95 protein-coding genes, 1 tRNA gene, 3 rRNA genes, 1 pseudogene and 1 riboswitch (1 of these 101 running past the window's edge) are annotated in these 115,343 nt (G+C 70.2%); of the genes and pseudogenes, 61 read left to right on the top strand and 39 right to left on the bottom strand.

Annotation, left to right across the window (positions count from 1 at the left end):
* The 5 genes from CFW40_RS16060 to CFW40_RS16040 all read left to right on the top strand — a co-directional run.
* A protein-coding gene (locus CFW40_RS16060; RefSeq protein ID WP_088798548.1) for an IS1182 family transposase crosses the window boundary here: on the top strand, positions 1–707 show its final stretch. 874 nt of this gene lie to the left of the window's left edge; the window shows 707 of its 1,581 coding nt (coding positions 875–1,581); its start codon lies beyond the left edge, outside the window; its stop codon occupies positions 705–707.
* 349 nt (positions 708–1,056) lie between these two features.
* The gene (locus CFW40_RS16055; protein ID WP_256331448.1) at positions 1,057–1,605 is read left to right on the top strand and encodes a hypothetical protein; all 549 of its coding nucleotides are present in this window, start codon (positions 1,057–1,059) and stop codon (positions 1,603–1,605) included.
* A 330-nt stretch (positions 1,606–1,935) separates the two neighbouring features.
* Positions 1,936–4,137 carry a DEAD/DEAH box helicase gene (locus tag CFW40_RS16050; protein ID WP_088798547.1) on the top strand — a complete coding sequence of 734 codons (2,202 nt, stop codon included), beginning with the start codon at positions 1,936–1,938 and terminating at the stop codon, positions 4,135–4,137.
* Positions 4,138–4,315: 178 nt separating this feature from the next.
* Positions 4,316–4,388 (top strand) — tRNA-Lys (locus CFW40_RS16045).
* Between the two features lie 753 nt (positions 4,389–5,141).
* Positions 5,142–6,287 carry a PP2C family protein-serine/threonine phosphatase gene (locus tag CFW40_RS16040; protein ID WP_088798546.1) on the top strand — a complete coding sequence of 382 codons (1,146 nt, stop codon included), beginning with the start codon at positions 5,142–5,144 and terminating at the stop codon, positions 6,285–6,287.
* A gap of 72 nt (positions 6,288–6,359) precedes the next feature.
* Here CFW40_RS16040 and CFW40_RS16035 read toward each other — a convergent pair whose 3' ends face one another.
* Positions 6,360–7,535 (bottom strand): DUF2332 domain-containing protein, encoded by a 1,176-nt coding sequence (locus CFW40_RS16035; RefSeq protein WP_088798545.1) that lies wholly within the window; start codon positions 7,533–7,535, stop codon positions 6,360–6,362.
* A gap of 256 nt (positions 7,536–7,791) precedes the next feature.
* A riboswitch (cyclic di-AMP (ydaO/yuaA leader) is annotated at positions 7,792–7,974 on the top strand.
* Positions 7,975–7,985: 11 nt separating this feature from the next.
* Between CFW40_RS16035 and CFW40_RS16030 the strand changes: the two genes are divergently transcribed.
* Positions 7,986–9,110: a M23 family metallopeptidase gene (locus CFW40_RS16030; RefSeq protein ID WP_088798544.1), complete on the top strand. Its 1,125-nt coding sequence runs from the start codon at positions 7,986–7,988 to the stop codon at positions 9,108–9,110.
* A 77-nt stretch (positions 9,111–9,187) separates the two neighbouring features.
* A complete protein-coding gene (locus tag CFW40_RS16025) occupies positions 9,188–10,144 on the top strand; it encodes an aldo/keto reductase (protein ID WP_088798543.1) in 957 nt (318 codons plus the stop codon).
* A 106-nt stretch (positions 10,145–10,250) separates the two neighbouring features.
* On the opposite strand, the gene CFW40_RS16020 is transcribed toward CFW40_RS16025, so the two are convergent.
* The 3 genes from CFW40_RS16020 to CFW40_RS16010 form a co-directional block, all read right to left on the bottom strand.
* Positions 10,251–10,553, bottom strand: coding sequence for a hypothetical protein (locus tag CFW40_RS16020; RefSeq protein ID WP_176956493.1), 303 nt, complete (start codon positions 10,551–10,553; stop codon positions 10,251–10,253).
* 89 nt (positions 10,554–10,642) lie between these two features.
* Positions 10,643–10,852 (bottom strand): DUF397 domain-containing protein, encoded by a 210-nt coding sequence (locus CFW40_RS16015; protein WP_088798542.1) that lies wholly within the window; start codon positions 10,850–10,852, stop codon positions 10,643–10,645.
* Positions 10,852–11,697, bottom strand: a complete 846-nt coding sequence (locus tag CFW40_RS16010; protein ID WP_088798541.1) for a helix-turn-helix transcriptional regulator — start codon at positions 11,695–11,697, stop codon at positions 10,852–10,854. The genes CFW40_RS16015 and CFW40_RS16010 overlap by 1 nt, the downstream gene beginning before the upstream one ends.
* 200 nt (positions 11,698–11,897) lie before the next feature.
* Between CFW40_RS16010 and CFW40_RS16005 the strand changes: the two genes are divergently transcribed.
* The gene (locus CFW40_RS16005) at positions 11,898–12,548 is read left to right on the top strand and encodes an ATP-binding protein (RefSeq protein ID WP_088798540.1); all 651 of its coding nucleotides are present in this window, start codon (positions 11,898–11,900) and stop codon (positions 12,546–12,548) included.
* A 61-nt stretch (positions 12,549–12,609) separates the two neighbouring features.
* Here CFW40_RS16005 and CFW40_RS16000 read toward each other — a convergent pair whose 3' ends face one another.
* The 3 genes from CFW40_RS16000 to trmB all read right to left on the bottom strand — a co-directional run bounded on the left by CFW40_RS16000 (position 12,610) and on the right by trmB (position 16,505).
* A complete protein-coding gene (locus CFW40_RS16000) occupies positions 12,610–13,998 on the bottom strand; it encodes a YDG/SRA domain-containing protein (protein ID WP_218136799.1) in 1,389 nt (462 codons plus the stop codon).
* Between the two features lie 167 nt (positions 13,999–14,165).
* Positions 14,166–15,464, bottom strand: a complete 1,299-nt coding sequence (locus tag CFW40_RS15995) for a PrsW family intramembrane metalloprotease (RefSeq protein ID WP_088798538.1) — start codon at positions 15,462–15,464, stop codon at positions 14,166–14,168.
* Between the two features lie 27 nt (positions 15,465–15,491).
* Entirely contained in the window at positions 15,492–16,505 is a 1,014-nt protein-coding gene (trmB, locus tag CFW40_RS15990) for a tRNA (guanosine(46)-N7)-methyltransferase TrmB (RefSeq protein WP_256331449.1), read from the bottom strand.
* Positions 16,506–16,992: 487 nt separating this feature from the next.
* Here trmB and CFW40_RS15985 point away from each other — a divergent pair, with 487 nt between their 5' ends.
* Positions 16,993–18,456: a PQQ-binding-like beta-propeller repeat protein gene (locus CFW40_RS15985; protein WP_088798537.1), complete on the top strand. Its 1,464-nt coding sequence runs from the start codon at positions 16,993–16,995 to the stop codon at positions 18,454–18,456.
* Positions 18,457–18,621: 165 nt separating this feature from the next.
* On the opposite strand, the gene lhgO is transcribed toward CFW40_RS15985, so the two are convergent.
* Together lhgO and CFW40_RS15975 are read right to left on the bottom strand one after the other, a co-directional pair.
* A complete protein-coding gene (gene lhgO / locus CFW40_RS15980) occupies positions 18,622–19,842 on the bottom strand; it encodes an L-2-hydroxyglutarate oxidase (protein WP_176956494.1) in 1,221 nt (406 codons plus the stop codon).
* A 295-nt stretch (positions 19,843–20,137) separates the two neighbouring features.
* Positions 20,138–21,586: an MFS transporter gene (locus tag CFW40_RS15975; protein WP_088798536.1), complete on the bottom strand. Its 1,449-nt coding sequence runs from the start codon at positions 21,584–21,586 to the stop codon at positions 20,138–20,140.
* 745 nt (positions 21,587–22,331) lie between these two features.
* Between CFW40_RS15975 and CFW40_RS15970 the strand changes: the two genes are divergently transcribed.
* Positions 22,332–24,431 carry an asparagine synthase-related protein gene (locus CFW40_RS15970; protein ID WP_107446780.1) on the top strand — a complete coding sequence of 700 codons (2,100 nt, stop codon included), beginning with the start codon at positions 22,332–22,334 and terminating at the stop codon, positions 24,429–24,431.
* 112 nt (positions 24,432–24,543) lie between these two features.
* Here the strand turns inward: CFW40_RS15970 and CFW40_RS15965 are convergent, their stop codons facing one another.
* The gene (locus tag CFW40_RS15965) at positions 24,544–26,595 is read right to left on the bottom strand and encodes a sigma-70 family RNA polymerase sigma factor (RefSeq protein WP_088802151.1); all 2,052 of its coding nucleotides are present in this window, start codon (positions 26,593–26,595) and stop codon (positions 24,544–24,546) included.
* A 295-nt stretch (positions 26,596–26,890) separates the two neighbouring features.
* Positions 26,891–27,943 (bottom strand): TetR/AcrR family transcriptional regulator, encoded by a 1,053-nt coding sequence (locus CFW40_RS15960; RefSeq protein ID WP_371127291.1) that lies wholly within the window; start codon positions 27,941–27,943, stop codon positions 26,891–26,893.
* Between the two features lie 500 nt (positions 27,944–28,443).
* On the opposite strand from CFW40_RS15960, the gene CFW40_RS15955 reads away from it, so the two are divergent.
* Both CFW40_RS15955 and CFW40_RS15950 read left to right on the top strand, forming a co-directional pair.
* Complete coding sequence (locus CFW40_RS15955) at positions 28,444–29,769, top strand: NAD(P)/FAD-dependent oxidoreductase (protein ID WP_371127196.1); 1,326 nt, start codon at positions 28,444–28,446, stop codon at positions 29,767–29,769.
* 307 nt (positions 29,770–30,076) lie between these two features.
* Complete coding sequence (locus tag CFW40_RS15950) at positions 30,077–31,891, top strand: SpoIIE family protein phosphatase (RefSeq protein ID WP_088798535.1); 1,815 nt, start codon at positions 30,077–30,079, stop codon at positions 31,889–31,891.
* Positions 31,892–32,006: 115 nt separating this feature from the next.
* Here the strand turns inward: CFW40_RS15950 and CFW40_RS15945 are convergent, their stop codons facing one another.
* Positions 32,007–33,308, bottom strand: a complete 1,302-nt coding sequence (locus tag CFW40_RS15945) for an MFS transporter (RefSeq protein WP_088798534.1) — start codon at positions 33,306–33,308, stop codon at positions 32,007–32,009.
* Between the two features lie 189 nt (positions 33,309–33,497).
* On the opposite strand from CFW40_RS15945, the gene CFW40_RS15940 reads away from it, so the two are divergent.
* The 12 genes from CFW40_RS15940 to CFW40_RS15880 all read left to right on the top strand — a co-directional run bounded on the left by CFW40_RS15940 (position 33,498) and on the right by CFW40_RS15880 (position 47,015).
* Complete coding sequence (locus tag CFW40_RS15940) at positions 33,498–34,058, top strand: MarR family winged helix-turn-helix transcriptional regulator (protein WP_088798533.1); 561 nt, start codon at positions 33,498–33,500, stop codon at positions 34,056–34,058.
* 724 nt (positions 34,059–34,782) lie between these two features.
* Positions 34,783–36,311: ribosomal RNA gene (locus CFW40_RS15930) — 16S ribosomal RNA — on the top strand.
* 303 nt (positions 36,312–36,614) lie between these two features.
* Positions 36,615–39,735, top strand: a 23S ribosomal RNA gene (locus CFW40_RS15925).
* 74 nt (positions 39,736–39,809) lie between these two features.
* Positions 39,810–39,926, top strand: a 5S ribosomal RNA gene (gene rrf / locus CFW40_RS15920).
* The 16S, 23S and 5S rRNA genes sit together here, the layout of an rRNA operon.
* Positions 39,927–40,012: 86 nt before the next feature.
* Entirely contained in the window at positions 40,013–40,723 is a 711-nt protein-coding gene (locus CFW40_RS15915; RefSeq protein WP_088802148.1) for an HAD family phosphatase, read from the top strand.
* Positions 40,724–40,817: 94 nt separating this feature from the next.
* On the top strand, positions 40,818–42,056 hold the full coding sequence (locus CFW40_RS15910; protein ID WP_088798531.1) for an MFS transporter: 1,239 nt from the start codon (positions 40,818–40,820) through the stop codon (positions 42,054–42,056).
* Positions 42,025–43,200, top strand: coding sequence for an acetoin utilization protein AcuC (locus tag CFW40_RS15905; RefSeq protein ID WP_088798530.1), 1,176 nt, complete (start codon positions 42,025–42,027; stop codon positions 43,198–43,200). The genes CFW40_RS15910 and CFW40_RS15905 overlap by 32 nt, the downstream gene beginning before the upstream one ends.
* 185 nt (positions 43,201–43,385) lie before the next feature.
* A complete protein-coding gene (locus CFW40_RS15900; protein ID WP_088802147.1) occupies positions 43,386–44,201 on the top strand; it encodes a phosphatase in 816 nt (271 codons plus the stop codon).
* Between the two features lie 128 nt (positions 44,202–44,329).
* Entirely contained in the window at positions 44,330–44,539 is a 210-nt protein-coding gene (locus CFW40_RS15895) for a helix-turn-helix domain-containing protein (protein ID WP_006604741.1), read from the top strand.
* Positions 44,540–44,658: 119 nt separating this feature from the next.
* Positions 44,659–44,757 (top strand): 30S ribosomal protein bS22, encoded by a 99-nt coding sequence (locus CFW40_RS15890; RefSeq protein WP_003948845.1) that lies wholly within the window; start codon positions 44,659–44,661, stop codon positions 44,755–44,757.
* Between the two features lie 198 nt (positions 44,758–44,955).
* Complete coding sequence (locus tag CFW40_RS15885) at positions 44,956–46,005, top strand: NAD-dependent epimerase/dehydratase family protein (RefSeq protein WP_088798528.1); 1,050 nt, start codon at positions 44,956–44,958, stop codon at positions 46,003–46,005.
* 14 nt (positions 46,006–46,019) lie between these two features.
* On the top strand, positions 46,020–47,015 hold the full coding sequence (locus CFW40_RS15880; protein WP_088798527.1) for a lysophospholipid acyltransferase family protein: 996 nt from the start codon (positions 46,020–46,022) through the stop codon (positions 47,013–47,015).
* Positions 47,016–47,065: 50 nt separating this feature from the next.
* Here the strand turns inward: CFW40_RS15880 and CFW40_RS15875 are convergent, their stop codons facing one another.
* The 4 genes from CFW40_RS15875 to CFW40_RS15860 form a co-directional block, all read right to left on the bottom strand.
* Complete coding sequence (locus tag CFW40_RS15875; RefSeq protein WP_088798526.1) at positions 47,066–48,280, bottom strand: DUF5667 domain-containing protein; 1,215 nt, start codon at positions 48,278–48,280, stop codon at positions 47,066–47,068.
* A 284-nt stretch (positions 48,281–48,564) separates the two neighbouring features.
* Entirely contained in the window at positions 48,565–49,350 is a 786-nt protein-coding gene (locus CFW40_RS15870) for an ECF subfamily RNA polymerase sigma factor, BldN family (RefSeq protein ID WP_088798525.1), read from the bottom strand.
* Between the two features lie 330 nt (positions 49,351–49,680).
* On the bottom strand, positions 49,681–50,664 hold the full coding sequence (locus CFW40_RS15865; RefSeq protein WP_088798524.1) for an HAD family phosphatase: 984 nt from the start codon (positions 50,662–50,664) through the stop codon (positions 49,681–49,683).
* Positions 50,665–51,251: 587 nt separating this feature from the next.
* Positions 51,252–51,539, bottom strand: coding sequence for a glutaredoxin family protein (locus CFW40_RS15860; RefSeq protein ID WP_088798523.1), 288 nt, complete (start codon positions 51,537–51,539; stop codon positions 51,252–51,254).
* A 638-nt stretch (positions 51,540–52,177) separates the two neighbouring features.
* Here CFW40_RS15860 and CFW40_RS15855 point away from each other — a divergent pair.
* Genes CFW40_RS15855 through CFW40_RS15840 form a run of 4 tightly spaced genes read left to right on the top strand, consistent with a single transcriptional unit; the run spans position 52,178 to position 57,025 of the window.
* Entirely contained in the window at positions 52,178–52,951 is a 774-nt protein-coding gene (locus CFW40_RS15855; RefSeq protein ID WP_088798522.1) for a redox-sensing transcriptional repressor Rex, read from the top strand.
* The gene (locus CFW40_RS15850; protein WP_088798521.1) at positions 52,948–54,354 is read left to right on the top strand and encodes a glutamyl-tRNA reductase; all 1,407 of its coding nucleotides are present in this window, start codon (positions 52,948–52,950) and stop codon (positions 54,352–54,354) included. Before CFW40_RS15855 ends, CFW40_RS15850 begins: the two co-directional genes overlap by 4 nt.
* On the top strand, positions 54,351–55,379 hold the full coding sequence (gene hemC, locus CFW40_RS15845) for a hydroxymethylbilane synthase (protein WP_088798520.1): 1,029 nt from the start codon (positions 54,351–54,353) through the stop codon (positions 55,377–55,379). The genes CFW40_RS15850 and hemC overlap by 4 nt, the downstream gene beginning before the upstream one ends.
* A complete protein-coding gene (locus CFW40_RS15840; protein WP_088798519.1) occupies positions 55,376–57,025 on the top strand; it encodes a bifunctional uroporphyrinogen-III C-methyltransferase/uroporphyrinogen-III synthase in 1,650 nt (549 codons plus the stop codon). Before hemC ends, CFW40_RS15840 begins: the two co-directional genes overlap by 4 nt.
* 94 nt (positions 57,026–57,119) lie before the next feature.
* Here CFW40_RS15840 and CFW40_RS15835 read toward each other — a convergent pair whose 3' ends face one another.
* Positions 57,120–57,911: an alpha/beta fold hydrolase gene (locus tag CFW40_RS15835; protein WP_088798518.1), complete on the bottom strand. Its 792-nt coding sequence runs from the start codon at positions 57,909–57,911 to the stop codon at positions 57,120–57,122.
* Between the two features lie 98 nt (positions 57,912–58,009).
* Between CFW40_RS15835 and CFW40_RS15830 the strand changes: the two genes are divergently transcribed.
* On the top strand, positions 58,010–58,957 hold the full coding sequence (locus CFW40_RS15830) for a MerR family transcriptional regulator (protein ID WP_256331451.1): 948 nt from the start codon (positions 58,010–58,012) through the stop codon (positions 58,955–58,957).
* A gap of 24 nt (positions 58,958–58,981) precedes the next feature.
* Here CFW40_RS15830 and CFW40_RS15825 read toward each other — a convergent pair whose 3' ends face one another.
* Positions 58,982–59,248, bottom strand: coding sequence for a DUF397 domain-containing protein (locus CFW40_RS15825; protein ID WP_088798517.1), 267 nt, complete (start codon positions 59,246–59,248; stop codon positions 58,982–58,984).
* Positions 59,245–60,078: a helix-turn-helix transcriptional regulator gene (locus tag CFW40_RS15820; protein ID WP_176956496.1), complete on the bottom strand. Its 834-nt coding sequence runs from the start codon at positions 60,076–60,078 to the stop codon at positions 59,245–59,247. The genes CFW40_RS15825 and CFW40_RS15820 overlap by 4 nt, the downstream gene beginning before the upstream one ends.
* Positions 60,079–60,240: 162 nt before the next feature.
* On the opposite strand from CFW40_RS15820, the gene CFW40_RS15815 reads away from it, so the two are divergent.
* The 4 genes from CFW40_RS15815 to CFW40_RS15800 all read left to right on the top strand — a co-directional run bounded on the left by CFW40_RS15815 (position 60,241) and on the right by CFW40_RS15800 (position 63,387).
* Entirely contained in the window at positions 60,241–60,702 is a 462-nt protein-coding gene (locus tag CFW40_RS15815) for an ATP-binding protein (protein WP_371127292.1), read from the top strand.
* Positions 60,703–61,046: 344 nt separating this feature from the next.
* Complete coding sequence (locus tag CFW40_RS15810; protein ID WP_306427431.1) at positions 61,047–61,961, top strand: helix-turn-helix domain-containing protein; 915 nt, start codon at positions 61,047–61,049, stop codon at positions 61,959–61,961.
* A gap of 78 nt (positions 61,962–62,039) precedes the next feature.
* Positions 62,040–63,029, top strand: a complete 990-nt coding sequence (gene hemB / locus CFW40_RS15805) for a porphobilinogen synthase (protein WP_088798515.1) — start codon at positions 62,040–62,042, stop codon at positions 63,027–63,029.
* 172 nt (positions 63,030–63,201) lie between these two features.
* Positions 63,202–63,387 carry a CsbD family protein gene (locus CFW40_RS15800; protein ID WP_088798514.1) on the top strand — a complete coding sequence of 62 codons (186 nt, stop codon included), beginning with the start codon at positions 63,202–63,204 and terminating at the stop codon, positions 63,385–63,387.
* Between the two features lie 78 nt (positions 63,388–63,465).
* Here the strand turns inward: CFW40_RS15800 and bla are convergent, their stop codons facing one another.
* Together bla and argS are read right to left on the bottom strand one after the other, a co-directional pair.
* Entirely contained in the window at positions 63,466–64,425 is a 960-nt protein-coding gene (gene bla / locus CFW40_RS15795) for a class A beta-lactamase (protein ID WP_088798513.1), read from the bottom strand.
* Positions 64,426–64,679: 254 nt separating this feature from the next.
* Positions 64,680–66,443 (bottom strand): arginine--tRNA ligase, encoded by a 1,764-nt coding sequence (gene argS / locus CFW40_RS15790; protein ID WP_088798512.1) that lies wholly within the window; start codon positions 66,441–66,443, stop codon positions 64,680–64,682.
* Positions 66,444–66,637: 194 nt separating this feature from the next.
* Here argS and lysS point away from each other — a divergent pair, with 194 nt between their 5' ends.
* A complete protein-coding gene (gene lysS / locus CFW40_RS15785) occupies positions 66,638–68,362 on the top strand; it encodes a lysine--tRNA ligase (protein ID WP_088798511.1) in 1,725 nt (574 codons plus the stop codon).
* Between the two features lie 134 nt (positions 68,363–68,496).
* Positions 68,497–68,724, top strand: a complete 228-nt coding sequence (locus CFW40_RS15780; RefSeq protein ID WP_088798510.1) for a hypothetical protein — start codon at positions 68,497–68,499, stop codon at positions 68,722–68,724.
* Between the two features lie 720 nt (positions 68,725–69,444).
* On the opposite strand, the gene CFW40_RS15775 is transcribed toward CFW40_RS15780, so the two are convergent.
* The 3 genes from CFW40_RS15775 to CFW40_RS15765 form a co-directional block, all read right to left on the bottom strand.
* A complete protein-coding gene (locus CFW40_RS15775) occupies positions 69,445–70,773 on the bottom strand; it encodes a DUF2637 domain-containing protein (protein ID WP_088798509.1) in 1,329 nt (442 codons plus the stop codon).
* A 148-nt stretch (positions 70,774–70,921) separates the two neighbouring features.
* Entirely contained in the window at positions 70,922–71,665 is a 744-nt protein-coding gene (locus tag CFW40_RS15770; RefSeq protein WP_088798508.1) for a DUF3558 family protein, read from the bottom strand.
* 226 nt (positions 71,666–71,891) lie between these two features.
* Complete coding sequence (locus CFW40_RS15765) at positions 71,892–72,842, bottom strand: hypothetical protein (RefSeq protein ID WP_088798507.1); 951 nt, start codon at positions 72,840–72,842, stop codon at positions 71,892–71,894.
* 162 nt (positions 72,843–73,004) lie between these two features.
* On the opposite strand from CFW40_RS15765, the gene CFW40_RS15760 reads away from it, so the two are divergent.
* The 3 genes and pseudogenes from CFW40_RS15760 to CFW40_RS15750 form a co-directional block, all read left to right on the top strand.
* A complete protein-coding gene (locus CFW40_RS15760) occupies positions 73,005–74,198 on the top strand; it encodes an RtcB family protein (protein ID WP_088798506.1) in 1,194 nt (397 codons plus the stop codon).
* A gap of 630 nt (positions 74,199–74,828) precedes the next feature.
* On the top strand, positions 74,829–75,782 hold the full coding sequence (locus CFW40_RS15755) for a hypothetical protein (RefSeq protein WP_256331452.1): 954 nt from the start codon (positions 74,829–74,831) through the stop codon (positions 75,780–75,782).
* Between the two features lie 134 nt (positions 75,783–75,916).
* Positions 75,917–76,130 (top strand): annotated as a pseudogene (locus tag CFW40_RS15750) (RtcB family protein); the annotation flags it as partial.
* A gap of 428 nt (positions 76,131–76,558) precedes the next feature.
* Here the strand turns inward: CFW40_RS15750 and CFW40_RS15745 are convergent.
* On the bottom strand, positions 76,559–77,917 hold the full coding sequence (locus CFW40_RS15745; protein WP_218136800.1) for a serine hydrolase: 1,359 nt from the start codon (positions 77,915–77,917) through the stop codon (positions 76,559–76,561).
* 400 nt (positions 77,918–78,317) lie between these two features.
* Here CFW40_RS15745 and CFW40_RS15740 point away from each other — a divergent pair, with 400 nt between their 5' ends.
* Together CFW40_RS15740 and CFW40_RS15735 are read left to right on the top strand one after the other, a co-directional pair.
* Positions 78,318–78,683, top strand: a complete 366-nt coding sequence (locus CFW40_RS15740) for a hypothetical protein (protein WP_256331453.1) — start codon at positions 78,318–78,320, stop codon at positions 78,681–78,683.
* 620 nt (positions 78,684–79,303) lie between these two features.
* Entirely contained in the window at positions 79,304–79,534 is a 231-nt protein-coding gene (locus tag CFW40_RS15735; protein ID WP_088798504.1) for a type A2 lantipeptide, read from the top strand.
* 379 nt (positions 79,535–79,913) lie between these two features.
* Here the strand turns inward: CFW40_RS15735 and CFW40_RS15730 are convergent, their stop codons facing one another.
* Positions 79,914–80,672, bottom strand: a complete 759-nt coding sequence (locus CFW40_RS15730) for an SDR family oxidoreductase (RefSeq protein WP_088798503.1) — start codon at positions 80,670–80,672, stop codon at positions 79,914–79,916.
* A 91-nt stretch (positions 80,673–80,763) separates the two neighbouring features.
* The gene (locus CFW40_RS15725) at positions 80,764–81,099 is read right to left on the bottom strand and encodes a YnfA family protein (protein ID WP_088798502.1); all 336 of its coding nucleotides are present in this window, start codon (positions 81,097–81,099) and stop codon (positions 80,764–80,766) included.
* Between the two features lie 213 nt (positions 81,100–81,312).
* Between CFW40_RS15725 and CFW40_RS15720 the strand changes: the two genes are divergently transcribed.
* The gene (locus CFW40_RS15720) at positions 81,313–82,053 is read left to right on the top strand and encodes an AAA family ATPase (protein WP_088798501.1); all 741 of its coding nucleotides are present in this window, start codon (positions 81,313–81,315) and stop codon (positions 82,051–82,053) included.
* On the opposite strand, the gene CFW40_RS15715 is transcribed toward CFW40_RS15720, so the two are convergent.
* The gene (locus tag CFW40_RS15715) at positions 82,010–83,716 is read right to left on the bottom strand and encodes an FAD-dependent monooxygenase (RefSeq protein WP_088798500.1); all 1,707 of its coding nucleotides are present in this window, start codon (positions 83,714–83,716) and stop codon (positions 82,010–82,012) included. The genes CFW40_RS15720 and CFW40_RS15715 overlap by 44 nt on opposite strands.
* Before the next feature lie 223 nt (positions 83,717–83,939).
* Between CFW40_RS15715 and CFW40_RS15710 the strand changes: the two genes are divergently transcribed.
* Positions 83,940–84,590 carry a TetR family transcriptional regulator gene (locus CFW40_RS15710; RefSeq protein ID WP_256331454.1) on the top strand — a complete coding sequence of 217 codons (651 nt, stop codon included), beginning with the start codon at positions 83,940–83,942 and terminating at the stop codon, positions 84,588–84,590.
* A gap of 71 nt (positions 84,591–84,661) precedes the next feature.
* Here the strand turns inward: CFW40_RS15710 and CFW40_RS15705 are convergent, their stop codons facing one another.
* Positions 84,662–85,513, bottom strand: a complete 852-nt coding sequence (locus CFW40_RS15705; RefSeq protein ID WP_088798499.1) for a helix-turn-helix domain-containing protein — start codon at positions 85,511–85,513, stop codon at positions 84,662–84,664.
* 104 nt (positions 85,514–85,617) lie between these two features.
* Between CFW40_RS15705 and CFW40_RS15700 the strand changes: the two genes are divergently transcribed.
* From CFW40_RS15700 to CFW40_RS15690, 3 genes are all read left to right on the top strand, one after another.
* Positions 85,618–86,292: a TIGR03086 family metal-binding protein gene (locus tag CFW40_RS15700; protein ID WP_088798498.1), complete on the top strand. Its 675-nt coding sequence runs from the start codon at positions 85,618–85,620 to the stop codon at positions 86,290–86,292.
* Between the two features lie 158 nt (positions 86,293–86,450).
* Complete coding sequence (locus CFW40_RS15695; protein WP_256331455.1) at positions 86,451–86,987, top strand: cupin domain-containing protein; 537 nt, start codon at positions 86,451–86,453, stop codon at positions 86,985–86,987.
* Between the two features lie 166 nt (positions 86,988–87,153).
* Entirely contained in the window at positions 87,154–87,996 is an 843-nt protein-coding gene (locus CFW40_RS15690) for an SDR family NAD(P)-dependent oxidoreductase (RefSeq protein ID WP_088798497.1), read from the top strand.
* 56 nt (positions 87,997–88,052) lie between these two features.
* On the opposite strand, the gene CFW40_RS15685 is transcribed toward CFW40_RS15690, so the two are convergent.
* Positions 88,053–88,643: a hypothetical protein gene (locus CFW40_RS15685; RefSeq protein WP_088798496.1), complete on the bottom strand. Its 591-nt coding sequence runs from the start codon at positions 88,641–88,643 to the stop codon at positions 88,053–88,055.
* 306 nt (positions 88,644–88,949) lie between these two features.
* Here CFW40_RS15685 and hemL point away from each other — a divergent pair, with 306 nt between their 5' ends.
* The 7 genes from hemL (at position 88,950) to ccsB (ending at position 96,761) form a co-directional block, all read left to right on the top strand.
* The gene (gene hemL / locus CFW40_RS15680) at positions 88,950–90,275 is read left to right on the top strand and encodes a glutamate-1-semialdehyde 2,1-aminomutase (protein WP_088798495.1); all 1,326 of its coding nucleotides are present in this window, start codon (positions 88,950–88,952) and stop codon (positions 90,273–90,275) included.
* Positions 90,276–90,332: 57 nt separating this feature from the next.
* On the top strand, positions 90,333–91,013 hold the full coding sequence (locus CFW40_RS15675) for a histidine phosphatase family protein (protein WP_088798494.1): 681 nt from the start codon (positions 90,333–90,335) through the stop codon (positions 91,011–91,013).
* A gap of 146 nt (positions 91,014–91,159) precedes the next feature.
* On the top strand, positions 91,160–92,389 hold the full coding sequence (locus CFW40_RS15670) for a hypothetical protein (protein ID WP_088798493.1): 1,230 nt from the start codon (positions 91,160–91,162) through the stop codon (positions 92,387–92,389).
* Between the two features lie 76 nt (positions 92,390–92,465).
* The gene (locus CFW40_RS15665; protein ID WP_088798492.1) at positions 92,466–93,080 is read left to right on the top strand and encodes a TlpA disulfide reductase family protein; all 615 of its coding nucleotides are present in this window, start codon (positions 92,466–92,468) and stop codon (positions 93,078–93,080) included.
* Positions 93,081–93,084: 4 nt separating this feature from the next.
* A complete protein-coding gene (locus CFW40_RS15660; RefSeq protein ID WP_088798491.1) occupies positions 93,085–93,846 on the top strand; it encodes a cytochrome c biogenesis CcdA family protein in 762 nt (253 codons plus the stop codon).
* A gap of 3 nt (positions 93,847–93,849) precedes the next feature.
* Positions 93,850–95,676, top strand: a complete 1,827-nt coding sequence (locus CFW40_RS15655) for a cytochrome c biogenesis protein ResB (RefSeq protein WP_088798490.1) — start codon at positions 93,850–93,852, stop codon at positions 95,674–95,676.
* Positions 95,673–96,761, top strand: a complete 1,089-nt coding sequence (gene ccsB / locus CFW40_RS15650) for a c-type cytochrome biogenesis protein CcsB (protein WP_088798489.1) — start codon at positions 95,673–95,675, stop codon at positions 96,759–96,761. Before CFW40_RS15655 ends, ccsB begins: the two co-directional genes overlap by 4 nt.
* A gap of 138 nt (positions 96,762–96,899) precedes the next feature.
* On the opposite strand, the gene CFW40_RS15645 is transcribed toward ccsB, so the two are convergent.
* From CFW40_RS15645 to CFW40_RS15635, 3 genes are all read right to left on the bottom strand, one after another.
* The gene (locus CFW40_RS15645) at positions 96,900–98,327 is read right to left on the bottom strand and encodes an alkaline phosphatase family protein (protein WP_088798488.1); all 1,428 of its coding nucleotides are present in this window, start codon (positions 98,325–98,327) and stop codon (positions 96,900–96,902) included.
* 214 nt (positions 98,328–98,541) lie between these two features.
* The gene (locus CFW40_RS15640) at positions 98,542–99,189 is read right to left on the bottom strand and encodes a DUF4291 domain-containing protein (RefSeq protein ID WP_088798487.1); all 648 of its coding nucleotides are present in this window, start codon (positions 99,187–99,189) and stop codon (positions 98,542–98,544) included.
* Positions 99,190–99,382: 193 nt separating this feature from the next.
* Positions 99,383–99,973: a DUF5994 family protein gene (locus CFW40_RS15635; RefSeq protein WP_088798486.1), complete on the bottom strand. Its 591-nt coding sequence runs from the start codon at positions 99,971–99,973 to the stop codon at positions 99,383–99,385.
* 1,430 nt (positions 99,974–101,403) lie between these two features.
* Here CFW40_RS15635 and CFW40_RS38690 point away from each other — a divergent pair.
* Complete coding sequence (locus tag CFW40_RS38690; RefSeq protein ID WP_088798484.1) at positions 101,404–102,918, top strand: ice-binding family protein; 1,515 nt, start codon at positions 101,404–101,406, stop codon at positions 102,916–102,918.
* 255 nt (positions 102,919–103,173) lie between these two features.
* Here CFW40_RS38690 and CFW40_RS15620 read toward each other — a convergent pair whose 3' ends face one another.
* On the bottom strand, positions 103,174–103,623 hold the full coding sequence (locus tag CFW40_RS15620) for a nucleoside deaminase (protein WP_371127327.1): 450 nt from the start codon (positions 103,621–103,623) through the stop codon (positions 103,174–103,176).
* 213 nt (positions 103,624–103,836) lie between these two features.
* A complete protein-coding gene (locus CFW40_RS15615; RefSeq protein WP_088798483.1) occupies positions 103,837–104,292 on the bottom strand; it encodes a PLD nuclease N-terminal domain-containing protein in 456 nt (151 codons plus the stop codon).
* An 87-nt stretch (positions 104,293–104,379) separates the two neighbouring features.
* On the opposite strand from CFW40_RS15615, the gene CFW40_RS15610 reads away from it, so the two are divergent.
* Positions 104,380–105,834, top strand: coding sequence for a menaquinone biosynthesis decarboxylase (locus CFW40_RS15610; protein ID WP_088798482.1), 1,455 nt, complete (start codon positions 104,380–104,382; stop codon positions 105,832–105,834).
* Positions 105,831–106,733, top strand: a complete 903-nt coding sequence (gene mqnP, locus CFW40_RS15605) for a menaquinone biosynthesis prenyltransferase MqnP (RefSeq protein WP_088798481.1) — start codon at positions 105,831–105,833, stop codon at positions 106,731–106,733. The genes CFW40_RS15610 and mqnP overlap by 4 nt, the downstream gene beginning before the upstream one ends.
* Positions 106,734–106,752: 19 nt before the next feature.
* Here mqnP and CFW40_RS15600 read toward each other — a convergent pair whose 3' ends face one another.
* Positions 106,753–107,424 carry a DUF4870 domain-containing protein gene (locus CFW40_RS15600; protein WP_088798480.1) on the bottom strand — a complete coding sequence of 224 codons (672 nt, stop codon included), beginning with the start codon at positions 107,422–107,424 and terminating at the stop codon, positions 106,753–106,755.
* A gap of 119 nt (positions 107,425–107,543) precedes the next feature.
* Positions 107,544–108,140, bottom strand: coding sequence for a rhomboid family intramembrane serine protease (locus tag CFW40_RS15595; protein ID WP_088798479.1), 597 nt, complete (start codon positions 108,138–108,140; stop codon positions 107,544–107,546).
* Between the two features lie 116 nt (positions 108,141–108,256).
* Between CFW40_RS15595 and CFW40_RS15590 the strand changes: the two genes are divergently transcribed.
* A complete protein-coding gene (locus tag CFW40_RS15590) occupies positions 108,257–108,985 on the top strand; it encodes a UbiX family flavin prenyltransferase (RefSeq protein WP_088798478.1) in 729 nt (242 codons plus the stop codon).
* On the opposite strand, the gene CFW40_RS38070 is transcribed toward CFW40_RS15590, so the two are convergent.
* Positions 108,982–109,113, bottom strand: coding sequence for a hypothetical protein (locus tag CFW40_RS38070; RefSeq protein ID WP_256331844.1), 132 nt, complete (start codon positions 109,111–109,113; stop codon positions 108,982–108,984). The genes CFW40_RS15590 and CFW40_RS38070 overlap by 4 nt on opposite strands.
* Before the next feature lie 128 nt (positions 109,114–109,241).
* Here CFW40_RS38070 and CFW40_RS15585 point away from each other — a divergent pair, with 128 nt between their 5' ends.
* From CFW40_RS15585 to CFW40_RS15565, 5 genes are all read left to right on the top strand, one after another.
* Positions 109,242–109,700 carry an Lrp/AsnC family transcriptional regulator gene (locus CFW40_RS15585; RefSeq protein ID WP_088798477.1) on the top strand — a complete coding sequence of 153 codons (459 nt, stop codon included), beginning with the start codon at positions 109,242–109,244 and terminating at the stop codon, positions 109,698–109,700.
* A gap of 255 nt (positions 109,701–109,955) precedes the next feature.
* Entirely contained in the window at positions 109,956–111,119 is a 1,164-nt protein-coding gene (gene mqnE, locus CFW40_RS15580) for an aminofutalosine synthase MqnE (RefSeq protein ID WP_088798476.1), read from the top strand.
* 44 nt (positions 111,120–111,163) lie between these two features.
* A complete protein-coding gene (locus CFW40_RS15575) occupies positions 111,164–111,688 on the top strand; it encodes a GNAT family N-acetyltransferase (protein ID WP_088798475.1) in 525 nt (174 codons plus the stop codon).
* 149 nt (positions 111,689–111,837) lie between these two features.
* Entirely contained in the window at positions 111,838–112,128 is a 291-nt protein-coding gene (locus CFW40_RS15570; RefSeq protein ID WP_088798474.1) for a DUF4229 domain-containing protein, read from the top strand.
* 463 nt (positions 112,129–112,591) lie between these two features.
* Positions 112,592–113,947 (top strand): dicarboxylate/amino acid:cation symporter, encoded by a 1,356-nt coding sequence (locus tag CFW40_RS15565; RefSeq protein ID WP_088798473.1) that lies wholly within the window; start codon positions 112,592–112,594, stop codon positions 113,945–113,947.
* 442 nt (positions 113,948–114,389) lie between these two features.
* On the opposite strand, the gene CFW40_RS15555 is transcribed toward CFW40_RS15565, so the two are convergent.
* The gene (locus tag CFW40_RS15555; protein WP_088798471.1) at positions 114,390–115,280 is read right to left on the bottom strand and encodes a hypothetical protein; all 891 of its coding nucleotides are present in this window, start codon (positions 115,278–115,280) and stop codon (positions 114,390–114,392) included.
* Positions 115,281–115,343 lie beyond the last annotated feature (63 nt).

Raw genomic sequence — 115,343 nt, 5'->3', positions numbered from 1 at the left:
GCTTCAAGGCCCACCTGGCCATCGAGCCCGAGACCGGGTTGTACACGGCCGTCGCCCTGCGGCCCGGCGCCGGGCCCGAGCACCACGAGGCCGCCGTCGGCCTGGATCTGCTCGCCGACGAGGACACGCCGGTGGACGTCTTCGGTGACACCGCCTATTCCACCGGCGACGCCCGCCAGGCCCTGCACCAGGCCGGGCACCGGCTGTTCCTCAAGCCCGCACCGCTGCGGCCGGCCGTCCCCGGCGGCTTCACCCTCGACGACTTCACCATCGACACCACCACCGCCGTCGTGACCTGCCCGGCCGGACACACCGTGGCCCTGTCCGGCCCCGGCGGGCAGCACCACCAGCGCAAAGCCTCCTTCAGGGATTTATGCACCGGATGCCACCTGCGCGAGCGGTGCACCAAAGCCAGGGCCGGACGCATCCTGACCATCCGACCCGGCCACAACCTCCAAGCGGCCGCCCGCCACCAGACCGCCACCGACCCCGGCTGGCAGGCCGACTACCGCCGCTGGCGGCCCCCCGTCGAACGCGCCGTCGCCTGGCTCGTCCAGCACGGCAACCGAAAACTCCGCTACCGCGGCACCATCAAGAACGACACATGGCTCCACACCCGGGCCGCCGCCCTCAACCTCCGCCGACTGATCAACCTCGGACTCACCCACACCCGAGGCACCTGGCACCTCGCCCCGGCCGGTGCATGACCGAAGGGGCTGTCCGGCCTGACGGCCGGACAGCCCCTCACCAAGATCTTCATCGACCTTCTAGGCGGAGACACCCCCTGGTACGGCCGGGGAGGCCCCCGGCTCGGCCCGGTCCGCGGTGCTCGGCGCGATCCGCCGGGCCCGGTGCGTGTCCTCGGGTGGGGAGCGGGAGTTGGGCAGGGAGTCCGTACCGCTGTCCCTGCGCTCCGGATCCGGAGGTCCCGCCGTGCGCCCGAGCCCCTGTCATTCGCCCCTGACGTCGACACCGTCCCCGTCGCCGTCCGTCACCCCTGCCGCCTCGCCGCGCCCGCCGGCGCGCCGCAGGCACTCCCGGGCCGTTGCCGCGGCCGTGGCCGTCTCCGCGCTGGCCGTGTCGCTGGCCGGCTGTATGAGCGTGAGCGATCCGGAGAAACCGAGACCGTCCGGCAGGAGTGCGCGGCACGACGGGGAGGGCGGGCTGCCCGGCCCCGGCGGGGTGACCGTGGACGGCCGAGGCGGCGGGCCGCGGCGGATGGGCCATCACGGCGCCGGGCGTCCGGCCGGCGACGACGACAAGGCGAAGAAGAAGCCGGGGGGCGCGAAGCCGACGCCGTCCGGGCCCGGTGAGCCGGCCCAGCCCGTGCAGCCGTCGGGCCCCGAGCCGGGGGCGGACGGTGTCCACGGCGGCTCCGACGGTCACGGCGGGCGCCCCGGACACCCGAAGCCCTCGCCGTCCCGCCCCGACCGCCCCACCCCGCCGGCCTCGCCCCCGCCCGGTACGCCCAGCGCGCAGCCAACCCCGCCGGCCAGCAGCGCTCCGCCGCCGCCCACCTCCCAGGCGTCCGGACCGTCTCCCGTCTCGCCGCTGTCGCCGGAGCAGTCGCAGTCGCAGTCGGCCCCGTACGGGGAAGAGGCGTAGGAGAAAAGGGGAGCGTAGGGGGCGGAAGGTGTGTAGGGGGCCGAAGGGGTGTACCGGCCGCCGGGGTGAGGGGGGCCGCCGGGGTGCGGAGCCTTGTGCGGCCACGGGGGGCTCAGGGGGGCGGACGGCAGGGGCCGGAAGGCCATTTGCCATCCGGGGGGCGGAGTGCGTATGGTGGTAGATCGTTTGATCCCATTTGCCCGGCGCCAGAACAGAAGCGCGCCGCGTGGCGCGTTCTCTCCCTTGCCGTGGCTGACCGCATAGAGGCGGTCGTGTGAAACACACGGAGTTTGGGCGCGTGCCGAGACTCCGGAAGGTTTCGCATTTCGCATGTCCATTTCCACTGAGCAGTCCGTCATGCCCGCACTCGACGAGCAGACGGTCCCCGAGGTGACGGCGGCCGACGAGGCCCCCGAGACCGACGCGGCCGAGGCCGCCACCGACACCGTCACCTTCGCCGACCTCGGACTGCCCGAGGGCGTCGTCCGCAAGCTCGCGCAGAACGGCGTCACCACCCCCTTCCCGATCCAGGCCGCGACCATCCCGGACGCGCTGGCCGGCAAGGACATCCTCGGCCGCGGCCGCACCGGCTCCGGCAAGACGCTCTCCTTCGGTCTGCCGACCCTGGCGCAGCTCGCCGGCGGCAGCACCGAGAAGAAGAAGCCCCGCGCGATCATCCTCACCCCGACCCGTGAGCTCGCGATGCAGGTCGCGGACGCGCTCCAGCCGTACGGCGACGTGCTGGGCCTGAAGATGAAGGTCGTCTGCGGCGGTACGTCCATGGGCAACCAGATCTACGCCCTGGAGCGCGGCGTCGACGTCCTCGTCGCCACCCCGGGCCGGCTGCGCGACATCATCAACCGTGGCGCCTGCTCCCTGGAGAACGTCCAGGTCGCCGTCCTCGACGAGGCCGACCAGATGTCCGACCTGGGCTTCCTGCCCGAGGTCACCGAGCTGCTCGACCAGATCCCCGGCGGCGGCCAGCGGATGCTCTTCTCCGCCACCATGGAGAACGAGATCGGCACCCTGGTCAAGCGTTACCTGACCAACCCGGTCACCCACGAGGTCGACAGCGCCCAGGGCAACGTCACCACCATGACCCACCACGTCCTGGTCGTGAAGCCGAAGGACAAGGCGCCGGTCACCGCCGCCATCGCCGCCCGCAAGGGCCGCACCATCATCTTCGTCCGCACCCAGCTGGGCGCCGACCGCATCGCCGAGCAGCTGGTCGAGTCCGGCGTGAAGGCCGACGCGCTGCACGGCGGTATGACGCAGGGCGCGCGCACCCGGGTGCTCGCGGACTTCAAGGACGGCTACGTCAACGCGCTGGTCGCCACCGACGTCGCCGCCCGCGGTATCCACGTCGACGGCATCGACCTGGTCCTGAACGTCGACCCCGCCGGTGACCACAAGGACTACCTGCACCGCTCGGGCCGTACCGCCCGCGCCGGACAGTCCGGCACCGTCGTCTCGCTGTCGCTGCCGCACCAGCGCCGCCAGATCTTCCGCCTGATGGAGGACGCGGGCGTGGACGCCTCGCGCCACATCGTCGGCGGCTCCGGCGCCTTCGACGAGGACGTCGCCCGGATCACCGGTGCGCGCTCGCTCACCGAGGTCCAGGCCGACGGTGCCAACAACTCGGCCAGGCAGGCCGAGCGCGAGGTGGCCGAACTCACCCGTGAGCTGGAGCGCCTGCAGCGCCGCGCCACCGAGCTGCGCGAGGAGGCCGACCGGCTGACCGCCCGCGCCGCCCGTGAGCGGGGCGAGGACCCGGCCGAGGCGCTTGCCGCCGCAGCCGTCACCGCCGAGGCCGAGGCCGCCGCCGAGGCCGCCGTACCGGCCCAGGCCGGCGCGTCGGACGAGCGCCGCGACGACCGGGGCTTCGACCGCCGCGACGACCGGGGCAACTTCGACCGCCGTGACCGTCGTGACGACCGCTCGGGCGGCCGTTCCTTCGACCGTGACCGTCGCGATGACCGTTCCGGTGGCGGTTTCAACCGCGACCGTCGTGACGACCGTTCCGGTGGCCGTTCCTTCGACCGTGACCGTCGTGACGACCGCTCGGGTGGCCGTTCCTTCGACCGTGACCGTCGCGATGACCGTTCCGGTGGTGGCTTCAACCGCGACCGCCGCGATGACCGTTCCGGTGGCCGTTCCTTCGACCGCCGTGACGACCGCTCGGGTGGCGGTTTCAACCGCGACCGTCGTGACGACCGTTCCGGTGGCCGTTCCTTCGACCGTGACCGCCGTGACGACCGCTCCGGCGGTGGCTTCAACCGTGACCGCGGCGACCGTCCGAGCCGCCCCTTCAACCGTGACGACCGCTCCGGCGGCCGTTCCTCCGGCGGCTACCGCTCCGGCGGCGGCGACCGTCCGTTCAACCGCGACGACCGTTCCGGTGGCCGCCCGTCCTCCGGTGGCCACCGCGGCGGCGGCGACCGTCCGTACGGCCGCCGTGATGACCACCGTGGCGCCACGACCGGCTCCGGCGGCCGCCGTGACGACAAGCCGCGCTGGAAGCGCAACGGCTGATCACATCCGCTGATCCGCAGGGCCCGTACGCACTCAAGTGCCGTACGGGCCCTGCGTGTTGAGGGGCGAGCGGGGCGCCCCGCCCGGTGCGCCGGCAGGCCCCGCGGCACCCCGCCGGGCAGCCCGATCCCTAATGCCTTCGGGCTGCGGCACATCCTCGGGCTATGCTGCTCGGTGCGGGCCATTAGCTCAATTGGCAGAGCAGTGGACTTTTAATCCATTGGTTCAGGGTTCGAGCCCCTGATGGCCCACAGAGACCAAGGCCCCGCCGCCTGGAACGGAGTGTCCGGGCGGCGGGGCCGCTGTCTTTCTCGGGGGCTTGGGACGGGGGCTGCTGGGCCGCTGCTGGCCCGAGAGCGGGGCGATTATGCGAGGGACGTTCCCTGCACCACGAAGCCGTCTGCAGGATCTCTGGATCGCGTCAATGGGCCGTCAAATCGATGGCTGGTGCACGCACGTGAGGGAGACGATGGCGGACAGCAGCTGGTGCAAACCACGTGGGGACGAGATCCCAAGGCGCAGGCAACGCCATCAACACGGAAGCCACGGATGACCGACCGCGTTCGAAGTCCGCAAGAGCATCAAGCGTTTTCGAGACGACCCGGTTCGGGTGGCGTATTGAGGGGAGCCGCGTGATCGGGTGGACGTACGGACGCAAAATCTACGAGGACCTTCTGTCCCTCGCCGAAACCGTCGCGGTGAGCACCGACGACTTCCCCGAACCGGCGTGGCGCCGGCCGGAGTGAGAAGGCCGGAGGTTCGCTGCTGGGCCACAGCCCCTGCGGCAGGCCCCGAGCCCTCGACACGGTCTCTTCGGATCCGGTGACCAAGCCCGTCATGTTCAGCCCACAGGGATGGGCCGCGGGGCCAACCCGGACCCCGCCGTGACCCATCCGGCCCCCGAGGATTCGCCGCCCGGCGCCGTAGCGGAAACGCTGGGGACGTCGACGCGGCCGCCACCACGGTGCTCGTAGGCGGGCGGGAGTGGGAAGAGGCCGGTGCGGATGCTCCAGGACGAAGTGCGCCCCAGGGACGACGCGGGGCGGCAGGTGCGCCGCGGCCGGCGGACGAAGCTGTCCGGCCGTCGGCTGGTGCGCCTGCTTCCCGCCCTTCTGATCGCCGGGGGCCTCGTCGTGGGTGTCGTCACGCCGGCCGGTTATACGGCCGCGCCCTTCTTCTGCGCCGCCCCGCTGATCGCCGCGTCGCTCTCCTCCCTGCGCAGTACCGCCGTCACGTCCCTGGCCGCCGTGCTCGGCGAGATCTGGGCCGTCACCTACCGCGGCGCCCTCGAGGACTACCAGGAGTCCGTGGCGGAGAGCGTCATGGTCTTCGTGGTCGCCCTGTTGGCCCTCGGGCTCAACCGGTGCGTCCAGAGGAGCGATGCCCATCTGGCCTCCGTACGGGACATCTCGGAGGCCGCCCAGCGCGCCGTACTGCCCACGCCCCCCGAACGGCTCGCCGGCCTCGGCGTCGCCGCCCGCTACGTGGGCGCGCGGGCGGATGCCCGGATCGGCGGCGACCTCTATGCGGTGCAGGACACCCCGCACGGCGTACGGCTGATCGTCGGCGACGTACGGGGCAAGGGGCTGGAGGCGGTGGAGGCCGCGGTGATCGTCATCGGTGCCTTCCGCGAGGCGGCGGAGCAGGAGACGACGCTGGAGGCGGTGGCGGGCCGGCTGGAGCGGGCGCTGCAGCGGGAGGGCGGACGGCGCGCGGGGCTCGACCAGTTCGAGGGGTTCACCACTGCCGTCCTCGCCGAGATCCCCGCCAACGGGCAGTCCGTGCTGCGTGTGCTCAACCGCGGCCATCCGCCCCCGCTGCTGCTCACCCTGGACGGCGGGGTGCGTGAGCTGGTGCCCGCGGCACCGGCGCTGCCGCTGGGCATGGGCGACGTGGCGAGCTGGCCGGACCGGTCGGACGAAACGTTCTTCCCGGCCGGCGCCCTGCTGCTGTTCTTCACCGACGGGGTGACCGAGGCCCGGGACCTGCTGGGCCGCTTCTACCAACCGGCGAGCAGACTGCGCGGCCGTCGTTTCCCGGGGCCGGACGCCCTCCTGGACATGCTCGTCGAGGATGTCGCACGGCATACGGGCGGCGCACCGGCCGACGATATGGCCCTGTTGGCGGTGCAGCGGCCGATGAGCGCGTAGGGAGGCCGTGCAGGGCAGGGCGTGTCCCGGCATGGCTCGCCCGGCCCTGCGGCAGGCCGTGCGTGGCGCGTCCTACGGCATGCCCTGCGCCACGCCCTCCGCCCCCGGGAACCGGTGCAGGCTCTCACCGTGCGGGCCGGTGAGCGCGACCGGGCGCTCGTCCAGGGCGAGGGTGAGCAGTCGCGCGTCATCCGGATGCGGCGAACGGCGCGCCGGGGCGGGGATCCAGGGCAGGACGGAGGGGTGCTCGTGGGAGACCCAGTGGCCGCCGCCGGGCCGTCGGCGCAGCAGCGACCGTACGAGATGCGTGAACTCCTCGCGGCGGGCGGGCGCGAGGTCGGCCAGCGCGGCGCTGTGGAAGATGACCAGTGTGGCCCCGGGCGGCGCCTCGGCGGCGAGCGCGGGCAGTTCCTGGAGCAGATCGCCGCGCACCAGCCGTGGCCGCGGCGCCGGCCGCACCGCCTCGACGGCCGCGGACAGCCGCGCGGCGCGCTCCTCGTCGCCCGGCCATACGAGCGCCTGCAGCCAGCGCAGATCGTCCGGTTCGGCAGCCGGGTCGAGCGGGTCGAGGCCGATACCGGCCCGCCAGACGATCCGCGGCATCCGGCCCCGGCCGGGCAGCAGCTCGTCAGCCGTCCACCCCGTACGGCACTCCAGCACCAGGGGGCTCTCCGGCGCCCCTGCCTCCGCCTCCGCCGCTGCCTCCGCCTCGGTGAGCGGGGCGCCGCTTCCCCCGTCGCCCTCGTACCGGCGCAGGTAGCGGTAGCGATAGCGGTCGGGATGCAGACACAGCCCCGCCGACGTGCCGACCTCCAGCAGCGCCAGCGGCTGCGGCAGGCGGGCGAGCAGCGGCAGCAGCGTCGCGCAGTGGGCCGGTTCGTCGGTCCGGGGCGAGCGCTGCATGATCACCGCACGCACCTCGTTCCAGTGCCGTACCGTCCACTCGCGCCAGCGGCCGTACGCGGTTTCGCCGCGCGGCCCCAGCTCGGCGTGCGGGCCGTCGAGATAGCGGACGGTGGCGAGCAGAAGCTCCGGTTGCTGTGCGCCGCCGGCCGGCAGCGACCCCGACACCAGATCGCAGAGCTCCGGGTCGTGGCTGATCCGCGCGCTCAGCTCCTCATGCGCCGCGGACCGCCCCCGCGCCTGGCGCCAGGAGAACTCCCGGTACCGCTCCGCCAACCCCCATGTGCCGACCACGGTGCGTTCGACGTGACGGGTGTTCCCGGTGTTCCCCGCGTTGACGGCCATGATCCGACGTTACTGCTCTCACGTTCCGTAACCGAGGGGCACCCCTCCGCATAACGACTGGTGCACAATCGCCGCGAGATCGTTTAGGCGCGGACGGTCAACTCGCCCGGTTTGCAGCCATGCTGGCCGAAAAAGTCCAGGCCAAAGCTCCTGGGAGGCCGCTACGAAATCCCGGGAAGGCTTGGAATTCGACTGCGTTCTCTATTACTGTCCGATAACGCAGCGCGGTCGTCCCAGCCGTCGCAAGAGGCGGCACCGTGCGCAGACGCCGAATCCCGCACGCGCTTTTCACGCACCTCCAGCACCTCGAACTGCACCAAGGGAACCGGGGAACCACTTCCTTGGGGTGAATCGGACGCTCTCCGCCAGCGGGCGCCCGTAGGAGACCTTCCTGCTCCGAACCCGTCAGCTAACCCGGTAGGCGAGAAGGAAGGAAAGGAGAGCGCCCCCGTGGCGTCCAACAGGCCTGCCCCCGAGGGTCCGTCCGCCTACGACCTCGATGACCGAGGTGCCTTCCCGGGCCCCGGTCATGCGGACAACATCAACGACGGGCCGTGGGAGGAATGGAATCCCACCGAGGATTCCGTCCGCTCGGTCCGCGGCAAGCACCGGGTGGCCAAGCAGCGTGGCGGCGGGCTCGCCCGCGGTGGCACGGTCCTGGGCGTCGGCGTCATCGCGGCGGTCGGTGCCGGCGGCATGGCCACGGCCGAGGGCCGCCCTCCGGTGCCGATTTCGATGCCCGACGTCGGCGGTATGGCCGACGACGTCGCCGACAAGCTGCCGGACGCCAAGTCGCTTCCCGGCGTCGGTGACCTCATATCGGACGAGGGCACGGATACGGGCGCGGCTTCGGCCTCGGACTCCGCCGCGGGCGTGGCTTCGGCCTCGGACTCGGGCGCGGGCGTGGCTTCGGTCTCGGACTCGGGCGCGGACGCCGGCGAGGCGCTGCGCAGCCGCATCCTCCAGCAGGCCGACGCGCAGCAGGGCGCCGCCGAGCAGGAGGCCCGTGAGACCGCCGAGCACACCGCTTTCCAGACGGCCGTCCAGGCAGCCGACGCCCACCAGAAGTCGGCCGAAAAGGCCGCAGCAGCCAAGAAGGCGGCCGAGTTGGAGGCCAAGCGCGAGGCCGAAGAGGCGGCCCGTCAGAAGGCGGAGGCCGCCCGCCTCGCCAAGCTGGCGAAGAACTTCATCGCTCCGGTCTCCTCGTTCACGCTCACCGCGAGCTTCGGCCAGGCCGGCGACCGCTGGGCCGCGGACCACACCGGGCAGGACTTCGCCGCGCCGGCCGGCACTCCCGTCAAGGCCGTGCACTCCGGCACCATCACCCAGGCCGGCTGGGCCGGCTCGTACGGCTACCGCATCGTCCTCACCCTCGACGACGGCACCGAACTCTGGTTCTGCCACCTGTCCTCGATGGTCAAGACCTCCGGCAAGGTCGGCACGGGCGATGTCATCGGCCGCGTCGGCGCCACCGGCAACGTCACCGGCCCGCACCTCCACCTGGAGGTGCGCCCCGGCGCCGGCGACCCGATCGACCCCATGCCGTGGCTGCGCGATCACGGCATCAAGGTGTGAACGCCTGACGGGAGGTGCCGTCGGGGGGAGAGGGAACGGAGGGAATAACTCCGCTCCCCCCGACGTTGCCACCACGTATGACCGCGACACACACTCCCCGGAATCGTCAGTCCCTGGGCTCGCTCTCCGTCTCCCCGCTGTCCCTCGGCGGCAACGTCTTCGGCTGGACGGCCGACGAGCGCGCATCCTTCGCCGTGCTCGACGCCTACGTGGCGGGCGGTGGCAACTTCATCGACACCGCCGACGTCTACTCGGCCTGGGTCCCCGGCAACAAGGGCGGCGAATCCGAGACCGTCCTCGGCAACTGGCTGGCCTCCCGCGGCAATCGCTCCGATGTCGTCATCGCCACCAAGGTCGGTGCCCACCCGGACTACAAGGGTCTGTCCGCCGCCACCATCAAGTCCGCGGTCGATCACTCCCTCACCCGTCTGCGCACCGACTACATCGACCTCTACTACACCCACTACGACGACGAATCGGTCGAGGTCGGGGAATTCCTCACCGCGCTCGACGACCTCGTGCGGGCCGGCAAGGTCCGCGAGATCGCCGCGTCCAACATCTCGGCGGAGCGCCTGGAGGAGTCCCTGGCCTTCTCCGCCCGCGAGGGCCTGGCCCGGTACGTCGCCCTCCAGCCGCACTACAACCTGGTCTCCCGCGACACCTACGAGGGCGAACTCGCCGACACAGCCGCCCGCCACGGCCTCGCCGCGGTTCCGTACTACGCCCTCGCCTCCGGTTTCCTGACCGGCAAGTACCGCCCGGGAACCACCGTCGACAGCGCCCGCTCCGGCGGCGCGGCCAAGCACGTGGACACCGACCGCGGCCGGCGCGTCCTGCAGGCCCTCGACGCCGTCGCCGCGGCCCACGAAGCCGAGGTGGCCACCGTCGCCCTCGCCTGGCTCGCCGACCGGCCCACCGTCGCGGCCCCCATCGCCAGCGCCCGGACGGTGGAGCAACTGCCGGCGCTGCTGGCGGTGGCCGACCTGACGCTGACGGAGGCGGAACTGGCGCTTCTGGACGAGGCGTCCGCCTGAACCAACTCAGAGGCGGGGAGGGGGCGGACCCCAGGGTGGGGCCGGGCCGGGGAGGCGGGCCCCAGGCCCGCACAGCCGCCGCCCCCTCCCCGCGCTCCTCGCCGCTCTACTTCCGGCGGTCGACCGCCACCCACGACGCCAGCGCCACCCCACCCGCCACCGCGAACACCGAAGGCCAGGCCCCGATCTTCTTGGCCAACGGATGCGACCCGGCAAACGCCGCCACATACGCCCCACTCAGCGCCGCCGCCGTCGCGCTCCCCGCCTTCTCCTGCCACCCCTTGGCCGCCACCGCCCCGGCCACCGCCAGCGCCACCCCGCCGAGCGGCCGCTTCTTGGTCCAGCGGGCGGTGGCGTAGCCGCCTACCAGGCCGGTTGCTGCGATCACACTCGTCGGTACGCCGGCCATCACGGAAACCTCCACATCAGGGGACAACTGTGACGACCTTACGTGGAGAGTCCATGGGGCTCAGACGATGCTCTGTGTGATGCACCGCGCTAGGCGCGGACGTTCCAGTCCGGGTGCTGCACGCAGGCGACGAAGTCCTGCCATGCCCCGCAGGTGAAGTTGAGGATCTGGCCCCCGGGAACCTTCGTGTCTCGAACCAGGACGGTGGATTCGTCGGATGTCGCCGTCGCTATGCAGTTGCCGCCGGAGCCATTGCTGTAGCTGCTCTTGTGCCAGACGAGAGGCGCTGTGTGAGTCATCAGGTGAGTCCTTGCATCGCTTCGGTAATGAGGGCACTGGACTGTTGCGGACTCAAGGACAGTGCCCGCAAGTTGTCGAATGCCTTTGCATACTGCGCGATGTCGCTGGGTTGCTCCAGATAGACAGCGTCTGTCAGGCCATCGCGATAGACGATGTCCGGGTCCTCCTGCTCAGGGAACCCCAACATCGTGTACGCCCCTGTTGCCGGGTAGCTACCCGAGTTGAACGGCAGCACCTGAACCGTGACGTTCTTCAACTGCGCCATCTTCAGCAAGCGTTCGAACTGGGCCTGCATCACCGACCGGCTCCCGATCACATGCCGCAAGACGCTCTCGTGCAGGATCGCCCACAAATCTGGTGCCTGAGGAGCGGTGAGGAGTGCCTGCCGCTCCATGCGCACGGCGATCATCTGCTCGACGTCGTCTGGACTTGGCTGGGCCGTAGCGTGGTGGAGCTCCCTGGCGTAATCCGCGGTCTGCAGTAGCCCAGGCACGAACTCGGCCTCGTAGGTCCGCAAGCTGCAGGCTGCCTGTTCAAGGCCGACGTACACGGAGAACCAAGTCGGTACGGCGCTGCCGTATGCGTGCCACCAACCCCGCATCTTGGAGTGCTTGGCAAGGTCCTTGAGGAGTTCGCGTAGCTCATCAGTGGTGTTGTAGAAGCGGCACAGCGCCTCAATGTCTGACGGCTGGACGCGCCCTTGGCCGGTCTCCATGCGGTTGACCTTGGATCCGCTCCAGTCCAGCGACTCGCCCACCTGGTTGCAGGTGAGTCCGTGGTCCTCACGGAGCTTCTTCAGCTCGATCGCAAGTCGGCGACGACGAGCGGTGGGCGAACCGGCCACGGCAACTCTCCTTGTTTTGACGGGCGTTCATTCTTGCTGTGAGAGCAGGTACGGGCCAATCACTCGATAGAGCGAATCCCGCTGTGCACATTGCATGAAGGGATACGCCCTGCCACTATCGCACCCAGGGGAACTGAAAGTCATCACCTGATGGCCAGGCGTGACGTCGGGGTCGTGGGCAAGCAAAGGAGCTGGGCCAGATGAATGCCACCCACCGCATGTCGAGTACGGAGTGGGTCCACCCCTTCACTGCGAGGCCGGCAGCGGTGGCCGAGTTACGCCGTCTGACGAGCCTCTACCTCGAACTGTGGGGGCTTTCGGGAGTGGTTGATGCGGCGCAACTCTGTGTCAGCGAGCTGGCCACCAACGTCATCAACCATGTAGGTGAAGGGGCTTCCGCTGTCCTGTCGGTCATGGTGAGGGATGCGCAGCTGCGCATTTCCGTTCGGGATGCAGAGAGCGGCCGGTTCCCAAGGCTCCTTGGTGTCGCGCCTACCTCGGAAACTGGGCGAGGGCTGGGTCTGGTGGCGGCCATGGCGGACCGTTGGGGAGTGACGGCTGCCGCGCACGGCAAAACCACCTGGTGTGAGATCAGTGCATCGTGCACGACTCAGGTCCGTGGCGCGGACGGTCTGCAATCGCCGGGAGTAGGAGTACCCCCGTCCTCCGGTCAGGGTATGCCGGGTCGGGCAACCCAAGGACGGCCGCTGCACTTTGTTGCTCAGGAGGCGGCGGCTGTCGGTCTCATCGCTAGAGTTCTTCGTTGGCTACAGGCGCAGGGGCGTGATCCCGATACGGTTCTCGATTATGCGCAAATGCGCTTCGAGGGTGAGTGCGGCGTCGCGGGTTAGGGGTGCTGATGGGGCGTACCCCCTCTCTCGCAGCTGGACGCCAGGGAGGGGGTACGGAAGGCTATTCGGTCGAAACGTTTATGTTTTCGTGGTGGCCTCGGTGATACGCGAGGTATTTGGTGTTTATGACATGCCCGGGGATCTCGCGTAGTTGATAGGTTCGAGGTTCGGAGCCTCGTTGCGTAACGGACCGGTCATCGTTAATGATCAGCATTCCGAAGTCGAAGGCCGTGTGGTGGTTTGGGCACAGGCATAGAACGTTATCGATCTCATCGGGGCCGTTGTGCGGGTGGCCGAGTGGCTTAATGTGTGCAGCTTCAGCGTAGGCGCCCGTAGGGGTTTCAATGCGCAGTCCGCATACTTGGCAAGCGTATGCGTGGATCTTCTTTACGTAGTCGGCAACCTTGGTGCTTCGGATGATGCGCTGGGTGGAGGTTTCCTTGCGGCCGGGGGTGGCATTGCCAACCGGGAAGGAGCGCGTGATGTTCGTGGCCGCCTGTTTGTCGACGGAGCCGATCGCGCGGAGTCGGTAGCGCCAGACGAGGAAGTTCGATTTGCCGCGTTGGGACCAGCACTCCTCCACTCGGTAGAGGCCGTCGTACCGGAGGCCAACCGCCGGTGAGTATCGCCGTTCACCTCCCGCGCCGCGAATCACGCGCACAGGGGCCCCAGTGGAGTAGCTGGTGACCAACGCTGCATTGCCTAGGGTCAGTTCCTGATCTTTGCATTGCTTCTTCGTTTTCTCGTCCCGCCCTCCTTGCCCGGTATAAATTATTTCGTCGCCATAGTCTTCATCGTCGTCGTAGCCTCCGGATACGACGATGGACTCGGCGCCGCTGGCTCGCGTTCCGCAGATTCCGGCCATGGTGGGGCGGTGGACCCTTGCTCGCGCCAGTGTCCGTCGCCTCTTGAAGGTATCCCCGACGCGTACGTGGGGAGGGGCGCCGAATCCGTCAAATTCCTCCGTGGGGAGCCCTGCTTCCAGAAGCAGAAGATCAAGGCGATGGTCCTGGAAGTATTGTTCGTGTAGCAGCTTTACTGCATCCCGACAGAGATCCTTGTCTGAGGCGAGCTGTTCGTGTAGCGAGCTCTCCAGTCCACCCTCGGGTGTTTGCTCGGCAAGCCATGTAACTGCGTCAGGATCCCTGGAGTCTGGCGCCTCGTCATTTGTGCCGAGAATCTCCCAGAAGGGGAATTGGCGCAACTCTAGAAAAGTGCTCTCGGGTGTCGGGTGTGCATCTACGGTGTCGTATTCGGTAAGCATGGCCCGAAGGTCTGTCTTTGCCTTGCTCCATGAGGTGAGGCGGTCTGCACCTTCGGCCGCACGACTGATCGCCCAGAGGAGTGCGATGGGCTGATCCCTCGATGGTTCACCTGACGGGTGATGAAGAGGCAGGGAGGCAAGCGCCTCCATGAAGCGATTGGCACGTTCCTGCTGGGGCTCGGACAACTTGGTGTTTCCCTCGATCTCAGGTGTGGGTGGACGATGCATAAACCAGGGCTAGTTGCCCAGTACAGATGGTTCGTACACCACTGTCGAGGGAGATAAGGGCCGCTACGGAGAGCGGAGCATCGGCCCGAGGGAGCGGTTGCGGTCGTGTCTGGCTAGAGCAGACGTCATCTGCTGTGGCAAGACCAGTCGCCCGAGCCGCATGACTGTTCCCTGGCCACCCACGCATCCACCAACGCCCCCCGCCCCCACTGCTGGTAGTGCCACAAATGCCGCAGCAAGTGCTGTTCCCGGTGGAAGAAGTCGGGAGACGGGCCCAGGAGATGAGCCCGTCGGCGGTGGAACGAGAGGGTGGTGGCGACGGTGGCGTACTCCGTGACCGCGCGGGCGGCGGCCGGGCCCTGGGTGGTGCGGGCGATGTCGCGGGCCAGGGCGCGGGTTTTGAGGGAGGAGAGGGCGGCGGGTTCGGTGGGGGTGAGCCAGCCGGCGGTGATGTAGGGGGCGAGGTAGCCGCGCAGGGAGAGCAGTTCTTGGTTGCGGGCCCAGATCGCCAGCCAGGTGAGGGCGAGGAGGACGGGGACCATGAAGAGGCCGTAGACGATGAGGAAGCCGGGGTCGCCGAGGGAGGAGGCGCCGTTCCAGATGGCGTGCAGGAGGACGGCGGTGACCAGGCCGAGGAGGGCGAGCGCGATGCGGGCGGCGCGGCGGCGGGGGTAGCGGGTGGCGGCGATGCCGAACGCGAGGCCGGTGAGGACCGTGAAGAGCGGGTGGGCGAAGGGGGAGACGATGATGCGGAGGAAGAAGGCGCCGGCGGTGCGGGAGTCCAGGCCGGAGTGGCCCATCGACTGGTCCTCGCCGAAGGCGTTGCCCAGGTAGAGGACGTTCTCGGTGAAGGCGAAACCGGTGGCGGTGATCCCGGCGATGACGATGCCGTCCGTGATGCCGTCGAAGTCGTTGCGGCGGAAGCGGTAGAGGAAGAGGACCGCGGCGGCCTTGACCACCTCCTCGACGACCGGGGCGATGACCGTGGCGCCCCAGGCCTCGGCCTCGGAGGGTGATGCCGAGGCGATGTTGGCGGCCAGCCAGTCGGTGGCGAAGCCGTTGGCGAGGAGTGCGACCAGGGCGGCGGCGCAGGCGCCCCAGGCGAAGGCGAAGGCGAGGTTGCGCCAGGGCTCGGGCTCCACGCGGTCGAGCCAGCAGAACGCCGCGAGGAGCAGCGGCACGGGGAAGACGGCCAGGCCGAGGCCGACCAGGAAGCCTTCGGTGCCGGTCTCCTGGCGGACCATGCCGATGATGATCACGCCGGAGAGCGCGAGCAGCGAGACCAGGGCGACGGCGCGCAGGGTGGTGCTGTTCCAGGGGGCCGTCCGGCGGCGGTGCGCGGCCGCGTCCTCGTGCGGGTGGGGTGTGTACGGGGGAGGGGCGGGCGCGGACGGTGGGTGCGGGGGCGGCTGGGACGGGTACACCCGTCGACCCTAACGAGCGGCGTCCGCCTATGTGTCGCGGCGGCGGAAGAGGAGGTCGTGGACGACATGCCCCTTGTCCAGGCCCTGGCCCTCGAACTTGGTGAGCGGGCGGAAGTCCGGGCGCGGCGCATAGCCGGGGTAGAGGTTTTCGAGCGCCGGCTCGGCGGAGAGGACGTCGAGCATCTGCTCGGCGTACGGCTCCCAGTCGGTCGCGCAGTGGACGAGGGCACCGGGCGCGAGCCGGGTGACCGCCAGGGCGATGAACTCCGGCTGGACGAGGCGGCGCTTGTGGTGGCGCTTCTTCGGCCAGGGGTCGGGGAAGTAGACGCGCAGGCCGGCGAGGGAGGCGGGGGCCAGCATCTCGCGCAGCAGGATGATCGCGTCGCCGTTGGCCACCCGGATGTTGGACAGGCCGTTCCGCTCCGCGAGACCGAGCAGGTTGCCCTGCCCGGGGGTGTGGACGTCGCAGCCGAGGATGCCGGTGTCCGGGTCGGCGGCGGCCATCTGTGCCGTGGCCTCGCCCATGCCGAAGCCGATCTCCAGCACGACCGGCAGCCCGTCGAAGAAGGCGTCGAGATCGATACGGGAGAGGCCGTCGATGTCCAGCCCCCAGGTGGGCCACAGGCGGCGCAGCGCGTCCGCCTGGGAGGGCGACACGCGGCTTCGGCGCGGCTGGAAGGAGCGGATCCGGCGCTCGTGATGCGAACCCGCGGGGTCGGCGGCGGGGCCGGTCCCATCGGGGAACATGGGCGCGCCGCGGCGCGGGGTGGCGGCCGAGACGGCGGTGGAGCCGAGGGTGTGGGTGTCCTGGGCGTTGGCCTCGTGGGCGTCGGCTCCGTGTGGGTCGGCGCCGTGCGCGTCGGCCTCGTGGGCGTCGGCTCCGGGTGCCTCGGCTCCGGGTGCCTCGGCCGTCTGTGGGCCGGTGCGCTGTACGTCGGTCTGCTGCGGGGCGGCTTCCCGGGTGGGGGAGGCCTGGGCGCCGGCTGCCGGAGCGGCTGCTTCCGCGGCGGGGGTGGCGGGGGTGGTGAGGTTCTCGGACACAGTGCGTCGATTCTACGGGGCGCGGGTTCGGGGGGAGGGGAGCCCGGGGGCCGCCTGGGGGCGGCTGGGGACCGCCCGGGGCCCGTACGGAGTCCGCCCGGGGCCCGTACGGAGTCCGCCCGGAGCCTTCGATGTGCCGGGGCGCGTGCTGCAGTGGCGGGCCGGAACCTTCGCGAAAAGGGAGGTTGGCGCGGTGCGAAGCGGCATGCATACGATGCGGCGCTGACGTGAGCAAAACAAATCAGGGGGTTGGTTCATCGTGTCGCAGGGCGGCCAGGGGTACACCGGGAATCCACAGGGGCCACAGCCGCCCGGCCAGGGAGCGCCGCCCGCCGGCCCGCCGGCACCGGGGCAGGCCGTCCCGCCGCCCGCGGGAGCGTTCGGCCCTCCGGACCAGCCGCCGGCCGGTCCGGGGCAGGTGCCTGGCGGCCCGTACGGCGCCCCGCCCGCTCAGCCCGGCCCCGGAGGCGCGCAGTACCCGCCGCCCATGGGACAGCCCCAGGGCCCGCCCCCGCAGGGTTACCCCGCGCCGCAGGGGGGCCAGCAGCCACCCCCGCCGTACGCCCAGAACCAGGGGCCGATGCCGGGCCAGGTGCCCGGCCAGGTTCCCGGTCAGGGACCGTTCCCCGGTGGGCCCATGGCGCCCCAGTTCCAGGGCGGACCGGGTGGGCCCCGGCGCAGCGGCGTGCCCGTACCGCTCATCCTGACGATCGTGATGGTCCTGCTGGTGGCTGCCGGGGTCGGCGGGTACTTCCTCTTCTCCGGGGACTCCGCCGACCCGGGCGCCCCCCGGCCCGCGAACGCCCTGCCGCGGAAGTGGGAGGCGGCGTCGCCGGTGTCCGAGCGCGAGGGCCAGAACGAGAACGGCCTGCGCTCGATGTGGTTCAACAACGACGACGTCATCTACGGCGACGGCGAGGGCGTACGCGCCTACAACCGCAAGACCGGCAAGAAGAAGTGGACGGTCAAGACGCCCAAGGGTGCGGGCGAGGTCTGCGCGATGTCCGCGGAGCCCAGTGACGACGGCGTGGGCGCCGTGGTCTTCGACGCTGGGGGCGACGACTGCTCCTACCTCTCCGTCGTCGACACCGACACCGGCCGCACGCTGTGGTCCAAGAACCTCCAGGACGGTCACGGCGCGGAACACGAGCCGAGGGTCGTGGTGAACAGCAAGGTCGTCGCCGTCACGATCGGCCAGACCTATGCCGGCTTCTCCGTCGGCCGTGGAGCGAAGGTCTGGGAGCTGACCGCGCGCGGTCACGACTGCACCAATTCGGTCGGGCTGAGCCCCCAGTACCTGGCGGTGGCCAGCGACTGTTCCGACGCGAAGCCGAAGAAGCAGCTGATGCTCCAGGACATGGAGTACGACAGCATCCATTCGACGATCACGGGTGAGGACCACGCGATCGTGCGGACCCTCTCGGACTGGCCCCTGACGCTGCTGACGGAGAGCGGCAGCACGGCCGATCCCGTGCGCTACATCCAGACCTATACGGAGAAACCCAAGCCGGACCACACCATCCAGCTCTCGGGCGAGCTGAAGGACCTGAAGTTCGAGCCGCGCAACACCTACGTCGATGAGGACGAGAAGATCCTGGTGACCGGTTACGGCACCAACAACGGGCTTGCGGCGGTGGACATGAAGACGGGCAAGCTGCTGTGGAAGAAGCGCGGCTCGGCGGCCATCGCCGGTGTGAACAACCAAGGCGTGATCATGGTGACCGATTCGCCCGACAGCGGCGCCTCCGCCGTGAAGGAGCTGGTGGTCGCGGTCGGCCTGCGTGACGGCAAGGAGAAGGTGAAGGGCACGCTCTACGAGAAGGAGCACAACCTGCCGGCCCCCAGCGATATGTCGCTGGCCCTGGACAGGGACAACATGCTCTTCATCCAGAGCGAGCGGCTCTCCGACAACCGGCCGAGCGTGCAGGCCTTCCAGGTGCCGTTCGCCTGACGCCTCCAGGACGACGGCCGGCTGACCTCTCCACGACGGAGTCGCCGCCACGGATCCACCGCCTCTCGGCCCCGCCTCTTACCGGAGGAGGGGCCGAGAGGCGTTTTACGAGGGGCCGGCCGGGCGGCTTCACGAGTGCACGAGGGCGGCCCGAGCGCCGCTCTGTCATGCGCGGCTTCGCCCCAGCAGTCCCATGACCCGCCGTGCCACCTCCCGCCCGATGGGGAGCGAGGCCGTGGCGGCCGGGGACGGGGCGTTGAGGACGTGGATCATGCCGGGGGATTCGGCGAACAGGAAATCGTCGACAAGGGTGCCGTCGGGGAGGACGGCCTGGGCGCGGACGCCGGCCGGCGACGGCACCAGGTCCTCCTCGCGGGCGGCCGGGAGCAGGCGGCGGACCGCGTCGGCGAAGGCGGGCCGGGACAGGGAGCGGTGCAGCTCGCCGGCGCCGTAGCGCCAGTGGCGGCGGGCTATCCGCCAGGAGCCGGGGTAGGCGAGAGTGCCGGCCAGCTCGGCGGGGCGGATCGTGCGCCAGTCGTAGCCCTCGCGGGCCAGGGCGGGGACGGCGTTCGGGCCGATGTGGACGGCGCCGTCGATGCCGCGGGTCAGATGCACGCCGAGGAACGGGAAGGCCGGGTCGGGGACCGGGTAGACCAGGCCGCGGACGAGCGAGGCGCGCTCCGGAGCGAGGGTGAAGTACTCGCCGCGGAACGGGACGATCCGCATGCCCGGGGCGTCGCCGGCCAGCCGGGCGATCCGGTCGCAGTGCAGGCCGGCGCAGTTGACCAGGGCACGGGCACGGTGGACCGTGCCGTCGGCGCCGCGGACCGCCACCCGGCCGGGGCGGCGGCCGATGGTCGTCACCTCGGTGCCGTAGACGATCCGGGTGCCGGCGTCCTCGGCGAGGTGGGCGAACCGGCGGGCGACGGCGGCGAAGTCACAGACGCCGGTCGTGCCGACATGGATGGCGGCCAGGCCGTCCACCTCGGGCTCGTACTCGGCTATCTGGGCGGGGCCCAGTTCGCGCACCGGCAGGCCATGTTCGCGGCCGCGCTGGATCAGGCCGTGCAGTCGCGGCAGCTCGCTGCGGTCCGTGGCGACGATCAGCTTGCCGGTGACCTCGTGCGGGATGTCGTTCTCGGTGCAGAACTTCACCATTTCCGCCGAGCCCTGCAGGGCGAAGCGGGCCTTGAGGGAGCCGGGCGGATAGTAGATGCCACTGTGGATCACGCCGCTGTTGCGCCCGGTCTGGTGGCGGGCCGGGCCCGGCTCCTTCTCCAGGACCACGACGCGGGTGCCGGGCGCGGCACGCGTGATCGCGTAGGCCGTAGAGAGTCCGACGATGCCGGCACCGATCACCAGCACATCGCAGTCGTACGCCGCCACTGCACCTCCCCAACCGCATGACCCGGGCTCGCCCGTCGCCGCGGACCTGCGCTTCATCCGCACCATCGTCCGACGACGTATCCCATCATGACGCCCGGCACTGACAATGCCGATCGGACGGGACGGGGCCCGGCCCCAGCCGCCGCCGGTCCGGACCCAGCCGCCCGCCGGTCCGCCCCTGCGCGGCCCGTCCCTGCGCGGCCCGTCCCTGCGCGGCCCGTCCCTGCGCGGTCCGCCCCTGCGCGGCACGCCCCGTCCGTGCCGCCCCGTCCGGCCCGCCCCCTGCGGCCCTCGCCTAAGCCGGTGCCGCCAGCAGCGGCCTCGCCCGCTCCCGCAGCTCGACCACCCGGGGCTCGTCGCCGTACGGCTCCAGGCGGTGCAACAGATCGCGGACGTACTCGGTGGTGCGGGCGGAGGAGATCCGTCCGGCCACCTCGACCGCGCGGGTGCCCGCCGCGCAAGCCGCGTCCAGATTGCCGGACTCCAGTTCGGCGACCGCGGAGACGACCAGGCGCAGACCGTGGGAGCGGACGAATTCCTCGGTGGGCCGGGACAGCGCCTGCTCGGTGAAGCGGCGCACCTGGCGGGGCAGCCGCAGATCGCGGTAGCACTCGGCGGCGTCGGCGGCGAAGCGTTCGTACGAGTAGAAGTCCAGCCACGAGGGGTCGGGGTCGCCGCCGCGGGAGCGCTCCAGCCAGCCCTCGGAGGCCTTCAGTGCCACCTCGCAGGCGCGCGCCTCACCGGCCTTGGCCTGCGCCCGCGCCTCGACCAGGCGGAAGAAGCTCATGGTGCGGGCCGTGGCCAGGCCGCGGTTGCGTTCCAGGGCGGCCTGGGCGAGGTCGACGCCCTCGTCGGCGAAGCCCCGGTAGGTCGCCTGGAGGGACATCGAGGCGAGGACGTAGCCGCCCAGGGGGACGTCGGCGGCCGCACGGGCGAGCCGCAGCGCCTGGATGTAGTACCGCTGCGCGGCCTCCTGCTGGCCCGTGTCGAAGGCCATCCACCCCGCGAGCCGGGTGAGTTCGGAGGTCGCCCCGAAGAGCGCACGGCCCACTTCGTCGCTGTACGAGGCGAGGAGCAACGGGGCCGCATCCACCCGGAGGCATTCCGGGACCATCGAGGAACGCCAGTCCCCGCCGCCGTATTTGGAGTCCCAGCGGCGTGCGTCCTCCGCCGCCTCGCGCAGCTTGCTGACGTCGCTGTGGCCGACGTGCTGCGGAACCCCGCCGTCGCCGGCCGCCGCGGCGTCCTTGTCCCGTGCCTCGGCCGCCTCCCGCGCCACCGAGCTGTCGGCCGGGGATATCAGCCAGCGCGAGGCGGGGGTGGCGTACGCGCTGACGGCGAAGGATCCGGCCAGGCTCTGCCAGATGCCGCCGCCGCCCGCCCGCCGTCCGGCCAGATCGAGACGGTACAGCTCGGTCGCGGAGCGCACCGCGGCGCCCACGTCGCGGGGAAATGCGAGGCCCACCTCGGGTGCCGGGTCCGCGTCGGCCAGCCCGATCTCGTGCAGCGGAACCGGCCGGCCGAGCTTGCTGCCGATCGCGGACGCGATCAGATGGGGCGCGGCACCCTGCGGCACCATGCCCTTGGAGACCCACCGCGCCACCGACGTCTTGTCATAGCGAAGCGTCAGTCCGCGCTGCGCACCGAGGTCGTTGACCCGGCGTGCCAGTCCGGCATTGCTGATACCCGCGAGGGCGAGAACAGTGCCGAGCTTTTCGTTCGGCCCGCGTATATCCCTGGACATGCGCACCCCTCGACACAGCGACGGCCGCCCCGGTACCCCGGGGCATGCGTCCACCCAGAGTAGTTCGCCGGATCCCGACCGTTAAGTGCCGGTGTCTTGGATGGCGAGATTCGTGTTCAAACAGGGGTGCGGGAATTGGCATGTGCTCCGGGTACGTGTGCCCGTGCGCCCGTTCGTGCGCGCTGGCCGCCCGTTTCGGGGAGCGCTTCCATGTCTTCTGCGTGGGTCGGCCCGCTGCACTGGATCCAGTGGGCTGGGGGATACCGTCACCTCAATTCCCCGCGGGTGACGGTCCGGTCCGGGGGGCGCAGCCCGCCTCCCGGACCGTCGCGCGCAGCGGCCGGCGACCGGTCGCGGCCGGCCGTGTCACCGGTTGACGCCATGCCCGAATACGTCAACTGGGCTGTGTGGTACGGACTTTGGCCGAAAATCGATGGGTGATGATTTCACGCCGCCGCCTGCTCGGGGGTCGCCCTGGGGGCCACACGGGGGGCCTCCCGGGGCCGGGGCGGCGGAGCCCGGCCGCGCGCCCGTCCGCGGGGGCCCGTGACGCCCCGGGGCCCACCCACGGGTCCCTCGACCGGCGCACGCCGCGCGAACCGCCCGTATACAGGCCCGCTCCAACGCCTCCTGCGCGCCCCTGTCATGGCAGCATGGTCGCCACAACAGCTCGGCGACAGCCGGGCAATCCGCTGTACGGGGCGGCCGTTGGCCCCGGCGCACGGGGAATCGGGTGGAGGCGGCCATGCGCTGGTTGGTGGGGTGGAGCAGTGCCGCCACGGGGCCGGCAGGGCCGGGGCCGACGGCGGGTGAGGAGAGCCACGCGGTCCTCCCCGTGGGCGCCCAGCTCCTGTGGGGCGGCCCCGATCCCCTCTGGGCGGTCGGTGACTGGCGGCCGGACGAGGTCCGCGTCGTACAGGCCGACGCCGAGACCCGGCTCGCCGTCTTCGGCGTCTGCGGCGCCACCGAAGACCAGCTGCGGGTGGGCCTGTTCGCGGCACGCGGGGGCGCACTGCGCCACCTCACCACCTGGCCCGGCAGCTACACCGCCGTCGTCCAGGTAGGGCGGCGGATCACCATCACCGGCGACCTGGCGGGCGCCCGGCCCGTCTTCCACACCCCCTGGGCCGGCGGCACCGCCTACGCCACCGCCGCCCTCCCGCTTGCCGACCTCGTCGAGGCCGCCCTCGACGTCGGCCACCTGGCCGCGCTGCTGGCCTGCCCGGACATCCCCGAGGCGCTGGGCGCCGGCACGCCGTACGAAGGCGTCCGCCGGATCCCGCCCGGTCACGCCCTGGTGCTGCGCGGCGGCGCCCGCGACATCACCTCCTTCGAGCCGACCGTCTCGCTCGCCGTCGCCGCACCCCAACTCGCCCCGGAACAGGCCGTGGAAGGCGTCCGCGACGCCCTGGTCGAAGCCGTCCGCGTTCGGCTGGCCGGGCCCCGGCACGCCCCCGATCCGGACGGGCGCGACGGCCTCGACCCCGGACCGGTGCCCGGCATGGGGCCCGCCGAGCGGCGCGCGGCGCGCGGGGCACCGGCCCCCGGCGTCGGCGCCGACCTCTCCGGAGGCAGCGCCTCCGGAACCCTCGCCCTCCTGGCCGCCGGTCTTCCCGGCCGGCCCGGGAGGCTGGGCGGTCACGGTGAACGCCTCCTGGCCGTCACCTTCAACGACCGCGCCACCACGGGCGAAGCGGCCCACCACGACGCCGAGTTGGAGCGCGCCCGCACCCTGGCCGACAACCCGCGGCTGCACCATGTCGTCGTCGCGGCCGGCGAAGAGGCCCTTCCGTATGCGGACCTCGGCGCGGGCCCGCTCACGGACGAGCCGGGCCCCTCCCTCATCACCGCGAGCCGCCACCGCCGACGCCTGCTGGCCGGCAGCGCGGACCATTTCGTCGGACACGGCGCCCGCCAGGTCCTCGACGCGCACCCGGCCCGCCTCGCCGACCTGCTCATGGACCGCCGCCGGCGCCATCTGCTGCGCCCGGTCACCGCGCTGGCCAAGGCCGACGGCCCCTCGGCGCACTCCGTCCTCGTCCCCTTCACCGTCTACCGCGCCGCCCGCAGGCTCGCCCGTACGCCGTACCCGTCCGGCCTCGCCGATACGGCGCGGCGCCTGCTGGAGCGGCAGTTCGCCGACGAGCCGGTGGCCGGCGGGGCCGTGGACGCCTCGCTGGCCGCGCTCGCCTGGTGCGGGCCGGGGCCCGCGGCGCGCTGGCTCACGGGGGAGGCGCTGGCCGAAGTATCGGTTCGGCTCAGCGAAGCGGCACACCGCTCGTCCGCCCCCGGCCACCCCGGGGAGCGGCGGGCCCGCGCCGCGCTGGCCCGTCAGGCCGCGGACCACCGCGTCTTCGAGCAGGCCGCCGAGATCCGCAACCAGCGGCTGCACGCCCCCTTCCTCGACAACCAGGTGGTGCTCGCCTGCCGCGCGCTGCCGGACACCCTGCGGGTGCAGCCGGGGGCGCGGGCCGCCGTACTGCGCTCCGTACTGGCCGGGGCCGGCGTACGGGATCTGCCACCAGGCTGGGGCGCCACCTCACACCTGACCCAGGCGGCCGCCGTACGCACCGGGCTGCGCGGCGCCATAGGCGATCTGGTGCAGCTCTTCGACACACCGCTGCTGGCCGATGCGGGGCTGGTGGAGGCGCGGGTGGTCCGCAAGGCGCTGCGGTCGGCGGCGGAGGGGGCGCCGCTCCCGTTGGACGGGCTGACCGAGCTGGTCTCCACGGAGCTGTGGCTGCGGCGGCTGGTGGCGCGGCGGGGGACGTGCTGGACGGGGGCGGGGGCGCCGCGCCAGAAGGCGGTCGCGGGCGGGGTCGTTCCCCGGGCGCGGTTGGGATGAGCCGGGGGCGTCGCCGGGGCCGGGAGGCGTGGCGTTGTCGGCGCCGGGTGACCGGGTGGTCCGGTGACCAGGTGGTCGGGGTAGCCAGGTGGCCGGGTGGCCCGGTGGCCCCTCAACGACAGCTGATCGTCGCCTGTGCCCAGTCCCCCAGCGCCACCACGGCCGCGGGAGAGGCTGGCTCGGTCACCAGCCGCAGCGTCTTGCGCCCCGTCAGCGGGACCTGCACCGGCACCGCCCGCTGCCCGCCGTGCACCACCGCCGACCGCCACAGCCGCACCCCGTCCGCATAAACGGAGAAGCGCAGCGCCCCCAGCCCCATACCGAGATCGTCGATGCCCGCCACGGCGTCGTACGCGGTGCACCGGCGGTTGAGGTCGATGGTCACCGAGGACCGCGCGTGCACGCTCGCACCCTGTGCATACGTCGTGCCGGCGATCTTCGGTGACTCCCGCTGCCACAGCCAGCTGCTGCCGAGGGTGCGCACCTCCGGCTTGCTGCCGTCGCCCGTGAAGTCGTGGTCGAGCGTGCCGAGCGGGTACGCGGTCGGGGCGGGCAGCGGCGGCTGGGGTGTGGGCGCCGGCGGCGTGGCCTTCGGGGGTGTGGGGCCGGGGGCCGGCGCCGACGGCGGGGCCGGGCGGGGCGTGGGCCGTTGCGGAGTCCGCGGCGGGGCCGGCGCCGGCTCGGGGCGCGAGGTGTGCGCCGACGGCGCCTTCGGCCCTGGCGCCGCGCTGTGCTCCGGGGCCGGCGCGGCCCCGGACGCCGGCGGCAGCGCCGACCCCGACGGCGCGGACGACGGCCGCTGCGGCGCGACCGGGGCCGACTGCGCGGACCCGGCCCGCGGCTTCGGCGCAGGCCCCGGCAAGCCGGTCAGCGCCAGCGCCAGCACCGCGCCCGCCACCACCGTCGCCCCCACGCCCAGACCGACCTTCACCGCCGCGCCCAGCCCCTCACCCACGGCCGCACCACCGGCACCACCGGCACCACCGGTGCTTCCCGCCGCACCGGCCCCACCGCTGCCCGTGGCCGCGGAACCCCCACCGCCCGCAGCCGCCGCACCGGCCCCGACTGCTGCGCCCGCTCCCGCGACCCCCACCGCCGCGGCCGCCGCCTTGACGGCGTACCCCGCGGCGAACCAGCCGATGACCGCGACCGGCAGCAGCGCCCCGATCCGCTGATTGACGTCCTCGACTTCCAGCGCAGCCAGCCGGCACCGAGCACATGCCTCCAGATGCTTGCGCAGCCCCCGCTCGGCCCGCATCCGCAGCCCACCACGGGCGAAGGCACCGAGCCGGTCGGCATACCGTGCGCAGTCGCCGCCCGCGGTCAGCGACTGGCTGACATGCGCCTGCAGATAGGCCTGCCGAAGGCCCTCGCGGGCGCGGTGCGCCAGTACGGCGGTGGCGTTCGCGGTCAGCCCGAGCAGCGGGGCGACCTCGCTGGGCGACTCCTCCTCGACCGTGGTGTGCCACAGCACCGTCTGGTAGCGCTCGGGCAGACTGCGGAACGCCTGCACGGCCATCGACTGCTCGGCCTCGTACAGGGCGCTCACGTCCGCGCCCGGATCCTGGGTCTCCTTGTCCCCCGGCGCCCCGGCCGAGGACACCGCGAACACCGCGAAGTCCTCCACCAGTTGCTCCCGCCGCGCCGTCTTCGCCCAGGAGGCGGCGACCCGGCGGACGGTGGTCAGCAGATAGGCGCGCACCGCGGAGTCAGGCCCCGCGCCGCCGCGCACCGCCTGCAGCGTGCGCGCGAAGACCTCACCGGTCAGATCCTCGGCGGTGTGCACGTCCCGGCAGCAGCTCCGGGCATAGCGCCGGACCGCCTCGGCGTGCCGCCGGTACAACTCCTCGTACGCACCGTCGTCCCCGGCCCGCAGATTGGCGAGCAACTGGGCGTCGGACGGCGGGATTTCGCCCCCCTCAGGGGCGGCAGCCGCGCCCGCCCGGTGGGAACGTCCGCGCTGCGGGGGCACGCCGGGCACCTCGCCCGCCGGACGACGGGCGTGCTCGCGCCGCTCGGCCGGCCCGCCGGCCGGCGTCCCCGCCCCCAATGGTCCGGCCTGGCCGGGGATCCGTCCGGACGGCGTGCCCTTGGTCCCGCCCCTCCCGGTCCCGTCCACTCCGGCCTCGCCGTCGCGCCGCCCGTCCCGCCCGTCAACACCCATCTTCGAGGCCCCCGAAGCCGCCGTCACACCGGAATACCGCGCCAGAGTGCCACACCGGCCCCCCGCGGTTGCGGCTCCTGACCGCCATCCACTCATCCGGGGTGCGCACGCGGACGACCGCACGGACGTTCACCCGTACGAGCCATGCCACAGAGGCGGAGCCCGTACCCGCCCCAAGGGCGCATACGGGCTCCGCGGTCACCTACGGCACCGTCCCGGCACCGTCCGTCCGGCCGGCACCGCCGGGTGGACCCGGCGGCCGGGCCCACCGGACGACGGTGCCGGCCGCCGGACCTCACTCAGCAGGGCGCGAACGCAGCCCCTCCAGCAGAATCTCCAGCAGCCGCGTGGAAGCGGCCTGCTGGTGGCTGGGTTCGGGCAGCGTGGGCGCGCCCGTGGCGATCACTAACAGGATGTCGGCGACCGTCACATCGGCACGCAGCTCACCCGCCGTCCTGGCCCGCTCCACGAGCCGCCCGACGACCTCCAGCAACGCGTCGGCGCCGGCCATCTCCTCGGCACCGGCACCGGCATCGGCACCGGCATCGGCACCGTCGACGTCACCGGCAGTGGCCGGCGCTGCCCCGTCCGCCGGGCCCGGCTCGCCCTCCGAGGTGTCACGCGCGGCGACCAGCCGGAGATCGGCCGGGACCCCGTCCGTGCCGGGTGCCATCCGCTGCTGCGGCACCCGCGCGTCACTCAGGCCGTCCGGGATCCGTGCTTCGCTCAGCCCGTCCGGCACCCGTGGCCCGTCCGTGCCGTCCGCTGCCGGCTCCGTGAGCCGGTCGGCGTCCGCGCTCACCCGCAGAATGCCCGGCGGCAACAGCCGTCCGGCCCCCGAGGCGACCGAGGTCCGCAAGAAGCGGGACAGTGCGGACCACGCGTCGTCCTCCTGGCCCAGCGCCGTACGCGCCTGGTCCGTCAGCCGTGCGGTCTCCTCCTCGGCTATCCGGCGGACCAGCACGTCCTTGCTGGGGAAACGGCGGTAGACCGTGCCGACACCGACCCGGGCCCGCCGGGCCACGTCCTCCATGGGCGCGCCGTACCCCAGCTCGCCGAACACCTCGCGCGCGGCGCGCAGCACATGTTCCAGATTGCGCTGGGCATCCACCCGCAGCGGCGTGCTCCGGCCCCCGGCCCCCGTCCCCGTGCGGGCACCGTTCGTCCCCGTGCGGGCACCGTTCGTCCCCGTACGGGCGCCGTTCCTCACACCGGTGCCGTTGCCGGAACCGCTGCCGGCGCCGTGGGCGCCGTTGGTTCCGTTGTGGTCTTCCTTCATGCTCCCGGCGTCGTCGGCGGCATGCGCCACAGCGACGTTGGTCTGCCAATGAGAGCCCTGAATGTGCATAGTGATCCCCCGGTAATGACGTCTCCCCCCGGAGACTCCCCGCCCTGACAGTCAGGGCGTACCGATGACAGGGTGCACCCCAACGACATACGAACATAGTTGAGCCCGGGTCAAGAATGAAGGGGGCGTTCCGCGCAATGCGCCCCCCGATCGGACCAAGGGGGCTGATCCGCCCGGATCACGACCCCGTTCTTCCGCCGTCACCCACCCCCTGACCAGGGAACCTCTGCCCGCACGCGCGGAATATGCCGTTCCGTCCCGAGGGCCGCGACCGGTCATACATTTCGACGGGCCTGTGGACAAAGCCGCGCCGGCAGTGCGTCATGGAACAGTGCTGTGCTTTACCCGGGGGCGCAGCTCCCGAGGGTGGCCGCGCCGCCGGCCGCCCGCCGGATCGGTGCCGCCCGGGCCTGGCCGACACCGCGAGGAGAACCTCTGTGAAGACTGTGTCCTCGAATGACGTGACGCGCATTCTCGTTGTCGGTGGTGGCTATGTGGGGATGTACACCGCCCTGCGGCTGCAGCGAAAACTGAAGCAGGAACTGCATCGGGGCACCGTCGAGATCATCGTGGTCGACCCCGAGCCGTACATGACGTACCAGCCCTTCCTGCCCGAGGCCGCGGCCGGTTCGATCTCCCCGCGCCATGTCGTCGTACCGCTGCGCCGGGTGCTGCCGCGGTGCAAGGTCGTCATCGGCGAGGTCACCGCCCTCGACCACGATGACCGCCGGGCCACCATCACCACCCTGGCCGCGGAGGAGACCGGCAACGGCGCCGTCGAGGTGGAGTACGACGAACTGGTCCTGGCGCCCGGCTCGGTCTCGCGCACCCTGCCCGTCCCGGGCCTGGCCGATGTCGGCATCGGCTTCAAGACGGTCGAGGAGGCCATCGGACTGCGCAACCACGTCCTCGCCCAGCTCGACATCGCCTCCTCCACCCGTGACCCCGCGGTCCGCGACGCCGCACTCACCTTCGTTTTCGTCGGCGGCGGGTACGCGGGCGTGGAGGCGCTGGCCGAACTGGAGGACATGGCCCGCTACGCCGTCCGCTACTACCACAACATCCAGCCCGAGGACATGAAGTGGATCCTGGTCGAGGCGACCGACCGGATCCTGCCCGAAGTGGGCCCCGACATGGGTCGTTACGCCGTCCGTGAGCTGCGCGCCCGCAACATCGACGTCCGGATGGAGACCCGGCTGGAGTCCTGTGAAAAACGGGTCGCCCGGCTCAGCGACGGCTCCCGCTTCCCGACCCGGACCCTGGTGTGGACCGCCGGCGTCAAACCGCACCCCATCCTGGCCGCGACCGGGCTGCCGCTGAACGCCCACGGCCGCCTCCGGTGCACCGCCGCGCTCCGGGTGGACGGCGTCGAGCACGCCTGGTCCGCCGGCGACGCGGCCGCGGTCCCCGACCTGACGGCCGCGCCGCCCACCAAGCCCGACGAGCCCCGAGCCCTGTGCGCACCCAACGCGCAGCACGCCGTCCGCCAGTCCAAGGTGCTCGCCGAGAACATCGCGGCGGCGGTGCGCGGCGGCCCGGTCCAGGACTACGCGCACAGCTACGCCGGCTCGGTGGCCTCGCTCGGCCTGCACAAGGGCGTGGCGCACGTCTACGGGCGCAAGCTGAAGGGCTACCCGGCGTGGTTCATGCACCGCGCCTACCACCTCAGCCGGGTGCCGACCTTCAACCGCAAGGCACGGGTGCTCGCCGAATGGACGCTGGCCGGCCTGTTCAAGCGCGAGATCGTCTCGCTCGGCTCGCTGGAGAACCCGCGTGCCGAGTTCGAACTCGCCGCGGGCACCGGACGGCACAACGAAGCCAGTTGACGCGCCGTACCCCGAAGAGGTGAGTGCTGTCGGCCCCCGGTCGGGGGGACGTTCCGGAACGCGGAACTCCCTCCCGGCACCCGGCCGTCTGACGGATGTCCGTCCGGTCGGCCACACTGGGCGTGTGACCATGGGTGGGCTCGTATCTGCAAAGAGTGACTATTACGAGGATTCTGGACGTTTGCTGCATTCCGCAAAGGGGCGCCGAGAGTGTCCCCAGCCGACCTTTCCCCGGCCGCCGGCCGGGAGGTCCCACCCTGCCGACGGCCGACCCCGCGCGACGACGCGAAGTAAGAGGTACCCCTCCGTGATCTTCACGCGCTGGAGCGCCAAATTCCCCGGTACCCAACGGCGTGCCGCCGCGCGGTCCGACCGCGCCGCGCCCCGCCCCGCGTCCGGCACGCCGGCCGCACCGCCCACCGCGTCCCCGGCGCCGTCCGCCGTGCCCGCGGCGGACGGCGGCACGCCCGCCGCACCGACGGCCGCGACCACGGGCTCCGTCCCCGCGGCCCGCGCCGAGCACGCGGAAGCCACGGCCTCCCGGGAACCCACCCCCGCGACCCTGCCGCCCACGGTCGACGCCCTGTCCGTGCACGACATCCTCGGCACCATCCCCGCCCTCGTCGCCGTCGTCTACGGCCCCGAGCACCGCCTCGCCTACGTCAACGGCGCCTACGCCGGCGTCTTCGGCCCCCGCCCGGCCGGCCGCACCGCCCGCGAAGCCCTCCCCGAGCTCGGCGCCCTCGGCCTGCTCCCCCTGATGGACCAGGTACTGCGCAGCGGCAAACCGCGGACGGTCAAGTCCCGCAAGGTGCCCGGCGGCACGGGCGGCGACCGCACCCGCGACGGCTACTACACCTTCACCTGCACCCCGATCGAGGTCGCCGCCAGCGGCCCGGCGCCCGACCCCGAGGTCGCCTGCGTCGCCCCGCACAAGGGCGTCCTGGTCTTCGGCGCCGAGGTCACCGACCAGATCGAGTCCGCCGAGCGCCTGCGCGTCAGCGAGGCCCGCCAGCGCGAGGCCGCGGTCACCCTCCAGCGCTCCCTGCTGCCCCAGGAGCTGGAGCAGCCCGACGACCTCTGCGTCGCCGCCACCTACCAGCCCGGCGGCACGGACGCCGCGGTCGGCGGCGACTGGTACGACGTCATCACCCTCGGCGCCGGCCGTACGGCCCTGGTCATCGGCGATGTCATGGGCCGCGGGGTGCGCGCCGCCGCGGTCATGGGCCAGCTGCGCACCGCCGTCCGCGCCTACGCCCGCCTCGACCTCCCGCCCCACGAGGTCCTGCAGCTCCTGGACGGCCTGGCCGCCGAGATCGACGCCAACCAGATCGCCACCTGCGTCTACGCCGTCCACGACCCGAACGAGGGCCGGCTGGTCTACGCCTCCGCCGGCCATCTGCCCATCCTCGTACGCGACGTGGACGGCACGGTCATCCGCGCCGCCGAACCGACCGGACCGCCCCTGGGCACCGGCGGCTGGCTGCACACCTCCGGATCCGTCCCCCTGGGCCCCGGCAGCAGCGCCGTCCTCTACACCGACGGCCTGGTAGAGCGCCGCGACAAGGACATCGACCACGGCGTCGAGGCCCTGGAACGCGCCTTCGCCGGTGCCGCCGGCGCCCCGGACATCGTCTGCGACCGCCTGCTGCGCTCCCTGGGCATCACCGCCAGCCACGACGACGACGTCGCCATCCTCGTCCTCCAGCACCCGCAGCGGACCGGCCATGACGCCGAGCTGTTCCACAACGCCGCGCTCGAACTCCTCGGCGGCACCGAAGCGGCCCCGCGCGCCCGCGCCTTCGCCTCCGGGGTCCTCGCCTCCTGGCGCTTCCCGCCCGAGCTGCACGACCTCGGTGTGCTGGCCGCCAGCGAACTGGTCGCCAACTCCCTCCAGCACGGCACCCCGCCCATGCGCCTGCGCCTGCGCCGCACGGACCGCCGGCTGATCGTCGAGGTCACCGACGGCGACGACCACCTCCCGCGCCGCCGCCGCGCCGAACCGGCCGACGAGGCCGGCCGGGGCATCTCCATCGTCGCCACCATCGCCTCGTCCTGGGGCTCCCGCCGCACCCCGGGCGGCGGCAAGGCCGTCTGGTGCGAATTCGCACTGCCCCGCTGATAGTCGTATGCCGCCGGCCCCGGTCCGATCGGACCGGGGCCGGCGGCATGAAGACGCGGGCCTCCTACGGCACCGGGCGCCAGGTATACGGGACACCGGGCACCACACAGGGGGCTCAGGCCCCGCAGGCCACGGCTTCCGCCTCGGCCGGCACCCGCGCCGCGGGCAGGGAGGCCGCCACCGCACGGTGCGGATTGTCCTGCGCCGGACGCAGCATCCGCCCCAGCCACAGCGACAACGCCGTGATCCCCAGCGCACACACCACGAGCATCCCGATGTACGCCCCGTACATCCCGTGCCCCACCATCAGCGCGCCCACAGCCGGACCGAGCGCCAACGCCAGCTGCTTGACCAGCGCGAACGCCGAGTTGTACTGCCCGATCAGGGAAGCCGGCGCCAGATCGGCCACCAGCGGAGCCACCGTCGGCGACAGCATCGACTCACCGATACCGAACAGTGCGTACGTCGAGATCAGCAGCGTCGTCGCCACCACCTGCGCGCCGTGCACCAGCCCGGACAGCCCGGCGGCCAGCCACGCCACCGTCCAGACCACCCCGACCAGCGCCATCACCCGGCTGCGCCGCCGCCGCTCGACCAGCTTGAGCACCACGAACTGCGCCGCCACGATCGCCGCCGTATTGGCCGCGAGCGCGATGCCCAGGCCGGCCGGCGGTATGCGGGTGACCTCGGTCGCGTAGGCCGCCAGCCCCGATTCGAACTGCCCGTAGCAGGCGAAGAACAGCACGAACCCCAGGACACACAGCCACACCATCCGCCGGTCGGCGAACATCGCCCGCCAGGCACCCCTGGCCCGCTCCTCGGTCGGCACCGCGTCCTCGACCTTCGGCGACCGCGGCAGCCGTACGGACGCCACCGCCGCGCCGAGCACCAGGAACATCACGGCCTCGATGGCGAACAGCCGCACAAAGCTCGACGCATGCGCCTCATCGACCAGCAGCCCGCCGACCAGCCCGCCGACGCCCAGCCCCAGGTTGTTCAGGAAGAACTGGGTGGCGAACGCCCGCGACCTCGTCAGCGTCGTCGAGCACCATACGATCATCGTCGCGAGGGCCGGCTGAATGACCGCTATCCCGGCACCGAGCGCGATGGCCGACGCGATGACCAGCGGCTCGGTGGCGGACAGCCCGATCCCCAGGGAACCGATGGCGGCGGAGACCGTGCCGGCGATGGCCACCGGCAGGGGCCCTCGCCGGTCGATGGCGCGACCGGTCAGCGGCAGGACGACCAGCGCGGCCACCGCCAGCAGGGCGAGCACCGCACCGGCAGTGCTCGCGCCAAGATCCCGCACCTTCGCCACATAGACGTACAGATACGGAACGGTGAAGCCGCTCCCGAACGCACTCAGCGCGTTCCCGAGCTGGATCCGGCGCAACGCGGCGCCCATCGCGGTGGTCACACTCACCTACCTAGGTCAGGTCATCAAACGGATATGAGGGGCGAACCCACGAGCTGGGACAGACACCAGGGCAAGACCCGTCCGGAGCCGGACAGTCTCACCCTGAAGACTTCAACTCTAAAGTTCGAAGTTGAAGAGTACACCTCGAAGAACTTCAACGCCAATGACTTCCATGCCATACTGCGCCGCATGCCTGAGCCCTCAGATGCGGCCGCCGACGCTGCCGAGCCGAGCCTCGAGGAACAGATCGCGGCCTACCAGCGCGAATTCCAAGACCTCGACCCCCAGGTGGAGCAGGTCGTCTCCGCACTCCAGCGCCTCAACCGGCGGATGAACGTCGCCTACGGGCGGCAGACCGCCACCCTTGGACTGAGCAACGCCGAGTGGGAAGTCCTCAAGGCCCTCGTCGTCTCCGGCGCCCCCTACGAAATGGGCCCCGGCGAACTCGCCAAGCTGCTCGGCCTCACGCCGGCCGCCATGACCCACCGCATCGACCGCATGGCGAACGAGGGGCTGGTGACACGGGAGCGCGATGAGACCAACCGCGTCCGCGTGATCGTCGCGCTCACCCACGAGGGCCGCGAGAAGTGGCTCGAGGCGATGCGCCTGGCAACGGTCTTCGAGGAAGACCTCCTCCAGGACCTCTCCGGCGAGGAGCGTCAACTTCTCGGCCAGGTCCTGACCCGTCTGCTGCGCCGCGTCGAGGACGCCCAGCCGGACGCCGACGGACGTCTGAGTGACCTTGACTGACGCAAGTTGACACTGCCCTCCCCGATACGTAGTGTTCTCCGAGTTGCCACAGAGCCGGAACGGTTCGAGGCGACCATTCGCCGCTTCGCGGCACACCACTACTGCACGGCCCCTCACCGGGACCAATTTCGGCATGCCGAAATTCGACCGTGACGTGATTATGCGTCAACGAGGAATTCCGCTAAAGTAGTGATCACGCCGAAAGGCGCGGCAACGCAAGAAGCCGCACCCCAGGCAAACCCCTCCGACGGGGAATCGGAAACGAATTCGGGCCGGCAACGGATCGAAATCGGGTCTGCTAGAGTCGGAAAGGCCGGAAAGCGAAAGCTGAACGGCCGACCCGCTCCAACAGGGGCCAGACACGGAAACGGATCTGGTACGCTTGGAAAGCGCGAAGAAGCCGAAAGGCGGAAACGCACCGGCGAAAATCGGGACCGCAAGGATCTGATAGAGTCGGAAACGCAAGACCGAAGGGAAGCGCCCGGAGATCCTGGTGAAACAGGAACAAAGGAAGCGTCCGTTCCTTGAGAACTCAACAGCGTGCCAAAAGTCAACGCCAGATATGTTGATACCCCGTCTCCATCATGGAGATGAGGTTCCTTTGAAAGCCCACCACGGCCCGAGCGGTCGGGGTGGCACACACAGCGAGGACGCTGTGAACGACCGGACCTATTCCGTCCGCTCGTTCCGCTCTCGTGTGTGTTCACCGGATTACCGGTAAACATTCACGGAGAGTTTGATCCTGGCTCAGGACGAACGCTGGCGGCGTGCTTAACACATGCAAGTCGAACGATGAACCTCCTTCGGGAGGGGATTAGTGGCGAACGGGTGAGTAACACGTGGGCAATCTGCCCTTCACTCTGGGACAAGCCCTGGAAACGGGGTCTAATACCGGATACGACCTCCGACCGCATGGTCTGGTGGTGGAAAGCTCCGGCGGTGAAGGATGAGCCCGCGGCCTATCAGCTTGTTGGTGGGGTGATGGCCTACCAAGGCGACGACGGGTAGCCGGCCTGAGAGGGCGACCGGCCACACTGGGACTGAGACACGGCCCAGACTCCTACGGGAGGCAGCAGTGGGGAATATTGCACAATGGGCGAAAGCCTGATGCAGCGACGCCGCGTGAGGGATGACGGCCTTCGGGTTGTAAACCTCTTTCAGCAGGGAAGAAGCGAGAGTGACGGTACCTGCAGAAGAAGCGCCGGCTAACTACGTGCCAGCAGCCGCGGTAATACGTAGGGCGCAAGCGTTGTCCGGAATTATTGGGCGTAAAGAGCTCGTAGGCGGCTTGTCACGTCGGATGTGAAAGCCCGGGGCTTAACCCCGGGTCTGCATTCGATACGGGCAGGCTAGAGTTCGGTAGGGGAGATCGGAATTCCTGGTGTAGCGGTGAAATGCGCAGATATCAGGAGGAACACCGGTGGCGAAGGCGGATCTCTGGGCCGATACTGACGCTGAGGAGCGAAAGCGTGGGGAGCGAACAGGATTAGATACCCTGGTAGTCCACGCCGTAAACGTTGGGAACTAGGTGTGGGCGACATTCCACGTCGTCCGTGCCGCAGCTAACGCATTAAGTTCCCCGCCTGGGGAGTACGGCCGCAAGGCTAAAACTCAAAGGAATTGACGGGGGCCCGCACAAGCAGCGGAGCATGTGGCTTAATTCGACGCAACGCGAAGAACCTTACCAAGGCTTGACATACACCGGAAAACCCTGGAGACAGGGTCCCCCTTGTGGTCGGTGTACAGGTGGTGCATGGCTGTCGTCAGCTCGTGTCGTGAGATGTTGGGTTAAGTCCCGCAACGAGCGCAACCCTTGTTCTGTGTTGCCAGCATGCCCTTCGGGGTGATGGGGACTCACAGGAGACTGCCGGGGTCAACTCGGAGGAAGGTGGGGACGACGTCAAGTCATCATGCCCCTTATGTCTTGGGCTGCACACGTGCTACAATGGCCGGTACAATGAGCTGCGATACCGCGAGGTGGAGCGAATCTCAAAAAGCCGGTCTCAGTTCGGATTGGGGTCTGCAACTCGACCCCATGAAGTCGGAGTTGCTAGTAATCGCAGATCAGCATTGCTGCGGTGAATACGTTCCCGGGCCTTGTACACACCGCCCGTCACGTCACGAAAGTCGGTAACACCCGAAGCCGGTGGCCCAACCCCTTGTGGGAGGGAATCGTCGAAGGTGGGACTGGCGATTGGGACGAAGTCGTAACAAGGTAGCCGTACCGGAAGGTGCGGCTGGATCACCTCCTTTCTAAGGAGCACTTCTTACTCGGACTTGTCCGGGTCAGAGGCCAGTACATCAGCGAGTGTCTGATGCTGGTTGCTCATGGGTGGAACGTTGACTATTCGGCACACTCGGTTGGTTGTCACTAGTACTGCTTCGGCGTGGAACGTGGGGATTGACGGGGTGGGCCGGGCACGTTGTTGGGTATCTGAGGGTACGGACTGTGGTCTGGACCTTCGCGATGCCGGCCCCAGTGAACTCAGCCTTCGGGTTGGGGTGGTGGGTGGCTGGTCGTTGCTTGAGAACTGCACAGTGGACGCGAGCATCTGTGGCCAAGTTTTTAAGGGCGCACGGTGGATGCCTTGGCACCAGGAACCGATGAAGGACGTGGGAGGCCGCGATAGGCCCCGGGGAGCTGTCAACCGAGCTTTGATCCGGGGGTGTCCGAATGGGGAAACCCGGCAGTCGTCATGGGCTGTCACCCGCTGCTGAACACATAGGCAGTGTGGAGGGAACGCGGGGAAGTGAAACATCTCAGTACCCGCAGGAAGAGAAAACAACCGTGATTCCGGGAGTAGTGGCGAGCGAAACCGGATGAGGCCAAACCAGTCACGTGTGATACCCGGCAGGGGTTGCGTGGTTGGGGTTGTGGGATCTCTCTTTCACAGTCTGCCGGCTGTGAGACGAGTCAGAAACCGTTGATGTAGGCGAAGGACATGCGAAAGGTCCGGCGTAGAGGGTAAGACCCCCGTAGCTGAAACATTAGCGGCTCGTTTGAGAGACACCCAAGTAGCACGGGGCCCGAGAAATCCCGTGTGAATCTGGCGGGACCACCCGTTAAGCCTAAATATTCCCTGGTGACCGATAGCGGATAGTACCGTGAGGGAATGGTGAAAAGTACCGCGGGAGCGGAGTGAAATAGTACCTGAAACCGTGTGCCTACAAGCCGTGGGAGCGTCGCACAAGGACTTGTCCTTGTGTCGTGACTGCGTGCCTTTTGAAGAATGAGCCTGCGAGTTTGCGGTATGTTGCGAGGTTAACCCGTGTGGGGAAGCCGTAGCGAAAGCGAGTCCGAAGAGGGCGTTGAGTAGCGTGCCCAAGACCCGAAGCGGAGTGATCTAGCCATGGGCAGGTTGAAGCGGAGGTAAGACTTCGTGGAGGACCGAACCCACCAGGGTTGAAAACCTGGGGGATGACCTGTGGTTAGGGGTGAAAGGCCAATCAAACTCCGTGATAGCTGGTTCTCCCCGAAATGCATTTAGGTGCAGCGTCGTGTGTTTCTTGCCGGAGGTAGAGCACTGGATAGGCGATGGGCCCTACCGGGTTACTGACCTTAGCCAAACTCCGAATGCCGGTAAGTGAGAGCGCGGCAGTGAGACTGTGGGGGATAAGCTCCATGGTCGAGAGGGAAACAGCCCAGAGCATCGACTAAGGCCCCTAAGCGTGTGCTAAGTGGGAAAGGATGTGGAGTCGCAGAGACAACCAGGAGGTTGGCTTAGAAGCAGCCATCCTTGAAAGAGTGCGTAATAGCTCACTGGTCAAGTGATTCCGCGCCGACAATGTAGCGGGGCTCAAGCACACCGCCGAAGTCGTGTCATTGCAACATGAGGACCAACGTCCGTTGTGATGGGTAGGGGAGCGTCGTGTGCCGGGTGAAGCAGCCGTGGAAACGAGTTGTGGACGGTTCACGAGTGAGAATGCAGGCATGAGTAGCGATACACACGTGGGAAACGTGTGCGCCGATTGACTAAGGGTTCCTGGGTCAAGCTGATCTGCCCAGGGTAAGTCGGGACCTAAGGCGAGGCCGACAGGCGTAGTCGATGGACAACCGGTTGATATTCCGGTACCCGCTTTGAAGCGCCCAATATCGAATCCATTAATGCTAAGGCCGTGAAGCCGCCCTGGATCCTTCGGGTGAAGGGGAGTGGTGGAGCCGCTGACCCAAGGTGGTAGTAGGTAAGTGATGGGGTGACGCAGGAAGGTAGTCCAGCCCGGGCGGTGGTTGTCCCGGGGTAAGGGTGTAGGGCGTTGTCCAGGTAAATCCGGACAGCATGAAGCCTGAGACCTGATGCCGAGCCGATTGTGGTGAAGTGGATGATCCTATGCTGTCGAGAAAAGCCTCTAGCGAGTTTCATGGCGGCCCGTACCCTAAACCGACTCAGGTGGTCAGGTAGAGAATACCGAGGCGTTCGGGTGAACTATGGTTAAGGAACTCGGCAAAATGCCCCCGTAACTTCGGGAGAAGGGGGGCCATTGCTGGTGATCCGATTTACTCGGTGAGCTGGTGGTGGCCGCAGAGACCAGCGAGAAGCGACTGTTTACTAAAAACACAGGTCCGTGCGAAGCCGTAAGGCGATGTATACGGACTGACGCCTGCCCGGTGCTGGAACGTTAAGGGGACCGGTTAGTCGACCTTCGGGTCGGCGAAGCTGAGAACTTAAGCGCCAGTAAACGGCGGTGGTAACTATAACCATCCTAAGGTAGCGAAATTCCTTGTCGGGTAAGTTCCGACCTGCACGAATGGCGTAACGACTTCTCGACTGTCTCAACCATAGGCCCGGTGAAATTGCATTACGAGTAAAGATGCTCGTTTCGCGCAGCAGGACGGAAAGACCCCGGGACCTTTACTATAGCTTGATATTGGTGTTCGGTTCGGCTTGTGTAGGATAGGTGGGAGACTGTGAAACTCTAACGCCAGTTAGGGTGGAGTCATTGTTGAAATACCACTCTGGTCGTGCTGGATGTCTAACCTGGGTCCGTGATCCGGATCAGGGACAGTGTCTGGTGGGTAGTTTAACTGGGGCGGTTGCCTCCTAAAGGGTAACGGAGGCGCCCAAAGGTTCCCTCAGCCTGGTTGGCAATCAGGTGTTGAGTGTAAGTGCACAAGGGAGCTTGACTGTGAGACTGACGGGTCGAGCAGGTACGAAAGTAGGGACTAGTGATCCGGCGGTGGCTTGTGGAAGCGCCGTCGCTCAACGGATAAAAGGTACCCCGGGGATAACAGGCTGATCTTCCCCAAGAGTCCATATCGACGGGATGGTTTGGCACCTCGATGTCGGCTCGTCGCATCCTGGGGCTGGAGTCGGTCCCAAGGGTTGGGCTGTTCGCCCATTAAAGCGGTACGCGAGCTGGGTTTAGAACGTCGTGAGACAGTTCGGTCCCTATCCGCTGTGCGCGTAGGAGTCTTGAGAAGGGCTGTCCCTAGTACGAGAGGACCGGGACGGACGAACCTCTGGTGTGCCAGTTGTCCTGCCAAGGGCATGGCTGGTTGGCTACGTTCGGAAAGGATAACCGCTGAAAGCATCTAAGCGGGAAGCCTGCTTCGAGATGAGGACTCCCACCCCCTTTGAGGGGTTAAGGCTCCCAGTAGACGACTGGGTTGATAGGCCAGATATGGAAGCCCGGTAACGGGTGGAGTTGACTGGTACTAATAGGCCGAGGGCTTGTCCTCAGTTGCTCGCGTCCACTGTGTAGGTTCTGAAGTAACGACCTGTGTCATGTCCGGGTTGGTTAACTTCATAGTGTTTCGGTGGTCATTGCGTTAGGGAAACGCCCGGTTACATTCCGAACCCGGAAGCTAAGCCTTTCAGCGCCGATGGTACTGCAGGGGGGACCCTGTGGGAGAGTAGGACGCCGCCGAACAATTTTTCAGCTCCGGTCTCTGAACCTTCGTGGTTCAGGGACCGGAGCTTTTTTGCGTTTCGTGGCCGCTCGATACCCTCAGGGGCATGCGCTATGAGCTGGTCATTTTCGATAACGATGGCGTTCTGGTGGACAGTGAGCCGATCGCTAATCAGATCCTGGCCGCCTACCTCACCGAGCTGGGCCATCCGACGACCTATGAAGAGTCGCTGCGTGACTTCATGGGCGGGGCGAAGCACCGCATTCACGAGACGGTGCTGGAGCGGTCGGGAAAGCGGCTGCCTGCCGGGTTCGACGCGACCTTTGATGCGCGGGTCTTCGAGGAATTCCGCGGGCGGCTGGCGCCCGTGGTGGGTGTGGCCGAGGTGCTGGACAAGCTGGCCGCCGACGGGGTGCCGTACTGCGTCGGGTCGTCGGGGAGCCATGAGCGTATCCGGGTCGCGTTGACGGAGACCGGGCTGTTCGAGCGCTTTGCCGAGGGGCAGGCCGGTGGCGGCGGTGCGACCGGGCGCATTTTCTCCTCGGAGGATGTGGGGCGGGGGAAGCCGACGCCGGATCTCTTTCTGCATGCGGCGCGGGAGATGGGTGTGGCACCGGAGCGGTGTGCGGTGGTCGAGGACAGTCCGCTGGGGGTGCGGGCCGCGATCGCCGCGGGGATGGACGTGTACGGCTTCACGGCGATGACGCCGGCGGTGAAGCTGACGGAGGCCGGGGCCACCACGCTGTTCGGCGATATGGCGGAGCTGCCGGCGCTGTTTGCAGGAGAGCCGGAGAGCGGTGCAGCGGTAGAGCAGTAGAGCCGGAAAGGCCCCCGGCGGGCGGGGAGCCCGCCGGAATTGGTGGGGAGATCCATCTACCCAGTGGTAGTGGGGAGTCCTAGGCTGAGCGGCCATGACGGCCCCCCGGGTACCAGGAGCGCGGTTACGGCACGGCAGGGTCTCGCTCGCCCTCAGCTTCTTCGTCCAGGGGGCGGTCTTCGCCCTCCTCGTGACCCGTATCCCCGCGATCCAGGAGCGCTACGGGATTTCGGACGGACTGCTGCCGGCCTTCCTCGCGGCGGTGCCGGTCCTCGCGGGGGTCGGCAGCTTCGTTGCCGAGCAGGTGGTGAAGCGGATACGGGCCGGCCGGGTCCTGCGATGCGTGCAGCCCGTGGTGTGTCTGGCGCTGCTGGCGGTCGGGTCGGTCGGGTCGATGGCCCAGGCCGCCGTCGCGCTGGGGGTCTTCGGGCTTTCCGTGGGGGCCCTGGACGCCTCGATGAACATGCTCGGGGTGAGTCTGCAGCGGGCGTACGGGCGGAGCATCATGCTCGGATTCCACGCGGCGTACAGCCTGGGCGGCATTGCGGGCGCCTCGCTGGCCTGGGCGGGCGCGCACTGGAAGCTGTCGCTTGCGCTGCTGTACGGGCCGGTGGTGGCGGTGCTGGTGCCGCTGGCGCTGCTCGTGGGCCGCTGGTTCGTGGACCGGGACCGCCAGGATCCGGTGGAGGGCGGGGGAGGGCCGGCGCCGGCCGTTGCGCCTGTCGCGATGCGGGTGTTGTTGCCGCTGTGTCTGGTGATGGCGTGTGCGTATATCGGGGACTCGACCGTCTCCAATTGGAGCGCCAAATATCTGCAGGACGTCCTGGGGAGTTCCGAGCAGCTGGCCACCGTCCCGTACAACGTCTATATGGTCACCACGTTGCTGGGGCGGGCGGTCGGAGATCTGGGTGTGCGGCGGTTCGGGGCGGTCGCGGTGGTGCGGACCGGGACGGTGGTCGCGGCGGGCGGTTTCGCGGTGGTGGCGGCGGCTCCGGGGGCCTGGGCCGGGATGGCGGGGTTCACGCTGCTGGGGTTCGGGCTGTGTGTGATCGTGCCCCAGACGTTCGCGGCGGCGGGGCGGTACGCCGGTGAGCAGCACGGCCCCGGGGCCTCGGACCTGGCCGTCGCGCGGCTGAACATTTTCAACTATGTGGGTTTTCTGATCGGCTCTCCGCTGGTCGGGGCGCTCGGTGATTCCTGGAGCTATCGGGGGGCGATGCTGGTACCGATGGCCCTGGTATTGGTGACGTTGGTGTATGCCCGATCGTTCGGGGCGCCGAAGGCCCGATACGGTGACCGATATGAGCGGCCGCGCACAGCTGATGTGGGATGAGGCAGTAACGGGCTACGACTTCGGGTCCGGACACCCGATGGACCCGGTCCGGCTCGCGCTGACCATGCGTTTGGTGGAGGCGTACGAGCTGGACCGCGGGCCGCTGGAGGTGGTCGCGGCCAAGCCTGCCGGGGACTCCACCCTGCGGCTGGTGCATCGCGAGGACTACATCGCTGCGGTCCGCAGAGCCTCGGCGGACCCTGCTGCCGCGGATCTCTCGTACGGGCTGGGAACGGCGGACGATCCGGCGTTCGCGGGGATGCATGAGGCGTCCGCGCTGATCGCGGGCCAGTCGGTGGGGGCGGCGGAGGCCGTCTGGCGCGGCGATGTGGCGCATGCGGTGAACTTCGCCGGCGGGCTGCACCATGCGATGCCGGGCGGGGCGGCCGGATTCTGTATCTACAACGACGCGGCGCTGGCGGTCGCCCGGCTGCTGGAGCTGGGCGTTGAGCGGGTCGCGTACGTCGATGTGGATGTGCACCACGGCGACGGCGTGCAGGTGGCCTTCTGGGACGACCCGCGGGTGCTGACGATCTCGCTGCACGAGCATCCGCGGACGCTCTTCCCACAGACCGGCTGGCCGGAGGAGACCGGCGGCGCGGGAGCGGAGGGCAGCGCGGTGAATGTGGCGCTGCCGGCCGGGACCGGGGACGAGGGGTGGCTGCGGGCCTTTCATGCGGTGGTGCCGGAGCTGCTGGGGGCCTTCCGGCCGCAGGTGCTCGTGACGCAGCACGGCGCCGATACCCACTTCGAGGATCCGCTGGCGCACCTTGCGGTGAGCCTGGACGCGCAGCGCGCGGCAGCGGAGGCCTGTCACGACCTGGCGCACCGGTACGCGGACGGCCGCTGGGTCGCGCTCGGCGGAGGCGGCTATGCGGTGGTGGACGTGGTGCCGCGCAGCTGGACGCATCTGGCCGCGATCGCGGCGGGGCGGCCGATCGAGCCGACCTCCATGGTTCCGGAGGCGTGGCGGCACGAAGTGTTCCGCAGGACGAGGCAGTTGGCGCCGCAGCGGATGACGGACGGCCGTACGCCGCAGTGGCGGGACTTCACCGACGATGGCTATGACCCGGCCGACCGGCTGGACCAGGCGGTGCTGGCGACCCGCAGGGCGGTGTTCCCGGCGCATGGGCTGCTTCCGTAGGTCCCTGTAGGGGCGAGCTCCTGCCCTGGAGGTGCGAGGCTCTGTTGTCTCCCCTGTCGCGCTGTTGCGGCTCCGGAGAGGCACGGCGCTGCGCCGTACGGCCGTACCGGCGCCGTGCCCCCAAAGGTGTGACTACCCGTCGGTCAGGGCACCCGTGGGCCGACCAACCGGACAGTATGGGACGCGTGTTGGGCACCGGGGCGCTGCGGGCGCACCTGATCGAGGCGCGGCTCGCGGGGACGATCGCGACCAGGCGGGAGAAGAGTCTGGCGCGCTACCGGCTCTTCGCGGCGCGCGATCCCCGGGCGCTGCTGGGGCTGGATCCCGAAGGGGACTGGCCGGTCGGTGAAGTGCTGAGACTGATGGGGCGGAAGTGCGGGGTTTCGGTCGATCTCGCACATACTTCCGGCCCGGATGAGATCGATCCCGACCGCACCCTCGCGGCGCTGGACCGGTTCGCCGAACGGGTCGGAGAGGCGGCCGGCCGCCGGGCGCCGGTGCTGATCGGTACCGGCCATCCGGACCGGCTGGTGGGGTTCTACGCCGCCCTCGCAGACGCTCTCTCGTCGGCGGGCTGCCCCGTTCTCACCCCGGCGTATGGCGCCCGTGTCGACATAGCGACCCGGTTCGGCGTACGTACCTGCACACTCGACTACGTACGGGGAGTCGCGGTGATGCGAGAAACCGGCGTGCGGAGCGCGCCGGGGACGGGGGGCGTACACACCCATTCACCGCTCCCGGTACGGACCGCTCTGGCGGCCTTGGGGGGCTCCGCCGGGCCGCCGCCGGGTCTGGTGATCGGGGACCACGGATGGGCCTGCGGGGCAGGTCAGCTGGGCATCGAGGCGATCGGGCCGGCGGATGCGGACGATCCGGCGCTGTTCGTCGGTGAGGCCGAGGGGCGGGTGTCGGTGGCGGTGCCGCTCGACGACGGCGTGCCGAGCGCGCACTACCAGCCCCTGGCGCACTATGTGCTCAATCGTGCATATCTGTCCCGATAGGGGGCTGTTCGCTGCTCCTCTTCCCCACTCGCATCACCCGCCCCTAATCTGGGGAGTGAGCGCATAGCGACGAAGAGTCACCGGAGGGGAAGCCGGTGACCGTCTTATGCGGAAGGTGCAGGTGTGGCATGGCTGCAGACCAGAGGCCTCTGAACGAGGTCGTGTTCCTGACAGTGGCGGAAGTCGCCACGGTGATGCGGGTGTCGAAGATGACCGTGTACCGCTTGGTGCACAGTGGCCATCTGCCCGCGATTCGGGTGGGGAGGTCTTTCCGGGTTCCGGAGCAAGCGGTTCACGACTATCTCCGGGAGTCCTTTGTGGGGGTGGAATCAGCCTGACGAGACCTCGCCGACCCTCGGATTACGCCGTTCGCCCGTCGCCGGGTAGGCTGGCCCGATGTAGGTAGTGTGGGCTCGGACGCCCCGCACCGAGTGATTCGAAGTGAGCGAGGGTAGTCGTGGGCTCTGTTATCAAGAAGCGGCGCAAGCGGATGGCTAAGAAGAAGCACCGCAAGCTGCTCAAGCGCACCCGTGTTCAGCGTCGTAACAAGAAGTAAGCGACGCTGATCGCGAATTCGCAGCCCCCATCGCCTTGGTGCGATCGGGGGCTGCGGTGCGTTGTGGGCCGTATGGACGGTGGTCGGACGGAAATGTGGCCACGGGCATCCCGCGGACATCACTGCGCAACACCTACCCGATAGCGTGGCCTGCACAGCTCGGCCACGGCGGTCGCGGCGGGTAAGGAAGGGCTGATCTTGGGCAAGGTCGTGCTCGTCACGGGAGTCGCACGGCAGCTGGGCGGCCGGTTCGTCCGCCGCATCCAGCGCGATCCCGACGTCGACCGGGTGATCGGGGTCGACGCCGTGGCACCGGAACACCATCTGGGCGGCGCCGAATTCCGTAAGGCCGATATCCGGCATCCGGCCATTGCCAGGGTCCTGGCCGAGACGGGCGTCGACACGGTCGTCCACATGGATATCAATGGCACGCCGTTGAGCAAGCGCGGCGGCCGCGCCTCGGTGAAGGAAACCAACGTCATCGGGACGATGCAGCTGCTCGGCGCCTGCCAGAAGGCCCCGAACGTGCAGCGCCTGGTCATCAAGTCCAGCACCAGCGTCTATGGCTCCGCGCCCCGCGACCCCGCCGTCTTCACGGAAACCACCACGCCGAAGTCGCTGCCCAGCGGCGGCTTCGCCAAGGACGTCGTCGAGGTCGAGGGGTATGTCCGCGGCTTCGCCCGGCGCCGGCCCGATGTGGCGGTGTGCGTGCTGCGCTTCGCCAACATCCTCGGGCCGTGCGCGGATTCCCCGCTCGCCGAGTACTTCTCGCTGCCGGTGTGGCCCACCGTCCTCGGCTATGACCCGCGACTGCAGTTCGTCCACGAGGGTGACGCCATCGAGGTGCTGCGGATCGCCGCCGCCGCGCCGCGCCGCGGGACGCTCAACAGCGGCACCTTCAACATCGCCGGGGACGGCGTCCTGCTGCTGTCGCAGACCTCCCGGCGGCTGGGGCGGCCCACCGTCCCGCTGCTGCTGCCGACCGTCACCTGGGCCGGTACGGCGCTGCGGTCCATCGGCATCTCGGACTTCTCGCCGGAACAGATCCGGCTGCTCACGCACGGCAGGGTCGTGGAAACGACGCAGATGCGCGAGACACTGGGATTCCATCCGAAGTACACGACGGCGGAGACCTTCGCGGAATTCGCCCGCAGCCGTGGACCCGGGCTGCTGCCGCCCGAGTCCGTCGCCCGCACCGTCGACCGGATCGCCGAGGCGCTGCCGGCCCGCGGTGGCCCGACCCAGTGAGGAGTTCATCCACGATGGCGGACGCCAAGGTCATCCCCTTCGGCGAGGAGCCCCGGGCGCGCAGGAAGGCCAGGAGGGCCGGGCGCACGGGGCACGGCACGGCGCTGGCGCCGGTGCCCGAGGCCCGGACCGAGCACCCTCCGGCAGCGGTGCCGCGGCCGAACCCCGGGCGGTCCCTGGAGGAGCGGATCGCGGGCGGGCTGGCCTTCCTGCGCCGGCGCATCACCGGCGACTACGAGGTCGACGACTTCGGGTACGACGAGGAGCTGACCGACCAGGTCCTGATGTCGCTGCTGCGGCCCTTCTACGAGAAGTACTTCCGGGTAGAGGTGAAGGGTGTCGAGAACATCCCCTCCGACGGCGGGGCGCTGATCGTCGCCAATCACTCCGGGACGCTGCCGCTGGACGGTCTGATGCTGCAGGTCGGGGTGCACGACAACCACCCGGCGCAGCGTCACCTGCGACTGCTGGCGGCCGATTTGGTGTTCGTCCTGCCGGTGATAAACGAGCTGGCGCGCAAGGCCGGGCACACCCTGGCCTGTGCGGAGGACGCCCAGCGGCTGCTGGAGCGCGGCGAGATCGTCGGAGTGATGCCGGAGGGCTTCAAGGGCATCGGCAAGCCCTTCTCGGACCGCTACAAGCTGCAGCGGTTCGGGCGCGGCGGCTTCGTCTCGACGGCGCTGAAGGCCGGGGTGCCGATCGTGCCGTGCTCGATCGTGGGCGCCGAGGAGATCTACCCGATGATCGGGAACGCCAAGACGCTGGCGCGGGTGCTGGGGCTGCCGTACTTCCCCCTCACGCCGACCTTCCCGTGGCTGGGGCCGCTGGGCGCGGTGCCGCTGCCGACGAAGTGGACGATCCAGTTCGGCGAGCCGATCCCGACGGCTGGCTATCCGCCGGAGGCGGCGGACGATCCGATGCTGATGTTCAACCTGACCGACCAGGTGCGGGAAACGATTCAGCACACCCTCTACAAGCTGCTGGTACAGCGACGCTCGGTGTTCTTCTGAGGGAAGGACCAGAGAACACCGAGCGCCGGAGGGACTGCTTCGCTGCTGTGCTACTTCGGGAGATCCTCGCCGTCGATGCCCAGGCCGGGAAGCAGCCCCGGGATCAGCGGCGGGAGAGTGACATCGGGCTGGCCGCCGGTGTCCCGGCCGCGGTGCTGGTGGCCGCGGTCGTGCGGGGACGCGCTGCCGCTCTTGGACGGCGGGTCGAGCAGGCCGCCCGTATTGCCTCCGAGCAGGCCGTCCTCCTGGGACGGTGAGGTCGACGGGCGGGGGGCGTGCGAACCACCGGCGTGTTTGCCGGGGGCGGACCTGCTGCCGGACGGGGCGGGGTGCCCGTCGGACCGGGAGCCGGTGCCCGCGGAGGCGGGCGTGTTGCGGTGGTGGCTACGGCTTTCCGGGGTGGGCGGCAGCAGCGGGCGGAGCGGACCGACCTCTTTGTCTATGGCGTCGAAGACCGAACTGACCTTGTCACGGACGTCCATCAGCTGCACCGGGAGCTTGTCGCGCAACTGCGACCAGGTGCGGCGGTGGGACTTGGTGAAGGAGTTCAGCGCCTGGATGGGGTCGAGCGAGCCGTCGCGCTCGTAGGCCTGGTGCAGCAGGCGGTGGCCCTCGCCCGCATCGTGGGTGACGCCGGCGAGTGCCTTGCGGACCTCGCCGAGCGCTTCGTGGTCGAGGTCGGCGACCCGGGCGCGCTCCATCAGGCGGCGCGCCTCCATCATCCGGATGGCGGCCTGGTCGAGGTAGAGCCGGCCGCGGTCGGAGTCGTCGTCGGCCATGCCGAGCTTCAGGTCCTCCATGCCGCGCTTGAGGCCGTAGAGGGAGTCGCCGGGCAGCGCGTCGGAGCTGGCCGCGGCGACGCCGGTGAACGCCCCGGCGGCGACGCCGACCGTCAGCCCGCCGGCCGCCAGGCCCTTGGTGAGGCGGGAGCGCGGACGCAGCCTGCCGATGGATTTCGTGGCGCGGTGCGCGCCCCGGTGTTCGCGCTGCTCGGGCACCCTGGCACCGTCGGACGGAGCGCCTTCGGCGAAGGCGGACTCCATCGCGGCGATGAGCTGGGCGCGCTGGACAGTCTTGACCTCGGCTGCCATCTCCGGCCTCGGGAGTTTCCCGAGGCCGTCGGCGACCGCCAACAGCCGTGCTTCGCCCGGCGCTTGGGCCGGATCTTCGACCTGGTCCTCGGTCGCCGTGCCCTCGAGGACCTGCTCCTCAAGGGTCTGGGCGAAGGCGTTGGCCCGCCGGTGCACCGAGACATTCGCGATCACGGGCGGCACCTCCTCTCGTCATCCCGCTCGACTCCCCGGACTGGCTTTGACTGTCCAGACGGACCGGACGGTTGCAAGCCGTTGTCCGCGACCACTCGATCGAGTGAGAGGCAGCGGGCAAGGCATGACCGCATGGAGCCTGCATCCCGCACAACGAGCGGCGCGGCACTCGGGTTACGCACTCACGATGATCTGACCGACCGGGTAGGGAAGGTCACCAAGGGTGAGCGGATGCGGCACGGCACCGGTCAGCGGAATCTGCGGACAGGGGGCGGGTCGGCGGGTCAGCGGGCGTCTTCGGGGAGCAGCCGCGCCAGGGTGCGTACCGCGCGGTACTGGAGGGTCTTGATCGCGCCCTCGTTCTTGCCCATGACGCGGGCGGTCTCGGCGACCGAGAGGCCCTGCAGGAAGCGCAGCGTGACGCACTCCTGCTGCTGGGGGTTGAGCTTGCGTACCGCCTCCAGCAGGGCGGCGTTGGAGAGGGATTCGAGGACCGAGTCCTCGGGGCTGCGCTCGACCTCGTTGGCGTCGAGCATCTCTCCTGTGGTGACTTCCAGGCGGAAGCGGGAGGACTTGAAGTGGTCGGCGACGAGGTTGCGGGCGATCGTCACGAGCCAGGCGCCGAAGTCGCGGCCCTGCCAGGTGAAGGTGCCGATGCGGCGCAGGGCCCGCAGAAAGGTCTCGCTGGTGAGGTCCTCGGCCGTGGCGCGGCCGCCGACGCGGTAGTAGATGTACCGGTAGACGGTGTCGGCGTACTGGTCGTAGAGGCGGCCGAAGGCGTCGGCCTCGCCCGCCTGGGCTCGTTCGACGAGGTCCATCATGCGACGGCTGTCGCTGTCGGCGGGGCGGCGGGCGGTGGTCGTGCCGGTGCCGGAGCGGCGGGTTCTGCCGGCGGCCTTGCCGACCGCAGCGCTCCCGTCGGCCAGGGCGTAGCAGGGTCCGGCGGCGGGGACGGCTGAGGCGAATGCGGGGACGGCGTACGCGGTGGGGACAAAACTGCGCAGGTGGTCGACGAGTGTCGTACGCAGCGTAGCCAGGCCCGAGGCGTCAACCCCGACGTGTGGGTACACGGGACTCCCAGAGGCAGAGCTTCCATCACGTGCAGTGCGGGACCGTTCACTCGTCGTAGGGACGTGTGGGTTCCGGATTGCGTCTGAGGAGAATAACGCTTCGTACAGGCAGCGCTACACCCAGTTGCTCAAATCATCGATTAGTTACGGTCCGTGCCGGGTTGGTGGCAGATCAAGTATCGATTACTGAGCAACTTTTGATCGGAAGGAAACGCAATCTGCCTGGTTGGAGGGCGTGTTGTGGTTAACCGGCAGCAAAGGGACTGAGGGGACGGCGGAGGGGGTAGGAAGCCGGGATGGCCCGCCGTCCCGTAAGGCGATCAGGCCTGGTCAGCGGCGTCGGCGCTGCAGTGCGACCGCGGCCGCGGCACCGCCCGCCAGGGCGCCCACACCGGCCGCCGCGGGAATGCCGATCTTGGCGGCCTTGCGTCCGGTCCGGTAGTCGCGCAGCCGCCACCCCTGCTCCCGGGCGTGCTTGCGCAGCCGGCTGTCAGGATTGATCGCATAGGGGTGCCCGACGAGTGAGAGCATCGGGATGTCGTTGGCGGAGTCGCTGTAGGCCGCGCAGTGTGAGAGGTCCAGGCCCTCAGCGGAGGCCAGGGCGCGGACGGCCTCGGCCTTGGCCGGGCCGTGCAGCGGCTCGCCGACCAGTTTGCCCGTGTAAACGCCGCCGACGGACTCGGCGACGGTGCCCAGCGCGCCGGTCAGGCCGAGGCGGCGGGCGATGATCGTGGCGGTTTCGACCGGGGCCGCGGTCACCAGCCACACCTTCTGACCTGCGTCGAGGTGGGCCTGGGCGAGCGCGCGGGTGCCGGGCCAGACCCGCTCGGCCATGTACTCGTCGTAGATCTCCTCGCCGATGGACATCAGCTCGGCGACGCGGTGGCCCTGGACGATGGACAGGGCGCTGTTGCGGACGTCCGCCATGTGCTCGGGGTTCTCCGAGCCGGCCAGCCGGAAGTAGATCTGCTGCCAGGCGAAGCGGGCCAGATCGCGCTTGTGGAAGAAGTGCCGCTTGTACAGGCCGCGGCCGAAGTGGAACAGCGCGGCGCCCTGCATGACGGTGTTGTCCAGGTCGAAGAAGGCGGCGGCGGCCGTGTCCCCGACGACCGGGAAGTCGGGCTCCGCCGGGGTCTCGGTCTCCTCGGCGGGCGGCGCTTCCTGGGAGGACTTGCGGGCGGCCTCGGCTGCGGCCTCGCCGGCCAGCACACTGCGGGCCGTGGCGGGCCGTCTGCGGCGGGGGAGCCAGCCCAGGGAGAAGAGTGCCCCGGTGGGGCTCCAGCGGGGGCGGTGAGCGGGCGACGGGCGGGCCATGGCGCTAGCGTAGCCAGTTTGTTCGGTGCAGCCGGTTACGGGCGCGTGTCAGGAGGGCCTGGAGAGGGGGAAGTGTGCATTACAGCCACCTCTGCGGGGCCTTGGCGGGGCCTTAGGGGGCGGGGGAACACTTCCCGTAAGGGGAGGAAGTGCCCCTTGCGGGCCACAACGTGGCGGGGGGAGGGGGTATTCCGGGGGTGGGCTACGGCGCGGCGGGGAGAGGGGCGCCCACGAGGGGTGACGCCGGGCGGCGGGGAGAAGGGGTATTCCCGACGGGGCTGCCGCAGGCGGGGGAAGGGAGCTGAGGGAGCTGCGGTGGGGCAGGGGAGAGGGTGGGTGTTGCCGAGGGGGCTGCGGTGCGGTGAGGGAAAGCGGGCCCGACGGGCTGCAACGCGGCCGGGGCCCGAAGGGCTGCGGCGTGGCGGGGGCCCGAGGGTGTTCCCGAAGGGGCTGCGGCGTGGCGGGGGGAGGCGTGTTCCCGAAGGGGGTGCGGCGCGGCGGGGGCCCGAGGGGCTGCGGTGTGGCGGGGGAGAGGGGTGTTCGCGAAGGGGGCGCGGTGGGGGCCGGGGTGGGGCGGTGGTTCGGGGTCAGGCGCCCAGGGCTGTGCGGAGGCGCTTGGGGTCGACTCGCCAGAAGTCGTGCTGGGCGCCGTCGACGAGGATGACCGGAATCTGCTCCCAGTACTTGCGGTGCAGGTCGGCGTCCTCGGTGATGTCCTTCTTCTCCCAGGCCGCGCCGGTCTCGGCGCACACCTTCTCGATCACGGCCTGGGCGTCGTCGCAGAGGTGGCAGCCCGGCTTGCCGATGAGGGTGACCATCCGGTCGGCGGGGTTCTTGCGGGAGCTGCGGCTGAACGAGTTGAACAAGGGGGCCATGGAGCCATTGTGCCGGGTTGCGGTGCGGGGGTGGGTGGGTGTGCTGCCGTAGTGGCTGTGGCTGGGGGTGGGCCGTACCGGCGGGCGGGCGGGTGTGCCGTAGCGGCGGGCGTGCCGTCCGGGCCGGCCCCAGGGGCTCTGGCCCCGGGCCTCCCGGCCCTGGCCCCCGGCCACCGGACCCCGGCCCCTCCCGGGCCTCCGGGCCCTGGCCCCCGGCCACCGGACCCCGGCCCCTCCCGGGCCTCCGGGCCCTGGCCCCCGGCCACCGGACCCCGGCCCCTCCCGAGCCTCCGGCGCTCCGGCCCTGCCCGCCGCAGCCCACGAGCGACGCGCGCTCCCGGTCGTCCGGGTCGATTACCATCGATGGGCGATTTGTAGGTTTCCGGGGGTATAGCGGTGAGGAGTGAGGGCGCGTGCTCCCGTGGGTGCTGCCGTGTTTCACGGGTGGCGCGAGTGAACGGCGTGACGTGGGAGTTGGTTCCGCGGCGGCTTGTAATAGACGCGTGAGCCCGGTCACTTTGGGCGGACAAACCGGACACCATCTTTGTGCACGCGTTCACAAAGACATAGCCTGCAGAAGACAGGGCGGTCGGGTTCCATGCGGTCGCCCGCAGCCCCGCTCTACCCGCAGGAGCACCGTGGCAACTGGCCGAACTCACCGACCGGCGACCCGCAGCCGAGGCATTCCCGAGGCCACCGTCGCCCGGCTTCCGTTGTATCTGCGTGCACTGACCGCGCTGTCCGAGCGTTCGGTCCCCACGGTCTCCTCCGAGGAACTTGCCGCCGCTGCCGGGGTCAACTCCGCCAAGCTGCGCAAGGACTTTTCCTACCTCGGCTCCTACGGGACCCGCGGTGTCGGCTACGACGTGGAGTACCTCGTCTACCAGATCTCGCGCGAGCTGGGGCTGACGCAGGATTGGCCGGTTGTGATCGTCGGTATCGGTAATCTCGGTGCCGCGCTCGCCAACTACGGTGGTTTCGCCTCCCGTGGCTTCCGGGTCGCCGCGCTGATCGACGCCGATCCGGCGATGGCCGGCAAGCCCGTCGCGGGCATCGGTGTCCAGCACACCGACGAGCTGGAGCACATCATCGAGAGCAACGGCGTGTCGATCGGTGTCATCGCCACGCCGGCCGGGGCCGCCCAGCAGGTCTGTGACCGGCTGGTCGCCGCCGGCGTCACCTCGATCCTCAACTTTGCGCCGACCGTGCTGACCGTCCCCGACGGGGTGGACGTGCGCAAGGTCGACCTGTCGATAGAGCTGCAGATCCTCGCCTTCCATGAGCAGCGCAAGGCGGGCGAGGAGGCCGGGCCCGAGAGCGGCGCCCCGGCCACGGCCGCCCGTGCCGCCGCTGCCGTGGCCGGCGACCGCAAGGGACCTGACGGGGACATGCCCGCCGTGATGCCGGCATGACGCTCCTGGTCGTCGGACTGAGCCACCGCAGCGCGCCGGTGAGCGTGCTGGAGCGGGCCGCGCTCGCCCCCGAGGCGCGCGGCAAGCTGCTGCAGGACGCGGTGTCGGCCGAACCGGTCACCGAGTCCGCGGTGCTGTCCACCTGCAACCGCATCGAGCTCTACGCCGACGTGGACAAGTTCCACGCCGGTGTCGCCGAGCTCTCCACCCTCCTGGCCCGCCACAGCGGCGCCGGCCTGGAAGAGCTCACTCCTTATCTCTACGTCCATTACGAGGACCGCGCGGTCCACCACCTCTTCTCGGTGGCCTGCGGCCTGGACTCGATGGTCGTCGGCGAGGGCCAGATCCTCGGGCAGATCAAGGACGCGCTGGCCGTCGCCCAGGAACTGCACACCGCGGGACGGCTGCTGAACGACCTGTTCCAGCAGGCGCTGCGGGTCGGCAAGCGCGCACACAGCGAGACCGGCATCGACAAGGCCGGACAGTCGCTGGTCACCTTCGGGCTGGAGCAGCTTGCGGGCGGCCGGGACGTCGAGGCCTGGGCGCGCGGCAAGCGGGCGCTGGTCATCGGCGCCGGCTCGATGTCGTCGCTGGCCGCCACCACCCTCGTCCGGGCCGGTGTCGGCGAGCTGGCCGTCGCCAACCGCACCGTCGAGCGCGCCGAACGGCTCGTGCAGATCCTCACCGAGCCGGGCGGACCCGGTGCGGGTGGGGGTACCTCCCTGTCCGAGCGGAGCCGAGGACTTGGGGGAGGGCTCCGGGCCCGTGCGGCCGCCATGACCTCCGTCCCCCAGGAGCTGGCGCTCGCCGACATCGTGGTCTCCTGTACCGGCGCGACCGGTCTGGTCCTGGCCGGCGAGATGGTCGCGGCCGCGCGCCAGGGCAACACGGCGCCGCTGGCGCTGCTCGACCTCGCGATGCCGCGGGACATAGACGCCGCGGTCCACCGGATCGAGGGCGCGCACCTCGTCGACATCGAATCGCTGGCCGACGCGTCCGCGGACGCGCCGATGGCGGCCGACGTGGACAAGGTGCGCGGCATCGTCTCCGACGAGGTGGCCGCGTTCGGCGCCGCCCAGCGGGCCGCGCACATCACCCCCACCGTGGTCGCCCTGCGCACCATGGCGGCGGATGTCGTCGCCGGTGAGATCGCCCGGCTCGACGGCCGCCTCCCCGACCTGGACGACAAGCAGCGCGCCGAGATCACCCAGACGGTGCGCCGCGTCGTCGACAAACTCCTGCACGCGCCCACCGTCCGGGTCAAGCAGCTGGCCAGCGAGCCCGGCGGCGCCGGGTACGCGGACGCCCTGCGGGAACTCTTCGACCTCGACCCCCAGACGGTCGCCGCCGTCAGCCGGGCCGACACGCGCGCCGACAGGCACGATGCACGGGAGCGGGCATGACCGACAGCACCACGAGAGCACTGCGGCTGGGCACGCGGCGCAGCAAGCTCGCCATGGCCCAGTCCGGGCAGATCGCCGAGGCGGTCCGCGAGCTGACGGGCCGCCCCGTCGAGCTGGTGGAGATCACCACCTACGGTGACACCTCCCGGGAACACCTCGCGCAGATCGGCGGCACCGGCGTCTTCGTCTCCGCGCTGCGTGACGCGCTGCTCGCCGGGGAGATCGACTTCGCCGTCCACTCCCTCAAGGACCTGCCGACCACGCAGCCCGAGACCCTGGCCCTGGCCGCGATACCCGTACGGGAAGACCCCCGGGACGCGCTGATCGCCAGGGACGGGCTCACCTTCGAGCAGCTGACCGCCGACGAGGACCGCGTCGCCCGCATCGGCACCGGCTCCCCCAGGAGGATGGCGCAGCTCAACGCCTGGGCCAGGGCGCTGGGCCGGCGTGTGGAGACCGTGCCGATACGCGGGAACATCGACACCCGCATCGGCTTCGTCGAGAAGGGGGAACTGGACGCGGTCGTACTGGCCGCCGCCGGACTCACCCGGATCGGCCGGATCGACGAGGCGACGCAGCTGCTGTCGCCCGATATGGTTTTGCCCGCCCCCGGCCAGGGGGCACTGGCGATCGAGTGCGCTGCGGTCAACGTGGATCTCATCGCCCGGCTCGCCGAGCTCGACGACCCGGACACCCGGGCCGCCGTGACCGCCGAGCGTTCCCTGCTCGCCGCCCTGGAGGCCGGCTGTTCCGCACCCGTCGGAGCACTGGCCGACCTTTCCCCAAGCTCTCGACTTCGGTCGAGCGGGGAAGGCCCCACGGCTGACGAGCAGGTTGTCACCGAATTGCATCTGCGTGGTGTCGTCGGCACGACCGACGGCAGCACGCTGGTGCAACTGTCCACCACCGGGCACGTACCCGCCTCTCCCGACGACGTGTCGACCCCGCTGAACATGGGTCGTGAACTCGCCGTCGAGATGCTCGCAAAGGGTGCGGCCGGTCTTATGGGGGAGCGAGCACTTTGAACCCCACCGCCCCAAACCACTCCGCCGCCGGTCAGGTCACCTTCCTGGGTGCCGGGCCGGGAGACCCGGGTCTGCTGACGCTGCGTGCCGTGGAGGCGCTGGCCTCCGCGGACGTACTCATTGCCGACCCGCAGGTGCTGGACGTCGTGCGCGTGCATGCCCGCGCACAGGTGGACACACCACTGCAGGCATCAGCTGACGAGGCGTCAATCCCCGCCGACGTCCACACCCTTCGGGACACCGCCAATCTTGTCATGGCGGCCGCCCGTGCGGGCAAGCGGGTCGTACGGGCCGTCACCGGGGACCCCGGTCTCGACGGTGATGTCGCCGAGGAGATGCTGGCGTGCGCCAACGAGGGCATCGTCTTCGAGGTGGTGCCCGGTATCGCAGCGGCCGTCGGCGTGCCCGCGTACGCCGGTGTCCCGCTGCGCGACGCCGAGGGCACCGACGTGCGCTTCGTCGACGCCCGCAGCGCGGATGCGCGCTGCTGGTCCGAGGTCGGTGCCAGCGACGCCACCGCCGTCGTCTCCACCACCCTCGACTCGGTGGCCGCGGCCGCCGGTGAACTGGTGTCCGGGGGCCGCAAGCCGGACACCCCGATGACCGTCACCGTCGCCGGTACCACCACCCGCCAGCGCACCTGGACCGCCACCCTCGGGTCGGTCGCCCAGGTCCTCAAGGCCGCCAAGGTGCTGCCCTCGGCGGACGGTGGCCAGCCGGTCATAGCCGTGGTCGGCGAGCGCAGCGCCGCGGCCCGGCGCGACCCTCTGTCGTGGTTCGAGTCCAAGCCGCTCTTCGGCTGGCGGGTGCTCGTGCCGCGGACGAAGGAGCAGGCCGCCTCGCTCTCCGACCAGCTCGTCTCGTACGGCGCGGTGCCGCACGAGGTCCCGACCATCGCCGTCGAGCCGCCGCGCACCCCGCAGCAGATGGAGCGCGCGGTCAAGGGCCTGGTCACCGGCCGCTACGAGTGGATCGCCTTCACCTCGGTCAACGCCGTCAAGGCCGTCCGGGAGAAGTTCGAGGAGTACGGCCTCGACGCCCGCGCCTTCGCCGGGATCAAGGTCGCCGCGGTCGGCGAGCAGACCGCCAAGGCGCTGGTCGCCTTCGGTGTGAAGCCCGACCTGGTGCCGAGCGGTGAGCAGTCGGCCGCCGGTCTGCTGGAGGACTGGCCGCCCTACGACGCGGTCTTCGACCCGATCGACCGGGTCTTCCTGCCGCGCGCCGACATCGCCACCGAGACCCTGGTCGCCGGCCTGATCGAGCTGGGCTGGGAGGTCGACGACGTCACCGCCTACCGCACCGTGCGCGCCTCGCCCCCGCCGGCCGAGACGCGTGAGGCCATCAAGGGCGGCGGCTTCGACGCCGTGCTGTTCACGTCGTCGAGCACCGTGCGGAACCTGGTCGGCATCGCGGGCAAGCCGCACAACGTGACGGTCATCGCCTGTATCGGTCCGGCCACCGCCAAGACCGCCGAGGAGCACGGCCTGCGGGTGGACGTCATGTCGCCCGAGCCGTCGGTCCACAAGTTGGCCGAAGCGCTGGCGGACTTCGGTGCGGCACGCCGCGATGCCGCCGTTGAGGCCGGGGACCCGGTCACGCGGCCGAGCGAGCGGCGGCCGGGGTCGCGTCGGCGGGCTCGTAGCTGAACGGAGCGGTAGCAGCAGGAACGGCCAAAGGGCGCCCCTCCAGGGGGGCGCCCTTTGCGTGAGGGCGGGCGGCCGCCGCCCTCGCCGGGCAGGACTACGCGGTCACTCGCTGCCCTTCGCCCGCGGCGGCCCGGAGCAGCACCCCGGCGAGCTCGTCCGGGACCGAGAGCATCGGCCAGTGCCCGGTGTCGAGTTCGAAGAAGGTCACCTGAGGCTCGGTGAGCACCTGGAAGCGCGGTTCCCCCGTCCGCACCAGGGACTCGACCATGGCGATGTTCATCCCCGTGCCGGTGCAGAAGACGCCGCTCGTCGGCAGCCCGGCCGCGGCCCCCGACAGCCGGAGCGGCTGGGTGAGCGTTCCCAGCGGCTGCGGCGAGGCCAGGCGGACGAGCCGGGCCAGCGCGTCCGCGGGGACGCCTGCGACGCTGTTTTGGGCCTGCACGCCCTCGGGTGACGGCGGAGGGATCCGCCAGCCGTCCTCGGCCTGTTCGGCCCGTTGCCGCCACCCGTCGCGGACCGCGGGATCGGGCTCGAAGGCGTCCACCAGGCCGTGCACCGAGAAGCCGTCCATCGGCAGGGGCGCCGACACGTACACGATCCGGGAGACCCGTTCCGGGCGCCGGTCGGCGGCGCCCAGCGCCGGAAAGCTGCCGTGACAGTGGGCGACGAGCACCACCTGAGGCGCATCCACATGGTCGATGAGCTGCACCAGATCCTCGATATGGGTCTCCAGGTCCGTTTCCGGGCCCGCCAGATGGCGGCGGTCGCCATTGCCCGTGAGCGTGGCCGCGTAGGCCTCGGCTCCCCGCTCCCGCAGCCGGTCCACCACGTCCTGCCACAGCCAGCCGCCCATATGACCGCCCGCCACCAGCACATACGCCGTCATCAACGCCTCCTCGTACAGCTCGGCCGCGCGGCCGGCCCCCGTTGACCCGGCCGCGCATGCCGTTACGGTAGGAACTCCCCCTGAGGGAGGTTCAAGGCATGACCGGGTCCGCGTCCCCCGACGGCATGTGGGGCATCGGCGAACTCGCCGAGCAGGCAGGCGTCACCGTCAAGACCGTGCGCTTCTACTCGGACCGCGGACTGCTGCCCGAGGCCGCCCGCAGCGCCGGGGGACATCGCCGGTACGGCCCCGAGGCCCTGGACCGGCTCCGCCTGATCCGTTCGCTGCGCACCCTCGACCTGCCGCTGCCGCAGGTCGACCGGATCCTCGCCCAGGAGGACGTGCCGGGCGGGCCGGACGCCCTGGAGGGTGCCGTCGCGGGGCAGCTCCGCGAACTCGGCACGCAACTGTCCGCCCTGCGCTGGCGGGAGGCCGCCCTTCATCTTCTCCGCGACTGCGCCCCCGAGGAACGCGCCGACCGCCTGCGCCTGATCGGTGCCGTGAGCATCCCGCCCAACACGGACGCCCTGGCCCGCTTCTGGCGTCACGTCCTGCCCGCGCGGCTCCCGGCCCGCCTGCTCTCCACGCTGCTCGAAGCGGCGGTGCCGCAGCTCCCCGCCGACCCGACCCCGTCCCAGGTGCTGGTCTTCGCCCGGCTGCACGCCGTCGCCACCGACCGCCGCGTCGTCGACATCGACATCCGCCGCCTCGCCCCCCGAACCCCTGACGACGCCTGCCGTCCGGCCGTCCTCTACGAGGGGCTGGTCGAGGCGTGCGCGCTCGCCTCGGCGGACGTACGAGACCGACGGCCCCCGCACGCGGGCGAAGCCCTCGACTGTTTCGTCGCCGCCCACGCCGGCTTGCGCAACACGCGGGACACCCCCGCCTTCCGCCGCCAACTCAGCGCCCAGCTGGGCCTGATTGCGCATCCCCTCCTGGACCGCTACTGGCAACTCGTCGGCGAACTCCCCTCCGCTGCCCGGCAGCCGACCATCGGCGCCATGGACGACTGGCTCCGTGCCGCGCTGGACGCGCAGGTCGCCTAGGGGTTCGGTCCGGTGCCGCGCGCGTCAGTGTCCGGAGGCTGTGGCGTACGGCAGGAAGTCGGCCCAGGTGGTGGGGGTGAAGGCGAGGCGGGGGCCGGTGGGGTTCTTGGAGTCGCGGATGAGGATGGTGCCGGGGGCGGTCGCGACCTCGACGCATTCCGGCCCGTCGCCGGTGCTGTAGCTGCTCTTGCGCCAGGCGACTTCGACGCAGTCCGGCCCGTCGCCGGTGCTGTAGCTGCTCTTTATCCATGCCAGGGCGGAGCCGTTCCCGCCAGAAGGCTTGAGTGTCATGTCTCTCCCCGCACTTTCTCGATGAAGGCCAGCGACTCCCGTGGGGTGAGCGCCTGCGCCCGGATCATGCCATAGCGCAATTCGAGGATCTGGAGCTCTTTGGGATTGGAGATCACCCGGCTGACGAGCTGGCTCTCGTTGTGCCCGACGGTGGAGCCATCCTTCAGCCTGAGTAGCTGGAACGGCCCTTCAAGCCCCGCGTTCTCTTCGCGGCTCAGAGGCAGCACCTGGATCGACACGTTCGACAACTGCCCGACCTCCAACAACCGTTCGAGCTGTCTGCGCAAGACCATTGTGCCCCCGGTGCACCGCCGCAACGTCGCCTCGCACTGGACGAAGGTGAGTACCGGCAGTCCTGTTGTGGTGCTGATGATCCCCTGGCGATCCATGCGACCGGCCACGCGCCGCTCGACTTCGTCCTGCGGGAAGGGCGGCTGCCGGTTTCCGATCACCGCATGCGCGTACTCGTCCGTCTGTAACAACCCATGAATCACCGAGTTGTTGTACGCGCACAGCTCGACCGACTCCGCCTCCAGCTTCTTCAGGTCCCGTACCTTCTTGGGATACCTGATCGCGGCCACGTCCGCCTTCAGTGCCGCGACTTTGCCGCCCGCGCCCGTGACCTCGTCCGTCCGGTCCAAGAACTCTGGCCGGGGGATCCGGCGGCCCCGTTCCACGGACGAGACCGTCTCCTCCCCGTAGCCGATCGCCGCGCCCAGTTCCGTCTGGGTAAGGCCGGCCGCCTCCCGCCACAGTTTCACCTGCCGTGCCACGGCCTTCATGACCGCACCGGCCTCGTCGTCGTCCATTCCCGTGTCCCAGTCATCCACGTCTGCCGCCGCCCCTCCGCCGAGCCGTACGCGTCCAACTTCGGTCGCCCGTGCCCCGTCACCCCGGACGACCCGGACAGAGCCGGACCGCAGCCGGACAGTCGCCGTGAGCCCGGGTGTCAACCCTTCTCAGGCTAGATACGCGCGACCACTCTGTGTGACGTGAATCAGCGAATCACCCGAATCAGCAGTTCCGTTACCGGTCTCGCGGCGGCCCCCGCCACGGCGCTCCGGTTCTCCGTACCGCTCTCCGCCACCCGCCGTGGAGCCCGGCTGGCTCGGCTTCTGGCCACCGAGCAACTGCGCTCGTGGGGGCTGCCGTTCGACCCGGCACGGTTGATCGTCGCGGAGCTGGCGGCGAATGCCGTGCTGCACGGGCGGGTCCCCGGGCGGAGCTTCCGTCTGGTCCTCGCCGTCCCGCGGCCGGGCACGCTCCGTGTCGAAGTGACCGACACGCGCGGTGACCGGCTGCCCGTCCGTACGCCGGACGCCGGTGGTCCCCTGGCCGAGAGCGGGCACGGTCTGCTGCTGGTGGGGGAGTTGGCGGATCGCTGGGGTGTGGAGGAGGGGCCGGTGCCGTGCAAGACCGTCTGGGCGGAGGTCGACCTCGATGGTGGTCGCTGAGCGCCGGACCGGAGCCCGGGAAGGCGGGACCCGGTGGGCCGGGCGGCGGTGTGGCGGGCGGTCAAGAGCTAAGAACCCTGGGAAAGAACCCTCCAAACCAACCAAACCCCGCGTACGTCACTCGTGGGGGTGAATCAGCTCAACTCGGCTGGCGCGCGGGTGACTTGGGTGGGCAGGCTCGGGCCTGACCACCGCAGACATGCGTCGGCCCCCGCCGGGACTGCCATCCCGGGGCGAGGGCCTGACCACCAGAGGAAGATACGAGCTTCCCGATGGCTGAGCAGAAGCCTAGCGGCGCCGTGCGCCCGCAATCCCGTGTTCGTCGAAGTGCCACCCGCAGCGGGGTGACGCATATCCGGCAGTACCAGCCGGACCGGTACACGATCATCGGCAATCACCTCGCCCAGCACCGCGAACTCTCCCTGACCGCGATCGGGGTGGGCACCCACATCCTGTCGCTGCCCGAGGGTGCCTCGGTCGATATCCGCACCCTCGCCGCCCGCTTCCCCGAGGGGCGCGACCGGATCGCCTTCGCGCTGCGGGAGCTGGAGGCCCATGGCTATGTCGAGCGGGTGCGGGAGCGTACGGCTGACGGTCGCGTGATCACCCGCACCTATGCCCATAACGCTCCAGGTGGCGCCGAGACCTCTGTCGCTGAGGTCCCCGCCGCCGAGACCGCGGAGGTGGGGGACGACGCTCTGCCGCCACGCGTCCCGGCCGGGCCACCCGTCCCAGCCGCGCCGCCGCAGGCACCGGCCCCCGCCGCGCCTCCGCAGGCACCGGCCCCCGCCGCGGAAGCGCCCGCCGGTGAGCACCACGCCGCCGCCGTCGCCCTGCTCGCGGCGCTGCGCCGCACCGATGACCGGCTCACGCTCTCCCGGCGGGACGTACGCCGCCTCGCCTCCGCCGTCGCCGCGTGGTTCGAGAACGGGGCGACCGTCGCGGCCGTCCACCGCACGCTGACCGCGGACCTGCCGGGCGATCTGCAGCATCCGGCGGGGCTGCTCGCCCACCGCCTCCGGGAGCTGCTGCCGCCGCCCCTCCCGGTGGGCCGTGAAGTGCCACCGGAAGGCGAGGCCCCACCAGGCCTCGGTGCGGGCGACCGTCGTCGGCCCGCGCCGGATCCGTTCCAGACCTGCGACGGCTGCGAGCGGGCGTTCCGCGCCCGGTGGCCGGGGCGCTGCCGGGACTGCCGGGGCGCATCGGTGGCCGGGGAGCCGGCGTCCGGCGAGCCCGCCGGGGCTGCTGCGGCGGCCTGATCCGGGGCGGCGGAGGGGCCGGGACTGCCGACGCTACGTCGGCAAAGGCAGGGGCGAAGCGGGCGTAGCGTGGGCGGTATGACGAAGTACGGAAGCTTCCCCGGTGCGCGGCCCCGGCGGCTGCGTACCACCCCCGCGATGCGGCGGATGGTGGCCGAACACCGGCTGCACCCCGCCGACCTGATCCTTCCCGCGTTCGTACGGGAGGGGATCGCCGAGCCGGTGCCGATCTCCGCCATGCCGGGTGTCGTCCAGCACACCCGCGACACGCTGCGGAAGGCCGCCGTCGAGGCGGTCGACGCCGGGGTTGCCGGGATCATGCTGTTCGGGGTGCCCGAGGACGCGAAGAAGGACGGCGCCGGTACGGCGGGCACCGACCCCGACGGGATCTTGCAGGTCGCCATCCGTGACGTGAAGGCCGAGGTCGGCGACGACCTCGTCATCATGTCGGACCTGTGCCTGGACGAGTACACCGATCACGGGCACTGCGGTGTCCTGGATGCCGAGGGCCGGGTCGACAACGACGCGACGCTGGAGCGGTACGCCGAGATGGCGCAGGTGCAGGCCGACGCGGGCGTCCATGTGGTGGGCCCCAGCGGCATGATGGACGGCCAGGTCGGCGTGATCCGTGACGCGCTCGATCAGACCGGCCACGAGGACGTGTCGGTCCTCGCCTACACGGTGAAGTACTCCTCCGCCTTCTTCGGACCCTTCCGGGAGGCCGTCGGCTCGTCCCTCCAGGGCGACCGCAAGACCTACCAGCAGGACCCGGCGAACCTCCGCGAGTCGATGCGCGAGCTGGCGCTCGACCTGGAGGAGGGCGCCGACATGGTGATGGTCAAGCCGGCGATGCCGTACCTGGACGTGCTGGCGAAGGTCGCGGACACGGTGGACGTGCCCGTTGCCGCGTACCAGATCTCCGGTGAGTACGCGATGATCGAGGCGGCCGCCGAGAAGGGCTGGATCGACCGGGACAAGGCGATCCTGGAGGCCTTGACCGGTATCAAGCGGGCCGGTGCCGACATGATCCTGACGTACTGGGCGACGGAGGTCGCGCGGGGGCTGTGAGCCGCCCCGGCCGGCTGTACCGGTTCTGCCGGCTGTGTCTGCCGTTGCCGAAGCTCCTGTCCCCGGACCACGGGGGCGGGAGCTTTGTCGTGGGCGCGACGTTTTGTCCGGCACCTGCCGGGCACGTGCCGAGTGTCAGGGAACGCGCCGACCGACCGAGGAGCGGGTAACCATGACTGCCAAGCGCAAGATGCAGGCCAAGGGCGCGCAGGTCATCGGCGCCATGAAGGAAGTCGTCGGCCGGGCCACGCACAACCGCAAGCTGCAGGCCGAGGGCAAGGCCGAGAAGACCGCCGGGCACGGGCTGGACGCGAGCGAGAAGGTCAAGGACGCGGTGCGCAAGCCCTGGCAGCACTGAGGGCGTCGCTCCTGAACCGCGGCCCTGAACCCTGGCCCCCGCCCCCGCCCCCCTGAACCGCCCGGCCGGTCGGTCCGCTCAGCCCGCCACGGCCCGCGCGAGCACCTTCGTCACGTCCGCGATCAGCGCATCGTCACAGGCCGCGGCCTGCTCCGGCTTGCCCGTCAGGACGGCCAGCACGACCGGGGTGCCGTCCGGGGTCCAGGCGACGCCCACGTCGTTGCCGGTGCCGTACGAGCCCGTGCCCGTCTTGTCGGCGAGGGCCCAGTCCTTGGGCAGGGCGGCGCGGAAGCGGTCCGTGTTGGTCTCGTTGGCCTTCATCCATGCCGTCAGCCGGCCCCGGTCCGCGGGCGTGAGCGCGTCGCCCACGAGCAGCCGGGTGTAGGTGTGGGCGATGGCGGCGGGGCTGGTGGTGTCCGTCCTGCGCCAGGGCTCGGCCGAGTTCAGTTCCGTCTCCCAGCGGTCGAGGCGGGTGGTGCGGTCGCCGAGGGAGCGGGCGAAGGCGGTGACGGCGGCCGGCCCGCCGAGTTCGCGGAGCAGGAGGTTGGCGGCCGTGTTGTCGCTGCGCTGGAGGGCGGCGGCGCACAGGCCGGCGATCGTCATGCCGGTGGCGAGGTGTGCGCCGGTGACGGGTGAATTGTCGACGAGGTCGGCGCGGGTGTAGTGGATGCGGCGGGCCAGTGTCTCGCCGTTGTGGTCGAGGTCGCGCAGCACCGCCCCTACGGCGAGGGTCTTGAAGACCGAGCAGAGGGGGACGCGGGTGTGGGCGCGGTAGGCGACCCTCGCGCCGGTGGTGAGGTTGTGGGCGAACGCGCCGACGCGTGCTTGGTGTTCGCGTTCCAGGCGGCGCAGCGTCTGGTGCGGATCGGCGGCGGTGCGGGACGGCGCGGCGGCCGCGGTCGGGGTGGCGGACGCCAGGAGACCTGCCGCCAGCAGTCCGGCTCCGGCGCCCAGCGCGGCGCGCCGGGCCGGGGCGGCGGCCGCGGGTGTGGGCGCGGGTGCGGCCGGCTGATCGGTCGTGCGTGGTACGTGGTGCATGGCTGTTGCCCTCCCCTGGAGACCGGAACGGCCCCGTACACGACCTCGGGTACGGGGGTCGGGTGTACGGGGCCGCAGTGGCTGGAGAGTAAGCGATCACGGGTCCGCGCCGTCGGCCGGACGACGCGGACCGCTCAGAGCCGCTTGAGCCGGAACCACTCGGGCCGGAACCGCTCGGGTCGGAACCGCTCGGGTCGGAACCGCTCGGGCCGGAACCGCTCGGGCCGGAACCGCTCGGGCCGGAACCGCTCGGGTCAGAGCCGCTCGGGCGTCCGGATGCCGAGCAGCGCCATGCCCTGGTGGAGGGTGCGGGCGGTCAGCTCGCACAGGAACAGCCGGTTCGCGATCTGGTCCGGGCCGCCCTCGGCCTTCAGGACCGGGCACTGGTCGTAGAAGGTCGTGAAGAGCGAGGCGAGGCCGTAGAGGTACGCGGCGAGCTTGTGCGGCTCGTAGGCCGCGGCGGCCTCGGCGACGATCTCGCCGAACTGGTCGAGGTGCAGGCCCAGCGCCCGCTCGGCCGGGGCCAGCAGCAGCTCCGGGTGCGCCGCGGGGGACGCGTCACCGGCCTTGCGGAAGATCGACCGGATCCGGGCGTAGGCGTACTGGAGGTACACCGAGGTGTCGCCGTTGAGCGAGACCATCTGGTCCAGGTCGAACTTGTAGTCGCGGCTCGGCGACGTCGACAGGTCCGCGTACTTCACCGCGCCGATGCCCACCTGCGCACCGTTCTCGGTGATCTCCTGCTCGGTCAGGCCGACCGCCGCGCCCTTCTCGCGCACCACCGTGGTCGCCCGCTCGGCGGCCTCGTCGAGCAGGTCCTCCAGGCGCACGGTCTCGCCCGCACGGGTCTTGAACGGCTTGCCGTCCGCACCGAGGACCGTGCCGTAGCCCATGTTGTGCGCGGTGACGTCGTCGCTCAGCCAGCCCGCCCGGCGGGCCGTCTCGAAGACCATCCGGAAGTGCAGCGACTGGCGGACGTCGACGACGTACAGGAGCGTCGTCGCCTTCAGGTCGAAGACGCGGTTGCGGATCGCGGAGAGATCGGAGGCCGCGTAGCCGAAGCCGCCGTCGGCCTTCTGCACGATCAGCGGCACCGGCTGGTCGTCCTTGCCGCGGATCTCGTCGAAGAAGACCACCAGCGCGCCCTCGGAGCGGACGGCGACGCCCGACTCCTCCAGCAGCCGCGCCGTCTCGGCCATCATGTCGTTGTACGCGGACTCGCCCACGATCTCGTCGTCGCGGATCTCCATGTCCAGCTTCTCGAAGACCGAGTAGAAGTAGACCTTCGACTCGTCCACGAACCGCTGCCACAGGTCAAGGGTCTCCGCGTCGCCGGACTGGAGCGCCACGACCCGCTTGCGGGCCCGCTCCTTGAACTGCTCGTCGGAGTCGAAGACGGCGCGCGAGGCCTTGTAGACGCGGTTGAGGTTGCTCATCGCCTGCTCGCCGTCGACGTCGGCCGCCGGGGCCAGCTCGCCGGGGTTCTCGATCAGGTACTGGATGAGCATGCCGAACTGGGTGCCCCAGTCGCCGATGTGGTGCCGGCCGATGGTCTGCTCACCGGTGAAGTCCAGGATGTGGCGCAGGGCGTCGCCGATGACCGCCGAGCGCAGGTGCCCGACGTGCATCTCCTTGGCGACGTTCGGCTGGGCGTAGTCGATGACCGTGACGCCGGGCTGCTCCTTGAGCGGAACGCCGAGCCGGTCGTCGTCGGCGCGCGCGGCCAGCGTCTCGGTGATCGCCCGGTCGGCGATCGTGATGTTGAGGAAGCCGGGGCCGGAGACCTCGATCTCCTGGAGGAGGTCGCTCTCGCCGATCTCCGCGACGACCTTGGTCGCCAGCTCCCGCGGGTTGCCCCCCAGCTTCTTGGCCAGCGCCAGCATGCCGTTGGCCTGGAAATCCGCCCGGTCGCTTCGGCGCAGCAGCGGGTCCGCGGCGCCGGCCTCCGGCAGGGCTGCCGAGAGGGCGTCCGCGACGCGCTGGTGAACCGAGGCTGCGAGGGAAGTGACCGAGGCCATGGAGAAGAGCTCTCTTCCGGAGGGAGGTGAGGAGGTGTCGTCGGAGCGGAAAGGGGCGGAAAGGGTTTGCCAACGAGTATCCCACGGCAGTACCACTGATTTTCCGTCTGGGACAATGGGCATCGTCAGGCATTTGTGCGTCGCACGCGCAAGACGGCGCAATCAGGAAGCACCAGGAAGAGGAAGGGCCGATCGTGGCTCAGCAGAGCACCGAGACCGACTGGGTCTCCAGGTTCGCGGACGAGGTCATTGCCGAGGCGGAGCGCCGCGCCCCGGGCAAACCGGTCGTCTGCGCCTCGGGCCTGAGCCCGTCCGGCCCGATCCACCTCGGCAACCTCCGCGAGGTCATGACCCCGCACCTCGTCGCCGACGAGATCCGCCGCCGCGGCCACGAGGTCCGTCACCTCATCTCCTGGGACGACTACGACCGCTACCGCAAGGTCCCCAACGGCGTGCCGGGGGTCGACGACTCCTGGGCCGAGCACATCGGCAAGCCGCTGACCGCGGTGCCGGCCCCGGCCGGTTCGGCGTACCCGAACTGGGCGGAGCACTTCAAGGCCGCCATGGCCGAGGCGCTGGCCGAGCTGGGCGTCGAGTACGACGGCATCAGCCAGACCGACCAGTACACCGCCGGTGCCTACCGCGAGCAGATCCTGCACGCGATGAAGCACCGCGCGGACATCGACGCGATCCTCGGCCAGTACCGCACGAAGAAGGCACCGGCCAAGAAGTCGCAGAAGCCGGTCGACGAGGCCGAGCTGGAGGCCGCCGAGGGCTCGGGCGCGGCCGCCGAGGACGACGGCAGCGGCGGCTCGGCCGGCTACTTCCCGTACAAGCCCTACTGCGGGCAGTGCGAGAAGGACCTGACCACGGTCACCTCGTACGACGACGAGACCACCGAGCTGTCCTACACCTGCACGGAGTGCGGCTTCGGCGAAACGGTCCGGCTGAGCGAGTTCAACCGCGGCAAGCTGGTCTGGAAGGTCGACTGGCCGATGCGGTGGGCCTACGAGGGCGTGATCTTCGAGCCGTCCGGTGTCGACCACTCCTCGCCGGGCTCGTCCTTCGTCGTCGGCGGCCAGATCGTCCGGCAGATCTTCGACGGCGACCAGCCCATCGGCCCCATGTACGCCTTCGTCGGCATCAGCGGCATGGCCAAGATGTCGTCCTCGCGGGGCGGGGTGCCGACGCCGGGTGACGCGCTGAAGATCATGGAGGCGCCGCTGCTGCGCTGGCTGTACGCGCGCCGCAAGCCCAACCAGTCCTTCAAGATCGCCTTCGACCAGGAGATCCAGCGGCTCTACGACGAGTGGGACAAGCTGGAGGCCAAGGTCGCCGACGGCACCGCGCTGCCGGCCGACGCCGCCGCCTACGCCCGTGCGGCCCGCACCGCCGCCGGTGAGCTGCCCCGCACGCCGCGGCCGCTGCCGTACCGCACGCTCGCCTCGGTCGCGGACATCACCGCGGGCCACGACGAGCAGACGCTCCGGATCCTCGGCGAACTGGACCCGGACAACCCGGTCACCTCGCTGGACGAGACCCGGCCGCGGCTCGCCAAGGCCGAGTACTGGATCAACACCCAGGTCCCGGCCGAGCAGCGCACCATCGTCCGCGACGAGCCCGACGCGGAACTGCTGGGCACGCTCGACGAGCAGTCCCGGGGCTCGCTGCGGCTGCTGCTCGACGGCCTGGACGAGCACTGGTCGCTGGACGGCCTGACCACCCTGGTCTACGGCGTTCCGAAGGTGCAGGCGGGCCTGGAGCCGGACGCCAAGCCGACGCCGGAGCTGAAGGTCGCCCAGCGTGCCTTCTTCGCCCTGCTCTACCAGCTGCTGGTCGGCCGGGACACCGGGCCGCGGCTGCCCACGCTGCTGCTGGCCGTGGGGGCGGACCGGGTGCGCAAGCTGCTCGGGGGCTGACGGGCCGTCGGAGGGCCATTGCCCGGGAGTCGTAGACACCTGGGTGTGGTCTCCGTCCGACGGATGAGAACGGATGAGAAGGGTTCGGCCCCGGGAACGAGGATTCCCGGGGCCGAACCTTTCATGCTGGAGCCATGAGGGGAATCTTAGGTTTCATCGTCATGATCCAGGGCGTCATGGGATTCATCGGACAGGTCTTCTTCGACCACGCCTGGGGGCTGCTGCCCCACTGGTTCGATCTGCCGTCGTACGCCTATGCCGGCCTCTTCGCGGCCGGTGCGGCGCTGGCCGTATGGGGCGACGCGGACAAGAAGCGCAAGGCGAAACAGCAGGGGAATCAGACGGGGGCCGGGGCGGTCTAGGGGCGTTCGACGGCGAGGGGCGGAGCGGCCGACGCCGACGCCGCGCAGGCACAGCGGTTCGGGCACCTGCCTCGGCGGCCGGTCCTCCCGACGGACGGCCGGCCGTTCCACGTTCGCGGTCACGTCAGTGCTGTCGCTTCTCCTCGATGTCCATGAGCGATTGCCCGCCACCCGCCTCCTCGCCAACTGCCTCCGGAACCCGCCGGCATACGCCGCTCATGAACGAAGCCACGGGTATGCGGTGCAGCCCGGATTTTCCGTTCCCTGTCCGCTCGGGTCATTCGGGGGGCACGTGCAGTCGCGGCCGGGGACATCGGGGCAGGGTGCGCCGGGCAGTTGCGATGCTGAGGCCGCTGCGTTGCCGGGCGCGCTCGCTGACGCCGCAGGTGCCGCACCTAGCGCGATCGACGTGGAAACGGCTGCGGCCAGAAGTAGTTGCGTGATGATTCGGAACATACTGTCACCTCAAAACTCGCTGATTCCGCTCGGCTTCGACCAGCCGCTGCTGGCCACGGGAGCGAGGCGTCGTCATGAGGAGAGAGTGCTGCCTTGCCTAAGACGAAGCGTCACTCCTCGCGCGGGGGCAAGTGATCGCTCGTCGGCAACCCCCTTCCATTCTGGTTTCCGCTCAAGGACTTCGCCACCGGGCGGGATACGGCAAGGGGTCTGACCTGCTGCCGTGCACCGGACACCCGGATGGCAAGGTACCCGGCGGGTGCGTCACGCGATGTGCTCGTCCATCAGCTCCGCGTTGAGGCGGTCGCTGAACTGGTCCATGTAGCGGTTCAACTCCCGTGACCGCAGGCGGATTCCGTACTGGGCATCCAGGTTGGCCGCGAAGGCGCCCGGTGTGGGCATGCCTTCGCCCTCTATCGAGTGGCGGAACACCTGGTACAGGTCCTCGTCGGTCGGGGCTGCGGCCGGTGCCTGTGCCGGTGCGGGAGCGGGCTGCGGGGCCGCCTCCGGGGTGCCCGTGCCGAGCGGGCGCGTTCCGCCCGCGCCGTTCGGCACCGGGACCTGGGGGCCGGGCTCCGGGGTGCGCGGCGGCGGTACGGGGGCCTGCTCGTGTGCTGGTGCCTGCTGGTGTGCGTCGTACGAGGGCTGCTGCGCGTCGTACGAGGGCTGGTGCTCCTGCTCCGGGACGAACGTCGGGTCGTAGTCGCCCTGGTAGGCCACCTGCTGCGGTGCCGCGAACCACTGGTTCGGCAGGTCCTCGGCCCCGGTCGGTTCGTGGGCCTCGACCGGCGCCTGGGTGTCGACCGACTCGTGGGCCCCGACCGGCGCCTGGGGCTCGGACGGCTCCTGGGCCTTCGGCTCCACGGCGCGTGTCGCGGCCCGCGGGGGCGCCGGCAGCAGCTGCGGTTCGATGCCCGCGGCGGCCAGCCCCGCGGGAGCGGTCTGGGCCAGCGGCACCCCGAACCGGGCGAGCCGCAGCGGCATCAGGGACTCCACGGGAGCCTTACGGCGCCAGCCCCGCCCGAACCGCGACCGCAGGCGTGCCTGGTACACGAGCCGTTCCTGCTCCAGCTTGATCACCGCGTCGTACGACCGCAGCTCCCACAGCTTCATCCGCCGCCACAACAGGAACGTCGGGACGGGCGCCAGCAGCCAGCGCGTGATCCGCACACCCTCCATGTGCTTGTCCGCCGTGATGTCGGCGATCCGCCCGACGGCGTGCCGGGCGGCCTCGACGGTGACGACGAACAGCACCGGGATGACGGCGTGCATGCCCATGCCCAGGGGGTCGGACGCGGCCGCGGCGTTGAACGCCACGGTGGCGACCGTCAGCAGCCAGGCCGTCTGCCGCAGCAGCGGGAACGGCATGCGGATCCAGGTCAGCAGCAGATCCAGCGCGAGCAGGACGCAGATGCCCGCGTCGATGCCGAGGGGGAAGAAGTAGGCGAAGGTGCCGAAGCCCTTCTTGAGGGCCAGTTCCCGCACGGCCGCGTAGGAGCCGGCGAAGCCGATGCCGGCGATCACCACCGCGCCGGCGATGACCACTCCGATGAGTATCCGGTGCGTGCGTGTCAGCTTCAGTGGCGCGGCCACCCGAGGACCCCTCCCAGTCGGTCTGTTGCGGGCGACAGCCTGGCACATGGCCGCGCGCGGGCGTGTGCCGGTACGGACGGAGCCGGGTGAAGGTCTGGGAGGTGGCCCGGCGCCCGGGCCGACGGGGGCCCGGGCGGCAGCGGTGCGGTCAGCCCTTGGCCTTGGAGCCGGACTTGGGGTCGGCCTTGGAGTCGGTCTTGGTGACGGCGGTGACCGCCTCCTTGGCGGCGGCCTGCACCTGCTTGAGCAGGTCGGCGGTCTTGGGGGCGTCCGCACCCGCCAGGCCCGCGCCGTTGTAGTTGATCGACACGACGATGTTGGAGGCGCGGGCGACGAGGGTGGTGTTCTTGAAGTTGGTGCCGTCCCGCTTCACGTCGTAGGTGATCGCGGTGGCCTCGTCGCCGGTGCCGGAGGTCTGGACGGCCTCGAGCTTCTTGGCGCCCTTGGTGGCCTTCGCCTCGGATATCTGCTTGGTGTAGAAGTCCGTGGCGCGCTTTTCGCCGCTGCCGACGCCCGGGTCGGAGTCGTAGCGCTGCAGGTTGGTGTCCAGCCAGCGCCACTGGGTGCCGTCGACGCCCTTCTCGTCCGCGCTGGTCCAGGAGCAGGTGCCGTGGGAGGCGTTGTCCGTGGACTTGCCCCGGTCCCCGGAGGCGTTCTTCACCTTGGGCAGCATCTTCTTGATGCTGTCCTTGGAGAACAGCTCGCACGGGTTCGGCAGATTCTTGTACTTGGCGGGCGCGACGGTCGGCGAGGGCTTGGCCGCGCTCTTGGAGGCGGAGGAGGAGGCGTCACCGGAGCTGTCGCTGTCCGAGCCGGAGCAGCCGGCGACGAGCAGCACCGGTACTGCTGCGCAGGTGAGGAGGCTGGCGAGGCGCTTGGCTGAACGGTGCATGGTTCCTTCGCTGTTCGTCGTCGGGCCGGTCCGCCGGGTCGGCGGTCGGCGGGTGCGGCCGTGGTGGTGGCCGTGGGGCCCGCCCCGCCTCGCGTACGGGGCAGGGCTAGACGGCACGGTACGCGGCGCGGCGAGGTGGCTGACCGATTCATGTCGATGAGCGCAACACTTACATCGGGCGTTTCCGCCTCTTGTCCGGCGACTCGGGCAAGGGGCTCGATCCGGGCTATTCGCTGAGGCTGTCGGAGAGCTCGGTGGCCAGGGAACGGGCCTTGTCCTGCAGTTCCTGGCTGTCCGGCAACATCGACTTGTCCGTGGACCACTGGTCGTAAGTGAGCTGCACGATGACGTTCGACGTGCGAAAGACCACAGTGACATCGCGGTGCACGCCGGAGTCCGCTGTGACCAATTTGTCATTGAGGAACGCCGCGTCGCCGAGGTCGTCCAGGACGCGCGGGGCGGTGGAGCCGCTGGGGTCCGTGCTCGGATCCGTGCTGGGGTCCGCACTGGGGTCGGATGCCTGCGAGGGGCTGCCGGACGGGGCCTTGCCCGACTTCTGCGTGGCGCTACCGCCCGGGGTGCTCGCGCCTGCGGCGCTCCCGCCCGTGGCGTCCTTTTCCTTCGTGCTGTTGGTGACGGTTCCTTCGCCCTTGTCCTTGCCCTTGGGGGTGGACGACGGGGACGGGGCGGCGGGCGAGGGGGAGCCGGCGCCGCCGGACGGTATCTGCGCGGCCAGCTTCTTCTTGTCGTAGATCCCCTGCGCCTTGTCCTCATCGCTGGTGGCGGCGTCGTACGAGACCACGCGCTGGATGTCCAGGCCCAGGTGGCGGGTGCCCGCGGTGGTCTCGCGGGTCCAGCGGCAGCCGACCCGGCGGTCGGTGTCGTAGGTGATGTCGGCCACGCCGCCGTAGATCTTCCGGGCCTCGGCGTCCGACAGGTCCTGGCCGTCGCCGGGGAGCATGCTGCGGATGGCCTTGCGCGAGGGCAGGCCGCAGGCCTCCGGGAGGGTCTGGTAGCGGCCGGGCTCGGCGGCCTGGCTGGAGGAGGAGGCGTCGCCGCTCTTGGCGTCGGCGGCGCCGCCGTCAGGGCTGGAGTCGCCGCTGCAGCCGGTGAGGCCGGCGGCCAGCGCCGCGGCCACCACCAGTGCGGCACCGGGTACGAACGGTTTCCGTGGCATCGCTCGCGGCTCCTTCCCCTACGAAATGCGGTTGCCGCCGGTTGGCGGCCGATGGACACAATGTCTATCGCACGTCTTGCCGCAAACGCCGGTTCGCCGTCCAAGATCGGATAAATTGTCCGGCTTTTGCGTTTTTCATAAGTTCGGGGGAATGAGGAAGTTATGCCGTACGTCGAGGTGCCCGGCGCCCAGGTGCCGATCCGGATGTGGACGGATCCGGCCACGGTCGAGGGCGTCGCGATGCAGCAGCTGCGCAATGTCGCCACCCTGCCGTGGATCAAGGGCCTGGCCGTGATGCCGGATGTCCATTACGGCAAGGGCGCCACCGTCGGCTCGGTGATCGCCATGCACGGCGCGGTCTGCCCGGCGGCGGTCGGGGTGGACATCGGCTGCGGGATGAGCGCGGTGAAGACCTCGCTCACCGCCGATGATCTGCCCGGTGATCTCTCCCGGCTCCGTTCGAAGATCGAGCAGGCGATTCCGGTGGGGCGCGGGATGCACGACGATCCGGTCGACCCGGGACGGCTGCACGGCTACCCGACGGCGGGGTGGGGCGACTTCTGGTCGCGGTTCGACGGGGTGGCCGATGCGGTCAAGTTCCGTCAGGAACGCGCCACGAAGCAGATGGGTTCGCTGGGAAGCGGCAACCACTTCATCGAGTTCTGCCTCGACGACACCGGCGCGGTGTGGCTGATGCTGCACTCCGGCTCCCGGAACATCGGCAAGGAGCTCGCCGAGTTCCACATGGGACAGGCACAGAAACTGCCGCACAACCAGGGCCTGGTCGACCGCGATCTCGCCGTCTTCATCGCGGACACCCCGCCGATGGCGGCGTACCGCAACGACCTGTTCTGGGCGCAGGAGTACGCCAAGCACAACCGGGCCGTGATGATGGCGCTCTTCCAGGACGTCGTCCGCAAGGAGTTCAAGAAGGCCAAGCCGACCTTCGAGCCGGTGATCTCCTGCCACCACAACTATGTGGCGGAGGAGCGGTACGACGGCATGGATCTGCTGGTGACCCGTAAGGGCGCGATCCGGGCGGGCAGCGGCGAGTACGGCATCATTCCGGGCTCGATGGGCACCGGCTCGTACATCGTCAGGGGCCTGGGCAACGCCGCGTCCTTCAACTCCGCCTCCCACGGCGCCGGCCGCAAGATGAGCCGGAACGCCGCCAAGAAGCGGTTCTCCACCCAGGACCTGGAGGACCAGACGCGGGGCGTGGAGTGCCGTAAGGACTCCGGTGTGGTGGACGAGATCCCGGGCGCCTACAAGCCGATCGAGAAGGTCATCGACCAGCAGCGGGACCTGGTCGAGGTCGTCGCCAAGCTCAAGCAGGTCGTCTGCGTCAAGGGCTGAGCTCCAGCACTTCACCCGGTCCACGGGAACTGGGACCGGTCGGCGGGCGTCGTTCTCTACACACCCAGTAGCGGAGGGGGAGCTGACAGCGATGGGATGCCGAGAAACGTACGCGAACAGATATGTCTTACGCATCGTCGCTGTCGCCGGAGCGCTCATCGTCGCGGCAGGTTGCGCACGCGGAAGTTCGGGGGGATCTGGATCCGAACGGCCGGCGTCATCGTCCGGCTCCTCCCCAACGGTGGGTGAGGCGGTGGGTGGCGTGGGGTCCGGCGGGGCGCCGGGAGGCGCGTCAGGCGAAGAACCGTCCAGTGGTGGTGCGCAGGGGGATGACCCCACGAACGGTGGCACCGGCCATGGCGGACCCAGTTACGGCGGTGACCCGGTGCCGCCGGTCAAGATCCCGCCCAAGGGGCATGGCAGACCTCCTGCGGGTGGTGGCGTGGATCCGAGCGGTGGCACCGACGGAGGTGATGGGACCGTCGGGGGCGGCCGTGACGGAACGGGCGATGAGACCTGCCCGCCCGCCGACGGCTCGCAGTCACCGTCCGAGTCGGCCGAAGCGGCGGGCTCGGCGTCCCCGGAGGACACCCCTTCCCCGAGCGAGACCTGCCCGTCCCCGTCCGGCACATGAGCGACAACCCGGCGCCCCCGCCCTCCGCGCCACCCGCAGCGCCTTCCGCACCAGCCCGTGAGGAACGCACGGCGGCCGGCCTCCTCGGCATCGTCGTCGCCCAGGCATCCTTCGTCGTGGCCATCATGTACTTCCTGGGTGCGGTCTATATGACGGCCTACTACAGCTACTTCCGCCTGGACTCCTTCAGCCTCGGCCTCGGCTTCGCGGAGATGGCAATCCAGAGCCTGAGTGTCGTCACCGTCCCGACGGCGATCGTCTGCGTTCTCGCCGTTCTGGTAGCCCGCCACCTGGCTACGACCCCGCCCCCCACCACACAATCGGACACCGACGAGGATGGCCGGCAACGCCTCATACGCATGTTGGAGAGCGCCCTGCGAGCCGTCGCCCGGGCACACTTCTCCATTGTCGGATCTGGCCTGGCCCTCCTGCTTCTCTGGCCCTGGCTCGGTGGCTTCAGATGGACGGCACCACTCCTGTTGGGGGTTGGCGTACTCCTCGGCCAGAGCCCATGGGCCCAAAGTCGGGCCACTGACGGGGATGCCGCAGCCCCGTCCAGAACGTGGAGTCGGGCGGTACCGGTCTTCACGGCCGGCCTGCTGGTGATGTGGGGGCTCAGCCTGGCCACCGGCGCACTGGGCGAGCAGGAGGCCCGGCGGACCGCTGCCAATCTCATCCGCCACCCCGCCGTCGTCCTCCTGAGTACCGACCGCCTGAGCCTGTCCGGGCCCGGCCTGGAGGTGAAGGACCTGGGCGCCAAGGCCCACTACCGCTACCAATACACCGGCCTCCGCCGCCTCATTGAACGCAACGGCCGCTACTACCTGCTCCCTCTCGGCTGGACCTACCGAACCGGTCCCACCTACGTCATCCAGGACGGCGGCGACCTCCGCATTGAACTCTTCCCCGGTACCCAGGAAGAGTGCGGCGCCTGGTGCATGGAGGGATAGGCCCTGTCGTCAAACTCCCGCTTGGCACGCGCGCTCACCGCGCTGCATCCCGGGACCGAGTTTCGTCTGCCGGGACCGGGCCAGTAGCCGAACGGGCGCCGATGGGAACTCCATGTCGTCCGGCTCCGGCATCTGGCTGTGGCCGCCGTGGTCAACGTTCGCGCCAAGAAGCGGTTCTCCACCCAGGACATGGCGGACCAGACGCGGGGCGTGGAGTGCCGTAAGGACTCCGGTGTGGTGGACGAGATCCCGGGTGCCTGCAAGCCGATCGAGAAGGTCATCGACCAGCAGCGGGACCTGGTCGAGGTCGTCGCCAGGCTCAAGCAGGTCGTCTGCGTGAAGGGCTGAGCGCAGCAGTCCACGCGATCAGCAGGCCCCGGATGGGACAAGCCCCGGATGGGGCAGGCTCCGGATGGGGCAGGCTCCGGATGGGGCAGGCTCCGGATGGGATGCGGGCACTGTTGGCGGACCGCTCGGGCCTTCGTGGCGACGGCCGGTACGACTCCGTTGGGGTTGTGCCGGCCGTCGTCGTGATCGGGGTGGGTTCGTGCCGTTGTGTGGGGTGGGGAGGTCCCTCACCGGACCGCGGCACGGCAGTGCGCGGATCGCCCCTCGTGCACATCAGGTGGCACACGGCGCAGGTGTTCCGCGGTGAGGCGCGTACCGAAGCACGTCTGACTGCGCGCACGGGCCCCCAGGGCACTCGCCGTCCTGCGCCGTCGCCACCATGACCCTCAAACCGCCGGTGGAGTACGGAAGCCGGCGGACGTCCCGGGTCAGCGCCCCGGCGGCAGCGGAGCCAGCGGACGGGTGAGCGGGGCGGACCGCCCTTCGAGGGCCTTCGGCGCGGCCGGGTGCGCGAACCGCCGCGGCTCGGCGGGCACGTCGCGGTCGCACATCGCCTTCGCCTCGAAGGCCCAGGTCGCGGCGTCTATCGGGCCCGGCTTGATGTGGCCCGTCGCATCGAGCTGCTGGTACTTGGTCCGGTTGAGCCCGAACGTCATCTGGCGCTTGCCGTCGGGCGTCGAGTACGTCACCGTCTCGGCGCCCCACACGGAGCCGGTGTGTCCCCAGAAGCGCCCGCACACGGTGTCGATCGCCTCAATGCCGAGGCCGTAGCGCGACAGCAGATTGCCCTCTCCGTCCTTGGACTCGACGGTGGTCTGCATCTGGCGGAGTTCGGCGGGGGCGAGCAGTTCGCCGGTCAGCAGCGCCCGATAGAAGTCGTTCACGTCCTCCACCGTCGATACCAGCGCCCCGGCGGTACCGGCCCAGGACATGTCGTACGTGCTGTAGTCACGGGCCGGGTCGACCAGTCCGTAGAAGGATTCGTACATCTTGGAATGCGGCCCGGATATCCGTGCGGAGGCCGGGAAGTAGGTGTGCTTCAGCCCGGCCTTGCGGATGACCTCGCGGGTGATGTACCCCTGCGGATCCTCGCCGGTGACCTTCTGAAGCAGCATGCCCGCGATGACGTAATTGGTGTTCGAGTAAGACCACTTCTCGCCGGGCTCGCCCGTCGGCGCCGCCTGCAGGCCTAAGCGTGCGAGCTCCTCGGGGGCGAAGTGGCGGTAACGGTTGGCGTCGATGCTCTCGGTACTCCCCTTGAGGAGGGAGGGAAAGGCACCAGGGATGTAGTCGGCGATGCCGCTGGTGTGGTTGAGCAGCATCCGGACGGTGATCTTCCGACCGCGTTCACCGGGGATGAGGTCGGGCAGGTAACGGGCAAGAGGGGCGTCCAGATCGATCCGGCCCGCGCCGGCCTGTTGCAGCACGGCGACGGAGGTGAACGCCTTGGTGAGGCTGCCCACGCGCTGCTGCATCCGCGGCCCGACGGGGCGGTTGGTGGCGATGTCGGCGACACCGGCCGCACCCCGCCATTCGTCCCGGCCCTCCCGGACGGCCGCGTAGGCACCGTACATACCCGCTCTAGGTAGTGCTGCCAGCTTTTCGTCCAGTGCTTTGTGGTCGAGACGGCCCGGGTGGGCCGTCGTACCTGCGGTGGCATGGGCGCCGGGCGCGGGGGCCGTTGCGGCCTGGGCCGGTACCGCCGCTGCCACCAGTGAGAGCATCACGGCCGTGGTGGTGCCGGCGATTCGTACACGACGACGGCGGGCCGGGTAGGGCAGGGACATGTCTTCTCCCGTCACAACTTCCTGCTAATGCGGCCGATCACGCATGTGATCTTGGTCGCGTCGATTCTCTCGACCGGCCGTCGTCTCCGGAGTCCCCCCGCAGAACGAGCTGTCTCATCAACACTGATGACATTTGTCAGGCACCTACGAGCCCGAAGTGTGCATGCCTGAAGCGCAGTTGGCGGAACTGTGACTACCGGAACTGTGGCTGCCGAAGGGGCGGCGCACTCGCCTTATCGGAAAGCATCGCTTATGCGTCTTTCTTCGGAACTGAAAGCCGCGGGAGCAAGAAGCGAGGTGCGGCGGTAAGGGCCGACGCATGTTCCAAGATCCGGAACCGATATGAAATCGCAGGTTTGAAAGAGGTTTCGGGTATCCGCGCGAGGCAAGCAAGGAGGTCATGAGCAATCCCCATGACCCCATACCCGCACACGACACCTACCAGCCCTATGGCCATAACGGGGGCGCCTATGGGCGTAACCAGGATGGCACCGGGGCAAACCGGGCAGCATTGATCATTCATACACTCGCGGACATCGCGGCAGGATTTCTGGGCCTCTGGATCCTGCTGTACCTGCTCGAGGCAAACCAGGGAAACGTCTTCGTCGGCTTCGTGCACGGTATGGCCGACTTCCTCGCCGGCTGGTCTCAGGACATCTTCACCATGAAGCTCGAAGGCCTGCGGGTTTTCCTCAATTACGGCCTGCCTGCCGTGATTTACCTTCTGCTCGGTCATGGGATCGCTGCGCGGGTACGCCGCCTCTGACCGCAATCCGACCGGAGTTCACAGGCGTGGCCGGGCCGCCGGCGCCCGCTCGCCGTCCCGGATACCGGGGCTCGGCCACGCCCACCACGCACCGGACGCCTCTCGCCGCCACCCGGATCAGCCACTGGTGGCCAGTCATTCATGCCGCCGGTCCGCGGTCGCCTTGGCCTGCTCGTCGGCGGCGGGCGGTCACTCGTCCGGCACGGGCGGGGCGGTGCGGCACGGCCCACCCTGCGCATTCTCTTCGCAGAATGGGCACGTACTCGCTGCCGCCTCCCGTTTCACAGAGGGTGTGCGTGCTCCGGGGGTTGATATGTCCTTCGCGCGGCACTGCCAGTACCTCTCGACAATCCCTGGTCGGCGAAAAGTACGTGAAGGAGTCGTCACCATCCCGTCGGAAATTCCGCCGGCCGACACCGTGCGATACCGGACCGTCTGCAGAAATGACGGACGGGTCGGGGTAGTCGGGCAGCCGTGGACGTGGTTTGATCTCGCATCAATCGGAAGTTGCACATCCGCTTCCGGGTATCAGGGGTCGTAAAACCGGCAGGAGCAGCGTGCCGCCGGGCCGGCCGATACCGCTCATTGATCACCGCGAACCACCAAGGGAAGGGCCAGCCATGCGTAAGGACTCCATGCCCCAGAACGAGGCTCACGAGATCGCCGACAGCGAACTGGACAACGTCTCCGGCGGAATTCTCGGAGCCGAAAACCTGGTGGGCGGCGGAGAATCCGCCCTGCCCACCCTGCCTGCGCTGCCTGCTCTGGGCGGCTCGGTCTCCGGCGGCGTGAGCGGTCAGCTCGGCCCCGTCTCGGGCCATGCAGGGTTTTCCGGCGGCGCCGGCATCTGACGCCACATTCACCCGGTGAACCCTGGTCCACAGCACTCGCCCTGCCGGTCCATCCGCATGCCGGTGGGGTGATCACGGGCCGGGCGGGCCGGGCGGTCTCCAGGGATCGTCGCAATGGTCGAGGTCGTCGCCAGGCTCCAGCAGGTGGTGTGTGAAGAGCCGGGCGGCTGAGGGACGGAGCGGGCTGAGTGGCCTGTGAGGGCTCAGTCCCGGGGCGGTCCGGCGCAGTGTGCGCCGGGCCGCTCTTCGTATGCCGCCGGGCCGCCCGTGTCTGCGTGGGGTGTGTCTGACGTGGCGCCTGCCCCGGGTGGGGCACGTGTCTGACGTGGCGCCTGCCCCGGGTGGGGCACGTGTCTGACGTGGGGCAGGCCGGCGTGTCTCAGGTGGTGCGGTGGACCTTGGAGTTGGAGGCCTGGGCGCGGGGGCGGACCACCAGCAGGTCGATGTTGACGTGGGCGGGGCGGGTGATCGCCCAGGTGATGGTGTCGGCGACATCGTCCGCGTTCAGCGGCTGGTCGACGCCCTCGTAGACCTTGGCCGCCTTGGCGCTGTCGCCACGGAAGCGGGTGGTGGCGAACTCGTCGGTCTTGACCATGCCCGGGGCGACCTCGATGACGCGCACCGGCTCGCCGCACAGCTCCAGGCGGAGGGTTTCGGCGATGACATGGGCGCCGTGCTTGGCGGCGACATAACCGCCGCCGCCCTCGTAGGTGCCATGGCCGGCGGTGGAGGAGAGCACGACGACGGTGCCCTCGCCGGAGGCGGTGAGGGCGGGCAGCAGCGCCTGGGTCATGTGGAGCACGCCCAGCACATTGACCTCGTACATCGCGCGCCAGTCGGCGGGGTCGCCGGTGGCGACCGGCTCCGCGCCGTAGGCCCCGCCGGCGTTGTTGACCAGGACGTCGACGGAGGGGTAGCGGCCGAGGTCGGCCGCGAAGGCGTCGACGGCGGCGCGGTCGGTGACATCGAGGGCGTAGGCCTCGGCGTCCGGCAGCTCGGCGGCGAGCGCTTCGATGCGGTCCTTGCGGCGGGCGGTGAGCACCACGCGGTAGCCGGCAGCGGCCAGGGCCCGCGCGGTGGCGGCGCCGATGCCGCTGCTCGCTCCGGTGACGACGGCGGTACGGACCTCGGCGGTCATGGCACTCTCCTCGGGGTGATGGGGTCCCCCTGCTGCACAAGGGCTCGGGGGGAGGGCGTCTGCGGCCAGGATATGCAGGGGCCCCGTGGCCTCAGCGGCCCCTGGGGGCGTACATGATCACTGCCATTCCGGCCAGGCAGATCAGTGCGCCGGTCACATCCCAGCGGTCGGGTCGGTAGCCGTCGGCGATCGCGCCCCACGCCAGCGATCCGGCGACGAAGACACCGCCGTACGCGGCGAGGATCCGGCCGAACGCGGCGTCCGGCTGGAACGTGGCCACCCAGCCGTACGCCCCGAGCGCGATCACTCCGGCGCCGATCCAGACCCAGCCCTTGTGTTCGCGGACGCCCTGCCAGACCAGCCAGGCGCCGCCGATTTCGAAGAGGGCGGCGACGACGAAGAGGGCGGCGGAGCGGACGAACAGCATGCGTGAAGCCTACGGAACGAGGGGCCTGCTCCGGCCGGGCGGGCTCCGGGTGGGGTTCGACGGGGCGGGCGGGGGGTCATTCAGGGCCGGGCGGGGGTTCTCAGGGTCGGGCAGGAGGCCTCCAGTGCCGGGCGGGGGTTCGTCGGGGTCGGTCAGGGGGGCTTCGGGGTGCGGTGAGCGGCGGCTGTCGGTGGGGTGTGAGAGCTTCGGGGCATGCTGATCGAACGGGCTTACGTGGACGTTCCCGAGGGGGAGGGGACGGCCGGGGACGGCTGGCCCTGGACGGTGCCGTGTGTGCGCCAGCTGGCCGACGAGGGGCTGGCCTTCCGCGCTCCGGTCACTTTTCTGGTGGGGGAGAACGGTTCGGGCAAGTCGACGCTGGCCGAGGCGCTGGCGGAAGGCTTCGGACTGGATTCGTACGGCGGCTCGGCGGGCTACAAGTACGCGAGTTCGCGGGAGGCGTCGCTGCTCGGCGGTCTGATGCGGTTCGATCCGACGCGGGAGGGGCGCCGGATGGTGCGCGGACCGCGGGTCCGCCGGCGGGGGTTCTTCCTACGGGCCGAGACGGCGCTGGAGGCGCTGAACGGGGAGCGGAGGTCGAGCCGGCTGTCCCGGTCCCCGGAGGAGATGAGCCACGGGGAGGGCTTCTTGATGGCCTTCCGCGAGCGGTTCTCGCAGCAGGGCCTGTATGTGATGGACGAGCCCGAGGCGGCCCTGTCCTTCTCCTCCTGTCTGGAGCTGGTCGGGCTGATGGACGAGTTGGGGAGCGGTGGCGCGCAGATCGTCTGCGCCACGCACTCGCCGCTGCTGACGGCGCTGCCCGGCGCGGCGATCGTGGAGGTCGGCGAGCACGGGATGCGGAGCGTGGAGTGGGCGGAGCTGGGGCTGGTCGACCACTGGCGGCGCTATCTCAACAATCCCCGGGCGTATCTGCGGCATGTGCTGGAGGGGTGAGGGAGGCGGGCCGGCCGGTGCCTATGGAGTCGCCGTCCTCGGGCGCGGCGCCGGTCCAGTGGAGGAGGGCGGAGCGTAGCGCCGCGGCGCGTGCGGCGGGGGCCGTGGCGTCGGTGGCCCAGGCGATATAGCCGTCGGGGCGGACGAGCAGCGCCGTGCGGCGGCCGCTGCGCCAGGAGGCGGTGATGACACGGCCGGCGGCGGGCCGGGGGGAGTCCTCCTTGGACGGGGGAGTGTGGGGGATGCCGGGCTCGTCGGCGGGGGTGAGGAGGACGAACGTCCCCTGGCGGAGGAGGGCGTAGAGGCGGCTGCCGTCAGCCAGGTGGATGTCGGGGGCGCGCCGGCCGGCGAGGGGGTGGGCGCCGGGCCCGGCCGGGTAGGCGATGCCGATGCCGGAGACGAGGCGGATCGCGTGGCCGGACAGCGGCCGCAGGTGGTTGACGAGCCGGGCCGCCAGCGTGCGGACAGCGCGTCCGGGGGCGGTGTGCAGCAGGGCGAGCCGGATGAGGGCGCCGCTGCTGCGCAGCACCTGCCTGCCCACCGGGTGGCGCTCGGTCTGATAGCTGTCCAGCAGGCTGTCGGGGGAGTGGCCCCGGAGCACGGCGGCGAGCTTCCAGCTGAGGTTGGCGGCGTCCTGGAGGCCGGTGTTCATGCCCTGGCCGCCGGCGGGGGAGTGGACATGCGCGGCGTCGCCGGCGAGGAACACGCGGCCCACGCGGTAGCGGGGCACCTGGCGCTCGTCACTGTGGAAGCGAGAGACCCAGCGGACTTCGGGGACATCGTCATCACTGCCGAGGGCGAGCCGGGTGAACTCGTGGACCTCGTCGAGACCGACGGGCGCGTCGTCGTCGGCCTGGCGGTGGCGGTTCCAGCCGATGACGCGGTACCAGCCGTCGCCGAACGAGCCGACCAGGGCGAAGGCGTCGTCGTTGGCGGCGACGGTGAAGGGGGACGAGGGCTCCCGGCTCAGCCGGACGTCGGCGAGCACCAGGGAGCGGATCACGGACTTGCCGGGGAACGGCAGGCCGAGGGCTTCGCGGACGGTGCTGCGGACGCCATCGGTGCCGACGGCGTAGGCGGCGCGGATGCTGCCGAGGCCGTCGGCGGTACGGAAGCGCATGGTCACGCCGTCGGCGTCCTGATCGAGGCCGAGCACTTCGGAGTCGTAGCGGAAGACGACCCCGGCCCGGCGGGCCCGCCGCTCCAGCAGCCGCTCCACCTCGAACTGCGGGGTGATCAGCACGAACGGGAAGCGGGAGCGGAGCCGGGTCGCATCGAAGGTGGCGTCCCCGAACAGGCGGATGGCGGGGACCCGGTGGCCGCCGGCGACCAGCTCGTCGGCGAGGTCCCGGGCGTCCAGTTGCTCAAGGGTGCGGGCATGGACCGCCAGGGCTCGGGTGAGATTGCTGATCGTGGCGGGACGGCGCTCCAGGAGCGTGACACCCAGGCCCGCCTCGGCGAGGTCCCCGGCGAGCAGCAGGCCGGTCGGGCCCGCGCCTACGACGATGACGTCCGTATCGCGGGGCGTCCGATCGCGGGCCTTCCGGCCGTGGTACGTCCGGTCGTGTGCGGTCCGTGCCTCGTTCGTCCTGGGGGAGGCGTGGCCGTGGCCGTCATGGCGGTCGTGGCCGTCGTGACCGGGCTTCTGGTTCCTGGCATCCATGGCTTCCGCCTCCTGCGCCTGTGCCTATGCCTATGCCTTCGTCTATTCCTGTGCCTGTTTCTGCTTCTGCGCCGTGCCTGTGCGGGTGTCTGTGCCTGTTGATGTCTGTGCCGGCTGATGCCTATGCCTGCAGCCATGCCAACGCATGTTGGTCAACGCTTGTTGGCAAGCGTAAGGCGAGCGGATCTGGTGTGTCAACAGGTGTTGGCCTACAGTTGTTGACATGGCCGAACACGCTCCCTTCGCCGCCGATGCCACGCCCGCCGCGCCCGTCACGCCTGCAGCCCCTGCAGCGCCCGACGGCCCGGCGGACCCCGCCCGCCCCCGCCGCTCCGCCGCGACGCGCGCCGCGATCCTGGCCGCCGCCCGGGACCGCTTCGCCGCGGACGGCTATGAGCGCGCCACCATCCGCTCCATCGCCCGGGACGCGGACATCGACCCGTCGATGGTGATGCGCTACTACGGCAACAAGGCCGGTCTTTTCGCGGCCGCCTCCGAGATCGAGGTGCACGCCCCGGACCTCACCCACGTACCGCGCGACGAGGCCGGCGCCCGGCTCGTGCGCCACTTCCTGGAGCGCTGGGAGTGCGATGAGACGCTGACCGGCATGATGCGCGTCGGCGTCACCAACGAGGCGGGCGCGCAGCGGATGCGAGGCGTGTTCGCCGAACAGATCAAGCCGGTCCTGGCCGCGGTCTGCCCGGTGCCCGACGAGGCGCCGACCCGTGCCGCGCTGATCGCCTCCCAGATACTCGGCATGGCGCTGTGCCGCTATGTGCTGCACATCCCGCCGGCCGTGAACCTCAGCCACGACGAGCTCGTCGCCTGGCTGGCCCCCACCGTCCAGCGCTATCTGACGGCCGAACAGCCCTGATGCTCCAAGGGCTATGACGTCCGACAGCCCTGAACGCCGAACAGCTCTGGTGGCCCCGGCGGTGGTCAAAGTCAGCGGGCGTAGGCGGTGGGAGAGACGCCGACGGTGGCGCTGATGTCGCGGATCAGATGCGCCTGATCGCTGTAGCCCAGTTCGGCGGCGAGCGCGGCCCAGTCGACCTCCGCGTCGGACGCGGCGCGCTCCAGGGCCTCGTGCACCCGGTAGCGCAGCAGTACCCACTTGGGGCTGACCCCGACGTATCCGGCGAACAGCCGCTGCAGGGCCCGTACGGACATGCCCTCGGCCTGCGCGAAGTCCGCGACCCGGCGGATCGTGCGGTCCGTGCGGATCCGATCGGCCAGTCCCATGGCGAGGTCGGTCTGAGCGAGGATCCGGGGCCCGGCCCGCACGCGGGGGATCAGAAACGCGTCGAGCGCGGCTACCCGCGCGTCCTCGTCGTCCGGCTCCAGCACGGCGGCCGCGGCGACGGGAGCCGCGGTGTCAGGGGCAGCGGTGTCGGCGGCCGCGGTACCGGAGGCCCCGAACACCGTTGCCAGCGGCAACCGGCGGTCCGTCCAGTCCGTGGCGGGCCGCTCCGGGGTGAACGGCCGGAACCCGCCGGGCCGGAACTGCACCCCGCACACCCGCCCGCGCCCCGTCAGCTTCTGCGCGAACAGCTCCAGCCCGACGCCCGCGACCTCACCGAAACCGGGCCGGTCGGCGTACCGCTGGAAGACGAGGTTCACGCAGGGGTGCGGAACGACATGCGTGGCATACGGCTCGGACAGATCCCAGTCGATCAGCCAGTAGTGCTCGACATAGGGGCGCAGCGGCGCGGCGGGGGTGCGGCGGCGGAACTGCACCCGCGTGAAGAGTCCGGGGGCGTCGACGATGCCCCGGGTATCGCGCCGTGGAGCGGCCATGCCTGGATTTTAGGGGGTGCCGGAACGGGCTGCCGGGTGCCCGGTCGTGCGGGCTGTCGCATTTTTTCAAGCCGCCCCCGGCCGCGGCCCGTAGCGTCATCGCCATGACCGACATGCAAGACATTCCGGATGAAACACCCGCGAAGGAAACAGGACCGACCCCCGCGGCCTCACCAGCCCCTGCGCCCCCACCGGCCCCTGCGCCCTCACCGATCAGTGCGCTGCTCGAAGCGGCGGCCCATGCGGCGCTCCCCGTACTGCGCGGGGTACGCGACGACCAGCTGGCACTGCCCACACCGTGCGCCGAGTACGACCTGCGGGCGCTGCTCAACCACCTCTTCCACGTGGTCGTCGCCTTTCAGACGCTGGCCGCCAAGAAGGACGTCGATTTCAGCACCACCCCCGACCGGCTCGGCGAATACGGCGCGCGGTGGCCCGACCGGTTCGCGGACGAGACGGCGCGGCTGGTCGAGGCGTGGGCGGCGCCGGGCGCGGAGGACGGCCTGACCGGCGGCATGAACCTGCCGGCACGGACCGTCGGCGCGATGGTGCTGCTGGATCTGACGGTGCACGCCTGGGACGCGGCGCGGGCGACCGGCCTGCCGTACGCGCCGGCCGCCGGGTGCGTGGCCGAGCTGCGGACGCTGGTCGCACGGATGGCCCCGACGGCCCGGAAGATGAACGTCTTCGGCGACCCGTTCCCCGTCCCGTCCGGCGCCTCCGCGCTCGACGTGCTGCTGGCGGAGACCGGCCGCGACCCGTATTGGACGGCCGGCTGACGGGCCGTCGGCCGCCGGGCAACCCCTCTGGCCGGCCAACGCCGCCGCCCGTGCTCGGCCACCTGGCTCGAATGGGACCGCACCGGATGGCCCTCGCCCCTAGCCTGGTCCACGACCCGGCAGCCGGCAGCCGACAGACCGAGGGGAGGCAGCCGCGGATGGACGAGCAGCGGACGGGTGAGCAGAGCACGGACGAGCAGCCGCTGCCCTCTGACCGGCTCCCCGAGGCGCTGATCCATTTCTACGGGCTGGCGCCGCTGCCCCGTGAAGGCGGGCGGTTCCGGCGTACCTGGGCGGGCCCCGAGCGTGCCGACGGACGGCCCGAGGGCTCGGCGATCGTGATGCTGCTGACCGCCGAGCCGGGCGATTTCTCCGCCCTGCACCGGCTGCCCACCGACGAGATCTGGCACTTCTACCGAGGTGATCCGCTCGCCCTGTTCCTGCTCCCGGAAGACGGCGGTGCCCGTACGGTCATCCTCGGACCGGACGTGCTCGGCGGGCAGCACGTCCAGTTCACGGTGCCGGCCGGTACGTGGATGGCCGCCGAGGTCGCCGACGGCGGCTCCTGGACGCTCTTCGGCTGCACGATGGCGCCGGGTTTCACCTTCGAGGACTACGAGCACGGGGACGCCGCCGAACTGGCCGCGCGCTTCCCCCGGGAGGCAGCGCGGATCGCCGCCCTGAGCCGACCGTGACCGAACGGTCCACGACGGACCCGACCGTGACCGAACTGTCCACGCCCACGGCGGACCCGCCCATGACGGACCCGCCCATGACGGACCCGCCCATGACGGACCCGCCCACGGCGGACCCGCCCACGGCGGACCCGCCCATGACCGATCCGAAAGCGAGGGGCCGACCATGACCGAGACCGCACCCGACGCCGCCGGCCGCTCCCCTCACCCCAGCGACTCCCCGCTCCCCAGCCACTCCCCTCACCCCGGCCTCCCCGACCTCCGCGGTCAGGTGGCTCTCGTCACCGGCGCCGCCGGCGGCCTCGGCCGCGGTATCGCGCTGCGGTTCGCCGCCGCCGGGGCCGCCGTCGTGGCGCATTACCGTACGGGCGCCGAGGCGGCGCGGGACCTGGTCGAGCGGATCGAGTCGGAGGGCGGGAGCGCGCTGGCGCTGGCCGCCGATCTGGCCGTCGAGGAGGAGTGCCACCGCCTGGTGACCGAGGCGGCCGCCTGGCGCGGGCGGCTGACCGCGCTGGTGAACAACGCGGGGGTGCAGCCGACGCAGGAGCTGGCGGGGATGTCGCTCGCCGACTGGCGAGCGGTGGCGGACGTGAACGTGCACAGCGTCTTCGCCTGCACCCAGGCCGCGGCGGCCGTGATGCGGGCGGGCGCCGGAGGGTCGGTGACCCATATCGCCTCCATCGAGGCGGACCGGCCGGCGCCGCGGCATGCCCACTACTGCGCGTCGAAGGCGGCGGTGGTGATGCATGCGCGCACGGCGGCCCTGGAGTACGGGGCGTACGGCATCCGCGTCAACAGCGTCTCGCCCGGCCTGATCGACCGGCCCGGCCTGGAAGGGGACTGGCCGGAGGGGGTGCGTCGCTGGCAGGCGGCGGCACCTGCCGGGCGGTTGGGCACGCCGCAGGACGTGGGCGATGCCTGCGTCTTCCTCGCCTCGCCGATGGCGTCCTGGATCACCGGGCACGATCTGGTCGTGGACGGCGGTGTGTCGGCCCGCCCCACGTGGTGAGAGGGGCCCGGCACGGCGGCCCCGGCCGGGCACCGCGCCCCGCCCGGGGCCGAACCTTACGGCCAGACCAGGCAGTACGCCTGGTGCCCCGCCTCGTGCAGCCGGTGGCTGAAGTCCTGCCACTCGTGCAGCAGCTGGTAGACGGTGAAGGCGTCGCGCGGGCCGCCGCGGTCGGGGACGGTGGACCAGATGAAGGCGGCCGCGCCGACCGACTCCTCGCCGACGCCTCGCAGCGGGTCGACCACGGTCATCGGAAGCTTGACGACGGCGTAGTCGGGGTGGAGGACGACCAGTTCGAGCGGCGGAACCTTATGGAGCGGTATGCCCTCTATACCGGTGAGGACCATGGCGGCCATCGTCTCCGGCTTGATCTTGCTGAACATGCCGCCCATGCCGAGCTCGTCACCGCCGAGCTCTTCGGGGCGCATGGAGACGGGGACACGGGCCGCCGTCGCGCCGTTGGGCGCGCCGAAGTACCTGTACGTCACCCCCATGCGGCCGCCTCTGATCTCCCCGCCCGTGGTCTCGCTCGTGATGTCCTCGCGCGTGGTCTCGCCCGTGGTGTCCTCGCGCCGGTGACGGCCGCGCTGGGCGCGCTCGGGACCCCGGTCATTGGTTCCCTCGCCCAGTTCGCCACCGCGATGCATATCTCCACCCGACCACTCGCAGCCCCAGCCGCGCAACCCGATCATCGTCTCAGAGACCTCCCCCGTCACCGGCGCGTGAAACGCCCGGCCACGCGCCCCCGTGCGCCTCTGAGACCATTGCTTGCGTGACTTACTCGTACGTCGGCCCAGTTTCGCAGACGAGTGGGGGCTGACGCCCGGTCGAAAGCGAGAGGAATCAAAAAAGGAGCGAGGGTGAACCGAGCGGCGCCCGCAGGCGTATCGCGAGGCAGATTCCCGCCTCCCTAGTCAGCAGGGCCGCGCCCGAGCGCCGCCCACCCGCCGTTTATGCAGGTCAGGATCACAGTGTCTTTTCCGTATGAAGCCCCTGTTTCGCAGTCGCTCTTCGACCGTGCGTCCGCCGTGACGCCGGGCGGCGTCAACTCTCCGGTGCGGGCGTTCCGCGCCGTGGGCGGTACGCCCCGTTTCATGGTGTCCGGTACCGGTCCGTACCTCACCGACGCCGATGGCCGTGAGTATGTCGACCTGGTGTGCTCCTGGGGGCCGATGATCCTCGGCCACGCGCACCCCGAGGTGATCGCCGCGGTCCAGGAGGCGGTCGCCCGCGGTACGTCCTTCGGCACGCCCGGCGCGGGCGAGGTCGAGCTGGCCGAGGAGATCGTGGCCCGGATCGAGCCGGTCGAGCAGGTGCGGCTGGTCTCCAGCGGCACCGAGGCGACGATGTCGGCGATCCGGCTGGCGCGCGGGTTCACCGGCCGGCCGAAGGTGATCAAGTTCGCGGGCTGCTACCACGGGCACGTGGACGCGCTGCTGGCCGCGGCCGGTTCGGGCGTGGCGACCCTCGGACTGCCCGACACGCCGGGGGTGACGGGGGCGCAGGCCGGCGACACGATCGTGCTGCCGTACAACGACCTCGAAGCGGTGCGGGCTGCGTTCGCCGCGCACCCGGGCGAGATCGCCTGTGTGATCACGGAGGCGGCGCCGGGCAACATGGGCGTGGTGCCGCCGCTGCCGGGCTTCAACCAGGGCCTGAAGGACCTGTGCGCCGGCAACGGGGCGCTCTACATCTCCGACGAGGTGATGACCGGCTTCCGCGTCAGCAAGGCCGGTTGGTACGGCATTGACGGTGTACGTCCGGATCTGATGACGTTCGGCAAGGTCATGGGCGGCGGCTTCCCGGCCGCGGCCTTCGGCGGCCGTACGGACGTCATGGCGCACCTCGCGCCGGCCGGCCCGGTCTACCAGGCGGGCACCCTGTCCGGGAACCCGATCGCCACCGCCGCGGGTGTCGCGCAGCTGCGGCGGCTGGACGACGCCGCGTACGAGAAGGTCGACGCGGTCTCCGCTCAGGTGCGGGGCCTGGTCACCGCCGCGCTGGCGAAGGAGGGCGTGGCGCACCGGGTCCAGACCGCGGGGAACATGTTCACGGTCTTCTTCACGGATGCCGAGGTGACCGACTACGACGCCGCCAAGGCGCAGGAGTCGTTCCGCTTCACCGCCTTCTTCCACTCGATGCTGGCGCAGGGCGTCTACCTCCCGCCGTCCGCCTTCGAGTCGTGGTTCGTCTCGACCGCGCACGACACGGCGGCCGTCGAGCGCATCGCCGCCGCCCTGCCGGCCGCCGCACGGGCCGCGGCCGCGGCGACGGCCTGAGGAACCTCCGGCGCACGGGCCGGCGACTGCTTGCCGACGACTGAATGAATGGGTGACATGAGCAGCGAAGACATCACCGTGGTGCATCTGATGCGGCACGGCGAGGTGCACAACCCCGACGGCGTGCTCTACGGGCGCCGGCCCGGCTACCACCTCTCCGAGCTGGGTCGGAAGATGGCCGACCGGGTGGCGGAGCACCTTGCGGGGCGGGACATCACGCATGTCGTCGCCTCGCCGCTGGAGCGTGCGCAGGAGACCGCGACGCCGATCGCCGGGGCGCACGGCCTGGAGCTGGCCACCGACGAGCGGCTGATCGAGGCGGCCAACGTCTTCGAGGGGAAGACCTTCGGGGTCGGTGACGGTGCGCTGAAGAAGCCGGGAAACTGGAAGTACCTGACGAATCCGTTCCGGCCCTCCTGGGGCGAGCCGTACCTCGAGCAGGTCGTGCGGATGATGGCGGCGCTGGGCGCGGCACGGGACGCGGCGCGCGGGCACGAGGCGGTGGCGGTCAGCCATCAGCTGCCGATCTGGATCGTGCGCAGCTTCGCGGAGCGGCGGCGGCTGTGGCACGACCCGCGGAAGCGGCAGTGCACGCTGGCCTCGCTGACGTCGTTCACCTTTCACGGCGACAAGATCGTTTCGGTGGGGTACAGCGAGCCCGCGCGCGACCTGGTTCCCTCCCATCTTCTGGCCGGCGCCAAACCGGTCAAGGGAAAGGCCAAGGCTTTTGGTGCCTGACGGCGCATCACTTGGCGGAATGTCACCTGCAGGCGAAATGACCTGTCCAGGCGAATAACTCGTCACCCCGACGCTCGACATGCCCTCCTCTCCGTTGTCCGTTTATATGGATATCGAGTTCGGCGAGCACGGATGGGGACGAGGGTATGCGCGCGATCAGCCGGCGAAAGCTGCTGGGCATGGGAGTCGGTGCAGCCGCTGCGCTGGGCATCGCCGGCTGCTCGTCGACGGACTCGGACGGCGCGGGGGCGGACAGGCAGCGGGTCAAAGGGTCGGTCCAGGCGCGGGCGAAACTCATCGGTGACGGTTCGACAGCATATTCCGGCGTGCAGCCCCATCAGCCCAAGACGCCGGAACGGCTCGAGCCCGGTCAGACCCCGCCGCAGTTCGTGGTCTTTTCCTGGGACGGGGCCGGAGAGGTCGGCAACGGCCTCTTCCCCCGTTTCCTCCAGCTCGCCAGGGACCACGGCGCGGCAATGACCTTCTTCCTCTCCGGCCTGTATCTCCTGCCCGAATCCCAGAAGCACCTCTACGCCCCGCCGAACAACGAGCAGGGCGCCTCCGACATCCCCTACCTCAGCGACGTCCACATCAAGGAGACGCTGAAGTACGTGCGCGAGGCCTGGCTGGACGGCCACGAGGTCGGCACCCACTTCAACGGGCACTTCTGCGGCAACGCCCCGACCTCGGTCAAGCACTGGACACCCCGGCAGTGGCAGTCCGAAATCGACCAGGCGATGGACTTCGTCACACAGTGGCGCACGAACACCGGCTTCACCGACCTCGACCCGCTGCCCTTCGACTACCGCAAGGAATTGGTCGGCGGCCGCACCCCCTGCCTGCTGGGCCAGAAAAACCTGCTGCCCACCGCCCAGGAACTCGGCTGGCGGTACGACGCCAGCTCGCCCGGCGGAATGCAGATGTGGCCGAGGAAGAAGCGGGGCCTGTGGGACTTCCCGCTCCAGCTGATTCCGTTCCCGGGGCACAGTTCCCAGGTGCTCTCGATGGACTACAACATGCTCTTCAATCAGTCGAAGAACTCCACGCAGGCCCCGCCGGCCAACTATCCGGGCTGGCGGCAGCAGGCCACCGACGCATACATTTCCGGATTCCGCCGGGCCTACGAGACCAATCGCGCGCCGTTCTTCATCGGCAACCACTTCGAAGAGTGGAATGGCGGCATCTATATGGATGCCGTCGAGGAAGCCCTCAAGCACATTGCCAATGAGCAGAACAAAGATGTCCGTCTGGTGTCGTTCCGGCAGTTCACCGACTGGCTCGACGCACAGGACCCGCAGGTGGTGAGCAGGCTCCAGGAGCTGCCCGTGGGAGCGCGGCCGGACGGCGGCTGGAAGTCGTATTTGTCGGCGGTCTGACGGATACCGCCGGGGGCGGCGGGCGGTCGGAGGGGGGCGCGGAAGATCCGGAATGGGCCCATGCGAAACTTTTCACATGAGTGCTTGCCGCGCCCCACGCCGCCTCACGAGCCGCCGCCGCATCGCCCTGCTCGCCGCAGGGGCGGCGGCCGCGTCGCTGACGCTCAGCGCCTGCGGCGACGGCGCCTCCGGCGGCTCCTCCCAGACCCGGTTCGTCCAGGGCAAGAACGGCATCGACACCGTCACGAAGGACGAGCGGCAGCCGGCCCCCGATCTTTCGGGTGAGACCACCACCGGCAAGAAGCTGGACATCGCCGACTACAAGGGCAAGGTCGTCATCCTCAACGTCTGGGGATCATGGTGCGGGCCCTGCATCGCCGAGGCGCCGAACTTCGCCAAGGTCGCGAACGAGACCAAGGACAAGGGCGTCCAGTTCGTCGGGATCAACACCCGCGACTCCGAGAAGTCGCAGGCCACCAGCTTCGAGGAAGAGCACAAGGTGCCCTACCCGAGCCTGTTCGACCCCACCGGCCGGCTGATGCTGCGCTTCCCCAAGGGCAGCCTCAACCCGCAGTCCATCCCCTCCACGATCGCCGTCGACCGGCACGGCAAGATCGCCGCCCGCTCGATCGGCCCGGTCACCGAGGGCGACCTCCGCAAGATGATCACCCCGCTGATCGCCGAGAAGTGATCACGTGATCGCGCTCGCCGCCGCCGCGGAAAACCAGACCGTCCTCAACGGGACCCTGCTCGCCGCCGTCCCCCTCGCACTCGTCGCCGGACTCGTCTCCTTCTTCTCGCCCTGCGTCCTGCCCCTGGTGCCGGGCTATATGTCGTACGTCACCGGCGTCACCGGCACCGACCTCGGCGAGGCCCGGCGCGGCCGGATGCTGGCCGGCGCCGCGCTCTTCGTCCTCGGCTTCACCGCCGTCTTCGTCTCCGGCGGCGCGCTCTTCGGGTTCGCCGGCCAGACCCTGCAGCAGTACAAGGACGTCGTCTCGCGGGTCCTCGGCGTGCTGATGATCCTGCTCGGGCTGGCGTTCGCCGGTGTCCTCAAACGCTTCGGACAGCGCGAGGTGCGCTTCCACATGAAGCCCGCGATGGGACTGGCCGGCGCGCCGGTGCTCGGGGTGCTCTTCGGCGTCGGCTGGACGCCGTGCCTCGGCCCCACCTTCGCCGCCGTCAGCGCCCTCGCGTACTCCGGCGCCAGCGCCGGCCGCGGCGCCCTGCTCACCGTGGCGTACTGCCTCGGCCTGGGCGTGCCGTTCATCGTCGTCGCGCTGGCCTTCCGCCGGGCACTCGGCGCCTTCGGCTGGGTCAAGCGGCACTATCTGTGGGTGATGCGGATCGGCGGCGGAATGATGGTCGCCCTCGGCATCCTCCTCGTCACCGGCATCTGGGACAGCCTGATGTCCGAGCTCCAGAGCTGGACGCAAAGCTCCACCGTTGGGATCTGATTGATGGCCACCAAGACCGACACCCCCCGCGACCCGGGCTCCGCGGCCGACGCGGGCAGTGATCTCGGCGCGGCCGGATCCCAGCTCTCCACCGCGCCCACGGAAGACGTCACCTTCCCCTCGCTCGGCCCGCTCGGCTGGGCCCGCTGGTTCTGGCGGCAGCTGACCTCGATGCGGGTCGCGCTGCTGCTGCTCTTCCTGCTGTCCATCGGCGCGATCCCCGGCTCGCTGATCCCGCAGACCAGCGTCGACCCGGTCAAGGTCGACCAGTTCAAGGCCGACCACTCCACCCTCGCGGGCATCTACGACAAGCTCGGGATGTTCCACGTCTACAGCTCGGTGTGGTTCTCCGCGATCTACCTGCTGCTGTTCATCTCGCTGATCGGCTGCATCGTGCCGCGCAGCTGGCAGTTCGTCGGACAGCTCCGCGGCCGCCCGCCGGCCGCCCCGCGCCGGCTGACCCGGCTGCCCGCGTACACCACCTGGCGCACCGAGACGGACCCCGAGGACGTCCTCGGCGCGGCGCAGCGGCTGCTGAAGAAGCGGCGCTTCCGCGCCCACCGTGACGCCACCGCGGTCGCCGCCGAGAAGGGCTACCTGCGCGAGGTCGGCAACCTCGTCTTCCACGTCGCGCTGATCGTGATGCTGGTGGCGTTCGCCGTCGGCGGCCTGTGGAAGTCCGAGGGCAACAAGCTGATCACCGAGGGCGACGGCTTCGCCAACAGCCTCACGCAGTACGACGAGTTCAAGTCGGGACCGTTCTACGACACCGACGACATGGACCCGTTCGGCTTCAAGCTCGACCGCTTCGACGCGACGTACGAGCGGACCGGGCCGCAGCGGGGCACCCCGCGCACCTACCGGGCGCAGATCTCCTACTACCTGGGCGCGGACGGCAAGCAGCACCACACCGCCATCGAGGTCAACAAGCCCCTCGACATCGCGGGCAACCGCGTCTACCTGCTCTCGCACGGCTATTCCCCCGTCGTCACCGTCAAGGACGGCCGCGGCAAGACCGTCTTCCACGGCGCCACGGCCTTCCTGCCCGCCGACCCGAAGAACCTCACCTCGACCGGTGTGGTGAAGGTGCCCGGCGCGCAGACCAAGGACGGCAAGCGCAACCAGCTCGGCTTCCAGGCGATGTTCGTCCCGACCTTCGGCGGCCGCGGCACCGGCTCGATGTTCTCGCAGTTCCCGGCGCTGGACTTCCCCGTGCTCTCGGTCAACGCGTACCACGGTGACCTGGGCCTGGACTCCGGCCTGCCGCAGAGCGTCTACAAGCTGGACACCAAGCGCCTCAAGAAGTACCAGGACGGCAAGGGCGGCATCCTGAAGAAGATGCTGCTGCCCAAGGACCGCGTGGACCAGCACGCGGGCGGCTCCAAGAACAAGTCCGCCGTCCGCGCCGCCGAGGCACAGACCACGATGCAGCTGCCGAACGGCGAGGGCTCCATCACCTTCGAGGGCGTCAAGAGCTGGGCCAGCTTCAAGGTCTCCCACCAGCCTGGCAACGGCCTGGCGCTGACCGGCGCGGTCGCCGCCCTGCTGGGCCTGGCCGGGTCGCTGTTCATCCAGCGCCGCCGGATGTGGGTCCGGGCCGAGAAGGGCGCCGACGGCGTCACCGTCGTCGAGATGGCCGGGCTCGGCCGCAGCGAGTCGGCCCGACTGCCGGAAGAACTCGGCTCGCTCGCCGGGGACCTGTTCCCCCAGGCCCCGCCCGCCCCCGACGCCCCGCCCGCCCCCGACGCCCCTGCCCCCGATACCGAAGACCCCGCGGAGCCCACTGACTCTGACGGACCTGCTGACCCCTCCGAAGGAGCGCGCGCGTGAACATCGCGGCCGCAGCCAACGAGACACTGGCGCACAACAGCAACCTGCTGGTCTATTCCGCGATGGCGGTCTATACGCTCGCCTTCCTCGCGCACATGGCCGAGTGGGTGTTCGGCAGCCGCAGCAAGGTCGGCCGCACCGCCGCCGCCCTGACCGCACAGTCCACGGCGTCCGCGACGGTCTCCGCCCGGAAGTCCCAGCAGGGCGGCACCACCGCCGTACTGGAGCGGCCCGAGGTCGTCACCAAGTCCGTCGCCGGCAACCGCGACGTCCCCGACGGGCCGGGCGCCGCGGGCGACACCGAGAAGGGCGACCTCTACGGGCGGATCGCCATCTCGCTGACGGTCCTGGCCTGGGCGCTGCACGTGGGCGGCGTCCTCACCCGCGCCCTGTCCGTGGAGCGTGCCCCCTGGGGCAACATGTACGAGTTCTCCACGACCTTCGCCGCGGTCGCCGTGGGCCTCTACCTCCTGCTGCTCGTGCTCGGGAAGAAGGTCCGCTGGATCGGGCTGCCCCTGGTCACCACCGTCCTGCTCGACCTGGGGCTGGCCATCTCGGTGCTCTACACCGCCAGTGACCAGCTGGTGCCCGCGCTGCACTCGTACTGGCTGTGGATCCACGTCAGCTGCGCGATCATCTCCGGCGCGGCGCTCTACCTCGGCGCCGTCTCCACCCTGCTCTTCCTGTTCCGCGACTCCTACGAGAGCAAGCTCGCCGACCCCGCGGGCAAGCAGCCCGGCGCCTTCGCCTCGTCCGTACTGGAGCGCCTGCCCTCGGCCGCCTCGCTCGACAAGTTCGCCTACCGCGTCAACGCCACCGTCTTCCCGCTGTGGACGTTCACCATCATCGCGGGCGCCATCTGGGCCGAGGTCGCATGGGGCCGCTACTGGGGCTGGGACCCCAAGGAGGTCTGGGCCTTCATCACCTGGGTCGCCTACGCCTGCTACCTGCACGCCCGCGCCACGGCCGGCTGGAAGGGCCGCAAGGCCGCCTACCTGGGCCTGATCGGTTTCGCCTGCTACCTGTTCAACTACTACGGCGTGAACATCTTCGTGACGGGCCTGCACTCCTACGCGGGAGTCTGACCCGGTCCATCCGGCCGGGTCCCGCCCGGTCCGGCCCGGTCCGATCCGCACACCCCCCGGTGCCGTACGGGACGCCTCCGCACGAGGCCGTCCCGTACGGCACCGTCGTTTCCCGGGGAGAGAGGGACAACCGGCCGGCTACCGCCGCCTGCGCCGGCCCCGCTCCTGGCGCGGCTGCTGCTGCCCCGCCCCCGGCAGCGTCGGCTTCGGCAGGTTCGCCACCTCCCACTGCGCCTCGACCAGTTGCTCGGCGGTGTCACGGGGCAGCCGGGGCGGGCGGGGTGCCCGGTGCCGGAAGCCGAACGCCGACGTCAGATCGCCGAAGGTGGCCCGTCGCCAGTCGCTGATGTTCGGCTCTTCGACACCCGTCCAGCGCTCCAGGAACTGCAGCACCGAGGTGTGGTCGAAGGGATCGCCGGCGGCCCAGCCGCCCACCGTCCACGGCGAGATGATCAGACACGGCACGCGGAACCCGCCGCCGATCGGCAGGCCCCGGACGAACTCGTCCTTGGTCCCGGCCGGCGGCACCGGCGGCGGCACATGATCGAAGAGCCCGTCGTTCTCGTCGTAGTTCAGGATGAAGACGGTCTTGGCCCACAGCCTCGGGTTGGACGCGATCGCCTCGATCTTCCGCGCGACATAGTCGGCGCCGGCGGCCGGCAGATAGTCCGGGTGCTCGGACTGGTGACTGGTGGGGATCAGCCACGACACGGCCGGCAGCCGGCCGGCCCGGGCATCGTCCTCGAACGTCCCGGCCGGCTGCGCCCGCACCCCGCGCTCGTACAGCGGCTCACCCGGCTTGGCGTCCCGGAAGGTCTGGAACTGCTCCAGCAGATTGCAGCCGTAGTCGTCTTCCTCCTGGTACACCTTCCAGCTGATCCCGGCCGCCTGCAGCCGCTCGGCGTAGGTCGTCCAGCGGTACGGCTTGGGCGCGGTGTTGTTCAGCACCGGGCCGCCCAGGGTGCCGCCCGGGTCGAGGGTGCCGGTCATCCAGTACAGCCGGTTGGGCCAGGTCGGGCCGAAGACCGAACAGAAGTAGTTGTCGCACAGCGTGAACGCCTCGGCGAGCGCGAACTGGAAGGGGATGTCCGCACGCGTGTGATAGCCCATCACATAGGGTCCGTTGACCCCGTCGGCCTTGCGGTGCGCGGGCAGCCAGCGGTCCATCTTGCCGCCGTTCCACGCCTCGTGCTGCACCGACCAGGCATGGCTGGTGGAGGGGATGGCCTGGGCGCTCGTGGTGTGCGTGTTGAGGCGGAACGGCAGCAGATAGCCGTCCGGGTTCGCCGCGTCCGGCTGATGGAAGACCGACCGGCCGTCCGGCAGCGTCAGCGCGTCCGGGTCGGCGAAGCCACGGACGCCGCGCAGGGTACCGAAGTAGTGGTCGAAGGACCGGTTCTCCTGCATCAGCATCACGACGTGCTCGACGTCGTGCAGCGAGCCGCGACGCGCCGGTCCGGCGGCGACGGCCTTTTGCACGCTGGGCGGCAGCAGCGACAGCGCGGCGGCGCCGCCAACCGCGCCGGCCGCCGAGCCGAGGAGTCTGCGTCGGGTCATGTCGGGCATATGTGCCACTCTCCCTGAGTCGCGTGAGCCCTCAGTGGGCCGACATGACTGTGGCGGCGGCCGAGTTGCCCGGGCAGGGGGAGGTTGCTGAACGATGCAGCAATTGGCTGTGAACGGTCGAGAGTTGGCCGGGGATCGCTACGTCCCGTACGTCACACGCACCAGTGCCCGGCGGACCGAGTGGCGGCCGGATTTACGCGTCCGGGAAGGTGTATCAGGACACGCGGCCGAGGCCCGGAGTTCCCCCGGGTGCCGGGTAGGGACGCTCCTCGGGCAGCAGCGCGGCGGCCGCCGTCATCTCCCCGGCACGCACCAGCGCATGGATCTCCCGGGCCAGCGGCGTCACATCCGTGATCGCCACCGTCCACTCATCGGCATACCGGCGCGCCGCCTCCCCCGCCAGCCCCAGCTGCAGCGACCGGTACGGCAGCGCCCGCAGCCGCAGATCCCGCTCCGGATCCCACTGCACCCGCGCCGGCGACTCCTTCAACTGCCGCTGCCAGGCTTTGCGGTCGGCGTGCTCGTCGGGGTCGTGATGCGACAGACAGGAGTTCCGCAGCGCCCAGTCGAACCCGGCCCGCTCGATCTCGACGGCGAGCACGGTCTCCTGGTCGGCCTTGGCACCCCAGCCGCAGCGGTACATCATCCACAGGAACGACGGCTTGATCCATGTCATCCGCTCCCGCTTCCAAGCGGCGGGGAAGCGGCCGTCCCGCGCGGCGGGGAGGCCCAGTGCGGGGGAGTAGGCCTGGTAGACGGTGACGGTCTCGGCGGTGTGCAGAGCACGGATACGACGGGTCGGCTCGGCGGAGGGTACGGGGGTGTGCGCGGACTCTACGGGGACGGCGGGGCTGGTGCTCATGGCTGGTCATCCTGGCGGAGGGCGGGGCCGGGGGCCAGCGAATTGCGGGGCTGGGGAACGAGGGCCCCGGGGGTCCCGAAACGGGCCTGACAACCGCCAAGCCCCAGGCCACCGGCCTGGGGCTTTCGCATGGAGCGGTGGAGGGGACGCAGGCCGGCGCTGCCGGCATTCCGTGGTGCTCGGATACGGGTGCTCAGTTGCCTTCCGGCGGAGCCGGAACCTGGGCAACGACCGCCCGGCCAGGGGAACGTGAGGTCGGCAGGCATGCTCCATGACCGCCTTCGGAGTCCCACGCCGAAAGCAGGGCCAAGTCGGCATCCGCTGCGATCCGGCGTTGCTCCGCTGCGTCCATCAGGTCGCTCGCGGTCAGGGTGCCCAGCGGATCGGCGGCCTCGGCCATGAGCCGGGCGGCGGTGGCGGGACCGGTCTCCGGGGGGATTACCAGCAGGTCCCAACGGCCGGTGGTGTAGGAGAGCAGCAGCAGCTTGTGCGGATCTTGCTCCTCCTTGAACCAGCCGACACCTACCACATGCCCCTTGACTGGCACTTTCCGTGGGATGACCGGCCAGAACGTGGGGTTTACGGTGACGTGGGTGATCCGTCCCCACAACGGGTCGAGGAAGGCCGTCAGCGAGGCAAGTTCCGCCGTGAGGTCGCGGGAACGGGGCCACCACGCCCCGTCGAGCAGAGCCGGAGCGGTGCCGGCCGGCGCCAGCCGGAGTCGGAGAGGCGGCGAAGAGGTTCGGTCCTCGGCGGCAGGTGTGTACAGAACGGTCGCGGTCATGACGTGGTCCCTGCCCCGGCCCGGACTGAACCGGCCCGGTGTCGTGAATCGCCGAAAACGACACGAGCTTGAAGGCGGGTGTGCGAAATGCTCTCGGTAATTTCAGCTTACTCCTGGTAAGAGCCCGCCGGATCGATGCGGAGCAAGGGGGTGAACGGCCCAGGTGATCCGGTGAAAGGCCGACCCGGGGCAATTCCTCCCGAGTGTGCCCGGACGCGAGCCCGGGGGCCTGGAGCGTGCGGCGTGCTCGCGCCCACGGATGAGACAACGGCCCACAGCCAACGGCCCCGGCGTATACAACACCGGGGCCGCCCTTTCGGGCGGTGGCACGTGAGAGTGCACCAACCCACAGCCCATTTTACTGCCGCTGGCGCGTCATTTCCCGTGTCACGCGTGCTGCGGAAATGCAGCGGTGGCAGAGACCGGCTGCGGCGGGTGCCCCATTCATCCGATGGAGGATTCCACGTCGCTGATCGGCCGTGCGAGCCGAGCTCTTTTGGTCGTGATTTCGTCCGCGACGGACCTCCTGCCCCGGCTCACCGGCTCCACGGGGGGTCTCTCCGTGCAGCTTGCGGCGACGGCTCTCCCCAGCGCGCCGGAGGTGCCGGCCGCGGGCGCCCGCGCACACCGGACAGTCAGTGCGAGGCCGTAGGCCGCGCTGGGCCATTCGGGTGAGATGTGGTCCTCCCTCTACACAAGGCCCGCCGGTGGCGCCTTAATGGCGATGGTGAGTCCGGAGGTCGCCCATCCCTCCCGGTTACTCGTCTACTGCCGATCGGCTGGCAGCGGTCAGCGGCATTGCGTGACGGGTACTCCATGGACGGCCGGTCAGTTGCCCCTGGCGGCTGTTTACTGACTGTCAGTCAGTCTCTTGGAGTGCCGACCCGGATCCACACAGACCTAGATCGCGAGGGCTCGGCATGGGCAAGCGTATTCAGCCGAACAGGCATCAATTGCTTTGAGTCGGGGTGAGCGGGATGCGGCTCACGTTGCCGACTCCGCTGAATCCGATCGGCCCGGTAAGGGCGGATCCAATGTGCCCCCCGCGTCCCCGGATCGTGGACACACCCAAGTGACCGATTCGGGCGACCACCCCGCCTTTCCAGGCGACTCCGCGGTTTCCGTCCGACGGTGATGCCGGACTCCCCCGACATCCGCCACAGGCGACGGTGCTGCGCCAGGCGTCCTCTGGTACGGCGCCCCCCCATAACCACGCGGCGCGGCCACTGACGCCTGACGGCGCTGGTCGAGCTGTGGCGAGTGCGAAAACCACGCTCGGCCGAAGCCCTCACATACAACCCGGCGCGCAGCGGACGGCACAGATCGACCCGTGCCCCAGGCGCCGGTCGCAGCGGTGCAGCGCACTGCTCTCGCAACGTTACAGGGCGGCATTAGGGCTGCCCCAGAACCCTTGGAAAGGAAAATCCACGATGGCAACAACCGTACCTCTGGGCACCGCCGCTACCTACGGGGTGCTCGCCAACACGGCGATCACCAACACCGGCCCCACCGTGGTCGCCGGCGACCTCGGAGTGAGCCCCGCCGGTGCGGTGACCGGCTTTCCTCCCGGAACGGTCACCGGAACCATCCACCTGAACGACGCCGCCGCGGCGCAGGCCCAGGCCGACCTGCTGACCGGGTACGCCAACGCGTTGGTACAGCCGGTCACGGCCACTGTCCCGACGGAACTCGGCGGGACCACCCTGACCCCCGGCGTGTACAACTCCGCCTCCGGCACGTTCGGCCTCAACGGGACACTGACCCTGGACGCTCAGGGCAACCCCAACGCCGTCTTCATCTTCAAGACGACCACCACGCTCATCACGGGAGCCACCGGCAACGTCAACCTCATCAACCAGGCAAAGTCCGCCAACGTCTTCTGGCAGGTCGGCAGCTCCGCGACACTCGGCGCCGGCTCCACCCTGAGGGGCAGCATCCTCGCCTTCACCTCGATCACCGCCACGACCGGTGCCATCGTGGACGGCCGGCTGCTGGCCCTCGGCGCCGCCGTCACGCTTGACTCGAACGCGGTCACCGTGCCGCCCCTGTCCACCTGCTCGGTGGTGGTCCAGCCGGTGGCCGGGCCGGTGGTCGTCGGGCAGCCGACCCCCGTATCCGCTCTGGTGACCTGCAACGGTCTGCCGGTCTCGGGTGCCTCGGTCACCTTCAACGGAGGTGCGGTCCCGGTGACCGCCACCACCAACGCGGCGGGCATCGCCACCGGGTCGCTGACCTTCAACACCGCCGGGCCCGCCACCATCACTGCCACTGTCACCGCGGCCGGCTCCGGGTGTGCCTGCACCGGCGTCGTCTCCGCGCCCCTCCCCATCACCGTCACTCCGCAGCCGTCCTGCCTGGTGGTGGTCCAGCCGGTGGCCGGGCCGGTGGTCGTCGGGCAGCCGACCTCCGTATCCGCTCTGGTGACCTGCAACGGTCTGCCGGTCCCGGGTGCCTCGGTCACCTTCAACGGAGGTGCGGTCCCGGTAACCGCCACCACCAACGCGGCCGGTATCGCCACCGGGTCGCTGACCTTCAACACCGCCGGGGCCGCCACCATCACTGCCACCGTCACCGCGGCCGGCACTGCCTGCACGTGCACCGGCGTCGTCTCCGCGCCCCTCCCCATCACCGTCACCCCGCAGACGGGCCCGCTGAGCGTGTCGCCCGCCTGCTGGCACGTCAACCTGCCCATCCCGATTCCGAGCCTGTTCGTGGCGACGCTGACGGCCACCCTCACGCCGGCGCAAGCGGGAGTCACGGTCACCTTCTACGTCTCCGGCCTGCCGGTGGGCACCGCGGTGACCAACGCCAACGGCATCGCCACGCTCAACGCCGGCCTGTCCATCCTGCAGATCAGCGCCAGCAGCTACACGGCGACCGCCACCGTCGGCGGCGTCCCGGTCCAGGCGACCAACACCCTGAAGCCCTGCTTCCCGCCAGTGTGAACCGCCGGTGCCCGATCCGCCGGGGCAGCGTGACGGGTCCTGTCGCGGTACTCGCGAAGGAAGGTCTGATCCACGCAGTGCAGACCCTGGCCTGACGGCCTTCCGGTAAGCGGCCTGCCCCCAAGGGCTGTCGCTCAAGGGCTGTCCCCCGTCGTGGAAGGACGGGGGACAGCCCGACTCAACTTACCGGTGAGCCGGTCGGCACCACGCCCGTCGGCAGGACGGAGACGGGGCGTGCCGTGCCGGCCGGGCAGGTCACTCGCCCCCGATGTCCTCCCGCCACAGCTCCGGCCGTTCCCCGATGAAGTCCCGCATCATCGCCGTGCATTCGGGATCGTCCAGCAGCACGATGCGTACGCCGTGCTGGGCCAGCCAGTCGTGGCCGCCGTGGAAGGTGCGGGCCTCGCCGATGACGACGCGGGAGATGCCGAACTGGCGGACCAGGCCGCTGCAGTACCAGCAGGGGGAGAGGGTGGTGACCATGGTCGTGCCGCGGTAGCCGGGCCGGCGGCCGGCCGCGCGGAAGGCCGCGGTTTCGGCGTGCAGGGTGGGGTCGTCGTCCTGGACGCGGCGGTTGTGGCCGCGGCCGAGGAGGGTGCCGTCCGGGCCGTAGAGGGCCGCGCCGATCGGGATGCCGCCCTCGGCGAGACCGGTGCGGGCCTCGGCGAGCGCCGTTGCCAGCATGGCGCGGGCCTGTTCCTGCACATGGGCGGGGTGGCCTGCCGGGTCGCTGTGGCCGCCGAGGTGCCTGTCGAGGTCCCGGTCGATGTGCCCGCCGACGTGGCTGCCGCTGTGCCCGCCGAGGTGGCCCTCGCTGTGGCCATGCCGGCCGGGCTCGTCGCGGTCCCGACCCCAGTCCTGCTTACGGTGCATGCCGTCACCACGGTCCATGCCGTCACCGTACGCCGGGCGGCAGGCTCAGGGAGTCTCCTCGGGGCCGTTCGCCGTACCGCCGTTCGCCGTACCGCCGCCCCCCGTACCGCCGTCCGCGGTACCACCGCTCTTGCGCCGCAGTTCCTCCTCGCGGCGGCGCAGGTCGGCCTCCCAGTCCTTGAGCAGCGCCTCGTCCTTCTTGTTGCTCTCGGCCTTGAGGGACGCGAGGAATTCGGGGTTGTCGTCCGGCGCGACGAACTTCGTCCGGTGGCTGCGGTGCCACTCCGACGGCGTGCTGCCGCCGTCCGCCGCCGGCTGCCGCTGCTTGCCCGCCACCAGCCAGGCGACCGGGCCGACCAGCACCTCGCCGAAGAGCAGGATGATGATCACCCAGATCACCTTGGGCAGTCCGCGCACCTGGGACTCGGGCGTGTTCAGGCAGTCGATGAACGCGTAGATCCACAGTGCGAGCACCAGGAGGAACGGCAGATACCTGAGCATTGCGGACGAGCCCCCTGCACGCGACGGCGGGCCCGCAGCGGGGCCCGGTGACCCGTCCAGGGTAGTGCGTACCCGATACTGGAGGGCATGGCTTACGACGATCTTCGCTCGTTCCTGCGTGCACTGGAGCGGGAAGGTGACCTGAGGCGCATCAAGGCCGAGGTCGACCCGTATCTGGAAGTCGGCGAGATCGTGGACCGGGTGCAGAAGTCCGGCGGCCCGGCGCTGCTCTTCGAGAACGTCAAGGGCTCGGCGATGCCGCTCGCCATGAACGTCTACGGCACCGACCGCCGGCTGCTGAAGGCGCTGGGCCTCAAGGCCTACGAGGACATCAGCGGCAAGATCGGCGGACTGCTCAAGCCGGAGCTGCCGCACGGGTTCGTCGGCGTACGCGAGGCGTTCGGGAAGCTCGCGGGTATGACGCACGTCCCGCCCAAGAAGGTCAAGGAAGCGCCCGTACAGGAGGTCGTGCTCCGGGGCGCCGACGTCGACCTGGACCGGCTGCCGGCGCTGTTCACCTGGCCCGAGGACGGCGGTTCCTTCTTCAACCTGGGGCTGACGCACACCAAGCACCCGGAGACCGGGGTGCGCAACCTCGGTCTGTACCGCCTGCAGCGCCACGACAAGCGCACCATCGGCATGCACTGGCAGATCCACAAGGACAGCCGCAACCACTACCAGGTCGCCGCCAAGCGCGGGGAGAAGCTGCCGGTCGCCATCGCCTTCGGCTGCCCGCCGGCCGTGACGTACGCCTCGACCGCGCCGCTGCCCGGTGACATCGACGAGTACCTCTTCGCGGGCTTCCTCCAGGGCAAGCGGATCGAGATGGTCGACTGCAAGACCGTGCCGCTGCAGGTCCCGGCGCACGCCGAGGTCGTCATCGAGGGCTGGCTGGAGCCCGGCGAGATGCTGCCCGAGGGCCCGTTCGGCGACCACACCGGCTTCTACACGCCGCAGGAGCCGTTCCCGGCGCTGACCATCGACTGTGTGACGATGCGTAAGCGGCCGCTGCTCCAGTCGATCGTGGTCGGCCGCCCGCCGACGGAGGACGGGCCGCTGGGCCGGGCGACGGAGCGGTTCTTCCTGCCGCTGCTGAAGATCATCGTCCCGGACATCGTGGACTACCACCTGCCGGAGTCCGGCGGTTTCCACAACTGCGCGATCGTCTCGATCGACAAGAAGTACCCCAAGCACGCCCAGAAGGTCATGCACGCCATCTGGGGCGCGCACATGATGTCGCTGACCAAACTGATCGTGGTCGTGGACGCGGACTGCGATGTCCACAACCTCCACGAGGTGTCCTGGCGGGCGCTCGGCAACACCGACTACGCCCGGGACCTGACCGTCGTCGAAGGCCCCGTCGACCACCTCGACCACGCCTCCTACCAGCAGTTCTGGGGAGGCAAGGCGGGGATCGACGCGACGGAGAAGTGGCCCGAGGAGGGCTATACGCGCGACGGCGGCTGGCCGCACATGGTCGAGTCCGACCCGCGGACGGCGGCGATGGTCGACCGCCGGTGGAAGGAGTACGGACTCTCATGAGCAGTGCATCCGCCGCGGTCCCGCAGCCGGGCCGCACCAAGGCCTTCCTGCGCCTGGTGATGATCGAGCACTCGGTCTTCGCGCTGCCCTTCGCCTACATCGCGTCCCTGACCGCGATGCACGAGTGGGACCGGCACGTCCACTGGGCGCGGCTCTTCCTCGTCACCCTCGCCATGGTCGGGCTGCGTACGTTCGCGATGGCCGCGAACCGGATCATCGACCGCGAGATCGACGCCCGGAACCCGCGCACCGCACACCGCGAACTGGTCACCGGCGCGGTGTCGGTGAAGTCGGCGTGGACGGGCGCGGTGATCGCGCTCGTCGTCTTCCTGGGTGCGGCGGCGCTGCTGAACCCGCTGTGCCTGGCACTGGCGCCGCTCGCGGTGGTGCCGATGGTGGTCTATCCGTACGGCAAGCGGTTCACGAACTTCCCGCAGGCGATCCTCGGCCTGGCCCAGGCGATGGGCCCGATCGGCGCCTGGCTCGCGATCACCGGGTCCTGGTCCTGGGAAGCGGTCATCCTCGGCCTCGCGGTCGGCATCTGGATCGGCGGCTTCGACCTGATCTACGCCTGCCAGGACGTGGAGACGGACCGCGAGGTCGGTGTGAAGTCGGTGCCGGCCCGCTTCGGCATCCCGGCCGCGATCCGGGGCGCCCGCGGCTGCCACCTCGTCACGACGGCGCTCTTCGTCTGGTACGCGCTGGCGACCGGGGCGGGCGTGTTCTTCTGGCTGGGCCTGGTGATCGTGGCGGCGGCCTTCCTGTACGAGCACACGATCGTGAAGCCGCACGACCTGACCCGGCTGAACCGGGCGTTCTTCCAGGTCAATGGCTTCATCGGCATTGCGCTCTTCGTGTGCGCGCTGCTGGATCTGCTGGTGCGAGGGCTGACGGTGTGACGGCTTCGGGCCGGTTGTCTCAGCCCTTGCTCAGCGGCCAGGCAATCAGCCGCGGATAGGTCCACAGCTCACCGCGGTTCGCCTTCACCGTGCCGATGACCGCGCAGACGATGCCGGCCAGGGCGTAGCCGCCGAAGATGACGATCACGGTCAGCAGCGGGACCGCCAGGCCGGAGCTGTTGCGCTGGGCGTCCGTTTCGGCGGCCGCGGCGAAGATGACGGCGCTGGAGAAGTAGAGCACCGTGCCGAGCGCCGCCATGACGGCCTGGGTGATGCCGAAGTTCATGGCCTGGGTGGCGTGGTGGCGGACGTACGGGTCGTGTTTGTGGCGGTCGTTGCTGCGGACGGACAGCGGGAAGATCCAGCCGAGGAGGGCCCCCAGCCCGCAGCACATCGTCGAGCCCACGGTCACGGTCAGCAGCGTGCCGAGGTGGGCCCACATCGCGGGGCCGGTCGAGGGCGCGGGGGGTGGGGTGCCGGGGCCGTAACCGGGTCCTGGCGGCTGCTGTTGGGCGCCGGGGTAGCCGTAGCTTCCGGGCCCGCCGTGCCAGCCCTGCTGTGGCGCCCCGTACCCCTGCTGCGGCGTCCCGTACGGATCCTGTGGGGTCCCGTACCCCTGCTGTGGTGCCCCGTACGGCTGCTGTGGTCCGCCGGCCGGAGGGCCGTAGCCGGGCTGGTGGTAGTCGGACATGGTCTGCTCACCCCGTATGTACTGCGTAGCGCGGCCGCCTGCAGCGCGCCGCGCCGTGCCCCGGCGCCGCGCGTGCTGCGAGGCCGTGCACGCGCTCGTGAATCCCGTTGGTCACGAGGCTACGTGACGGGTCGGACACCGGCCCCGGCAAGGTCGTCGCCGCGAAGGCGCTCCCGGAAGACGAAGGCCGCCAGCACCCCGCCGATCAGCCCGAACAGATGCCCCTGCCAGCTGATCCCGTTGTCGGACGGCAGCGCGCCCCACAGGATCGAGCCGTAGAGCACGCCGATGACCAGGCCGATGCCGATGTCGAGGGCGCTGCGTTCGATGAAGCCGCGTACCAGCAGATAGCCGAAGAGGCCGAAGACGACGCCCGAGGCGCCCGCGGTGTTGCTGTCCGGCGCGGCGGTGAGCCATACGCCCAGCCCGCTGGCGAGGATGATCAGCAGGACGACCGCGAGCAGGCGGCGCACCCCGCTGCGCAGCGCGGCGACGAAGCCGAGCAGCAGCAACGGCAGGGTGTTCGCGGCGAGATGGGCGAAGCCGAAGTGCAGGAAGGCGGCGGGCACCACATCGAGCAGTTCGGCGGGCTCGCGCGGCTGGATGCCGAAGGCGTCCAGGCTGCCGCCGGTGGCGACGTCGACGCCCTCCAGCAGCCACAGCAGTGCGACCCAGCCCAGCATCAGGCAGAGCGCGGGTTTCGCGCGTGATCTCATCTCCGGCCGTCCCTTCTCGTCCCCCGGTGGGGCGGCCCTCGGCGGGGCCGCGCGCGGGGCGCACAGGTAAGAACGGCCGTGGTGGGGTCCGCGGTTCCGCCGGATAGGCTCGATGCGTGGAGCCGCCGCACAACGACACCAGTAAGCAGGGCCCCGGCCGACGCCGTCCGTGGGTCGTGGGGATTTCCGGCGCGTCCGGGACGCCGTACGCGGCGTCCGTATTGCGCGGGCTGCTCGCCGCCGGGGAGGCGGTGGATCTGATCGTCAGCCGGGCGTCGCGGCTGACCCTGCTGGACGAGACCGGCATCGCCTTCCGGGATGCCCACTGGCGCGCCGACCTGCGGGAATGGCTGGCGCGCGGGGCGGACGGCAAACCGTCGACGTTTCCGGTGACGGAGGCGGACCTGGCGGATGTGCGGTACTGGCCGGCCGGGGACCTGGCGGCCGGGCCCTCGTCGGGTTCGTATCCCGTGAAGGGGATGCTGATCGTCCCGGCGAGCACGGCGTGTGTGGCCGGGGTGGCGCTCGGGCTCTCGAAGGATCTGCTGCAGCGGGTGGCGAGTGTGACGCTCAAGGAGCGGCGGCGGCTGGTGGTCGCGGTGCGCGAGACCCCGCTGAACGGTCCGACGCTCAAGCATCTGGTGACGCTGGACGAGGCGGGCGCCGTGGTGCTGCCCGCCTCACCGGCGTTCTATGCGGGAGCGACGCACATCCAGGATCTGGTGGACTTCGTCGCCGGCCGGGCGCTCGATGCGGCCGAGGTGCCGCACGGGCTCTACCGGCGCTGGGAGGGGGAGCTGCGGGGCGGCTCCAAGGAAGCGGAGGAGGCCCCGGACGCCGGCTAGCGCTTCTTCGCTGCGGCGGCGCGACCGAAGAGGCGGGTCCGCGGTGCCGCGGCCCGGTGGGCACGTGAACGATTGGCCTGGTCCTGCAGCTCACGCATGCGGGCGTAGGCCATCTCGATCGAGTACACGGTGACAACTCCTGAGATCGTCTGTGATTGTCGTGATCGACTGAAAGATTCGCAGGGCCAAGGCCCTGTATGCCTTAGATTCTACATGCAGAACCCTAATATGCGTAAAGATTGGAAGGCTTGAGGGCATGGACGCGGTGGATAGGCAGCTCATCCAGGCACTTCGCGAGAACGGCCGGGCCTCGTACGCGGAGCTCGGCCGGCTCGTCGGCCTCTCCGGGCCCAGCGTCACGGACCGGATCAACCGCCTCGAAGCGGCGGGTGTGATCACCGGCTACCGCGCGACGGTGGACGCCGCCTCGCTCGGCCTCGGTGTCACGGCGCTGGTGGGCATCTCGCTGTCGGACGCCACCGACCACGAGGACGTCGCGCAGCGGCTGCGCGACCTCGAGGAGATCGAGGACTGCTGGTTCATCGCCGGCGACGACTCGTACATGCTCAAGGTGCGGGTGGGGGACGTCGACGGGCTGGAGCGCACCATCCGGCGGCTGTCCGGCACCAAGGGTGTCTCCCGTACGCGCACCACGATCGTGCTCTCCACCAAATGGGAGAACCGCGTCGGCCAGCTGCCCGAAGAGGAGGAGTAGGGCGCGCAGGGCGAACAAACCCGGTCAGCCCGGCCAGCCCGGTAAGCCGAGTAGGACGAGCAGGCCCACCGGGCGCCGCGAGCAGGCCCACCGGGCGCGCGGGCGGCGCCCGGGAGCGGACGGGCGCGCCAAGGGGCCCCCGTCCGCCCCTGCCATGGGGGAGTACGCTCGTCGGAGCCCGTTTCCGGCTCCGGACAGGCACCGGAACGGCACCGAATACGGCAGAGACTGGGAGGCGACCGGATGGCTGCGTCGATGGATGTGGGCCTCAAGCGTGAGCTGGAGGCGAAGGTCCACGCCGGGGAGCGGCTGACCCGCGAGGACGGTATCGCCCTCTACGAGTCCGACGACCTGGCGTGGCTGGGCGGCCTCGCCCATGAGGTGCGTACGCGCAAGAACGGCGACGTCGTCCACTTCAACGTCAACCGTCACCTCAACATGACGAATGTGTGCACCGCGTCGTGCGCCTACTGCTCCTTCCAGCGCAAGCCGGGCGAGAAGGACGCGTACACGATGCGCATCGAGGAGGCCGTCCGCCTCGCCAAGGCGATGGAGAACGACAACCTCACCGAGCTGCACATCGTCAACGGGCTCCACCCCAACCTGCCGTGGCGCTACTACCCGCGCTCGCTCAGCGAGCTGAAGAAGGCCCTGCCGAACGTTTCCCTCAAGGCCTTCACCGCCACCGAGATCCACCACTTCGAGACCATCTCGGGCCTGACCGCCTCCGAGATCCTCGACGAGCTGATCGACGCCGGCCTGGAGTCGCTGACCGGCGGCGGCGCCGAGATCTTCGACTGGGAGGTCCGGCAGCACATCGTCGACCACCGCACCCACTGGGAGGACTGGTCGCGGATCCACCGCCTCGCCCACGAGAAGGGCCTCAAGACCCCCTCGACGATGCTCTACGGGCACATCGAGGAGCCGCGCCACCGCGTCGACCACGTCCTGCGGCTGCGTGAGCTCCAGGACGAGACCGGCGGCTTCCAGGTCTTCATCCCGCTGCGCTACCAGCACGACTTCGTGGACATGCAGGACGGCAAGGTCCGCAACAAGCTCCAGGCCCGTACGACCATGGCGACCGGCGCCGAGGCCCTGAAGACCTTCGCGGTCTCCCGCCTCCTCTTCGACAACGTCCCGCACGTGAAGTGCTTCTGGGTGATGCACGGCCTGCAGACCACCCAGCTCGCGCTGCAGCACGGCGCGGACGACATGGACGGCTCGGTCGTCGAGTACAAGATCACGCACGATGCGGACAACTACGGCACGCCCAACAAGCTGACCCGTGAGGACCTGCTCGACCTGATCCGCGACGCCGGCTTCCGCCCCGTCGAGCGCAACACCCGCTACGAGGCGATCCGCGAGTACCCGGGCCCCGACCCGGACCGCCGCGAGTCCCCGCAGCCGATGCGGGTCTGACCTGCGCGGAAGCGCTGTCGGCGGCGGGAGTTAGGGTCCGGGTCATGGACGTGCGTTTCGACCTGGACCCTTCCGTCACCCCCGCAGTCCGTGACGGGATATGCGCGTTGTGGGCCGATGTCGCCAACGCCGGGGGCGCGGTCGGCTTCCTCCCGCCGGTGTCTCCCGCGCAGGTCCGTCCCGATCTGCTCACGCACCTGACGGCCATGGCCGAGGGCCGCACCCGCCTGATGGTTGGCCGCGACGCGGACGGCCGGGTGCTGGCCACGGCCTTCCTCACCTTCAACGGCCACCGGCTGATGACGCACTGGCTGTGGGTCTACACGGTCATGGTCCACCCCTCCCTCCAGGGGCAGGGCGCCGGCCGCCGGCTGATGGCCGCGGTCGCCGACGCCGCCCGCACCTTCGACGGCGTCACCGCGCTCCGTCTCACCTGCCGCGGTGGCACCGGCGTCCACCGTTTCTACGAGGCCTGCGGCTACCAGGAGGTCGGCCGCGTCCCCGGCGCGATCAAGCTGGCCGACGACGACTTCCGCGACGACATCACCATGTGGCTGGAGCTGGGCTGAGCGGGGCCGGGGCGGGGCGGGGCGGTCGGCCGGGGCGTGGGGCGTCCGGTCCGGGGCGGGTCGCGACAGGGGCCACGAAGATCGTCCGAAGCGCTGTGCTTGACTGGATGCAGACCCTTTAGGTTGCCGTTGAGGAGAAGGTCCCATCCGTGAGTAGCCACAACTTCGCCACCCTCCGCTACACCGCCCTTCGCATCGGCCTCTTCGTCGCCTCGTTCGCCGTGGTGTGGGCGCTGGCGTACGTTCACGTCATCCCGATCGCCATCGGTGCCTCCAACACCGTCTGGCTGCTGCTGCTCGCCATCGTGATCTCCGCGCCGCTCAGCTTCGTGCTGCTGCGCAAGCAGCGGGATGCGATGTCCGAGCAGATCGTCGCCAAGGTCGACCGGCAGCGCGAGCGCCTTGCGGCCAACGCCGGCCAGGAAGACGGAGTCCAGTGAAGGTCTGGACCTTTATGTAAGACGCCTCACAGCAGCTTCTTCACGACAGGCGCCCGGCGCCATGGATTCCGCTCCATGGCCGGGCGTCTGTCGTGTTTTTGACGGAGGGTCCGGTGTGCCCGCCTCGCCGCCGGTCTCTCCGGAACCCAAAGATTTTCTTTGGGTTCCTCAAAGTTCAAGTGTTAATGTACTTGCCATGAAGACAGCAGCCGCGCCCTCGTCCCCCAGGAGCACTCCGCTCGTGGCGCGCCTGCACGTCGATCTCTGCCGCTGTATGTCCGCGGCCTGTTGCCGCCGCTGACCGCTTTCCCCAGCGGCCGGAGATCTTCTCCCCGACCCCTCCGGGCGGGAGAGGCCCCCGTCGCGTCTGCCCTGCAGCCGCTCTCCTCCCCGGCGCGCTTCTTTTCGCCGTCCCCGCCGTCCTTGACGTCCCCGACGTCTTCCTGCCCCCGGAGTGTGTCCGTTGTCCACGTCTGCCGAGACCGCCGAGCCCTCACAGGCTCCCAAGACCCCCAAGTCCTCCCGCATACCCAAGGTCCCGTTCTGGGTGCAGATCCTGGCCGGCCTCGCCTTGGGCGTGCTGCTCGGCTGGCTCGCCAAGAGCGGTGACCTCGGCTGGCTCACCACCACGCTCCAGCACATCGGCGACCTCTTCGTCCAGCTGCTGAAGCTCGCGGTGGCCCCGCTGGTCTTCTTCGCGATCCTGGTGTCGATCACCAATCTGCGGCAGGTCAACAACGCCGCCCGGCTGGCCACCCGCACCCTGCTGTGGTTCATGGCCACCTCGCTGATCGCCGTCGCGATCGGCCTGGCGATCGGCCTGCTCACGAACCCGGGCGCGGGCACCGGCCTCACCCCCAAGGACGGCAAGCTCCCCGACCACGCGGGCTCCTGGATCGACTTCCTGACCGGCATCGTCCCCACCGACATCATCACGCCGTTCACCGAGCTCAACGTCCTGCAGATCGTCTTCATGGCCGCCGTGGCCGGCATCGCGGCCCTCCAGCTCGGCGAGAAGGCCGAGCCGGTCCTCACGATCAGCCGCTCGGTCCTCGAACTGCTCCAGAAGGCCCTGTGGTGGGTCATCCGCCTCGCCCCGATCGGCACCGTCGGCCTCATCGGCAACGCCATCGCGACGTACGGCTGGAACCTGATCGGCAAGTACGCGACCTTCACCGTCGACATCTACGCCGGCTGCGCGCTCGTCCTCTTCGGCGTCTACCCGCTGCTGCTGTCGACCGTCGCCAAGGTCAACCCGCTGCAGTTCTTCCGCGGCGCCTGGCCCGCCATCCAGCTGGCCTTCGTCTCCCGCTCCTCGGTCGGCACCATGCCGGTCACCCAGCAGGTCACCGAGCGCCTCGGCGTGCCGCGCGAGTACGCCTCCTTCGCGGTGCCGTTCGGCTCGACGACCAAGATGGACGGCTGCGCCTCGATCTACCCGGCGATCGCCGCGATCTTCATCGCCCAGATCTTCGACGTCCCCCTCGGCATCGGCGACTACGTCCTGATCGCCTTCGTCTCCGTCATCGGCTCCGCCGCCACCGCCGGCCTGACCGGCGCAACGGTGATGCTGACGCTGACCCTCTCCACCCTGGGCCTGCCCCTGGAGGGCGTCGGCCTGCTGATGGCCATCGACCCGATCCTGGACATGATGCGCACGGCCACCAACGTGGCCGGCCAGTCGGTCATCCCGATCCTGGTCTCCGCCAGGGAGAAGATCCTGGACCGCGAGGCGTACGACGGCGCCACGAGCATCAGCCTGGGCGCGGTCACCGCCGACAACGCGGAGGAGAAGGTCCCCGCGGCTGCTGCTGCCTAGCCTGAGCTTGTCTTCCGCCTGAGCCCCGGTTTCCTTGAAGCGCTGCGGCCCGCACCCTTCGTGGGTGCGGGCCGCTTGCCTTTCCCTCATCGCCGGGCAGGCGGAACTCACTTCTTCGAGTGCTCCAGGATGCAAGCCAGCAACAGGAATACCCCGACAACGCCCAGCACAAGGCTGACAAGGAGGCTCAGCGACGCACGTCCCTCCACGAGCCCAAGGACGAACCCTCCCAGCCCCGAAAAGGTAGCCAGAGAACCAAAGAGGAAAACGGGGAACGCCTTAAGATTCAAGAAAGACCCAAGCAGCCCGTTCAGCTCCCACAGAAAGGCGAACCTCCTGCGCTGAGGTCTACGCGATCGGTCCGTTCCCTCCACCGACCTTCCCCTTCCCGTACTCCCGGTTGAACTGATCTGGCCCTGTGTTCCGGCTCTGCTTCTCCTTCTTATCCGGGTCGGCCTCGGGTGTGTAGGCGTAGTCGATGCCCGTCGCAATGAGAGCCACAGGCCAACCGAACACCTTCCCCGCGCCCTTGATAATCCCGGTACCAACCTTGTTGACGACAGATCCGCCACCCGCGCCGAGCTTGCCCCCCCAACGAACTTGCCATCGCCGAGAGAGCGTTCGGCGGAGTACCGCCAATAAAATACTTCCAGGCTTCTCCTCCCTGCCCATGAAACGCGGCATCTGTCGCATTGATCCACGACTTATAGCTGAGGAATTCCGCCACCGGCTTGATGGTGCCACTTCCCCAGGGCTTGGCTCCCAGCGTGTGCGTGCCGATTTGTTCGCCCTTTTGAAAAGCCTTCTTGTAAGAGCTGATCGAGGTGTAGACCTTGCCCTTGAAGCCGTCCGCCGGCTTGCCGGCAGTGTTGCTGTGGAGAGCCTGGGAGGCGAAGTTGTCCGTTTCTTCCGCGTAGGCGAGGATCTCCTGGATCCTGAGGCTGAAGGCTTCGAGCTTTTTCTTCTGCAGGGCGCGTAGCTCTTCGTTGTCGGGGTCGTCCTGGTTGGGGAGGTCCTGCGTGGTGTCGTTGCGGGCCTCGACACGGCCGGTACTGCTGACCACCAAACCCCGGTCCGGCGCCTCTACATCGGCCAGCTTGTGAAGGTCCGCCTTGTTCTTCTGCAGCCTGCTGTGGGCGTCGCGCAGGACGGCATGGATGCCTTTCGCCTCAGTGACCGCATCCGTGATCTCCTTGTCGGCGTCCTCGATCTGGCCGGCTGCCGTCGCCGAAGTGAGGTCGAGGCTGTTCCAACCGGCCTGACTGAACCGCTTCGAGACATCCTGTGTGAATGCGTCTCGAGCGATTCGAGGTGGTGGATCCGGGTGCCCCATGCCTCGATGGCGCTCTCCAGCCTGCTCAGATCGAGGTGGTAGAGCTGTTCATGAGTCACCATG

This window comes from Streptomyces sp. 2114.4, assembly GCF_900187385.1.
GTDB classification, from domain to species: domain Bacteria; phylum Actinomycetota; class Actinomycetes; order Streptomycetales; family Streptomycetaceae; genus Streptomyces; species Streptomyces mooreae.
Note: the sequence above shows the minus strand (reverse complement) of the source record. Positions and strands in the feature narration are given on the sequence as shown.

Bases quoted from the DNA above. Each gene is read 5' to 3' on its own strand.
- CFW40_RS16035 (WP_088798545.1), bottom strand. From the start codon at position 7,535: ATGGCCGTCAACGCGGGGAACACCGGGAACACCCGTCACGTCGAACGC.
- CFW40_RS15915 (WP_088802148.1), top strand. From the start codon at position 40,013: ATGCGCTATGAGCTGGTCATTTTCGATAACGATGGCGTTCTGGTGGAC.
- bla (WP_088798513.1), bottom strand. From the start codon at position 64,425: ATGCACCACGTACCACGCACGACCGATCAGCCGGCCGCACCCGCGCCC.
- CFW40_RS15730 (WP_088798503.1), bottom strand. From the start codon at position 80,672: ATGACCGCCGAGGTCCGTACCGCCGTCGTCACCGGAGCGAGCAGCGGC.
- CFW40_RS15710 (WP_256331454.1), top strand. From the start codon at position 83,940: ATGGCCGAACACGCTCCCTTCGCCGCCGATGCCACGCCCGCCGCGCCC.
- CFW40_RS15705 (WP_088798499.1), bottom strand. From the start codon at position 85,513: ATGGCCGCTCCACGGCGCGATACCCGGGGCATCGTCGACGCCCCCGGA.
- CFW40_RS15735 (WP_088798504.1), top strand. From the start codon at position 79,304: ATGCGTAAGGACTCCATGCCCCAGAACGAGGCTCACGAGATCGCCGAC.
- CFW40_RS15970 (WP_107446780.1), top strand. From the start codon at position 22,332: ATGCGCTGGTTGGTGGGGTGGAGCAGTGCCGCCACGGGGCCGGCAGGG.
- CFW40_RS15690 (WP_088798497.1), top strand. From the start codon at position 87,154: ATGACCGAGACCGCACCCGACGCCGCCGGCCGCTCCCCTCACCCCAGC.
- CFW40_RS15960 (WP_371127291.1), bottom strand. From the start codon at position 27,943: ATGCACATTCAGGGCTCTCATTGGCAGACCAACGTCGCTGTGGCGCAT.
- CFW40_RS15745 (WP_218136800.1), bottom strand. From the start codon at position 77,917: ATGTCCCTGCCCTACCCGGCCCGCCGTCGTCGTGTACGAATCGCCGGC.
- CFW40_RS15905 (WP_088798530.1), top strand. From the start codon at position 42,025: ATGAGCGGCCGCGCACAGCTGATGTGGGATGAGGCAGTAACGGGCTAC.
- CFW40_RS15695 (WP_256331455.1), top strand. From the start codon at position 86,451: ATGGACGAGCAGCGGACGGGTGAGCAGAGCACGGACGAGCAGCCGCTG.
- CFW40_RS15575 (WP_088798475.1), top strand. From the start codon at position 111,164: ATGGACGTGCGTTTCGACCTGGACCCTTCCGTCACCCCCGCAGTCCGT.
- CFW40_RS15835 (WP_088798518.1), bottom strand. From the start codon at position 57,911: ATGACGGCGTATGTGCTGGTGGCGGGCGGTCATATGGGCGGCTGGCTG.
- CFW40_RS15895 (WP_006604741.1), top strand. From the start codon at position 44,330: ATGGCTGCAGACCAGAGGCCTCTGAACGAGGTCGTGTTCCTGACAGTG.
- CFW40_RS15765 (WP_088798507.1), bottom strand. From the start codon at position 72,842: ATGCCACGGAAACCGTTCGTACCCGGTGCCGCACTGGTGGTGGCCGCG.
- CFW40_RS15770 (WP_088798508.1), bottom strand. From the start codon at position 71,665: ATGCACCGTTCAGCCAAGCGCCTCGCCAGCCTCCTCACCTGCGCAGCA.
- CFW40_RS15985 (WP_088798537.1), top strand. From the start codon at position 16,993: ATGGGACAGCCCCAGGGCCCGCCCCCGCAGGGTTACCCCGCGCCGCAG.
- CFW40_RS38690 (WP_088798484.1), top strand. From the start codon at position 101,404: ATGGCAACAACCGTACCTCTGGGCACCGCCGCTACCTACGGGGTGCTC.
- CFW40_RS15940 (WP_088798533.1), top strand. From the start codon at position 33,498: ATGCCTGAGCCCTCAGATGCGGCCGCCGACGCTGCCGAGCCGAGCCTC.
- CFW40_RS15555 (WP_088798471.1), bottom strand. From the start codon at position 115,280: ATGGGGCACCCGGATCCACCACCTCGAATCGCTCGAGACGCATTCACA.
- mqnE (WP_088798476.1), top strand. From the start codon at position 109,956: ATGGATGTGGGCCTCAAGCGTGAGCTGGAGGCGAAGGTCCACGCCGGG.
- CFW40_RS15610 (WP_088798482.1), top strand. From the start codon at position 104,380: ATGGCTTACGACGATCTTCGCTCGTTCCTGCGTGCACTGGAGCGGGAA.
- CFW40_RS15700 (WP_088798498.1), top strand. From the start codon at position 85,618: ATGACCGACATGCAAGACATTCCGGATGAAACACCCGCGAAGGAAACA.
- hemL (WP_088798495.1), top strand. From the start codon at position 88,950: ATGCAGGTCAGGATCACAGTGTCTTTTCCGTATGAAGCCCCTGTTTCG.
- CFW40_RS15860 (WP_088798523.1), bottom strand. From the start codon at position 51,539: ATGGCCCCCTTGTTCAACTCGTTCAGCCGCAGCTCCCGCAAGAACCCC.
- CFW40_RS15670 (WP_088798493.1), top strand. From the start codon at position 91,160: ATGCGCGCGATCAGCCGGCGAAAGCTGCTGGGCATGGGAGTCGGTGCA.
- hemB (WP_088798515.1), top strand. From the start codon at position 62,040: ATGACGAAGTACGGAAGCTTCCCCGGTGCGCGGCCCCGGCGGCTGCGT.
- CFW40_RS15725 (WP_088798502.1), bottom strand. From the start codon at position 81,099: ATGCTGTTCGTCCGCTCCGCCGCCCTCTTCGTCGTCGCCGCCCTCTTC.
- CFW40_RS15645 (WP_088798488.1), bottom strand. From the start codon at position 98,327: ATGCCCGACATGACCCGACGCAGACTCCTCGGCTCGGCGGCCGGCGCG.
- CFW40_RS15640 (WP_088798487.1), bottom strand. From the start codon at position 99,189: ATGAGCACCAGCCCCGCCGTCCCCGTAGAGTCCGCGCACACCCCCGTA.
- CFW40_RS15965 (WP_088802151.1), bottom strand. From the start codon at position 26,595: ATGGGTGTTGACGGGCGGGACGGGCGGCGCGACGGCGAGGCCGGAGTG.
- CFW40_RS15865 (WP_088798524.1), bottom strand. From the start codon at position 50,664: ATGGCCCGCCCGTCGCCCGCTCACCGCCCCCGCTGGAGCCCCACCGGG.
- hemC (WP_088798520.1), top strand. From the start codon at position 54,351: ATGACCGACAGCACCACGAGAGCACTGCGGCTGGGCACGCGGCGCAGC.
- CFW40_RS15800 (WP_088798514.1), top strand. From the start codon at position 63,202: ATGACTGCCAAGCGCAAGATGCAGGCCAAGGGCGCGCAGGTCATCGGC.
- CFW40_RS15685 (WP_088798496.1), bottom strand. From the start codon at position 88,643: ATGCATCGCGGTGGCGAACTGGGCGAGGGAACCAATGACCGGGGTCCC.
- CFW40_RS15665 (WP_088798492.1), top strand. From the start codon at position 92,466: ATGAGTGCTTGCCGCGCCCCACGCCGCCTCACGAGCCGCCGCCGCATC.
- CFW40_RS15755 (WP_256331452.1), top strand. From the start codon at position 74,829: ATGAGCGACAACCCGGCGCCCCCGCCCTCCGCGCCACCCGCAGCGCCT.
- CFW40_RS15975 (WP_088798536.1), bottom strand. From the start codon at position 21,586: ATGTCCAGGGATATACGCGGGCCGAACGAAAAGCTCGGCACTGTTCTC.
- CFW40_RS15830 (WP_256331451.1), top strand. From the start codon at position 58,010: ATGACCGGGTCCGCGTCCCCCGACGGCATGTGGGGCATCGGCGAACTC.
- CFW40_RS15675 (WP_088798494.1), top strand. From the start codon at position 90,333: ATGAGCAGCGAAGACATCACCGTGGTGCATCTGATGCGGCACGGCGAG.
- CFW40_RS16015 (WP_088798542.1), bottom strand. From the start codon at position 10,852: ATGACTCACACAGCGCCTCTCGTCTGGCACAAGAGCAGCTACAGCAAT.
- CFW40_RS15740 (WP_256331453.1), top strand. From the start codon at position 78,318: ATGAGCAATCCCCATGACCCCATACCCGCACACGACACCTACCAGCCC.
- CFW40_RS15595 (WP_088798479.1), bottom strand. From the start codon at position 108,140: ATGAGATCACGCGCGAAACCCGCGCTCTGCCTGATGCTGGGCTGGGTC.
- CFW40_RS15615 (WP_088798483.1), bottom strand. From the start codon at position 104,292: ATGCTCAGGTATCTGCCGTTCCTCCTGGTGCTCGCACTGTGGATCTAC.
- CFW40_RS15780 (WP_088798510.1), top strand. From the start codon at position 68,497: ATGAGGGGAATCTTAGGTTTCATCGTCATGATCCAGGGCGTCATGGGA.
- CFW40_RS15715 (WP_088798500.1), bottom strand. From the start codon at position 83,716: ATGGATGCCAGGAACCAGAAGCCCGGTCACGACGGCCACGACCGCCAT.
- CFW40_RS15600 (WP_088798480.1), bottom strand. From the start codon at position 107,424: ATGTCCGACTACCACCAGCCCGGCTACGGCCCTCCGGCCGGCGGACCA.
- CFW40_RS15655 (WP_088798490.1), top strand. From the start codon at position 93,850: ATGGCCACCAAGACCGACACCCCCCGCGACCCGGGCTCCGCGGCCGAC.
- CFW40_RS16040 (WP_088798546.1), top strand. From the start codon at position 5,142: ATGCTCCAGGACGAAGTGCGCCCCAGGGACGACGCGGGGCGGCAGGTG.
- CFW40_RS15635 (WP_088798486.1), bottom strand. From the start codon at position 99,973: ATGACCGCGACCGTTCTGTACACACCTGCCGCCGAGGACCGAACCTCT.
- argS (WP_088798512.1), bottom strand. From the start codon at position 66,443: ATGGCCTCGGTCACTTCCCTCGCAGCCTCGGTTCACCAGCGCGTCGCG.
- mqnP (WP_088798481.1), top strand. From the start codon at position 105,831: ATGAGCAGTGCATCCGCCGCGGTCCCGCAGCCGGGCCGCACCAAGGCC.
- CFW40_RS15720 (WP_088798501.1), top strand. From the start codon at position 81,313: ATGCTGATCGAACGGGCTTACGTGGACGTTCCCGAGGGGGAGGGGACG.
- CFW40_RS16020 (WP_176956493.1), bottom strand. From the start codon at position 10,553: ATGGCCGGCGTACCGACGAGTGTGATCGCAGCAACCGGCCTGGTAGGC.
- CFW40_RS15880 (WP_088798527.1), top strand. From the start codon at position 46,020: ATGGCGGACGCCAAGGTCATCCCCTTCGGCGAGGAGCCCCGGGCGCGC.
- CFW40_RS15760 (WP_088798506.1), top strand. From the start codon at position 73,005: ATGCCGTACGTCGAGGTGCCCGGCGCCCAGGTGCCGATCCGGATGTGG.
- CFW40_RS15850 (WP_088798521.1), top strand. From the start codon at position 52,948: ATGACGCTCCTGGTCGTCGGACTGAGCCACCGCAGCGCGCCGGTGAGC.
- CFW40_RS15910 (WP_088798531.1), top strand. From the start codon at position 40,818: ATGACGGCCCCCCGGGTACCAGGAGCGCGGTTACGGCACGGCAGGGTC.
- CFW40_RS15825 (WP_088798517.1), bottom strand. From the start codon at position 59,248: ATGACACTCAAGCCTTCTGGCGGGAACGGCTCCGCCCTGGCATGGATA.
- CFW40_RS16050 (WP_088798547.1), top strand. From the start codon at position 1,936: ATGTCCATTTCCACTGAGCAGTCCGTCATGCCCGCACTCGACGAGCAG.
- CFW40_RS16025 (WP_088798543.1), top strand. From the start codon at position 9,188: ATGACCGCGACACACACTCCCCGGAATCGTCAGTCCCTGGGCTCGCTC.
- CFW40_RS16005 (WP_088798540.1), top strand. From the start codon at position 11,898: ATGAATGCCACCCACCGCATGTCGAGTACGGAGTGGGTCCACCCCTTC.
- CFW40_RS15585 (WP_088798477.1), top strand. From the start codon at position 109,242: ATGGACGCGGTGGATAGGCAGCTCATCCAGGCACTTCGCGAGAACGGC.
- CFW40_RS15955 (WP_371127196.1), top strand. From the start codon at position 28,444: ATGTACACCGCCCTGCGGCTGCAGCGAAAACTGAAGCAGGAACTGCAT.